Raw genomic sequence first — 112,882 nt, 5'->3', positions numbered from 1 at the left:
GTTGTCGTGCACCAGGTACGTCCAGGTGGCGGTCGGCCGGATCAGGGTGCCGTCCTCGGGCTCCCAATCCTCATCGAATTCGGTCTCGGTGAACGTGGCGATGGTGCGGGCCTCGATCTCCGGGACGAGGTTGTTGAACGCCGGCACCGCCGCGCGGTGGAACTCGTCCAGCGGGTCGAGCCGGCCCAGCGCGCGCAGGTGCACGCCCTCGCGGACCTCCGACAGCTCGGCCAGGTGCTCGGCCCAGAGCCGGTCCAGGTGGAAGAGCGCGATCGAACGGGCCACCCGGGCGAGCAGGTCCTCGTCCATCTCGCCGGCCTTCTCGGGCACCTTGTCCAGCAGCATCAGCGCGGCCACGTCGCTGGTCAGCAGCCGCTCCCGGCGGGCGGCGAGGGCAATGCGCTGCTGCTCGATCACCACGCTGTAGCGCCAGGTGTTGCGGTGGATCTCGTGGTTGACGCCCTCGGCGACCCGCTGGGCGTGCTCGACCGCGTAGTCGACCTGCTCGTCGGTGACGAGGCCGTCGGCGTTCATCCGCGGCGACGGGGGCACCGCGTCGGCGGCGTGCCGGACGACCAGGTCGTCCTCCAGGCTGACGAAGAAGACCGAGCCACCCGGGTCGCCCTGCCGGCCGGCGCGGCCCCGCAGCTGGTCGTCGACGCGACGGCTGTCGTGCCGGCCGCTGCCGATCACGTACAGGCCGCCCAGCTCGGCCACCCGCTCCTGGTCGGCCTGGTCGCTGCCGCCGAGCCGGATGTCGACGCCCCGGCCGGCCATCTGGGTGGAGACGGTCACCGCGCCGTACGCGCCGGCCTCGGCGATGATCGCCGCTTCCTCGTCGTCGTTCTTGGCGTTCAGCACCACGCAGGACACGCCGGCCGCGTTGAGCCCGGCGGCGAGCCCCTCGGACTCCTTGACGTCGAGGGTGCCGACCAGCACCGGACGCCCCTTGGCGTGCCAGCGCTGGATCTCGTCGATCAGCGCCTCGTCCTTCTCGGCGCGGGTCGCGTAGATCCGGTCGGGCTCGTCCTCGCGGACACACGGGGTGTTCGGCGGGATAACCGCGACCTCCAGGCCGAAGAACTCCCGCAACTGGTCGCCGACCAGCACCGCGGTGGCGGTCATGCCGCACACCTTCGGGTAGAGCGCGATGAACGCCTGCACGGCGATGGTGCCCAGCACCTCGCCCTCGGCGGTGGCGTCCAGGCCCTCCTTGGCCTCGACCGCCGCCTGGAGCCCGTCGGGCCAGCGGCGGCGCTGGGCCACCCGGCCGCGCATCTCGTCGATCAGCTCGACCGAGCCGTCCCGGACGATGTAGTCCACGTCACGGTGCAGCAGGGCCTGGGCGTGCAGCGCCACGTGGACCGCGGAGAGCTGCTCGACGTGCTCCTCGTCGTACAGGTCGATGCCGAGCTTGGCCTCGACGGCGGCCAGGCCGGCGGAGGTGAAGGCGACGCTGCGCCCGTCCTCGGCGACCGTGTAGTGCCGGCCCTTGCGCAGGCCGCGCACCAGCGCGGCGGCGGCGTGCACCGGGTCCTGCTCGCCCGGCACCGCGCCGGCCAGGACCATCGGCACCCGGGCCTCGTCGATCATGATCGAGTCGGCCTCGTCGATGATCGCGGTGGCCAGCGCGGGCTGCACCCGGTCGGCCACGTCGGTGACCAACTGGTCGCGCAGGTAGTCGAAGCCCGCCTCGCTGACCGAGACATAGGTGACGTCGCAGCTGTAGGCGTCGCGCCGCTCCTGCGGCGTGGACGCCTCGTTGACCCAACCGACGGTCAGGCCGAGCAGCGTGTAGATGGGTTCCATCCACTGGGCGTCGCGGCGGGCCAGGTAGTCGTTGACGGTGAGCACGTGCACCGGCCCGTTGCCGAGCCGGACGTGCCCGTACGCGGCGATGGCGGCGGTCAGCGTCTTGCCCTCACCGGTGGCCATCTCGGCGACCTTGCCGGAGAGCAGCGCCATCGCGCCGAGCAGCTGTACGTCGTACGGTCGCTGGTCGAGGCCCCGGCGGGCGGCCTCGCGGCCGACGGCGCAGATCTCCTCGTAGCCGGCGGCGACGCCGGCGGCCTCGGTCAGCTCGGCGTCGTCCAGCGCGGCGAGGTCATCCTCGCGCGCCTCGATCGCCGGCAGCAGCTTCTCCAGCGGAGCAAGATCCACGGTTGATCCCGGGCGCTGGAGGAACCGCCGGAACTTGCTCTTGAACCGTTGCGACACACCCATGAGCGGCAACGGTACGCGATTCCAGCCGCCTTGCGCGGCCCGGCCGGTCGGGTATCCGCCGGCATGTCGATTCCGCGTCGCCGCCGGATCAGGCGACCAGCAGTTGGTGGGTGGCCAGCTCCCGGTAGAGCGGGTCGGTGGCGGTCAGCTCGGCGTGGGTGCCCACCGCCACCACCCGGCCGCCGTCGAGCACGACGATCTGGTCGGCGTCCACCACGGTGGCGAGTCGATGCGCCACGATCAGCAGTGTCCGGCGGGCGGCCACCGCGTCGATGGCCCGGCGCAGCGCCGCCTCGTTGCGCGCGTCGAGGTTGCTGGTCGGCTCGTCGAGCAGCAGCACCGGGGGGCCGGCCAGCAGCGCCCGGCCGATGGCCAGCCGCTGCCGCTCACCCCCGGAGAGCAGCACCCCGCCCTCCCCCACCTGCACGTCCAGGCCCTGCGGGGTCCGCTGGACGAGGTGGCTCAGGTTGACCTCGTCGAGGACCTCGCGCAGCCGGTCGTCCGTGGCGTCGGGCGCGGTGATCAGCAGGTTCTCGCGCAGCGTGCCGGCGAGCACGGGGGCCTCCTGCTCCACGTACCCGAGTCGGGCGCGCAGCGCGTCGCGGGGCAGCTCCCGCACATCGACCCCGTCGACGCGGACGGCGCCGGCGCTCACCTCGTAGAAGCGCTCGACCAGGGCCAGCAGCGTCGACTTGCCGGCGCCCGAGGGGCCGACCAGGGCGGTACGGGTGCCGGTCGGCACCGCGAAGCTGACGTCGTACAGCACCGGCCTGCCGCCCGGGTAGCCGAACCCGACCCGGTCGAACTCGATCATCGGGGCGGGTCGGCGGGAGGTCGTCGTGGCGGTCCCGGCCGTCGGCCGGTCCGCCGCGCCCTCCGCCGGCACGGCCAGGATCTCCTCGATCCGCTGCAACGCGCCCAGACCGGACTGCAACTGGGTGTACGCGCGCAGCACCTGGCCCAGCGGCAGCGCCAGGAGGAACAGGTACATGACGAAGGCGACCAGGTCGCCGACGGAGATCGCCCCGGCGGCGACCCGCGCCCCGCCGATCCCCAGCACCAGCAGGAACGCTCCCTGCACGGTGACCGAGCCGATCGGGCCGATCAGCGCCTGCACCCGGGCCACCCGCAGCCCCGCCGCGTACGCCTGGTGGGCGCTGCCGGTGACGGTCTCCGCCTCCCGGCGCTCGGCGCGGCTGGCCCGGATGGTCCGGGCCGCCGAGATGGCCCGCTCCACCGCCGAGGTCATCTCGCCGATGCGCTCCTGGGCGAGGCGGGCCAGCGCCCGGACCCGGCGGGCGAAGGTGGCGGCGAAGCCGAGCCCCAGCGCCACCCCGAGCAGGGTGACGCCGAACAGCAGCGGGTCGAGCAGCACCATCGCGGTGCCGGCGCCGAGCACCATCACCGCCCCGGTGACCGTCTCGAACAGCCCGGAGGTGACGACCGCCCGCAGCAGGGTGGTGTCCGAGCCCACCCGGGAGAGCAGGTCGCCGGTGCGCCGCTGGTCGTACTCGGCGATGGGCAGCCGCAGCAGGTGACCGGCGAGCCGTCGCCGGGTGCTCAGCACCAGCCCCTCGGCGGTGCGTTGCAACAGGTAGTCGCGCAGCCCGCCGATCGCCGCGCCGAGCACCACGAGCGCCACCAGCACCGCCACCAGGGCGGACACCGGGTGCTCGGCGCCGATCCGGTCGAGCACCGACCGGGTGAGCAGCGGCTGGGCCAGCGACGCCGCCGAGCCGAGCAGCGACAGCGCTCCCACCGCGACGAGGGTGCCGCGGTGCTCCCGCAGGTACGGCAGCAGCGCGGACAGGCCGACCGGTCGGCTCGCGGGAGCGTCGCCGACCGGCCGGTCCTTCAGGGTGCTCATGGCGGGAACGGTAACCCGCGGTGTCACCCCGCGGACGCGCTCCGGTGGGTCACGCGGCCAGGACCACCTGCAACTCCTGGCGGCGGCGCTCGGCCAGGTCGGTGAGCAGGGTGGGCGCCTCGTCGAACGGCACCACCGCCGAGACGAGGTGCTTGCGGATCGCGTCCCCGTAGGCCCGCAGCAGGTCGATGGTCTCGGCGGAGAGCCGTTCCCGGTCCCAGGTGGGCGCGAGCCCGCGCGGCACCCGCCCGATCTGGGCGCAGCGCAGCGCCAGCCCGTTGTGGTGGAACTCCTCACCGAGGCGGACCGCGTCCGCGCCGCCCTGGTAGAAGGCCAGGTCGATCACGGTGCCCTGCGGGCGCAGCGACCGCAGCGCGAGCTGCAACGCCCACCCCTGCCCCCGGCACTGGAACACGACGTCGGCGCCCCGGTCGCCGGCGGCGTGGGCCCACCGGGTCTTGAGCACCACCGCCGGGTCGTCCGCGTCCGGGTCGAGGGTCTCCAGGCCGAGCGCCTCGGCGACCTCGCGGCGGCGCGGGGTGGGGTCGAGCACCACCACCGAGGCGGCGCCGTGTCGCCGGGCCAGCAGGGCGGTCAGCAGACCCACCACGCCGGCGCCGACCACGGCGACCCGCCGGCCGCGTACGCCGTCGCCGAGCGAGCGGACGTCCGCGCCGTGCAGGTCGGCGGCGGCGTGCAGCAGACCGTTCGCGCAGATCGGGCCCATGTGCGCGACGTAGACGCCGAGCAGCGGGTCCAGGTCGTCGGGCAGGCCGACGAACCGCTCGGCGACCGGGTCGGCCAGCCAGCCGGTGCGGTGCCCGTAGGTCATCGCGCCGACCGTGCCCACCGCCACGGCCGGCGTGGCGCTCTCCACCACCCGGCCGACCTGCATGTACCCCAGTCGGGTGACCGGGTACGGGGTGCTGGCCTCGCCGGGCTGGAAGAGCCCCAGGTCGGCGTTCCAGGTGACGTTCACATAGGGGTTCGTGCCCTTGACGTAGCTCAGCTCGGTGCCGGCGGAGACGCCGCTGAACAGCGTCTCGACGCGGAAGGTGCCGGGGCGCAGCGCCGCGGCCTCCTGCTCGACGAGCTCCACCCGACCGGGGGCGGTGACCGTGACCACCCGATCACGCATCGACGGTCACCCCGCTGGACAGCGCGACCGGCGCGGCGGGCGTGACGAGCCGCACCGTCTGACCGGTACGGGCCGATTCGGCCACCGCGAGGGCCAGTCGCTGGGTCTTCAGCGCTTCGGCGTACGGAACGCGGACGTCGTCGCCGACGCCGCGTACCGCGTCGACGAAGGCGCGGTCCACCGCCACCCGGGCGGCCTCCGGATCGGCGGGAACGTGTCGCTCGCCGTCGGCGTCGCGGATCAGCAGACCGTCCTCGGTCAGCGCCAGGGCCAGCCCGTCGGCGAGGATCTCCAACCCCGCCCGGTGCTTCCAGCCCAGCACGCAGGCCGCGCTGAGCGTGCCGACGGCGCCGTTGGCGAAGCGCAGCGTGGCGGTGGTCACCGAGTCGATGTCGGCGCCGTCGACCGGCGGTGGCGTGCCGTTGCCGTACGCGGTGACCTCGGTGACCTCGCCGGCCAGCACCCGGATCAGGTCCAGCACGTGGGCGGCCTGCTCGACCACCGGGCCCCCGGAGCGGTCCCGGCGCGACCACCAGGCGACCGGCGGCACCTTGTCCAGCCAGGCGCCGCTGACCATCCGCACCGGGCGGTCGGCGAGCAGCTCACGGGCCTGGTCGAGCACGCTCAGGTAGCGCCAGTGGTGCCCGACGGCGGTGCGCAGCCCACGCCGGGCGACGAGGTCGGCGACGCGCTCGGCGGTGACCAGGTCGACGGCGACGGGCTTCTCCACGAACATCGGCACCCCGGCGTCGATCGCCGCCTCCTCGGCCGGGCCGTGCGCGAAGGGAGGCACGCAGACGTACACCGCGTCCGGGCCGGCGGCCAGCAGCTCGGCGACGTCGCGGAAGGTCTGCCCGCCGTGCCGCGCGGCCAGCTCGGACGCCGCCTCGGGCACCACGTCGGTCACCCCGATCAGTTCGACGTCGTCGAACCCGGACAGCACCCGCGCATGGCGTTGTGCCACCCCGCCGGCTCCCACGAGACCCACCCGGCATCCACCCATTCGACAACCTCTTTCGAGAACGTTTCGACTTCGATGGGAGCAGTCCCCTGGGATGTGCGCAATCAAACGTTCATCCCCCGGGAACGCGCGGATGTAACCGTTGTGATCAAGCTGTTGCCCTGGGAACGGTTAGCACGTGGCGGCGAGTGGGAACTACAGACTCCGCTTGTTCCACGCACGAACGGAGGGGTGCCCGTGCGGGATACGACCGTGTCACCGGTGGTGGAGGCGTGGGCCACGTACCGGACCACCTCGGCGGCGGACTGGCCGGCACGCCGGCTGCTGCGCGCCAAGGGAGAGAGCCGGGTCAGCGTGGTGCTGCCGGCACGTAACGAGGAGGCGACGGTCGGCGCGATCGTGTCGACCATCCGGGAACACCTGATGGATCGGGTCGCTCTCGTCGATGAACTGATCGTGGTGGATTCACGGTCGACCGACCGCACCGCGCAGGTGGCCCGCGCCGCTGGCGCGGAGGTCGTCAGCCAGGACGCGATGACCCGGGGCCTGCCCCGGCTCACCGGCAAGGGCGACGCGCTCTGGGCCGGGCTGGCCGCCGCCGAGGGCGACGTGGTGGCGTTCATCGACGCCGACCTGCGGGAGTTCCGCCCGCACTTCGTCAGCGGTCTGCTGGGGCCGCTGCTCACCGACCCGTCGGTGGACTTCGTGAAGGGCTTCTATCACCGGCCCCTGGTGGGCGCCGCCAGCGTGGAGCAGGACGGCGGCGGCCGGGTGACCGAGCTGATGGCCCGACCGCTGCTCAACCTCTTCTGGCCCGAACTGGCCGGTTTCGTGCAGCCGCTCGCAGGCGAGTACGCCGGTCGCCGCGAGGTGCTGGCCCAGGTGCCGTTCGTCTCCGGGTACGGCGTGGAGACGGCGATGATGATCGACCTGCTGGACCTGGTCGGCCTGGACGCGTTGGCGCAGGTCGACCTGGGCGAGCGCAAGCACCGCCACCAGGACACGGCGGCGCTCGGCCGGATGTCCGCGCAGATCATGCTGACCGCCTGGTCCCGGCTGCAACGACGCGGCTGGGCCATCCCCGGCATGATGCCGGAGTCGCTGCTCACGCAGTTCCGCCGGGGCGGGTCGGACACGCTGCCGAACCTCGACCGGGAGATCGTGGTCAGCGACGTGTCGATCGAGGAGCGCCCACCGCTGGCCGAGCTGCGCCACCGGGTTCCCCGCCGACGGGTGGCCGCGGCGTGAGCGCCCAGGCACGGCCGCACGCGGCCGCGGTGCGGGAGGGTGGCCGATGAGCCTCACCGTGCTGATGAACGCCGGCCCGTGGCTGTCGGTGCCCCCGCCCGGCTACGGCGGCATCGAGAACGTGATCGCCACCCTGGTGCCGGAGCTGCGGCGACTCGGCGTGCGGGTGGTGCTCGCCTCGGTGGACAGCAGCAGCCTGCCGGTGGACGAGAAGGTGTCGGTCTTTCCCGACGGGCAGTTCGCGGCGCTGCAACGGCCGTACAACCAGGTCTGCGGGATCGCCCAGGCACACCTGGCCGGGGTGGTCCGCGAGCTGCACTCCCGCGACGACATCGACCTGGTGCACGACCACGTGGAGGCGGTCGGGCTGGCCACCCTCGCGGCGATGGGGCCGGCCGGGCCGCCGACCCTGCACACCCTGCACTGGGACCTGGCCAAGCACCCCGCGCTGTACGGCAGCCTGGACGGCGGCGACCGGGTCCGGGTCAACGGCGTCTCGGCGTCGCAGCTGGCCCGGGCGCCGCTGGCGCTGCGCGAGCACTCGGTGGGTCACGTGCACCTGTCCACGCCGCTCGCCGTGGACGCCGACCGCCGGCCCCGCCCGGAGAAGGGCGAGCACCTGCTCATCCTCGGTCGGATCAACCCGGGCAAGGGGCAGGACGTGGGCGCGCGGCTCGCGCAGCGGATCGGTGTCCCGCTGGTGCTTGCCGGCCCCGTCGGCCCGTACCATCGCCCGGCGGAGCTGGCCTCGGCCGGCGACGACGCCCGGCAGAACCCGGACGTGCGGTTCTTCCTCGACGAGGTGGCGCCGCACGTCGACGGTGACCTGGTGCGCTGGGTCGGCACCGTGGCCGGCCAGGAGCGTGACGACCTGCTGGCCAGCGCCCGCGCATCGCTGTTCCCGCTGCGCTGGGAGGAGCCGGGCGGCACGGCTGTGGTCGAGTCGCTGGCCCTGGGCACGCCGGTGGTGGCCACCGCCCGGGGCTGCCTGCCAGAGTTGATCGAGCACGGCCGCACCGGCCTGCTCACCGCCGAGGAGGACGAGCTGGACGACCTCGTGCTGGCCGCCGACCTGCTCGACCCGGACGAGTGCCGGCGGGTGGCCGCGCAGCGGTTCACGCCCGCGGTGATGGCCCAGCGCTACGTCGAGCTGTACCAGCGGGTCCGCGAGCTGGCCACCGCGCCCCGCCTGCAACCGGCCTGAGCGCGCACCCGTCGCCGCCGGCGCGTTTGCCGTCGGCGGCAACGGGTAGCCGCACCGCTCACGCCCGTCGCGCAGCGAGGAGCCGGTGATGGTCGGACCGATGGCGCACTCCCGGGCCCGGGCCAACCCGGCCGACGGCAAGCCGCCGGTACGCCGGGCGGCGAGCGCCGCGTCCGTGCTCTTCCTGCTGGTCGGCGTGCTCGGCTTCGTCCCGGGAATCACCAGCGGCACGGACAATCTGCGGTTCGCCGGGCACGGCTCGGGCGCGTTCCTGTTCGGCGCCTTCCAGGTGTCGGTGCTGCACAACCTCGTCCACCTGCTGTTCGGGGTCGCCGGCCTGGCGCTGGCGCGGACGGTCAGCGGCGCCCGGACGTTCCTCATCGGCGGCGGCGCCGTCTACCTGGTGCTCTGGCTCTATGGCCTGGCGGTGGATCACGACACCGGCGCGAACGTCCTGCCGGTCAACGCCGCGGACGGCTGGCTGCACCTCGGCCTCGGTCTGGGCCTGATCGCGCTGGGTCTGCTGACCGGACGGGCACGCCGCTGACCTGCGGGTCCGGGCGTGAGCTGCGTCCCCCGACCGGCCGGTCCGGTTTGGTGCCGCAGGGCCTCGGGTAGTGGGCAGATCCCGACCCGACCAGCGAATCGAGGGCCCGCCGATGCCCAGCCGGATCACCTGCGAGGTGCGCGAGACCGCACCGGTGGCGGTCGTCCAGCTCACCGGCGCCCTCGATCTGGGCACGATGCGGGCGGTGCACCAGGCGCTGGACGGGGCGCTGGCCGCCCAGCCGGAGGCGCTGGTGGTCGACCTCGCGGGGGTGACCGTGCGGGACCGGCTGGCGCTGTCGGTGTTCGCGGCGACGGCCCGGCGGGCCGAGGAGTGGCCGGCCGTGCCGGTGGTGCTGTGCGCGCCGCCTCCGGCCGCCGCCCGCTGGCTGGCCGACTCGACGACGTGCCGGGTGGTGCCGGTGTCACGGGACTGTGCGGAGGCGACCCGGGTGGCCGGCGCGGCCGGCGCGCTGCGGATGCGGGCCCGGCTGGAGCCGGTGGCCGGGGCCTGCCGGCGGGCCCGGGAGCTGGTCGGCGACGCGTGCGCCCGGTGGAACCTGCCCGGCGCGGCGGGGCCGGCCGCGCTGGTGCTCAGCGAGCTGGTCGGCAACGTGGTCCGGCACGCGGGCACCCCCATGCAGGTGACGGTGACACTGCGCCGGCCGTACCTGCACCTGGCCGTGGTGGACGGCAGCCGGGCCGCCGCCCAGCCCGCCGATCCGGATCTGCGGGCCGAGGGTGGCCGAGGGCTGCTGCTGGTCCGCGAGCTGGCGCAGCGGTGGGGCAGCGTGCCGGCGGGTCAGGGCAAGGCCGTCTGGGCGATGCTGCCGGCGACCTGAGCGCATCGGGCGGCTTCGACCGGTACCTGCGATCTGACCGAAATTACCGCTTCAGCCTGGTTACATGGTGGGAGGGTCGGGTAGGCACGCCCGTCCTTTCTGCCGTCACGACGGGGTGAGCAGCCATGCCCAAGCGGGTAACCACGGAACCCGGTCGCGATCGGGGCCCGGCGATCCTGGCACCGGCCCGCTTCGGGGGCTTCCCCGGAGCCCTGCGGGCGCCGGTCCCCGGCAACTCGTTGATCAAGTTCCTCGCCACCACGGATCACAAGCAGATCGGTCTGCTGTATCTGCTGACCTCCTTCGGGTTCTTCCTGGTGGCCGGCCTGCAGGCGATGCTGATGCGCGCCGAGCTGGCCCGACCGGGTCTGCAGTTCCTCTCCTCCGAGCAGTACAACCAGCTCTTCACCTCGCACGGCGCGGTGATGCTGCTGCTGTTCGCCACACCCGCGGCCTTCGGGTTCGGCAACTTCATCGTGCCGATCCAGATCGGCGCGCCGGACGTGTCGTTCCCCCGGCTCAACGCGCTGGCCTACTGGCTGTACCTGTTCGGCGGGCTCATGGTGATCGGCGGGTTTCTCACGCCGGGCGGCTCGGCGGACTTCGGCTGGACGGCGTACAGCCCGCTCAGCGACGTGGACCACAGCCCCGGGGTGGGCGCGAACATGTGGGTGCTCGGCCTGGTCGTCTCCGGCCTGGGCACCATCCTCGGCGCGGTCAACCTGATCACCACGATCCTGACCCTGCGCGCGCCCGGCATGACCATGTTCCGGATGCCGATCTTCACCTGGAACATGCTGTTCACCAGCGTGCTGGTGATCCTGGTGTTCCCGCTGCTGGCCGCCGCGCTGCTGGCGCTCGCGGCCGACCGGCTGATCAACGCGCACGTGTACGACCCCGCCACCGGTGGACCGATGCTCTGGCAGCACCTGTTCTGGTTCTTCGGTCACCCCGAGGTGTACATCATCGCGCTGCCGTTCTTCGGCATCATCACCGAGATCATTCCGGTGTTCTCCCGCAAGCCGCTGTTCGGTTACACCGGAATCGTGCTGGCCACCATCGCCATCACCGTGCTGTCCATGACGGTCTGGGCGCACCACATGTTCGCCACCGGCCAGGTGCTGCTGCCGTTCTTCAGCATCCTGAGCTACCTGATCGCGGTGCCCACCGGCGTGAAGTTCTTCAACTGGATCGGCACCATGTGGAAGGGGCAGCTCACCTTCGAGACGCCGATGCTGTTCGCCATCGGCTTCTTGGTCACCTTCCTGCTCGGTGGTCTCACCGGGGTGCTGCTGGCCAGCCCGCCGGCCGACTTCCACACCCACGACAGCTACTTCGTGGTGGCGCACTTCCACTACGTCGTGTTCGGCACTGTGGTCTTCGCGCTCTTCGGCGGTTACTACTTCTGGTGGCCGAAGATGACCGGGCGGCTGCTCGACGAGCGGCTCGGCAAGGCGCACTTCTGGACGATGTTCATCGGCTTCCACGGCACCTTCCTGGTGCACCACTGGCTGGGCGCCGAGGGCATGCCCCGCCGGTACGCCGACTACCTGCCCACCGACGGCTTCACCACGCTGAACACGATCTCCAGCATCTTCGCGTTCATCCTCGGCCTCTCCACCCTCTTCTTCATCTACAACGCCTGGAAGTCCTGGCGGTACGGGGCGGTGGTCACGGTGGACGACCCGTGGGGCTTCGGCAACTCGCTGGAGTGGGCGACCACCTGCCCGCCACCACTGCGCAACTTCGACAAGATGCCCCGGATCCGCTCCGAGCGGCCGGCCTTCGACCTCAAGTACGGTCCGCTCGTCGCCGACCTGGGCCGGGACCTGCCGCAGCGCACCACGAAGCCGCCGCAGCACTTCGGCGACGAGATACACCTGGAGCACCACGCGCCGGAGTCGCCCGCCCCCGAGGGCGCGCACGGCGCCCGGGACGCGGTCAGCTACCAGCCGGCGCCCGAGTCCGGCGCCCGCCCGGTGGACGTGCCGGAGCCCGAGGTCGTACGCCGGCCGAGCTTCGAGCAGAGCGACGCGCCCCAGGACGCCGAGGACGCGCCGAAGCCGCACGAACGCTGGCGGCATCCGCACAGCGGCGACGAGACCGAGGACCGCTGAGAGTCGGTACGCCGCGAGGGGCCCACACCACCGCGGTGTGGGCCCCTCGTCGTGTGCGTACGCGCCGGTCAGTCCCGGGCGGGTGCCAGGCCGGCGGCGGTGAGCGAGCGGCGCACCGCCGGCTGCACCCGGGTCAGCCGCAGCGGCACGCCGGTGCGCTCCGCCGCCTCCCGGCCCGCCATCAGCGCGGCGATCCCGCCGGCGTCGAAGCCGCCCGCGCCGACCAGGTCGACGACGACCTCGCTCGGCTGGCCGTTGACGGCCTCCAGCATCGCGCGGCGCAGCTGGTCCGCGCCGTCCCGGTCCACCTCACCGCCGACCTCGACGACGACCCCGTCGCCGTTCTGCCGCACCGAGATGCGGGTCTTGCCCGGGTCCGGTTCGGCGGCGCCGTTCTGCCACGGCGGCGGCGCGTCGGCGAGCATGGCCTGCCGCAGCCAGGTCAGCGCCCGCGACAGCAGCCGGGAGACGTGCATCTGCGAGATGCCGAACCGGGCGGCGATCTCCGCCTGGGTCTGGTTGCCGTAGAAGCGCATGGCGAGAATGCGGCGTTCGCGCCAGGGCAGCCGGTGCAGCAGGCCGCTCACCGTCACCCGGTCGTCGACCGATTCCAGCGCGTTGTCCGACTCGCCGACCAGGTCACCGAACTCCGCGGAACTCTCCCCGCCGACCGGCGCGTTCAGTGACGCCGGACTGTAGCCGGCCGCCGACTCCAGCGCCGCGAGGATCTCCTCCTGCGGCGTCTCCAGGCGGGCCGACAACTCGGCCACCGACGGCGCCCGGGACAGCTCACTGGTCAGCGCGGCGGTGGCCTGACCCACCTCGAGGATCAGGTCGCGCAGCCGCCGGGGCACGTGCACGCCCCAGGTGCGGTCCCGGAAGTGCCGCTTGATCTCCCCGACGATGGTGATCGCCGCGTACGCGGTGAACGAGCCCCGTTCCGGGTCGTACCGGTCGACGGCGTTGACCAGCCCGAGGCGGGCCACCTGCTCCAGGTCCTCCAGCGGCTCGCCGCGTCCCCGGTACCGGCGGGCCAGTCGCCCGGCGAACGGCAACGCGAAGCGCACCAGGTCGTCGCGGGCCTCCCCCCGCCGTTCCGGCGGCAGCCCCTCGATCCGGGCCGCGTACGCCAGCGCCGCCGCGTCCAGGTCCTCCAGACCACGCTCGGTGGGTGGTGGTGTGGTCGTGGTCGTGCTCGTCTGTCCGAACATCCGCGCCTCCCTCAGGAAGGTCCCCCGCCCGGATCGGGAAACCGGTCGTGCGCGTGGTCGGGCCACGCACCGGGCCGGAAAGTGGGTCAGTGACTGGGATGCCAGCGGGCGACAACGCCTCTACGCAGCGCAATCAGGCCGTCGCAGCCAGCGATGTTCCCGCTCCGTAGGTACTCAATCACGGGACCCCGGGTTCGCGAGGAAGTTTCGGCGTGCTCCCCTCAGGAGACGAGCAACCCCTGGTGGCCGCCGCTGTCGCGGAGCACCGACAGGGCCTCAGCGGCCCCCAGCGGGGGCGGAGCGGGCAGGTCGTACGGCTGGGCGCGCAGGACCTCGGTGGCCCGGCGCGTCGGCACGGACGTCACCGGATAGCCCCGGGCGGAGGTCCGGTCCAGCGCCCGCCGCCGCCGGCCGAAGCCCGCGACGGCCAACCACTGCGGCAGCCCGGCCAGCGCGGGCGAGCGCATCCCGGGAGGCTCGGGCAGGACGTCCACCGAGCTGAACGTCTCGCTGCCGGCCAGCCACCACTCGGCCTCGTCGACGCTGCGCCGGGTGGCGTTCTCACACCAGTACGGCACCAGCCCCGCCCGTACCACCTGCCACGGATCGAGCAGCCGGCCGCACTCCACCACCAACCGGTCACCGGTCTTGCCGGCGGCCCGCAGCCACCGCCGGTACAGGTCCGCCACGCCCGCGCTCAGCGCCGCCGGCCGGGGCACCAGCACCCGGTGCAGCGGATGCTGGTGGCGGGCGGCCCAGTCCCGCGTGGTCCGCTCGAAGTCCGCGTCCATGCCGTGCTCGGCGTCGCCCGACGGCGCCGACACCTCCGGCGGCGCCCACTGGGCGGCGTCCCCGCCCACGGCGCGCAGCACCTGCCGCAGGGCATGGCTGTCGGGGTGGAAGTCCACCGGGTCCAGCCCGCTGGCCGGGCAGCCGACCTGGAAGCTGTGCCCGGGCCCCCGCTCCGACACCGGCCACGTGCGCGCGTCGCGCACCAGCAGCACCGGGGCGCCCGCGCTCAGCCGGTCGGTCAGGAACTGCGCGTACGCGGCCGGCAGCGCCCTCCAGCGGGCGGCCAGCGACACGGTGACCCCGGTCAGCGACCCCCGGCTGGCCGGGCAGTGCACCTGACGCAGGTGCACGTCGGGGTTGCCGGCGAGCAGCCGTTCGGCGAGCGCCCCGCCGTGCTCCAGCGCCGCCCCCGGGCGGTCCACGGCGCCGTCGCTCCAGTGCGCGGTCATCTCGAAGCCGGCGGGCAGCCACGGCACGCCGAGGGCCACCGCGAGGTGGGCCGCCGCACCGTGCGGCGACCCGATGAGCACACCGGGGTAGCTCCCACGCGGGTACTGGTCGACGAACCAGCGCGCGACCCGGGCCGCGTCCACCTCACCGACCTGGTCGACGGTGAGGGCGACCCGCCCGGCGGCCCGGCTCACCGCGGCACGGCGTACCGGCTCGGGGGTGCCCGGGAACCGCGAGGTCGGCCCGGTGTGCCCGAGGTCGGCGCAGTCCGCGCCGCGCAGGGCCCGGGCGGTGGCGGCGACCAGCACCCGGGCAGCGCTGCCCTGGGCCACGACCCGGTCGCCGGCCAGACCGGCGCCGTCGGCCGACAGCCCCTTGTGCACCTTGTGCACCGGGCCCACCTTGCCTCGTTCGCTCACCACGCGGCCCGGCTTCCCGTCCGGATGGGGTTCAAACGGGGCATCACCCACCCGGCGGCAACATTCCACAGGTCAGCGGCGTTCGGCGACGATTGGCTCCGGGCGGCGGGAGCGGGCCGGCGGGGACGATCGGACCTGAGGGACCCACGGCGTCCGCGCGGGGTTTCGTCGCGGCCGGGGCGGGCACTTCCGGACTCATGCGCACCGAGGACACCGGCGAGTCCGCCGCCACGATCACCCCGTACGAGGACGGCCCGCTCCTGGTCCGCGGCGATTTCGCCCTGGTCACTCCGGACGGCGAGCGGATCGACGCACGCCGGGGCACGGTCGCTCTGTGCCGGTGTGGCAAGTCGGCGCTCAAGCCGTTCTGCGACGGCACCCACAAGGTGGTCAACTTCCGCGCCGGCACCGCCCGCGAGGGCTGACCGGGCGGAGCTGACCGGGCGAAGCCGTCAGGCGACGGCGGGCTGGACCGGCGTCACCACGGTCGACGTCGCGGTGAGCGACACCAGCGGCGGCACGGCCGGCGCGGCCGGCGCGGTCGACAGCGGCAGTGGCGAGCGCAGTGAGCTGCGGCCGGCGGCCCAACTGTCCAGCAGGTGCGCCGCGAACAGCCGGTCCACCGCGAGCGCCGCCGCCGCGCCGAAGAGCACGTCGGAGGCGAGCGCCGGCTCGGCACGGACCAGGCCGCCGCACAGGTCGTGCGCGGCGATCTGCTCGTGCACCGCGTCGGCCTCCACGTGCTCGTCGTAGAAGCGGGTGGCCACCTCGTCGAGGCCGAGCCGGCGCAGGCCGTTGCCGTAGCGGCGGTTCGGCAGGGACGAGGTCATCTCGAAGGCCGCCAGGTGCCCGAGCAGCGCGCCGCGCAGCCGTCGGTGCAGCCCGAACAGCGACATCAGGTTGTTGGTCGCCAGCGTCACCGCGGGCACCGCGTCCAGGTGGGCGCCGTAGCCGGTGTCCATACCCAACCGGTCGAGGGTGCGCCGGAACAGCTCGGCGTGCATCCGGTCCAGCCGGCCGTTGCCGTACTCGTCGGTCTGGATCTCGACGAGGGCGGCCTTGGCGGGACCGCCGAGGCGGGGCAGCGCCCAACTGTGCGGGTCCGCCTCGCGCAGGTGGTAGACGGACCGGTGGGCGACGAACTCGCGGAACTGGGTGAGGTCGGCGTGCCGCTGGAGCGTGGCGGCCAGCGGCGGCCCGTCGTCGGCAGCGACCAGCTCGCCCAACCCGGCCGCGACCCCACCGGCCGGTACCGCCGGGGCTCCGGCCAGCCGGCGCAGCGCCGCCTCGAAGGGCCGTTCGACGCGGGCCCGCAGGGCCAGCAGCGCGGGCTGCCACTCCCAGCCCTCGTCCACCCCGCTCCAGCCCCGGTAGTGCAGCTCGTAGCAGAGGAACAGGGTCAGTTGCAGGTCCTCGTCGCCGATCGCGTCCACCGGATCGAGGTCGACGCCCAGGCCGGGAGGCAGGTCGTGCGGCGGACGCCGCAGCGCATCGGTCACCGCTGCGGACAGCGGACCGCGCGGCTGCGGCAGGGGCGCGGGACCGTAGCGGCGGTCGGCGGGCTCCGGCATGTGACCTCCAGCGTCGTCGGGCCGCTACTGATGCCCTGAAGAGGTACGCCTAAACGAGATCGTCGACGGCCACCGCCTGCTCGACCTGCTCGCGTACCCGCCGGGCGCCCTCCCCCTCGGCATACAGTCCGCGCAGGTCGGCGAAGGCCGGCTCCGGCGGCGCCAACGACACCGCCGGGTCGACGACCGCTTCCAGGACGCAGGGGCGGTCCGCGGCGAGCGCCTCGTCCCAGGCGGCGCCGACCAGTTCCGGGCGGTCCACCCGGACACCGTGCAGCCCGAGCAGGCGGGCCCAGCCGGCGTACGGCACGTCCGGGCGGCGGTGGGTGGGGTCGGACGACGGCTCCCGGCCACCGCCCATGCCGTTCTGGTCGCGGTTGTTGAGCACGAGCACCACCAACCGTGGGTCGGCCCACCCCTGCCAGTGGTGCGACACCGTGATCAGCTCGGCGAGCCCGTTGAGCTGCATGGCGCCGTCGCCGAGCAGGGCGATCACCGGCTGGTCGGGCGCGGCGAGTTTGGCGGCCACCGCGTACGGCAGGGCGCAGCCCATCGAGCCGAGGGTGCCGCACAGTTGCGCGTTCACCCCGGGCGGCAGGACGAGGTGCCGGGCGTACCAGTAGAGGACCGAGCCGACGTCGACCGCGACCGAGCCGGTCCGCGGCGCCCGGGTGGAGAGTTCCTGGAGCACGAGCTGCGGGTTGATCGGCTCGGCGGGCGCGGCGGCCCGGTCGGCCGCGGTCGCCCGCCAGCGGTCGACCGCGCTCTCCACCGTGGCACGCCACTGCTGGTGCGGCCGCGACGGCACCCGCGCCAGCAGCGCGCGCAGCGTCTCGGCCGCGTCCCCGACCAGGGGCACGTCGGCCGGGTACCGGCTGCCGATGCGGGTGCCGTCGATGTCGATCTGCACGGTGCGGGCCTGGTCGGGCATCGGGAAGTAGTCGGTCCACGGGTCGTTGGTGCCGACCAGCAGGAGCGTGTCGCAGCCGCCCATCAGCTCGGCGGCGGCCGGCGTGCCGACCTCGCCGAGCACGCCGGCGTGGAAGGGCAGCCGCTCGTCGAGGACCGGCTTGCCCAGCAGCGAGGTGGCCACCCCGGCGCCGAGCCGGTCGGCCAGCTCGATGATCTCGTCGGCGGCGCCCCGGCCCCCCTGGCCCACCAGGATCGCGGTGCGCTGGCCGTTGCCGAGGATCTGGGCGGCGGCATCGAGGTCCACCTCGTACGGCAGCACCCGGGCCAGCGGCTCACCGGGAGTCGCCGTGATCACGCCGACCGCGTGCGCGCCCAGGTCGGGCACCACGGCCTCCTGCAGGTGCCGAGGCAGCACCACACAGGTCGGGCTGCGGGTCGCCGCCGCGGTGCGGAACGCCTGGTCCAGCAGCGCCGGTACGCTCTCCGGGCTGCGGCCGTACTGGACGAACTGGTTGCACACGTCGCCGAAGAGCCGGCTCAAACCGATCTGCTGGTGCGCGCCGCCCAGGGGCCCGGTGACGTCCTCGCCGACGATCGCGACGACCGGTTTGCTGTCCAGCTTCGCGTCGTAGAGGCCGTTGAGCAGTTGCACCGCGCTGGGCCCCTGGGTGGCCAGGCAGACCCCGATGCCGCCGGTGAACTTGGCGTGCCCGGTGGCCATGAACGAGGCGGTCTCCTCGTGCCGGGCCGGGACGAACGCCGGATCACCCCCGGAGCGGTCCAGCGCCTCGACCAGCGGGGCGATCGCCGCGCCGGGGTAGCCGAAGGCGCGCGGGACCCGCCAGGCCCGCAGCCGCTCCACCACCAGGTCCGCCACACGGCGCTCAGCCATTGCCGCGCCCCGGGGTGCCTTCGTCGACGTAGCGCAGCACCGCGCCGACGCCGTCGGTGAGCTCGGGCGCCTCGTCCGCGCCGAGTACGGTCAGCGCCGCGTCGGTGCCGACCAGCGCGCGGACCAGCGCCGCGTCGGCGCGTACCCGCTGGGGGTCGTCCACCGACATCGCGCTGAGCTGGCCGGGGTCGACGGCGATCTCGGTCGGCTCCGGGCCGATCCACAGCTCACCGTTGGCCGACGGGTCGTCCACGATCAGCATGGTGTCGACCTGGTTGCGTTGCAGGGCCGAGACGACCGCGTCGAGACCGGCGCCCACGTCCTCCTGCACGCCGAAACGGTCCAGCGCGGCGGTGATCCGCTGGTCGGCGACCTCCGCGATGGTCTGCACGGTGAGGTCGTCGAGCATGGTCTGGTCGGCGCCGCCGGCCCGGGACCCGGCGTCGGTACGGACCACCAGGTCCTGCCAGCGCTCCGGCATCTGGGCGGCGATCATGCCGGTGGCCCGGACGTCGCCGGCCACCACCACCACGTCCGCGCCGACCCTGTCGGCCAGCTGCACGGTCGCGGCGGTCACGTCGCCGGCGTTCTGGTGCCACGCCTCCATGGCGGCGCGCTGATAGCGCGACTGGGACCAGCCGCCGGGCTGCACGCGACGCAGCGGGAAGCTGTCCCGGCCGGCGACGTGCGCCCGTCGGGGCACCCCGCCCGCGCTGACCGCCATCGCGTCGCCGCCGGTGCGGTCGGCGACCACCCGGACCCAGGCCACCTGTTCGCCGCGCTGGGCGAGCAGCGGCATCACGTGCGGCAGTGGCCCGAAACTGGCCAGGTCGCGCAGCGGCGGCGCGGACAGGTACTCGGAGAGCACCACCCGGCCGTGGCTGGCGAAGACGGCCAGGCCGTAGTCACCGACCATCGGGTCGTGACCCCGGATCACCCGGTCCAGCGCGGCGATGCTCGCCTCGTCCGCGCCCTGGTCGGCCAGGCTGCGTTCCAGGGCACGCCAGCGCAGGTCCAGCGCCGGTTTGGCGTCCTCCGTGTCGGCGGAGGCGTCCAGGTACACCGAGCACCACGGCCCGGGTCGGTCGTAGAGCGGGCGCAGGAAGGACAGCTGCATGCTCGACCCCTTTCCAGCTCGGCCCCCCGCTTACCCTGCTCGCCCGGGATGTCACCTCGTGGCCGTGAGCCCGTGACCAGGTTTCATTCACGGCGTTCAACCGGGGACATCGATACGATAAGTGAACACAAGCGGACTCTCGGTGGTGGGGATGGACAGCGGACTCGATACCCGACGGATCGTGCACCCGACGGAGCGGATCGTCACCGGGCGGCTGGTCCGCCTGCTCGACGGCTACACCCGCGAGATACGCGTCGGCCAACCGGTGCTGGTCGCGGTGCTCGCCGCGGCGGCGTTCGCCCGGTTGCCGGCCCTGCTGCTGCGCGCGCTCTTCTCGTTCGGCGGCGGCGGCACCCGGCGGCGCTGGAAGGAGCTGAAGCAGGGCCCGGAGTACCTGGTCACCCCGGTGCGCCTGCGCAACACCGCCGGTCAGCTCTGCGAGGTGGAGCTGCACGGGCACCTGCCGCAGAGCGCGTTGCACCCGGCCGACCAGGTGCAGCTCACGCTGCGCCCGCAGCGTGACCCGGAGTTGCCGCCGCGCATCGAGCGGATCGTCAACCTCACCACCGGGCAGCTGCTCACCCCGCGTACCGCGACGCTCTGGTCGCATCTCGGCCCGCCACTGCTGTTGCAGGCGGCGCTGGGCGCGCTGTTGCTCGCCGGCGTGGTGGCCTGCTCCGCACTGACCTGACCTGACCCGGCGGCGGCCCGCGCAGCGGCCGGGCCGCGCGTCAGCCGACGGGTGCGGGCTCGCGGGTCGGGCGGCGGTCGACGCCGAGGATTCCCCTGCGACGGGCCCAGCGCTCGAAGATCAGGGTGGCGAACGGCGGCACGGCACAGGCCAGCGCCACCACGGTCACCGGCAGGCTCCACCGGCGCAGTCGGGCCACCGCGAGCACCAGCAGCCCGTACGCGATGAACAGGCCGCCGTGGATCGGGCCGAAGATCTTGACGCCCAGCTCGTTGCCGGGCGGACCGTACTTGACGGCCATTCCGGCCAGCAGGGCCAGCCAGGAGCACGCCTCGGCGATCGCCGCCGCGACGAACAGCCGGGTCACCTTCTCGCGCATCCGGACGCCACCACCTCTCGGGCGGCAATGCTAACGGTGCCGGCCGTTCGCGCCCTCGTCGGCCACGCAGCGTGCGACAGGGGTCACGGAGCCCGCGACTGGGTAGGAAAGAACCCTCGGGTCTTCCCCCGCCCGCCGGCCACGTGCGAGGTTTGGGGGGGACCAGCGGTGACAGGGTGGTGACCATGGGCGAGGATGTCGGCGTACGGACCTTCAGTCGGGAGGACCGGGCCCGGTACCGCGAGAAGGTGCGCAACTGCCTGGACGTCTTCGCCGAGATGTTGCGCGAGTCGCGGTTCGACATCGACCGGCCGATGACCGGGCTGGAGATCGAGCTGAACCTCGTCGACGAGGCGTCGAACCCGGCGATGCGCAACGCCGACGTGTTGGCGGCCATCGAGGATCCGAGCTTCCAGACGGAGCTGGGCCAGTTCAACATCGAGATCAACGTGCCGCCGCGGCGGCTGACCGGCACCGGCACCGCCGACTTCGAGGAGCACGTGCGGGCCAGCCTCAACGCCGCCGAGGAGAAGGCGCGGGCGATCGGCGCGCACATGGTCATGATCGGCATCCTGCCGACGTTGCGCCCCGAGCACCTGACCGCCGAGACGCTCTCGGCGAACCCGCGCTACAAGCTGCTCAACGAGCAGATCTTCGCCGCCCGGGGTGAGGACCTGCCGATCGCCATCAGCGGGGTGGAGCGCCTGGCGGTCACCGCCGACACGATCACCCCGGAGGCGGCCTGCACGAGCACCCAGTTCCACCTCCAGGTCAGCCCGGCGCAGTTCGCCGACTACTGGAACGCCGCCCAGGTGGTCGCCGGCATCCAGGTGGCGTTGGGCGCGAACGCGCCGCTGTTCTTCGGCCGGGAGCTGTGGCGCGAGACCCGCATCCCGCTGTTCCAGCAGGCCACCGACACCCGGCCGGAAGAGATCAAAGCCCAGGGGGTACGCCCCAGAGTCTGGTTCGGCGAGCGGTGGATCACCAGCGTGTTCGACCTGTTCGAGGAGAACGTCCGCTACTTCCCGGCGCTGCTGCCGGTGTGCGACCCGCAGGACCCGGCGCAGACCCTCGCGGCCGGCGAGGTGCCCAACCTGGCCGAGCTGCGGCTGCACAACGGCACGATCTACCGCTGGAACCGCCCGGTGTACGACGTGTCGCGCGGCCGGCCGCACCTGCGCGTCGAGAACCGGGTGCTGCCGGCCGGGCCGACCGTGCTGGACACCATCGCCAACGGCGCCTTCTACTTCGGACTGGTCCGCGCCCTGGCCGAGTCGGATCGCCCACTGTGGTCACAGATGTCGTTCAGCGCCGCCGAGGAGAACTTCACCAGTTGCGCCCGGCACGGCATCGACGCGCAGGTCTTCTGGCCCGGCCTCGGTTACCTGCCGGTCACCGAGCTGGTGCTGCGCCGGCTGCTGCCGATGGCGCACCACGGCCTGGACCGGTGGGGCCTCGATCCGACCGAGCGCGACCGGCTGCTGGGCATCATCGAGCAGCGCTGCCTGACCAGCCGCAACGGCGCGACCTGGCAGGTGGAGACGCTGCACCGGTTGGAGTCCGCCGATCACCTGGACCGGCCGGAGGCGCTGCGCGAGGTGGTCCGGCACTACGTGACGCTGATGCACAGCAACCGGCCGGTGCACGAGTGGCCGATCCCCTGATCTGCGGCGACGGTCAACCGCGCGGTGTCGGCACGCCGAACAGGTCGATGATGCCGCCCGGCAGTTGGGCGAGCAGGTCCTGTCGCTCGTCGTCGTTGAGGGCCTCGGCGACGGTACGCAGCACCGCCTGGGCGTGTTGACGCACCTGGTCCGCATTCGCGACCTGCTCCCGGTCGCCGACGTGCTTGAGGAACTCACCGATGTCCCACCGGCGGCCCTGCGGATTACGGGTGACCGACGCGTCCAGCCGATCCGGTAGCTGTGCCGCCAGGTGGTCGGCCTCCTGGCCGGCGAGCCGTTCGCCGAGCACCGACAGGACGGCCTGTACGGACCGCACGGCCTCGTTCTCCCCGAGGCCCGCACGCTGGCGCACCGTGGCGATCATCTGGTCGTACTCCATGACCCGCTCCTTCCGTCTGCTCGGCCGGCCGTGCGGCCCGCCGGGCGAACGGGGCGGTTTCCCCGGCTCGCCGGGCACAAACGGGGTGGCACGGCGTCCGGTGATGCGGTGTCTGGGTAGCGGTGGACCGGCACGGGTGCCCCGTCCCGGAATCAGCTCCCGGCGAGCGCTGCGGGCGGCGGATCGTCGCGCAGCCGGCTGTAAAGATGTCCGTCGCGCCATCCGACGCCCCTCCCCCGCCACTCGGGGAGCAGCACGATCCCGATCTTCGAGTACGACGCCGCCCCCGAATACCGCCCGGAGGGCCGCGCGCGGCGGCCGGTCGACGCTCAGGCCTTGAGGAGCACCTTCGTACAGTCGTCCTGCTTCTTCTGGAAGATCTTGTAGCCCTTCGCGGCGTCGCGCAGCGGCAGCCGGTGGCTGACGACGAAGCTCGGGTCGATCTCGCCGAGCTGGATGCGTTCCAGCAGTGGCCGGGTGTAGCGCTGCACGTGACACTGGCCGGTCCGCATGATCAGCGACCGGTTCATGAACGCGCCCATCGGGAACTTGTCGACGAAGCCCCCGTACGCGCCGATGACCGACACCACCCCGCCGGAGCGGCAGGCCAGGATCGCCTCGCGCAGCGCGAAGGGCCGTTCCGTCTCGGTCCGTGTGGCCTGTTTGGCCCGGTCGTACGCGTACAGGGCCGCGTTGCCGTGGTGGCCCTCCAGGCCGACCGCGTCGATGCACGCGTCCGGCCCCCGGCCGGCGGTCATCTCGTCGAGGGTGTCCAGCACGTCGGCCTCGGCATAGTTGATCGTCTCGGCGCCGACGTGCTCCTCGGCGAGCCGCAGCCGGTACGGGAACCGGTCGATGACGATCACGCGCTCCGCGCCGAGCAGCCGGGCGCTGGCGGCGGCGAGCAGCCCGACCGGTCCCGCGCCCCAGACCGCGATGACCTGCCCCGGTTTGATGTCGCACATCTCGGCGCCCATGTAGCCGGTCGGGAAGGCGTCGGCGAGCATGACCGCCTGGTCGTCGGGGATGTAGTCGGGCACCTTGAGCGGGCCGACGTCGGCGAACGGCACCCGGGCGTACTCGGCCTGACCGCCCGCGTACCCGCCGAGGAGGTGGGAGTAGCCGAAGATGCCGGCCGGCGAGTGGCCCATGACCTTCTCGGCGATCCCGGCGTTGGGGTTGGAGTTCTCGCACACCGAGTACAGGCCCCGCTGGCACGACGAGCAGTGCCCACAGGCGATCGGGAAGGGCACCACCACCCGGTCGCCGGGCTTGAGGTTGCGCACCTGCGGGCCCACCTCCACCACCTCGCCCATGAACTCGTGGCCGAGGATGTCTCCCTTGCGCATGGCCGGAATGTAGCCGTGGTAGAGGTGCAGGTCGGAGCCGCAGATCGCGGTGGTGCTGATCTTCACGATCGCGTCGCGGGCATTCATGATCGTCGGGTCGGGCACGTCGATCACCTTGACGCTGTCGGTGCCCATCCAGGCGGTGGCCTTCATCTCCGCGGTCCCTTTCGACGGCGTGGGTGGTCAGCGACGGGACGCCGGCAGCGGCTGCGCGGGCCGCTGCATGGCCTGCTGGCGTACGGAGATGCCGTTCGGGCTGCCCTCGGAGCGGACCACCTCGCCGGCCTCCAGCACCTGCTTGAACCGGCGCAGGTCGTCGCGGACCTGCTGCTCGGGCTCCGCACCGAAGAGCTTGGCCACCGACCGGCCCAGCGCGCCGGCCGGGGGCGCGTAGCGCAGTTGCACCCGCACCTCGGTGCCCCGGTCGCCCGGGGCGGGCGCGAACCGGACCCGCCCGGCGTTGGCCACCCGGGTGCCCGGCAGCGAGCGCCAGGTGATGGCCCTGTTCGGCTGGTCGTCGATGATCTCGGCGTCCCACTCGACGTGGCGACCGGCCGGGCCGCGCGCGACCCAGTGGGAGCGGCGCAGGTCGTCGGCGCGTACCGACTCCAGGTGCGCCATGAACGTCGGCAGGTTCTCCATGTCGCGCCAGAACCGGTACGCCTCCGCGGGCGACCGGTTCACGGTCACCGCGATCTCCATCCGGATCACCCGGGCGCGGGCCCGTCGCGCGCGGCCGGCGCCGATGGCGACGGCCGCGTCCAGGGCGGTGATGCCGGCGATCGCGGCGGTCGTCAGCGCCAGGCGCCGTCGGCGGTCACCCCGACGGTCGGCCATCGCCCGGCCCAGCAGGGTGAGGTCGAGCGCGTCACCGGCCACCCGCGTCCACGCCCAGCCGACAGGGCGGCGGCCGGTGAGCAGGCCGACGGCGTGCACCAGCTCGCGTGCGCCGACGGCCGGGACGACCGCCTGCGCCGCCGGGGAGTCGTCCACCCCGGTCAGTCGCGCGAGGGATCGGGGTGCGGCCAGGGCGCCCACGCCCAGGGCCAGGCTCAACAGACCCAGCGCCCTCGGCAGGGTCGTCGGGACCGGCCCGTCCAGCTCCGGCAGGAGCACCGTCTCGACTCGATCCATGTCCGGTCCCTTCCGCGGGGCCGTGCCCGCCGACGCGCGGCGCACCGGCGGTGGGTCCGCCTCCGTGACGCTATGCGGTACGCCCACCCCAGGAGACCGATTCGGGACAGAACGCCCAAAGGCCGCTCATCCCACGCGTACCCGGGTCCTCCTACAGCGCCCAGCGGAGCACGGTGATCAGGCCGACGACGGTGAGCGCCACCAGGACCAGACCGATCACGGTCGCCACCAGGCAACCCAGCGCGTCCCGCCACGAGTCGGGCTCAGCCGAGCGGGGGCCGAACTCGGTCCAGGTGACCGGGGCGGGGCCCTCCCGCTCGGCCTGGCGGACCAGCTGGGCGAGCCGCGCGCCCGCCACCGGCCCGAGCCGGTCGGTGGGGTCGGCGATCACCCTCAACGCGCGCAGACGTCGCCAGGCGCCCGGGTAGGACCTCTCGAACGAGACGACCTCCTGCGCGCCGGCGTCCTCGGTGAGGAATCCCCACCGCCCGGCCTCGGCCACGTTGCCCACCTGCCGGTACAGCGCGGCACGCCGGGAGCGCAGCTCCAGGTCGTCGGGGTACGCGGCGTTCAGGCTCGTCAGCCGCTGCATCGCGGGGTGGACGTGCCCACGCCGCAGGTCGGCCTCGACCCGCGCCAGTACGCGCTCTCTCGCCATGGCGGACATTGTGAGCGGTACGCCTGCCGCGCCGACACCCGAATTCCGCCGAGCCACTGTTCAGCCTCTGTCCGGCTGCCGACCACCTGGACCCGCTTCACGCTCCCGCCCTGAACGACGCCCACGCTGAGCGTTAACAGCCCCCCGCAGCGGGTAGCCGCCATCCGTTTCTAACCAGCGCGCGCCGGGGAGGTGGGATGTCGGCGACCAGTGCCTTCTTCGAGCGGCTGGCCGCCGCCTGCCGGGATCCGCGTTTCCAGAAGGTGTGCGGAAGCGTGCGCTTCGACATCGGGAGCGGGGACGACCTGGAGCAGTGGTTCCTCGTCATCGACCACGGCGACATGCAGGTGTCCAGGAGCGGCGACCCCGCCACCACCGTCATCAGGGTGTCCGCGCAGGTCGCGGACGCGATGGCGCGCGGTGAGGTGAACGGGCTGGCGGCGATCGCCCGCGGCGAGATCCTGGTCGACGGTGATCTCGGCCTGGCGTTGCGCATCGGACGGCTGTTTCCGCGAGCGGCCGGCGACCCCACCCAGTTGGCCCGGCCAGCGGAACGTAGCCGATGAGGGACATCCCCGGCACCGTGTCGTGCATCGACGGGAACACGTTCATCGTGTCGGACGCCAGTGGCGACGTGCATTCCTCCCCGGCCACCCCGGTCGGGCTGTTCGCCGCCGACACCCGCTTCCTGTCCCGCTGGGTGCTCACCGTCAACGGTGAACGCATGGCCGCCCTGTCGGTGGACGACAGCCAGTACTACGAGGTCACGTTCTTCGTCGTGCCGGGCGGGGCGGTCGACTACGTCGAGGCGGACGTGTCCGCCATCCGGCGACGACACATCGGCCCGGACCTGACCGAGTCGCTGACGATCTTCAACTACGGTCAGTCGATTATCGACCTGGACGTCCGCCTGGAGGTGGCGGCCGACTTCGCCGACATCTTCGAGATCAAGTTCGACCTCCACGACAAGGTCGGCAGCTACTACACCCAGGTCGACGCGAACGAGTTGCGGATGGGCTATCGGCGCGGCACGTACCGGCGCGAGGTTGTCGTGTCGGCGAGCGAGCCGGCCACCATCGATCCGAGCGGCCTCCGGTTCGCCGTGCGTCTGGAGCCCGGGCAGCAGTGGACCACCCGGTTGCAGGCCGCCATGCGGGCACTGCGCCCGGACGGCGTCGACCTGCGTGACGCCCTACGGGCGCAGCGCCCGGACGACTCCACTCTGCCGGACAGCGTGCGGGAGTGGGTCGCGCAGGCGCCGACACTGGACACCGAGAGCGCGGCGCTGCAGCAGGTGTACCACCGCAGCCTGGTGGACCTGGCGGCGCTGCGCTTCGCGCCGCTCTCGCTCGGCGGCGCGACCGTACCCGCGGCCGGGTTGCCCTGGTTCATGACCCTGTTCGGCCGCGACAGCCTGCTGACCTGCCTGCAGACCCTGCCCATCACACCGTCGTTGGCCCCGCCGACGCTGCGGATCCTCGCGTCGTTGCAGGGCGCCCGGTCCGACGACGTCCTGGAGGAGGACCCCGGCCGGATCCTGCACGAGCTGCGCTACGGGGAGTCTGCCGCGTTCGAGGAACAGCCACACTCGCCCTACTACGGCACCGTCGACGCGTCGCCCCTGTTCGTGGTGCTGCTCGACGAGTACGAGCGGTGGAGCGGCGACACCGCGCTGGTGATGGAGTTGGAGCAGGAGGCTCGCGCGGCCCTGACCTGGATCGACACGTACGCCGACCTGACGTCGACCGGCTACGTCTGGTACGAGAAACGCAACCGCGCCACCGGCCTGGACAACCAGTGCTGGAAGGACTCCTGGGACAGCATCTCCTACGCCGACGGCCGGCTGCCCGGGTTCCCGAGGGCCACCTGCGAGACCCAGGGGTACGCCTACGACGCCAAGATGCGCGGGGCGCGGTTGGCGCGCGCCTTCTGGGGCGACCCCGACTACGCCGACCGCCTGGAAAGCGAGGCGGCAGAGTTGTACGACCGCTTCAACCGCGATTTCTGGCTCGACGACGACGGCTACTACGCCCTCGCGCTCGACCACGACGGGACGCCGGTCGACAGCCTCTCCTCGAACATCGGGCATCTGCTGTGGAGCGGCATCGTGCCACCCGAGCGGGCCGCACGTGTCGTCGAGCACCTGATGGGTCCGGCGCTCTTCTCGGGCTGGGGGGTGCGGACCTTCGCGGAGGGGCAGGGCCGCTACAACCCGCTCGGATACCACAACGGCACGGTCTGGCCGTTCGACAACTCCTTCATCGCCTGGGGCCTGCGCCGGTACGGGTTCGGCACGGAGGCCGGCCGCATCGCCGAGGGCATCCTGTCCGCCGCGACCTTCTTTCAGGGCCGGCTGCCCGAGGCGTTCGGTGGGTACGACCGCAGCACCACCCGCTACCCGGTCCGGTACCCGACCGCCGGCAGCCCGCAGGCGTGGTCCAGCGGGGCGCCCATGCTGCTGCTGCGCACCTTGCTCGGCATCGACCCGCACGACGACCATCTCGCCGTGAATCCCGCGTTGCCGACCGCCTTCGCCCGGGTCGCGTTGCTGGACATTCCCGGCCGGTGGGGCCGGGTCGACGCGTTCGCCCGCCACCGGCCTGACCGGCCGCCGTCGACGGGCGGAACCGCCTGACGGTCACTCGGGTCTGCTGTGCAGGACGTCGCGGGCCTGTTCGGCGGCGCGGGTGATGCTCTCGCTGATGAAGTCCAGGAAGCGGGCGATGTTCTCCAGGCGGGCGGCGGCGGGGGTGTGCGGACCGAGGACGGCGACACCCTGGCGTGCCGTCTCGACGAGCTGGTCGTTGGCGCGGGCGCTGGCGATCGTCGCCTGGTAGAAGAGCTCGTTGTCGACGACGTAGCGGTCGCGGCGGCGCTCGTCGCGCTCCCGGCGCACGAGGCTCTGGCTCTCCAGGAAGGCGATCGCCTTGGAGATGGACGCCGGGCTGACCTGGAGGCGCTGGGCGAGCTCCGACGCGGTCAGGCTGCCCGTGTCGGTGGTGAACAGGCAGGTCAGCACCCGGGCCGACATCTTGTTCAGGCCCGAGGCCATGAGGACGGTCGTGAACGTCTCCTCGTACTCGGCGACGGCCTCGGCGTCACGGCCGTGCGGCTGCGGGACCAACTCGGCCGCGCGGGCCGAGGCGGGCGCGCGTCGGCGGGCGCGGCGTTCGGTGGCGCGGTGGGCCAGGTCGGCGCGGTAGGCGTTCGGACCGCCGTTGCGCAACACCTCGCGGGTGACCGTCGAGGTCGGACGGTCGAGCCGCCGGGCGATCTCGGCGTACGGCAGGCTGTCGGCCAGCCCCAGCGCGATCTGCTGGCGTTCCTGCTGGGTGAGTCTGCCTCCCGGCATCGCGATCTCCTCGGTGGTGGTTTCTCGGAGCGCCTCGGCGCGCTCCCACCATAGCGTTCACCCTCATCCGATTGCAATGGCTCGCCGCCGTAGCGTTGCGTTATATTCCGAGCCATTGCAACACTTTCAAGCCTTTGAACTGCTTATATGCTGCTTGGACGCAACAGACTTGTTGCCGGCTGATGGAAAGCAACGTAGCGTTTCCCACATCAGAAACACCGGAACGAGCACCAGGAGAACGTGATGCAGAGCTTCCCGACCCCCGCCCCCATCTCCGCCGTCCTGGACATCCCCGCCGGGCGCGTCCAGTTCATCGCCGCCGACCGCGCGGACACCACAGTCGAGGTCCGGCCCACCGACGCCGGCCGGAGCCGCGACACCCGGGCCGCCGACCGGACCACCATTGCGTACGCCGACGGCGTCCTGCGGGTCACGACCGCGACCCCTGCCAACCAGCTCCTCGGCCCCTCCGGCTCGGTGGAGGTGACCGTCCAACTGCCCGCCGACTCCCGCGTCGAGGTCCGGGCCGCCAGCGCCGAGCTGCGCGGCGTCGGACGCCTCGGTGACGTCACCGTCGACGGCGCGTACCGCCACATCAAGATCGACGAAGCCGCGAGCGTGCGTCTCACCGCGATCGACGGCGACGTCGAGGTCGGCCGGCTCAACGGCCCGGCCGAGATCAGCACGACGCGGGGCGACATCCTCGTCGCCGAGGCCCGGCGCGGCGCGGTCGTGCTGCGTACCCAGTCCGGCGACATCTCGGTCGCCGCCGCCAGCGGCGTCTCGGCCGCCCTGGACGCCGGCACCGGCCACGGCCGCGTCAGCAACGCCCTCACCAACACCGGCAGCGCCGACCTCGACATCCACGCCACCACCTCGCACGGCGACATCACCGCCCGCAGCCTCTGAACCCCCAACCCCTCAGGAGTACGACCATGACGACGAACAATTCCTCCTCGACCAGCTCGACCTGGACCGGCATGGTGCCGGTCGACGACACGGCCCTGGCCGTCACCGACACCGGCGGTTCGGGCATCCCGGTGGTTTTCCTCAACGGCCAGTTCGCCACCCAGGGGTACTGGCGACGCGTCATCACCGACCTGGGCACCGGGTGGCGGCACATCACCTACGACGAGCGAGCCCGCGGCAGAAAGTCGGGGCGCTCGGCGGACTATTCGTTCGAGGCAGCCGTCCGGGACGTCGACGCCGTTCTCGCCGCCCGGGGCGTGGACCGGGCGGTGCTCGTGGGCTGGTCGTACGGCGCGGTCGTCGGCGCGCACTGGGCCAACCGGAACCCGCACCGTACCGTCGGCGCGGTGCTGGTCGACGGCGCGTTCCCGCACGACTGGCTGGACGAGGCCATGGAGCAGCGCATCCGGAAGCTGTTCCGGCGGATGCGCTGGTTCATGCCCCTGCTGCGCCCGACGGGCCTGGTCCCGCGGATGAACGCCGACGAGCAGGCGGAGAGCAACATCGAGTTGGGACGGCTCTCCGCCGAGCGCGAGCTGGGCCCGGTGCTCGACGCCATCACCGTTCCGGTGCGGTACGTGGTCGCGTCGGGGACGTCCTTCGGCAGCAAGGGCGACGAGCAGGAACGCATCCGTGCCAGCCTCGACGCGGTGACCGTCCGCAACCCGAACATCCGGGTCGGCGCGAAGGTCGCCAGCAACCACGGCGCGATCCTCAAGAAGGACTTCGCGGCGGTCGCCACCGCCGTACGCGAGGTCGCCGCCCTCGACCGCGAGGTCCGCTGACCCACTCCGCCCGCCGGGTCCCCCGGTCGCCTCGCGCGGCCGGGGTTGCCCGGTGGGCGACCCTGCGGGTCGTGGGCGCCCGCTACGACCTGGACAACGGGCAGTTCTCACTGGTGGCCTGACGACGTCCCCTCCCCCGGCCGTCCGTCTGGTACGGGCGGCCGGGTGGACGTCGCGACCGGCGGCTGTCGCACCGTCCAGGTGATGGCGGGTGGGTGGACCCGAGCGCACACCGGCCCGCCGGTCGTGTCCGTCAGCCCCAGACTGCCCACCAGCAGCCCGTTGCCCTCGTGTGCGGCGCGCAGCAGCTCGGTCGGAATGTCGGTGAACATCAGCTTCGCTCGCCGGAACATCGCGAACCCGTCATCGGACAGCGCGCCCCAGCTCAGGTACAGAAACCGCGCTCCGGGGCGCCCGTGCACGAATGGTCCGCCGACGTCCAGCACCCCGTCGACCTCCCGGCTGGACACCTCGACGTACCAGCTCGCCGTGCCCGCGTCGGCCCGTACGCGATCGATCACCTCGGTCTTGCGCTGGATTCCGACGTGCACGTTGCCGAGCCGCAGCGCGTCGGCGTCCGCGCCGGCCCGACGGCCTGGGAGGTCACTGCCCTCGATCCGGATCCGCACGCCACCGACTCTAGTTTCTCGGCGTCGACCGCCCGGTTGCAGCACCCCGCGGGCGGTACGTCATGAGGACGACGCCGGACTCGAAGGGTTCGGCGGACACCAGGTCCAGTCGTACGGGCGGTCGCCCGCCGTCGAACAGCGCCTTGCCCTGGCGCAGGAACAGGGGGTGCACCAGGAGGTGGATCTCGTCGATGAGTCGGAGATCGGCAAGGGAGCGGATCACCGCCAGACTGCCGTACACCACGATGTCCCGCCGGATTCACGCTTGATCTCGGCGATCTCGTCGGGGTCGATGCGCGCGATCCTCCGGGTGCCCTTCCAGTCTGCGATGTTTCCCGAGGCGGAGACGACGATCTTTTCCAGGGCGTCGAGTCGCTGGGCATATCCACGGACGGCGGCCGGTTCGTCGGGGTTGCGGGCGGCCACCGGCCAGTAGCCGGCGAAGTCGGCGTGGGTGACCCGGCCCAGCATCAGGCTGCCGGCGCTCTCCACCAGTTCCCGCTCGTACCTCTGCAGCTGGTCGTCGGCCAGCAGCCAGTCCATCTCGTCGTCCGGGCCGGCGACGAATCCGTCCAGGGTGATCCACATCGACACGACGATCTTCGGCATCCCAGTCCTCCATCATGGTGCGTTGATGCTGGTCAGCGACCGCCGCCGAGCGCGGCTCGGACGGGTTCCGGTGTCCGGTCGGGAAAGCGCTCCTGGAAGTCGACGACTCCGACCCACGTCGGGCGCAGGCCGATCCGGACCATCCGGAGGCCCGGCTTGTCGATCGCCGTCAGGTAGGCGTCGCCCACCTCGTCGCCCATCCCCGCGCGCTGGATGACGGCGTACTCCGGCAGGACGCCCTCGACCTCCGTCAGGGTGACCTTCCCGCGCAGCATGAGCACCTCGGGTAGCCCGTCGGCGGTGTCGATGCAGATCGCCACGTCCGGTCGGGCACGCAGGTCGCGGATCTTGTACGTGCCGGCGAACGCGCCGACGACCAGCTCGTCGCCGGTCCACAGGAAATTCACCGGGATCAGCCGCGGCGTCCCGTCCCCGCTGGTGTAGGCGAGCCGGGCCAGTGGCGCCACGAGCAGGCGCCGCGCCACGGGGGTGTCGAGCAGCTGCTCGGCCCCCGGCGTTTCAACGACCTGCTCGGCGGGCTCCCCGGGGTGAGCCCGAACGTGCTGAGCCAGCGGCTGCGCGAGCTGACCGAGCACGGCGTGGTGCGACGGCGGGACCTGGGGCCGCCGACGCGTGTCCACCTCTACGAGCTGACCGAATGGGGGCGCGCACTGGAGCCCATCCTGCTGCAGTTCGGCCGCTGGGGAAGCCAGTCCCCGCAGCTCCCCGAGGGCGCTCTCGGCATCGACTCCCTGCTGCTCACCATCAAGGCGGGGTTCGATCCGGCGCGAGCGGCCGATCTCCGCGGCGTCTACGCGTTCCACATCGACGCCGACACCTACCTCGCCGAGGTCGCCGACGACTCGGTGCAGCTGCGCCGCGGCACGACCCCCGAACCCGACGCGACACTCACCACCGACATCGACACCCTCCGAGCCGTCTGCGGGCACCAGATCACCGTGGCGGCGGCAGTGGACGCGGGCGTGCTTGACCTGACCGGTGACAAGGACGCCACGCAGCGCCTCACCGATCTCCTCCTGACTCCGTTCACACCCCGCGCCTTCGCCGACGACGGCACCTAGCGGGGCGGGTGACGCCGGCGCTGCCCCAGCCGGGCCAGCATGTTCTGGTACGCCTTGGTCCGGTCGGCCGCTCGCGGGGACAGCACGTCGGCGCTCATTCCCGCGGACGCTTCGCGCGCGGCAGCGGCGGCCGCCGCGTCGACGAGTGCCCGAAACGCTCGTTCCCGCTCCCGGTGCCGTTCGGACCAGGGTCGGACGGCTCTCGCGGCGAGGTACAGGCCGGCCGCGACGCAGCCGACCGCGATGAGCAGCAGGAACAGGAACGCCACCACCTCGTCGAAGGAGGGCAGAGCCCCGGCCCGGCCGACGGACCGCTCCAGTTGCCGGTCGTCGAGGGCGTCGAGGTAGTCGCCCGCGCCAGCTCCGCCCAGGACGACGAACACCAGGAAGGCGATCACCTGCATCAGCAGGCCGTACCGGGATCGATCGATCCAGGCGGCCGGCGAGGCCGGCCTCGACGCGTACGCCGCACCGAGCCGGAACGCCGACGGTACGAGCACGATCGCGGCGGCCAGCCCACCCGCCACGAGCTGGGCGCTCAGGATGCCCGCGACCCGCGGATCGGGCCAACCCCGGGCCAACCAGGTGACGAGGACGAGGAGGCCCGTCCACCCGGCGACGAACGTCAGCGCACGCCGCACGGCTGCCGCCCGCGCCGCCGGCCTGGCCCGTTCCGCCTCGGCGGCCTGCCACTGGTCGATCTGCCGCTGCGCGGTGCGGCGCTCCTCGGCGGCCTGGTGTCGCTGCGCCTCCCGCCGGGCCCGCTCGTCGGCACGCCGGGCGTCCTCCGCCTCCCGCCGGGCGCGCTCGTCGGGGCCGACGAACGGCGCCAGCAGGTGGGGCCGGTTCGGCTCCCGCAGCGGATGCCGCGGTGGCAGGTCGGCGGGGGCGCGCCACCCGAGGTCGGTGCCGAGCACCACCCGCATTCCACCGACCAGCCGGTCGGGCAGGAGCGTCGCGACAGCGGAGGCGTCGCGTCGGGCGTCGAGGCCGTCGACGATGAGCACCAGCCGCTCGCCCCGCCGCTCGCACGCCTGGGCCGCGTCGACGTACCGGCCCAGCAGGTGCGCCTCCCGGGTGGACCCGGTGAGATGACCCGGCATGTACCGGTCGGTCAGCTCGACCAACTGCTCCAGCACGACGTCGACGAACGCCTCGCGGGTCTCCCGCTCGGTGCGGCCGGCGACGACGAAATACGACACGACCCGTACGCCCGGGGGCGGGTGGAGCACGAACCAGGACAGCAGCGCGGTCATCCCGGTGCCCGGGGCAGCCTCCCACCGCAGGTACGCGCCCGACCCGTCACCCGTGCAGAAGGCCGCGAGCCGCGCCAGCTCGGCGTCGCGGTCGAGCAGGTCGGCCGGGGCGATCCGGTGCACCTCCGCCGGGTACGCCGACCGTACGACCGGGCCGAAGGTGTTGTACTGGCGGCTGTGGGGGCCGAACTGGACGCCCTGGGCGTGGCGGGCGTCGACGCCGCGCGACCGGTCGTCCTCCGACTGCCCGCTGTCGCCCATCTGCCCGGCTGCCTCAGTTGAAGGTGTTGTGCTGGGTGCTGTAGCTGCCAAGCTGGACGCCCTTTGACCCGCGCAGGTCGACCTGGCCGATCTCGGTGCGCACTCCGGCCGCCTCGGCCCGCGCCAGCAGCTCCCGCGCGAGGCTGAGGATCTGCTCGTCCCGGTCGACGCCCGCGCGGGTGAGATCGTCGGCGAGGTGCACCTGCCAGACGCCCGAGTCGGTGCCCCCGGCCTCGAACGCTCGCAGCGCCTCCTGGCCCTCGCCGGTCAGCCGGCGACGCACCAGGCCCCGGAAGCTCTCGGCGGCATCGCGGACCGCGGCGCTTGTCGCGTCGGCCACGCCTGTCGACGCGCCGAGCGCCAGGGCGGCGAGAAGCAGTTCCACACCGTCCACGGGTACCTCCGTCATTGCTGCCATCAGCGTTCCCCTATTGCACCATCCGGGCGCCGCGTGTGGACACCCGCGCCGGCTCCCCCGCCGGGACCGGCGGAAGCGACGGCGACCGTCCACGCAGGTGAGTTCGGGCGTGCAGGGCGAGCGCGGCCAATGTGTCCGGATCACGACACGCCCAGGTGGAGTGAGCCGCGGCGGTTCCGGCACGGGCGCTGCACGCCTGGGCCCACCGCACGAGCCGCCGTGGCTAGGGTGCAGACATGGTTGATCGGCGCCAGGTGATGAACTTCCGCGTCCGGGCCCAGCAGCTCGACCGGGACGAGGGCACGCTCGCCGACACCGCCGTCCTCGACATCGGGGTGCAGAACACCGGTCCGGACGGCGCCCGGTGGGCCCTCGCTGTCCGTGGGGTCGACGTGACCGCGATGTCCGACGCGGACGTGGTCCTGCTGTGGACGGTGCGCGGCGCCCCGCACCTCTACCGCCGAGCCGACGTGGGCCACGTGGTGGCCGCGGTCGAACCGTTCTCCGATGCCGACGCGGGCAAGCGCATCTACGACGCGGCCAACCCGTTGAAGGCCGCCGGCATCGACAACCTCGCCGCCCTCGACGAGGTGGCCGCGCGCATGCGGACCATCGTCACCACGCCGACGGTCAAGGGAGAGGTCTCCGGCCGCCTGGCCACGGTGCTGCCCGAGCCGTACCTGCGGTTCTGCCGGGTGTGCGACGCCACGCACCTCTACGAGATGCCGTTCCGGCTCGCCGCCGCGCGGGCCGGCCTGGAACTGCAACTCGACACCTCGCCTCCGATCCTGCGCCGCATCACCGGGTTCACGAGGGCCGCCGCCCCGGTCGACCGGTTCGACCTGATCCGCGCATACCTTCGCCTGCTCGGACCGGCCACCCCGAAACAGGTGGCCGGCTATCTCGACGCCCCCGTGAAGGACGTGAAGGCGCGCTGGCCCGACGACGTGGTCGAGGTGACGGTCGACGGCGAGGTGCGGTGGCTGCTGTCCGCCGACGAGAAGGCGCTGGAGTCGGCCGACGCCACCACAAGCCGCCTCCTCGGCCCGTTCGACCTGTTCCTCCAGGCCAGGGACCGGGCGACGCTGGTGCCCGACCCCGCCCACGCCAAGGAGTTGTGGCCGGTGTTGGGTCGGCCGGGCGCCGTCCTGGTCGACGGCGACCTGGTGGGCACCTGGCGACCCCGTAAGTCCGGCAGGACGCTCACGATCGCGGTCCAGCCCTGGCAGAGACTGTCGGCGGGGACGCGCGACGCCATCACCGCACAGGCCGAACACCTCGCCGCGCACCGCTCCGCCACGTTCGCGGGCGTCGACTTCGCCAGCTAGCGGCCCGCACGACGAACGGCCGATCGGCCGGTACGGACGAGTACGCCGTGAAGGACTGTGGGGCGTCCTCGGCCGTCGACACCAGTCAGCGAGCCCCCTCCCTCATCGGCCGCGGCAGGCACCGGCGCCCGGCGCGTGGAAGGGGCGAGGATGCAGCCGACCTGGCTCCTGGCGCTCTCCTGGGCCTCGCTCGCGGTCGGCGTCGTCAGCTTCGCGATCGTCCTCGCCGACACCTATCTCTACGGGCACCGTCAGCCGGTCAAGGTCATGGAGATCGTTTGGCTGGTAACCGTCCTCTACGTCGGTCCGGCGGCCGTTTGCCTCTACTGGAAATGGGGCAGGCCCGAGGCGCTCTCGCCACGGCGGCGGGACGATCAACCTCGACGGCCCCACCGGGGCATCATCCTGACCCAGGTGTCCCGTTGTGGCGCGCACTGCGCTCTCGGCTTCATCGTCGCCGAGGTTGCCCTGTACGCCGTCAGATTCGACCCGGCCCAGAACGGGCTGTGGATCGCTTACGCCGGCGACTATCTGGCGGCGGTGACGATCGCCGTTCTCTTTCGGCTCTTCGAGGGGCCCCCTCGCAGCGTCGCACAGATCGGGCACGCGCTGACGACAGTCGTGAAGGTCGAACTGCTGACGATCACCGCGTTCGAGGTGGCGCTGTTCGCGTGGCTGACGCTGGCGCATCACATGGTCTTTCCGGAGCCAACCCTGCGACCCGACAGCCCGACATTCTGGTTCGCCGGCCAGATCGGGCTGATCGCTGGCTTCATCACGGCCTGGCCCGCCGCCTCCTGGCAGGTCGGCCGAGGGATAAGCGTCGCGCCCCGCTGACGTCGCCAGACCTCACGCTGACGGTCGCGGCGGGACCCGTCCGGGCCTCGCCGCGACCGGTCACCTGCCTCGTGGCGCGGTCACGCCGCGAAGGCTGCCTGGCCGACCGGGAACCGCACGCCGGTGAGGTCTTCCGAGACGGCCCAGAGGCGTTGTTGCACGGTCAGGTCGTAGGACTCGGGGCTGGAGGTGACCAGCTCCGGGTGGCCGCGCGTCTCGCCCAGGCCGTCGGGGCCGTAGTACTGCCCGCCGAGGACGGACGGGTCGGTGGCGGCTCGCAGGGTGGGCAACGCGCCGGCCGTCGCGGGCTGGGTGATCACCGGGGCGAGCCAGGTGATCGGTGCGCGGACGACCGCCGGGGAGTTGCGGACCAGTTCGGTGTTGGAGACGCCGGGGTGTGCGGCCACCGCGACCGTGGTGCCGTGCGGGGCGAGCCGGCGCTGCAACTCGTAGGTGAACATCAGGTTGGCGAGCTTGGACTGGCCGTAGGCGGCGACCCGGCCGTACGAGCGCTCCCACTGCAGGTCGTCGAAGTGGATGGCGGCGCGGATGCGGTGGCCGACGCTGCTGACCGTGACCACCCGGGAGCCGGGCACCGGCAGCAGCAGGTCGAGCAGCAGGCCGGTGAGCGCGAAGTGGCCCAGGTGGTTGGTGCCGAACTGCATCTCGAAGCCGTCGCGGGTGGTCTGCTTCGGGGTGTACATCACGCCTGCGTTGTTGATCAGGAGGTCGATCCGCGGGTGGGCGGCGCGCAGGTCGGCCGCGGCGGCGCGCACGGAGTCCAGCGAGGTCAGATCCAGTTCCTGTACGGAGACGTCGCCGTTCATCCGGGCGGCGGCCCGCTTGCCCTTCTCGGTGTCGCGCACGGCCAGCACGACCGACGCCCCGCGCTCGGCGAGCAGCCGGGCGGTCTCGAAGCCCAGCCCGGTGTTGGCCCCGGTGACCACGGCCACCCGGCCGTCCTGGCGCGGAATCTGCTGCTCGGTCCAGTTCATCTCAGGCTCCCAATGTACCGCCGGTAAGTTACACCTGAACGGTAAGGTACCGCCGGTACACTGTCAAGAGACCGGCGGTACCTAAGTTAGGGTTGGCGACATGACGTTCAAGCGGGCGCGCAGCGAGGAGCAGCGCGCGGTCCGGCGCCAGGCGATCCTGGAAACCACCTCGGCGATGCTCGACGAGATGCCGGTGGCCGAGGTGACGCTGAACGAGCTGAGCCGGCGGGTGGGCCTGGCCAAGACGGCCGTGCTGCGCTATTTCGAGTCCCGCGAAGCGGTGCTGCTCGACCTGATGGACGACCGGACGACGACCTGGCTGGCCGAGCTGGAGCAGGAGCTGGACCAGGGCGTCGACCCGAGCGGGTCCGCGCTGGAACGGGCCGAGCAGACGGCGGACGTGCTCAGCCGGTCGCTCGCCGCCCAGACGGTGCTCTGTGATCTCTTCGGTGCGCAGGGCGGGGTGCTCGAACACAACGTCTCGGTCGAGGCGGTCCGCCGGCACAAGCGCGCCTCACTGGCCAACCTCGCGGTGATGGCCGACCTCATCCGGCGGCACCTGCCCGAGGTCGGCGACCGCGCCGAGCTGTTCTGCCTGAACGCCTTGCTGATGGCTGGCGCACTGTCCGCCTACACCTCGCCGCCGCCGAGCCTGCTCGCCGTGTACGAGTCCGAGCCGGCGCTCGCGGTCCACCACATCGACCTACGGACAGCCCTGCGGCTCGCCATCATCACGTCGCTCGTGGGCATGCTGCCGCGCTCCTAGTCCGACGCGGGCTCGGAAGCTCGGCACCTGGGGCTGCGCGGAATTCGATGGTCACGAGGCTGCTCACGGTCTACCGTGGCCCGCCGTGCTCTCAAACGAACAGATAATCGAACAGGCCCTGGATCGGATCGAGGCAGGGTACGTCTTTCCTGCGAAGGTCGCGGACATCGACGCCGCGATCCGGCGCCGCCTCAAGGCCGGCGAGTACGACGACCTGGACGGGCCGGCGCTCTGCGAGACGGTGACCGCTCACCTTCAGCAGGTGTGCCCGGACAAGCATCTGCGGCTGCTCTGGGCCGACCAGCCGCAGTCGCTCGATCCGGCGGACGAAGACGGGGGCCGGGCCGCGTTCCTCGCGCTGCTCAGGGCGGAGAACCAGGGGATCCGCCGGGTCGAGCAGGTGGACGGGAACGTCGGGCTGATCGACGTGCGGCGCATCGCGTACGCCGACGAAGGTGCCGCTGCGATCGGCGCGGCCATGCAACTGGTCGCCCTCAGCTCCGCGCTCATCCTGGACCTGCGCGCGTGCTCCGGCGGAGCACCGGAGGGAGCCGCGATGTGGTGCAGCTACTTCTTTCGCGACGATCAGGTGCACCTCAACGACTTCTACGAGCGGTCCACCGGCGCCACTCGCCAGTTCTGGACTGCCGCGCACCTTCCCGCGCCGCGCTATGTCGACCGCCCGGTCTATGTGCTCACCAGCGCGATGACGTTCTCCGGGGGCGAGGACGTGGCGTACACCCTCCAGGCGCACGGCCGGGCGGTCGTCGTCGGCGAGACGACCCGCGGCGGCGCGCATCCGACGGCCCGCCACCCGATCACCGAACACATCCTGGTGACCGTGCCGACCGCCCGGACCATCAACAGCGTCACCGGCACCAACTGGGAAGGCGTCGGAGTGGTCCCCGACGTACCCGTCCCGGCCGACCAGGCACTCGACACGGCACTCAAGGCCATCTCGGGCGCATAGGCGCGCGCGGCGGGACTCTCTCCGGGTCCCGCCGCGGTTCCGTGCTCCCGGCCGGTTGGGTGCCGACCGGGAACACCGCGTCAGGCGGTTGTCAGTCCTCGGGTCGCCAGCTCGCTGAGCGACGCGTCGCCGTTACCGCCGAGCGTCGCCCGAGCCACCGCCGGTTTGCGCAGCTCGAACACCTCGACGAGGATCGTCGGCGCCTCGGACCGGCGGCGGATCCCGTCGATCTCCTGCCGGTCAGGGTTGAACGGCAACGTCTGCCACCGGTTCGCGGTCTCCTGCCAGCCGGACGAGATGGCCGCGGCCAGGCCGTCGAGCAAGCTCTCGTAGTTCTCCCGGCTGATCGCGCGACCCAGCCCGTACCGCTCGCGCAGGGCGAGAATCTTGGGCGGAGCCTCTCCGGAGTAGCTGTTGTTGATTCCGAGCCACCAGTGGGCGAAGTACGTGCCCTGGTAACCCTGGGCCAGGTAGCGCGACCCGTCGTGGTGCACCTCGATGATGAAGTTGTGCACCTGCGGGAACTGGCAGTCGAGCAGCAGGACGGTCTGGGCGTTGGCGGGCTGGACGAGCAGCGCCTGCTTGAGCGCGTCGCCCTTCCCCGCCCCGTAGGTCTGGCCCGACAGGCGGACGGGCTCGCCGCCCTTGTCGCGCAACTGCTCGCGGATCTGGAACGCGGCCATTCCGCAGTTCGCCCACCTGCGGCTCTCGTCGCGCAAGGTGATCTGCGGGTCGTCGGTCCGCCCCGTGCTCGCCACCGCCGCGTTGAGCTTCGCCAGGTCGTCGCCGCCGACAGCCTCGTCACGCTGCCGTTGGCTGTCGTCGGTGGCAAGGGCCATGTCGTTCCGCGCGTTGCTGGTCGCGGCGGTGATGGCTTCGGCCCAGGTCCCGAAGCTTCGGTGCGGCACCAGCTTGCTCGCCGACCAGTTCACCAACGCCCCGACCACCTCGCCCGTGAGGTCCCTGGGCAGCAGCGGTTTGATCCGGGTCAGGATGTCGTGGCACGCCTTCTCGTCGGTCTCCAGGTTGGGAATTTGACCGTTCGGTGGGTAGGTGTCCCGCTCCTCCGCGATGATCAGCATCCGAACCTCCACTGTCCGCTGTCTACGACCGCCCCCACGGCGAGCCGGGTTCCAGATTGGACCCTCCGTGAGCGGACGAACACACAACGTCGGACTTCCGTCCCCGATCGCGACTTCGTCGCTCAGTCCGCGACGAGGCGTACCCGGTGGATCTGAGGTCCGGGTGAGGGCGGTGCGATCAGCGGGTGTGGCGGACGAGCGTCGCCAGTCGCGCCACGCCGGCCGGCGCCGGCTGCGCGCGGGGGACAACGGCGATCACGGTACGCGCCAGAGGCCGGCACCGAACCTCGGCCGGCGCGACAACTGTCCGCCTCGACGAGGGCCCGAGCCGCCCCACGCACGTCACCGAAGCTGGTGCGGTGCTGATTGTCGGACTCGACGGACGAAGCCCCCAGCCAATCGGCAGACTTACACGAGGGCGGGTATTGCTCGCGTATCAGTCATCGTGAGCTGCCGATTTCCTCGTGCGAAGACGTGGCTGTGAGGAAGACTGGGGCCGTCAGCGGCGGTTTGCTTGTTCGATCCCGTCGGACCACCGATGAAATTGCGCGAACGCCTGGTCATGGCTGACAGCGAAGCCGGCGAGCTGATCGGCGTGGCTGACAAGGAGCGGCGACGTTGAGTGACACGGATCTTGGCACCCGCAGCGACCGGGGTAGTGAGTACGCCGACCTCTCCCGCATGGTCCGAAACGCGGGTCTCCTCGACCGACGAGCCCGCCGCTACGCGGCGCGGGTGACGGTGATGCTGGGTTGTCTCGTAGTGCTGGGCGTGCTGTTCGTGCGGCTCGGGTCGTCGTGGTGGCAGACGGCTACCGCGGCCGGTGTCGCGGTGCTCCTCGCGCAGTTGGCGTTTCTCGGTCACGACGCCGGGCATCGGCAGATCTTCCGCTCCCGCCGGGCGAACGACGTGGTCGGCCTGGTGTGCGCCAACCTGGTGACCGGGATCAGTTACGGGTGGTGGGTTGACAAGCACAACCGCCACCACGCGCATCCGAACACCGAGGGCCGCGACCCCGACCTCATGGTGACTCCGCTGTCCTTCACCCCGGGTCAGGCTGCGGCGCAACGCGGCCTGGGGGCGCTGTTCGTCCGGCACCAGGCGGCGCTGTTCTTCCCTCTGCTGCTGGCGGAGGGTCTGCACCTGCACGGCGCCAGCGTCCGGGCGGTCGTCCGCGGCGGCGGGCTCAAGCGCCGGCGCATGGAGGCCGGCCTGCTCGTCCTGCATTTCGCCGGCTACCTCGGGGCCGTGTTCCTGGTCCTGAGCGTTCCGCAGGCGATCGTGTTCATCCTGGTCAACCAGGCCCTGTTCGGGCTCTACCTGGGCAGCTCCTTCGCCCCGAACCACAAGGGCATGCCCATCCTGTCCGAGGCCGACGACCTCGACTACCTACGCCGACAGGTCCTCACCTCCCGCAACGTGCGCGGCGGCCCGTTCCTCGACGCACTACTCGGTGGGCTCAACTACCAGATCGAACACCACCTCTTCCCCAGCATGCCCCGACCCAACCTCCGCCACGCCCAGCCGCTGATCCGTCAGTTCTGCGCGGAACACGAGATCGCCTACCACGAAACCACCCTCATTCAGTCCTGGGCACAAGGGCTGGCACACCTACGGGCAATGGGGGCCGGATCGACCCGACCTGGCAACCGCTGAGACTGGTTCCGCCAGCTACCCCCTGGTCGCTCGGCTGCTACGGCCGGCCAGGGGAACCGGTCGGGGCGGTGCGCTCAGGCTGATCAGCGGGTGAGGCCGACGAGCGTCGCCAGTCGCGCCACGCCGGCCGGCGCCGGCTGCGCGCGGGCAACATCGGCGATGAGAGTACGCGCCAACGGCCGGCACCGAACCTCAGCCGGCGCGACACTGTCCGCGTCGACCAGCGCGCGTGCCGCCCCCCGCAGGTCACCAACCTGCAGGTACACCCGCGCGGCATCCACCAGGTACGCGCCCCGGTACTCGGCCGGCAGCCGCCGCCACGCCTCCCGCCGCACCACAGTCGAGTGCCGTCGTACCGCCTCGTCGGCGTCACCCCGCTCCGCCGCCAGCAGCACCCGCGCCAGGTCGACGACGATCGGACCGAAGGTGGTGCGGTGCTGATCGTGCCCCGGCATCTGCGCCGGGGCACGGCCGGGTCAGACGTTCTGCCTGCGGTGGCGGGTCATCAGGAGCAGCACTGCACCGGTGAGCAGCATGGTGAGGCCGGCCGCTACGGGCATGCCGAGTGAGGCGCCGGTGACCGGCAGGATTGCCTCGTAGTGGAACGCGACCTCTTTCGACGTACCACCCGGCGTGGTCACCCGGATCTCGGCCTTGCCCGCCGCGCACGGCGGCGTGCGGAACGTCAACGAGCGGCCGTTCGCTGCGACGGTGACCTCACTCGCGGCGATCGTCCGTCCGCAGATACCGAGCGTGGTCTGGCCCGGGACGAACCCGCTGCCCCGGACGGTCACGACGGTGCCGCCCGCGGTGCTGCCGTTGTCCGGGGAGAGCGACTCGATCCTCGGTGCGACCGCGACCGCGCGGTAGGTGAACGTGCCGGCGTTCGCGGTACCGCCCGGGAAGACCAACTCGACGGTCGCTGGACCCGCCGGGTTCGGCGGGGTCACCACCGTGATCGTGGTGCCGGCCGGGTTGACGGTGAAGCCGGTGCCGGCCACCCCGGCGAAGGTCACCCCGGTCGCCCCGGTGAACCCGGAACCCGTAATTGTCACCGTCGTACCGCCGGCGGGCGGCCCCTCGCCCGGCGTCAGACCGGTTACCTCGGCACCGGTGCCGTCGGCCAGATAGGTGTACGGCAATGCGGGCGTCGAGCCACCGGCCGTGGTGACCACCACCGCCGCCGGGCCCACCGTTCCCGGCGGTGTCACGGCCGTCAACGACGTACCGTCGGCGGTCACGACCACGTTGGTGGCCGCCACTCCGTCGAACCTCACCGCCGTGGCATTCGGCACGAAGCCGGTGCCGGTGATCGTCACCGGTTGACCACCCGCTTGTGGGCCGGAATTCGGCGAGATCGCCGACGCCGTCGGCGGCACCGCCGGCGGGCTCTGACAGGAGGCCTCCGCGAGGATCACCTGCCCGAGCGAGAACTGCACCGGTTCAGCGCCATTGAGCCCGGAGACGGAGAGCAGCGCGCGCACGTTGATCGCGACCGAGTTGTTCGGCGTGCCGGTGAGCTGACGGTCGACGACGGCGCGCAAGGTGGCGTTGGTCAGACCGGTGACGGTGACGTTCGCGGTGAACTCCTGGGCCGTGTCACGGACGCTGATCGGCTGACCGAAGACCGCGATATCCTCGCCGGTGGCTCCGGCGCTGGTGTTGCCGGCGCTGCACTGGACGGTCACCCCCAACTGGGAGACGTCCAGCACCTCGACGCCGAGGACGCTCAGCGTGAAGTTGGCGAGCTGGGACGAGGCGGACGACGTGGTCGGCCCGCGGGTGGCGGTGACCTCCGCGACCGTGCCGGTGGCGACCACGTTCTCCGGATCGGAGAGGGTGATGTCCACCGACGTCTCCTCGTCCGTACCGCCGCCGGGTGGGGCGGTCACGCTTCCGAAGGTGCCCTGGGCCTGGACCGACTCGTCGCCGGGGTCTCCGACCAGGTCGAGCACCGCGCCCCGCGCAGCGGCGTCGCCCGGGGCCGCGAGCGCCGGCGGCGCCAGCCCCAGACCGGCCGCGCCAGCCACCAGTAACCCCACCGATACCACCGACAGTCGTCGCCGGACAGATCCCATCGCTTTCCCCGTTCAGCTCACGCAAGTGCCGGTGCGCGGAACCTGGATCCACGCCACTCAACGGCGAAACGAGACAGAGCGCGGCGCGGCAATGGGTGGAACCACCGAAAGCGCATGGACGACCACACTTAGTCACCGAAATCACGGCGAAGTCGTCCGCAGTTGGATGATGTGAGGCCAGGGCCAGCGGACCCGCGTGACCCGTCCCGGCTTGAGCCGGACGCTCCCGAAGTGCTCCCCGGTGTGTAGCCATCCGGCCCCGCCGTGGGTCTGATCTGGTTGATCAAGCCCGGGCGGGGCCGGATGTCCCTGCGTGCTGCTGGCGACTGCCGTCAGGCTCCGGCGATCTGCGTGGCCGCCTTCACGCACCGCCGGCGAGGCCGGCGCGGGCAAGGTGGTGGCCGAGCGCCGGCCGTCAGCGGGTCAGGCCGACCAGCGTCGCCAGTCGCGCCACGCCGGCCGGCGCCGGCTGCGCACGGGCAACATCGGCGATGAGGGTACGCGCCAACGGCCGGCACCGAACCTCAGCCGGCGCGACACTGTCCGCGTCCACCAGGGCTCGCGCCGCCCCGCGCACGTCACCCACCTGGAGGTACGCCCGCGCGACGTCTACCAGGTAGGCACCCCGGTACTCGGCCGGCAACCGCCGCCACGCCTCCCGCCGAACGATCGTCGAGTGCCTTTGTAGCGCCTCGTCGAGGTCACCCCGTTGCGCCACCACCAGCACCCGCGCCACCTCGACGGCGACCGGCCCGAAGCTGGTGCGGTGCGTGTCGTCGTACCCTCTCAGGCTGGCGGCGATCCCTGCGGCCCGGTCAATCAGCTCGTCGGCGCGGCGGTGCTCGCCGCAGCCGGCGGCAGCAAGGGCGGCCTGCACCAGCAACGTCCCACCCACCGCCCACTCCCCCGGCGCGACCCCGCTCCCACCCCGTTGATCATGAGGTTGACGGGCTGTTCGATCTCCATGAAGCCCGCCAACCCCATGATCACCTGGACGGGATGGGGATGGGGATGGAACGATGCGGTTCGCCGCAGCTAGGGTCGCGGTTAGGGCCAGGTGGTCGCGGTTGGACGAGCGCAGTGCCTGGGCTACCGAGATGGCTGCGGTTGCTGCCAGGATCGGGTCGTCAATGGCGGCGGACATCGCCCGGTCGGCGGCCAACCAGGCTAGGCCGGCCTCGCCGAGCTTGACCAGCAGTGACGAGGTGATCCGGTACGCCTGCACCAGCAGCTCCGCCGACCGCGCACCCTGGGCGGCGTCGAGCAGACCCGGCAACAGCCGCACCAACTGCCCGTAGTGCGCGTGCTGATAGGTCAACCAGGCGTGCCCCACCTGCCGCCTCAGCTCGTCCGTCTGCGGTGGAGCCTTCGGGGTGGCGTAGCGGGCGAGAGCGGCCCGGATCTCGTCCACCCCGTCCGGCGTGCCCGCCGGGGTGGTCCGCGGCTGGCCGAGCAGCACCTCCGGGTCGACCCGCAGGACGTGGGCCAGCTCCTGGATCACCGAGTACCGATCCAGGGTGCGGACGCCGCGCTCCACCTTGTCCACCCAGCTCTTCGACCTGCGCAACCGGTCGGCGAGCATCTGCTGCGTCATCGACCGCCGCACCCGCCAGCGGGCGACGCGGCGGCCGATCGGGAGGTCATCGTTGGTCACGCCGCCACCGCCGGTCCGGGACCGCGCGGGTCATGTCCTCCACGGGTACGCGCTCCGCCTCGGCCTGGGCCAGGAGGCGCTGTTTGGCCGCCTCCCGCTCGGCCGCCTCACTGTCGTTCTCCAGAGCGTTGTCGTCTCGACCGCTCATCCCCGCCTCCTCCGGTGGAGGCCCAGGTGCTCGCTGCCCCGGGCCATCGAGGACGCGCTTACGTCCCAAACCGGACAGTAGGACGGATTGGTGATTCCGCGATTACTGCCAGTTATGCGGCCAGGTTGATGCCGATGCGGCCGGCGAGCAGGCGCAGCTCATCGGGGATGGCTCGACGCTGGGCACGCTGGGCCAGGGTCACCACGGCGTCGCGGGCGAGGGGATTGATGGCGAACGGGATCGGCGCGGCGCGCTCGGCCCGCACGAATGCGGCAAGGGCTTCGGCATCCCGACGACCCCCGTCCGCCAGGGCACGTCCAAGGTCGAGCCAGTAGGACTGCTGGCGGATCGACGCCGCGAGCACCTGCGGTCGAACCGTCCGAGACAGCTCAATGACCCGGCCGGATTCGCCCTGCTCGGCGGCGATGGACATCTTCCAGAGCCCGACGTTGGTTGGTCCGAACCCGCAGCCGTTGAAGCCAGCCCCGTCGACCGGATCCCCAAGCGTTGCCGCCTCGCGGGCCGCCTCGGCAAGGTGATCGCGAGCTACGTCCAGACGACCGCTCACCGTCGACGTCAACGCGGCCGAGAGATGAAGTTGTCCGAGCATCTGTCGCACCCGCTCGTCGGCGGCGTCGGCTTGCAGCTCGGTCAGCGACCGGTCGGCGGCACGGGCAGCGACCGATGCGGATTCGATTGGCAGGCTCTGCGCGTAAGCGAATCGGGAGGCCGCGATCCATGCCGGGTCTTCGGTGTCCTCCGCGACCCTCCCGGCGAGCCTGGCGGCGTTGAGGGCCAGGTGGCGGTAGCCGAGATTCCGCAGGCAGGTGGCGGCCTGGTAGGCCACCTGGACGAGCACGGTGCCGCCTACGGCGGCGGCTTCAAGCAGCAGGCCGGGGAGCAAACGAGCCATAGCTGGATAGTTGGAGGACGTGCGGAGCTGTTCGGCACGTCCAATTTCGGCCGTCAGCCGTTCCGTTGTGTAGGTCGACGGACGGCGCTCGCCGTCCTCGATCTCGATCAGGGCCGACCAGATCGCCGGCACGCACTCGGCGGCGCTCTCACGGGCCGGGTCGCCGGACTCGGTGCCCTGGCCGAGCAGGTCGGCCACGGTGACCTGGAGCGCGGCGGCAAGAGCAACCAGAGTGGAGCGACGGTCGATCGGCTTCCGACCCGACTCAAGTTGCGACACGTATGACTGAGTGACACCAGCGAGCCCAGCGAGGACGGCCTGAGTCATTCCTCCACGGCGCATCCGCCAGTACCGGATCCTGGCACCGATGGTGTCCGGCTTCATCACCATTCCTTCGCCAACCCCCAGGTAGAGGACCAGGACAGCGGCCACGCCCTGCTCTCCAGCACGTTTGGACGGTACACCGACAGAGCATCCAAGTGAGGATGCTGAGTGCCCCGAGAGGCGTCACAGGCGCAGTCGCACTTAGCACAACCCGGGCATCAAAGCTGGTTACGGTTTGCCTGGTGACCTGAACGAACCAGACGAATGCCTAGATATGGCGCCCACACGGCTTCCGGATCTGCCGAATATAGTGCGTCGTGGAACAGCCCTTAAGGGTGCCATCCTTTCGCGACTGCATGGGAGGGGCCGGTTGAGCATGGTTGATTACTAGGTGGCGACTAGCTACCAGCGGGAGGTGGATGCATAACCCAAAAACCTTATGGCGTTTTACGTGCAGTCCGTGGATATTTGTCCGCTTCGCCGGAGTGTCGGGTATATGCCTAGTCGATCGCGAGGCAGCTCGCCTGTGTCCAAACTGGTAGGCCGCGCCGATGTCGGGCGCTAGCGGAATGGTGTCCGTGCCCGCTTGGAGACAGGAGCGATCGCGTTGAGTGACCCGCCAGAGCTGACCTTGGACGATCTCGTCGGTGAGGCCGCAGTGCTGCGGGTCTACCGTCAGGTCTTCTCGGTACTTGCTCGCGAGGCCGGGGCGATGATCGCGGATCCAACCACGGTCAATGTCGATGAGTCGATCTTGGAAGCCTTCGCCGAGGCGGCTGGCGAGGGGCTGACAGTGGAACAGGCTGTTGCCGAGTGTCGGCAATGGGCTGCTCCGATCGTGAGGCGGCGGTTCGACGTTCTGCGCAGCTACGGCGCGATCAGCCGGGTCAATGATCGGCCGAATGAGCTCTACCACCGGGCATCGTTCGCGCCGTATGTAATGCTGTTGTTCTTGCGACGTATGGCCGAGCAGGGCGGTCAGTCGGAATTGCATCAGCTGCTGACCTTCGAGCAGTTGAACGTCAAGGGCGCCAACGCCGCAGCGGCCGACGGCGTGGTCTCGGTACGCCGGTTGACCAAGGTATTCCGATTACTGGGCAATGAACTGGCCATCCTGGCGGCGGGCAGCACCGCCGAGACGCTCGGTAACAACGCCCAACTCTTGTGGGGTAATGAGTCGCTGATTGACCAAGCCAAGGACGTCCATGCTGTCGTGCTAAGTAGGTGGCCCGAACTCGACCGCGAGTGCGTCGAGCTCCGGGTGGCGCTCGCTGCGTACGCGGACGCGATTGATGCGGCGGCGGGCCGCTTGATCGCGCAGGCCGGCACCACCCGCGCGTTGGGGCTGCTTCCGGTGGAGGCGTGGCGCACCTTCGGCCGCGAGTCGAGCCCGGAAGTGCTGGCCGCGGTGCTCGATCGCTTCGTCTTCGACGCTCCCGCGCCGTGGTTCTCACCGCAAGCGCTGATCGAGGCAGTGGAAGCGGGACGCCAGATCAGCACAGCGAGAGTTCCGCCTCCCCGCTCGGATGACGCCGAGCCAGCACCAGAGGCTGATGCTGATATCGCCGACGACGTTGAGGAACTCAGAGCCATCGCAGATCGGCTGCTGGCGGACGCGGACTCGGTTAGCGTTGTCGATGTGCTGGGTGACGCCGGTGACTGGATATCAGCACGTCGCGTGCTCGCCGAGGTCACCGCGATCCATCACCACCCTGACCTTGACTACGAGCTCGTGTGGCGCGACGGCGTGCGTATCGAGGTCGCCGCCAGCCCTTCGTGGACGTCGCAGGGGCGCTTTGGGCGCGCCAGCCGGGCGGGCGGGGAGGAGGGGTGAACGACTCGGAAACGGCACTGTGGTGGGCACGCATTCGCGCCGCCGGCCCGCAACGCGTGGCACCGAGCAGCGCCTTCCCAGCGGGAATGCTGCGCCTGGTCGAGCCCGACGTCACGGCGGTATGGCTGTTGACGGTGGTTCCCGAAGGCGCGAGACCCAGCGTGTTGGATGAGTTGGGATTGCCTGCGCTCGCCGTTGAACAACCCAACGACACCGCGCGGGTGCTCGCTGCGTGCCTGCGCTGCTGCTGGGCTGAGCCGACCGAGTCGATGTGGCCGGGGACACCGGCGTCCAGGCAACAGGTGGCAGCGGTGTTCGAGGAGATCACCAACCGGGACGAGGTTGCCTCCCACCGAGCCTTACTCGCGGCGATCCGGCGTTTGGCTGGTGCCGGCTGGCTACTCTGGGACGAGTCCGGCCAGACGGTGCGGCTCGGTCCGCGAGTCGCCGCATGGGGATCAGCGGATCTGAGTGCTCTGCGTGAGCTGTTGCGGATTTTGCCCTCCGCCGCCAACATCGGCCACGGCGATCCGGAAACTCGGCGATGACCAGCCCTAACGCAGCGCATCCGCTATTTGAGCCGATCCTCGCAGGGCTGAGCGAACGGCACCGCGACGAAGTCCTTGCCGCGTTCGCGGCGGTGGAACATGGCGCCTACCCGGTGCCCGAGGTGCAGATGTTGGCGTTGCGGGATGCCACGCTACGCAGGGACCTTCAGCGGCTATTGCACCGAGTGGGACGGACGCTCGTCCCGGTGGGTGGCACGCAGTGGACCTCGGGGTACCGCGACGACGTCGCTGCCGAACTGACCGGTGCAGGTTGGAACGCCCTCCCCGTCATCGATCGGGCCGTGCTCGTGCTGGTGTTGATTCATTCGGTCGCGATTCCCCGTAGCCAGGGACTATTGTCCGGCGACTCCTGGATCTCCGCGCAGCCGACACCAGTCGATGAAATTCTTCGCTACGCGCAGCCTGGAAGAGGTGACGTTCGTGTCGCTCTGCAGAGGTTGCGTGCTGCTGGACTTGTACAGCTCGCGCCCACTCGCGGCAGAGGCTCCGCTGGCAGGACCGCCTACTTACCTGGTCCTCAACTTCACCGGCTGACACCGGTGGCACGCGCGGCGTTGCAGCAAGAGTTGATTCTGGCCGCCGCACCGCACAGCCCGCTGGCTGCGGCGATACGAACGCGCCGCGCGCATTCCCGAGGAGAACAGTAAGCATGGCCCTAACCTGGTCTACGGCGGGTGGCGATTCCGGCCCTGTCGACGTTGTCGGCGAGAGGGTGCTAGTCGGCGTCCAAGTGGTCAATATCTCTCGCCTGTCCACGCACCCGGTACCGATGATCAGCCAGGGCCTGGTCACGGTTGCGGGTCAAGGCCCGAAGGACTCTAACGGTGCGGGGAAGTCCTCATTGATCGCTGCGGTGAGCCTGCTGCACGCCGATGAGCAATGGCGGCTGGCCAGTGGAGCTGCCGGGGCCGCGGAGCTGCTGTTCACCGCCGAGATCGCCGCGCAGGAAGGCCGCTGGTCCAACGTTGACTGGGGGTATGTGATCGGTGTGTTCACTGATCCCCGCGCCGACACCTTCGATGCGCTTTCGGCCGGCGCCCTGACTGTGTGGGTACGGATCAACCGTAAGGCATCACACATTAACCTGCGCTGGAAGGATGGGCTCTACGTCCCCTATGGGGCGACTGAGTTCGAACGCGCCGCAGGAGTCGACACATTGTGGGACGCGCTCCCTACCAGTAACGGGCGTAGCGACTTCCACGCGAACCGGCTCGCGTCCGTCCTGTACGGAAGCCATGTGCGGTGCGTGTCATTCCTGTCGACCTCGGTGCGCTCCAGCCCAGCGGCCAACCTACTCGCCCAGCCTCTCAACGACCTGGCCCCGCAGAGGATTTTCGACGCCATCGCCACACTGACCGGGTTGGACCGCGAACTCGAACAAGAGCAGGCCCTCCGGTCGGCCGAGCACACCCACCGTAACAACGTCCGCGACGCCGTAAGAGATCTCGATGGCTGGGAACACGAAATGGCAGTCGTTGAGACCGGCATTGCGCAGCGCGGTCACGCTCGCCTCCTGTTGGGCCATGCGAAGGCGTCATGGCAAGCCCGCTGCGCTCGACACTTCGTTGACGGAGCCGCTCGTAACGACGAAATCCGCCATGAACTCAACGCGCTGGAGGTCCGCACCAAGGAATTGCAAGCGGAACTGTCCACCGTGGAAAGCGATCTATCAGGACTGACCGACCACGAGGAGTTCAACCGCAACTTCCGCGAGGTCGAAGGGCGATGGAAGGAGATCAGTGGGCGTGACCAGCGCCTGGACACCGATCATCAGGTCGCCGCCCGGAATCTGGAAGACCTGACTACGGCACATCGGGAGCTTTTCGACAAGGCTCGCGCTGCTGACGGACGCAGCGTTGAGACCGCGCAGGCTGAGGAGGCCGGCGCACGCGTAGCCGTGGAACAGGCTCTCGGGTCCAGGGGAGTTGCCGAAGATGCCGAGAAACAAGCGAGCAGGATGCTGGCCGCCACCGAGTCCGGTGAGGACCTCGCCGCAGACGAGCTACAGGTTCTGCGCGATGAGGGTATCCCCGCCGCCGCGTTGTTAGACGTCGTTCAGCTCAACCCCGACCAGCGACGCAACTGGGAGCCCCGCCTTGTGCCCTATAGCGGTGCCGTCGTGGTCCTACGCGGGCACGCTGACAGAGCCCAGGAGAAACTCGCGGGGCGGCCAAGGAGGGCGACGCTGGTCATCGCTGACCCGCCTCGAATGCACGCGCCCATCCACAGCAACAGCCTGCCCGCGAGCGCCGATACCAGGTTCGACCTCACCACGTTCTTTACCGCTATCGTCGACCGGGCGGGCACCCAACCTGCAGAGATCGACGTGGCCGCCGGCGTAATCGTGGTGGGTGAGTTCACAGATCCACTCACCGGCCGAGCCGCGCGCATCGCCGCGGCCCGCGCTGAGCATCGCGCGAAAGCCGCTCTTCTCACCGAAGCCAACAAGCTCGTCGCCAGTGCCCGGCGCACGCTGGCCCGAGCCGAGATCCGTACCAAAGCGGCCGAGGCAGGTGAGCAAGCGGACACGACCAAGCTGAAGATCTCCGAACTGCGAGCGGCCAACCAGGAGCGACAGGAGCGACGCGATGCACTGAAGCCCGTGCTGGACGCCGCCCATGCGGCCTACACCGACGCGCTGGGCGCGGGCAAAGCACGCGAGGAACGGATCGAGAACCTGCGCGGCGCCAAACAGCGCCTTGAGCGTGAGCAGACCGAGAAAGACGAAATCACGACGAAGCTCACCGATGAGCGGCTGGCTCTGGACCTACCCAGCCGCGAGGCGGCCTGGAGAGACTCACCCGAGTCCGCGAACCGGTTCCTGCTGACCCTGGACGTCGAGCAGCAGACCCGTACCACCGCGGCGTGGAACGAGGAAACCTGCTCTAAAGTCAACGAAGTTGTGCGGCGGTGTTTCCCCGAAGGCACACCCCACGACGAGATGCCCGCCGAGATCCGGGAACTGCTCATCGAACAACGTTGGCATCGCGGCGGACTGGACACTCGCGTCGGTCTGGTTCCCGCGCTCATCCGCGCGCTGCGTACCCATCTGACCCAGACCGAACAGCACGACCACTACCAGCAGCAGCAAATCGCCACCCAGCGTGCGCAGCGCACCGGTGACCTGGAGGCGGCGCGGCTAGGCTTGAGTGAGGCCGAGCAGACCTCCCGGGCGCACCGGGCATCGCTTGCCCAAGGGATCAAGGTGAAGCTCAAGAAGGTCAGCGAAGAGTTCAACCGCCTCGACGAACGGTACGGCGGTTACGGGGCGAGCCTGGACTACCCGGAGCCCGAGCCACCCGCTGAACCCGATAGGCCATGGCGGTGGACCGTCACACCCAAGTGGCGGCGCGCCGAGGGACAACGGATGTCGGGCTACAACCTCCGTAGCAACACCGCCCAAATGGACGAGAAGGCCGTCAAGTTGGTGTGCGCCGCCGCGCTTGCTGGAGGGGGCGGTCGCCCCTTGCTGCTCGTTCTCGATGAACTCGGCCGTAACCTCGGCAAGCAACATCGCCGTGAGGCGGTCGCGCTGTTCGAGCAGATCGGGAAGGACCGCAACATTACCGTGGTTGGTGCGCTACAGGATGACATGGAGCGTTACGCCATCGAGGCATCTGGGCTCTATATCAAACTCCGTCGCCGCTCCGACAGCATGGCCTACAACGAAGCACCTGTCATCGTCGGAGACGACGCTAACCGTGCCCGCGTCGAACTGCTCCACGAGTGGTTGACCTCCTACCGCCCCGCCGCCGACATCGCCGACGAGAAGTCCGATGAGGCCGATTTAGATGACGATGCGGCGTGACCGAACCGTCGCACCAAACAGGGGAATTCCCCATGTCCGGCCACCCCGGCGTGCCCGAGGGACTCCGCGCCTATGCGCAGCCCACAAACGCCGACGGCACCTTCGACCACGACCGCGCCGGCCGCCCCAAAGTACGGCGAGTACACCTACGCGCGCACCCACCCACTCCACCACAGCGGCCGGACGGAGTCGTCAACGACGCCGACTGGGGCTGGGCCACCAGCGCGCCTCGTCGATGGAGCACCATCACGACCAAACTGGGTGATCGTGCCGATGACGTGGCACTCGCCTTGGCCCGAGCAGGTTGTGTTGGCCTTGAACACGACTACCGATCAGGCAAGGTCTGCCATCCACCCCGTGGCTGGGCTCCTCATCCTGACCTGCATGCCGCCCGGCAAGAGCAAAACCGCCAGCGCGCTGCCCGCCGGGCCGCTCAGGACGACGAAGCACGCCGCCTCGCTGCCGAACTCATTCACCGTCCGTCCACAGGGCCACTTGTAGCCATGCTCAGGGGGCCAAGGGGCGGGCCATACCGGGACCACGTCATCGAGGCTGCCCGCGCCCTCCTCGCCTGCGGCACCATCACCGACACCAATAGGCCGGTCGCCCCGTGGGCCGCCGTGCGCTGGCTCAAGCGCGGAACGAAGTCGGACTACGAAAGGGAACAAGAGCCGCTCGCTGAGGGAGGCCAGGGCGCGGTCTACAGCGGCATGCACAAATACACCCGCACCTCCATTGCGCTGAAGCAACTCCGCTACGCCGATGAAGACGCCCTCCGCCGCATGCTCCGCGAGATCTCCTTCGGGCACCTCTACGGAGAGCACCCGAACGTCATGCCGGTCTTGGACTCCGACCCAGACGGGCGGTGGTTCGTCATGCCGCTCGCGAACGGCAGCGCAGCCAGCCATGCGGAACGTCTTAGGCGTGAAACAGGAGCTCTCCGGGACCTCGTCACAGCCGTCTGCGAAGGGCTGCGCCGCCCACACACCGACGACAGAATCCACCGCGATATAAAGCCAGCCAACGTCCTGCTACTCGACGGTGCATGGGTCGTAGCAGACTGGGGACTAGGCCGGCAGCCCCGAGGGGAAACCAGCATTCCGCGCCAAACTCGGACTGGCACCGGCTTCGGCTCCGAGGGCTTCGCCGCGCCGGAGCTGTCGTCAGGAAACCCTCACAAAGTGACGGTCGCCGCCGACATCTACAGCATCGGGCGGCTCATCGCAGCCATCCTGACCGGGGAGCGACCGGAGCAGAATCTCCCACTGCTGCCTCCTAGCGGACCGTGGGTAGCTGTAGTAGCGGAAGCAACCCGCCACAAGCCGACTGACAGGCCACAAGACGTGGACGAATTCCTCCGCCTGCTCAAGGACATCCCGTGACCGCTTCCTCGCCGTCCCGACCGAAAGGATCGTCTTGTCGATGATGCGCATTGCGCTCGAGCCGTATTTCCTGCACCAGGACCAGGTTCAGTCCCTACTCGGAGAGCACCGGACGGAATCCGCACGGGCGCGGGCGGCCCGCAGGAGCGATCCCGAAGCCGCACTGCCCTACGTGCTCGCCGCAGAACTCGCCCAGGCGCTCTCCTCGCTGGGAATCGGCGAACTGGCCAGGCGCGTGCTGGAGCGCGATCTACGTGCGGGGCAAGTCGTCGGCACCGAGCTGCAGTTTGAGTTTCAGCGAGACCGGGATCGCGACGCCCCAGGCTTCAAGCCAGCCGGCTTCACGGCGGTGCTCGACGCGGGCGAGCCGATGCGTGTAACCGGAACATTCAACGCGGCACGAGTCGCCAGTTCCTCCGCGTTCGGGAGCCTCGCCGGGAAAAGGCGGGTTTACCTGATCGGGACGGTCACCAATCTGAGCGCGGAGCAAGTCGAGCTCAGGCCGGTCTTCATCGGAATCAGGTCGTTCGTCGATGACGACCTTCCCGCCGGAGCTTCAGTGTCGAGAGCGCGGGTCTACCCCAGCGATATCGGCCAGTTCAGCGGCATCGACTTCGCATCTCCCTTCGCCGAGGCCGAGGGTGAAGCGGTGCTGCGTGTGCCGGAGGACACGGTGAAACGCGCCTTTGCCGAGCTGCTCGGCGAGCCGTACGTTCCGAAAGACTGGGGTGGCGAACGCTCCGACCTCTACACCTCACGAGTGTTCGCCCGTGGGCGCCAGCTGTCGGCCGCATGGCTGTTCAAGGGACCGGGCTTCCCTCGCGCCATGGACGTCAAGGCTCTGGGCAAGAACGGTGACCAGGTCGACCGGCTGTTCACCGAGCCCGCGGAGCTACTCGTTCTGCAGCATTGTCATCAGATCAAGCCGAGCGTGGTTGGCATGATGGATGCCTACGCCCACGACGTCCGGCACCCCCGTTTCTACATGATCATTGATGGGGCCGATACCGGACGCATACTGAGGTCTCTGGGTCTTCTCCCTGTAGCCCCCGCATGTCCGCCTCTGTAGATCCACAGGAGCCTGCGGCCGCTCGGCGCGGGTCGAGCGGCTCACCTGGGGTGGACTCTCATGCCGCGATCCGGGCGCCACGAGGCGTTACCGCCCTTTAACCATGAGCATCTGACCGGGCGCAACGCGAGCCGGACTTGCAGGCGTCAGTTGCCGCGCAGAATCTGGTCCCGGTACGGCTGGAAGCCGTGCCAGCCAGCGGTCTGAGCGGGCTCACCGGTCAGGAACTCGCCGGTCGAGATGTCGAGAGCACGACCACCAACAGAGGCGACGATCCGCGAGATAACGGCTAGTGCCGTGACCACGAACGTTCACGGTGTTGGGTGACACGCCGTCCGGCCTATCGGCCGGGCGGCGCCGCAGCGGTCAGGCTGTGGCGGTGGCAGATCTTGTACGCGTGCGGCGGCTGAGTGATCAGGAAGGTCAGCAGCTGCTCAGAATCACCCGCCGGGGAACCGGTTCACCGATCCGACTGCGACGGGCGATGGTCGTGCTCGCGTCTGCCGGCGGGAACACGGTGCCGGCGATCGCCCGCTTGGTCCAGGCCGACGAGGACACGATTCGGCAGGTCATCCACCGGTTCAACGAGATGGGGATGGCCAGCCTGGACCCTCAGTGGGCGGGTGGCCGTCCCCGCCAGATCAGTCCTGACGAGGAACAGTTCATCGTCGAGACGGCCAACACCCGCCCCGAGAAACTGGGGCGACCGTTCACCCGCTGGAGCATCCGCAAGCTCGCCGATCACCTGCGCGTTCATTCCACCCGCCGGGTCCGGATCGAGCGGGAACGGCTGCGGCAGATCCTGCACCGGCACCGGATCACCTTCCAGCGGACCAAGACGTGGAAGGAGTCCACCGACCCTGACCGAGACGCCAAACTCGCCCGGATCGAGTACGTGAGCAGCCACTTCCCGCAGCGGGTATTCGCCTTCGACGAGTTCGGACCCCTGGTGATCCGCCCGCAGGCCGGAGCCGGATGGGCGCCGGCCGGGCACCCGCACCGGCTGCCCGCGAACTATCACAAGCTGCACGGGGTCCGGCAGTTCCACGGCTGCTACTCCGTCGGCGACGACCAACTCTGGGGCGTTGTGCGCCGCCGCAAGAGCTCCGCGAACACCCTGGCCGCGCTCAAGTCGATCCGTGCCGCCCGCCCGGACGGGGCCCCGATCTACGTCATCCTGGACAACCTGTCCGCCCACAAGGGCGCCAAGATCCGCAGGTGGGCGGCCCGGAACAAGGTCGAACTCTGCTTCACCCCGACCTACGCCTCCTGGGCCAACCCGATCGAGGCCCAATTCGGCCCGCTACGCACCTTCGTCATCGCCGGATCGAACCACCCGAACCACACCGTCCTGACCCGTCGCCTGCAGGCCTACCTACGCTGGCGCAACGCCAACGCCCGCCACCCCGACGTCCTGGCCGCCCAACGCCGCGAACGCGCCCGCATCCGCAGCGAACGCCAACGACGCTGGGGCCAACCCGCCACCCGAGCAGCCTGACCCCAACACCGTGAACATTCGTGGTCACGGCACTAGAACGTCGTCGCCGCCTCCACGCACGTATAACATGATTGAATCAAACGGGGTCGTGCGACCCGATGTTGAGCTCGATGTACCAAGTCGGGCCGACCAAGCGCCCCCACTCAGGATCCGAGAGGTCGAGGTCCCGGAGGGTTTCTTCTAACCACCGCCTGACATCCGACCCGGTGCCCAACGGCGGCGGACTAAAGTCCTGCGGAATCTGGTCAACCGACCTGACGTCGGCCGGGGCGCGGAGGATAAGAACTTGCCAACTCATGGCGTCCCCCGGCGTGCTCAGCCAACTCGGGCAGTTTACTCGTGGTCGTTGCACCACGATCCGCCTGCCATCCGCTTCTGCCGCGATCCGCGTGCATACCCCTTCACGCGATTCGCCATCGACGTCACAGCGCCACGATCGCCGCAGTCTCCGCAGGCAGCTCGATCCGGTCCCGCATGACGGTGACCCCCTCCCCCGTAGCCAGCAGCACCCGCCGAGCCACCTCAGGCAGCGACACCCCCTGCCCCCGCCCAGCCAGGTTCGCCACGACGAGCGTGTCCCCCCGCCGCATCAGCAGGAACTGATCCCCGTGCTGCACGGAGACCTCGTGCAACCGAGGATCAGACAGATCAGGAAGAGACCGCCGCAGAGCAATCAGCCGCCGATAAAACGACAGCATCGATGCATGCTCAGGCTTGTCCAGCTCAGCCCAGTCCAACCGCGACCGTACGAACGTCTCCGGGTCCTGCGGATCGGGCACGTCCCCCTCCGGCCACCCGTGCGAGGCGAACTCCCGCCGCCGCCCGGTCCGCACCGCAGAGGCCAACTCCGGCTCGGGATGCGAGGTGAAGAACTGCCACGGCGTAGAGGCAGCCCACTCCTCCCCCATGAACAGCATGGGAGTGAAGGGCGCCGTCATCAGCAACGTGGCCCCAACGCGGAGCAGCGAGGGCGACAGCGAGGCCGAGATCCGATCCCCGGTAGCCCGGTTCCCGATCTGATCGTGGTTCTGCAGGTAAGCCACCAGCCGATGCCCAGGCACCCGGGGATCGAGAGGCCGCCCATGGTGACGGTTACGGAAGCTCGACCAGGTGCCGGCGTGGAAGAAGCCACCGGTCAGCACGTCCGACAGCGTCTCCAGGGAGCCGAAGTCGCCGTAGTACCCCTGCCGCTCCCCCGTCAGCAACGTGTGCAGCGCGTGGTGGGCGTCGTCGTTCCACTGGGCGTGCAGCCCGAACCCACCGGCCTCCCGAGGCGTGATCAGCCGCGGGTCGTTCAGGTCCGATTCGGCGATCAGCGACAACGGCCGCCCCAGGTGCGTCGACAACGACTCGACCTCGATGGCCAGCTCTTCGAGCAGCGGAATCGCGCGGGTGTCGGGCAGGGCGTGCACGGCGTCCAGGCGTAGGCCGTCGATGTGGTAGTCGCGCAGCCACATGAGCACGCTGTCGATGATGTAGCGGCGGACCTCGTCGGAGTGCGGGCCGTCCAGGTTGACCGACCGGCCCCACGTGTTGCTCTGCTCGGCGAGGTAGGGCCCGAACCGCGGCGCGTAGGCCCCGGAGGGCCCGAAATGGTTGTAGACGACGTCGAGGATCACCCCCAACCCGCGAGCGTGGGCGGCGTCGACGAACCGTTTCAGGCCGTCGGGGCCGCCGTAGGGTTCGTGTGGGGCGTACCAGCAGACGCCGTCGTACCCCCAGTTGTGTTCGCCGTTGAAGGCGTTGACCGGGAGCAGTTCGATCAGGTCGACACCGAGGTTCACCAGGTGGTCGAGGCGGTCGATGGCCGCGTCGAAGGTGCCTTCCGGGGTGAAGGTGCCGATGTGCAGCTCGTAGAGGATGCTGCCGGGCAGTTGCCGGCCCGTCCACAGGCTGTCGGACCACTCGAAGGCGGAGTGGTCGTAGCGGCGGCTCGGCCCGTGCACCCCCGCAGGTTGCCACGGCGAGCGGGGGTCGGGCAGTGGGGTTTCCTCGTCGTTCAGCAGAAAGGAGTAGTCGAGGCCGGCGTCGGGCACCTCGACCCGCCACCAGCCGTCGGCGGCGGCGCGCATCTCGTGGTCGGTGTCGCGGGCCAGGCGCAGCCGCACCCGCGTGGCGTCCGGCGCCCAGACGGAAAACTCGGTCATCAAACGGCCTCCTCGGCAGCGGGGAGAGGAGCCAGCAAAGCGACGGGATAGTCGGCCAGAAGATTGTCCAGCGACGTCTCCCCGCCACTGTAGACCCGGCCGGTGAACAGGTCCTTCACCTCGTTAACACCAAGCGACAGGGCTGTGTCGCGCCAGCCGCCGGCGCGCGCCAGACCCAGCGGCAGGCGGGTCGCCACGGCGATCGCGCCGCCCCGGTCGAACGCCACCACGTGCCGACCGGCCGGCCCGTGCGCCGGAACCGGCCGGTAGCCGGTGAACAGCTCCGGGTGCGCCCGCCGCAACCGCAGCGTCCGCGACACCACGAGGAGCTTCGCCGCTCCGTCGGTGTCGACCGCGGGACGCCAGCCGCCGTCGAGCCGCGCCAGCATCTCCCGGCGTACGTCGAAGTCGACAGGCCGGCGATTGTCCGGGTCGACGAGGGAGTTGTCCCACAGCTCGGTGCCCTGGTAGGTGTCCGGCACGCCGGGCATGGTGAGCTGGATCAGCTTCTGCCCGAGCGAGTTGCACCAGCCGGCCGGGGTGATGGCGGCGGCGAGCTCGCTCAGCTCGTCGTGCAGGCTCGGGTCGTCGTACATCCGGTCGATGACCGCGTGCATGGCCTGCTCGAAGACCGGGTCCGGGTCCGCCCAACTGGTCGAGGCCGCGGCCTCCCGGGCGGCCTTCTCGGCGTACGCGTGCAGCCGCTCCCGCTCGATCGGCCACGCGCCGACGGCGGTCTGCCAGAGCAGGTGGGCGAACGCCGGGTCGGGCAGCGGCGCGTACGCCATCCAGCTTTGGACCTGCTCGGCCCAGCGGTCCGGCAGCTCGCTGAGCACGGCGAGGCGGGCGCGCACGTCCTCGCCGCGCTTCGTGTCGTGGGTGGAGAGGGTGGTCATGCTGGCGGGCCAGCGGACCTGCCGGGCGGCGGCGAAGCGGTGGAACTCCGCCGGCGGCACGCCGAAGTGGGCGGGGCTGCCGCCGACCTCGTTGAGCGCCACGAACCGGGTCCAGCGGTAGAACGCGGTGTCCTCCACGCCCTTGGCCATCACCGCGCCGGTGAGCTGCGGGAAACGCATCGCCAGCTCGTCGTCGGGGTCGCGCAGTCGGCGGGTGACCGCGTCCAGGGCGCCGGTCAGGTCGGGGCGGCGGCGGCCGGCCTCGGAGCGGGCGGCGGCCAGGTAGCGGGCGCCGTGTGGTGGGTAGCCGCGGTAGACCGGGAAGGCAGCGGCCAGCTCGGCGAGCGCGGCGCGGGCCTGCTCGGTCGGCACCTCGGGGGCGAGCGCGGCGAGGCGGGTCAGCTCGGCGGCGAGCAGCGTGGTGGCGGCGGCCAGCTTCGTGGTGTGGGTCAGGTCCTGCCACGAGGTGTGGTGCCCGGCGAGGCGGGTGTCCAGCGCCGTGAAATCGCCCTCGGCGTCCGGGTCGACGAACAGGCCGTTGACTGCGGCGAGGGCGTCGTACCCGGTGGTGCCGTCCACCGGCCAGTCCGGCAGCTCCTCGCCGTACTCCAGGATCTTCTCCACCACGAGCCAGGCGTCCGGCGCGGCCTCGCGCAGCCGCGCGAGGTAGCCGGCGGGGTCGCGCAGGCCGTCCGGGTGGTCGACGCGGATGCCGTCGACCTCGCCCGCGGCGGCCCAGCGCAGGATCAGCTCGTGCACGGCGGCGAACACCGCCGGGTCCTCCACGCGCAGGCCCGCCAGGCCCGCGATGGCGAAGAACCGGCGGTACGTCAGCTCGGCGTCCCCGCGCCGCCAGGAGATCAGCTCGTAGTGCTGCCGATCGTGCACCTCGATGGCGCTGCCGTCGCCGGTGCCGTCGGCGACCGGGAAGCGGTGCTCGTGGTAGCGCAGCTCGCCGTCGACGAGCTTCAGGTCGTCCAGGGCGGCCGGGTCGTCGGCCAGCACCGGCAGCAGCAGCCGGCCCCGGTCCCAGTCGATGTCGAACCAGTCGGCGTACGACGAGTCGCGCCCCCGGCGCAGCACGTCCCACCAGGCCGGGTTGGCCGGCGGCACGGCGACCCCGGCGTGATTGGGCACGATGTCGACGACCAGGCCGAGCCGCTTCTCGCGCAGTGCCCGCAGCAGCCGCTGCCGGGCGGCCTCACCGCCCAGCTCCGGGTTGACCGTCCGGTGGTCGACGACGTCGTAGCCGTGCGCGGAACCGGGCGTCGCGGCCAGCAGGGGGGCGCTGTAGAGGTGGCTGACGCCCAGCTCGGCGAGGTAGTCGAGGATGCCGGCGGTGGCGTCCAGGTCGTAGCCGGGACGGACCTGGACGCGGTAGGTGGCCTGCGGAGGGGTGGCGGCCATGTCAAATCGTCCTCTCCAACACGACGAGGGAGCGGTCCGGCACCCGGATGGTGCCGCCCGCGCTGATCACCGTGGCGTCGTCGGGCTCGGGTTCGGCAGTGCTGATCACCCGTTCCCACTTCTGGCCGTACTCGCTGCCGGGCATCGTGAAGTCCAGCGGCGCGTCGTGGGCGTTGAAGCAGAGCAGGAACGAGGCGTCGTGGTGTTTCTGGCCGTACTGGCCGCGCTCGCGGATGCCCTCACCGTTGACGAACAGCGCCACCGAGCGGCCGAAGTCGTTGCCCCAGTCCTCGCCGGTCATCTCCCGCCCGTCGGGGGTGTGCCAGGCCAGGTCGGGCAGGGGCTCGTCGGTGCCACGCCCACCCACCGGCAGGCCGGTGAAGAACCGGCGGCGCCGGAACACCTGGTGCCGCTTGCGGAACTCGGTGAGCGTACGGACGAAGTCCAGCAGCTGCTCGTCGACGTTGTCCCAGTCGATCCAGGCCAGCTCGCTGTCCTGGCAGTAGGCGTTGTTGTTGCCGTGCTGGGTGCGGCCCAGCTCGTCGCCGTGGCCGATCATCGGCACACCCTGCGAGAGCATCAGGGTGGCCAGGAAGTTGCGCCGCTGCTTGGCCCGCAGGGCGAGCACCGCGTCGTCGTCGGTGTCGCCCTCCACGCCGCAGTTCCAGGACCGGTTGTGGCTCTCGCCGTCCCGGTTCTCCTCGCCGTTGGCCTCGTTGTGCTTGTCGTTGTACGACACCAAATCGGTGAGCGTGAACCCGTCGTGGACGGTCACGAAGTTGATGCTGTGGAACGGGCGGCGGCCGTCGTCCTGGTAGAGGTCGGCCGAGCCGGAGATCCGCGACGCGAACTCGGCGAGGGTGGCCGGCTCGCCGCGCCAGAAGTCCCGCACCGTGTCGCGGTACTTGCCGTTCCACTCGGTCCACAGCGGCGGGAAGTTGCCCACCTGGTAGCCGCCGGGGCCGACGTCCCACGGCTCGGCGATCAGCTTGACCTGGCTGACCACCGGGTCCTGCTGGACCACCTCGAAGAAGGTGGAGAGCCGGTCCACCTCGTAGAACTCGCGGGCCAGGGTGGCCGCCAGGTCGAACCGGAAGCCGTCGACGTGCATCTCGGTCACCCAGTACCGCAGCGAATCCATGATCAGTTGCAGCGAGTGCGGGCTGCGGACGTTGAGGCTATTGCCGGTGCCCGTGTAGTCGACGAAGTAGCGCCGGTCCTCCTCGCTGAGCCGGTAGTAGCTCGGGGCGTCCACGCCCTTGAAGCTCAACGTCGGCCCGAGGTGGTTGCCCTCGGCGGTGTGGTTGTAGACCACGTCGAGGATGACCTCGATGCCCGCCGCGTGCAGCGCCTTGACCATGCCCCGGAACTCCTGCACCTGCTGCCCCAGGTGGCCCAGGGCCGAGTAGCCGTGGTGCGGGGCGAAGAAGCCGATCGTGTTGTAACCCCAGTAGTTGCGCAGGCCCAGGTCGACGAGGCGGTGGTCGTGCACGAACTCGTGCACCGGCATCAGCTCGATCGCCGTCACCCCGAGCCGGGTCAGGTGCTCGATCATCGGCGGGGAGGCGATGCCCGCGTACGTGCCGCGCAGCTCCTCCGGGATGTCCGGGTGGCGCATGGTCAGCCCGCGCACGTGCGCCTCGTAGATCACCGAGTGGTGGTACGGCGTACGCGGCGGCTTGTCGTTGCCCCAGTCGAAGTACGGGTTGACCACCACCGACTTCGGCATGAACGGCGCCGAGTCGCTCTCGTTCATCCGCTCCGGGTCGGCCATGTCGTAGTCGTACACCGCCGGGTCCCACGTCACGTCACCGTCGATGGCCTTGGCGTACGGGTCGAGCAGCAGCTTGTGCGGGTTGCAGCGCAGCCCGTTCGCCGGGTCGTACGGCCCGTACACCCGGTAGCCGTAGCGCTGCCCCGGCTCGATGCCCGGCAGGTACGCGTGCCAGACGTAGGCGTCCACCTCGCGCAGCTCGACGCGGCGCTCGGCGCCGGTGTCCCACTCGTCGAAGAGGCAGAGTTCGATCCGCTCGGCCACCTCGGAGAAGATGGCGAAGTTGGTGCCCATCCCGTCGTAGGTGGCGCCCAGGGGATACCGCTCGCCCGGCCAGACCTGCATGTCGCTCCTTCAGACCATGGTCATGTGCGCACCGCGCCACGAGCGCGCCGACGACAGGCCGCCCACGCGCACGCCGGTATTGCCCTGCCCCCCGGTGCGCCAATCCATCCTTTCAGGCGATGACCGGAATCCACCTGTCTGATGCGCGCTACACCCTCAGGTGTCCTCCGTCACCATGGACGCTTTCAAGGTGCGTTCCGGGGCCCGATGCCCTTTGCTTGTCGGGGGGCACGCGTCCGCGCGCGACCTCACTCGGCCCTCGGCCACCCTTTCCACCTCTCACTCCGCCGCCACTGACGCCGGCGCGCACCACCATGCATGGACGGAGATTGATGTGACGACCCTGCGGGTCGATGAGCAGCTCGCTGCCACCAAGGACCGGGCCCACCGGCCCACCCTGACCTTTCGGCCGCAGCTTCCCGCGCAGCCCGGCCCGTCCGCGCAGCCCGGCGCGATCGTGCCCGCGCATGCCGGCCCCGGGGTGCCGCCGCAGACCCGTCGCATCCTCATGCTGTCGTGGGAGTACCCGCCGGTGCTCGTCGGCGGCCTCGGCCGACACGTGCACGCCCTCTCCGTCGCCCTCGCCGCCGCCGGCCACGACGTCACCGTCGTCACCCGCCACGCCGACGGCGCACCCCTGGAGGAATACGCCGACGGCGTCCGCATCCTGCGCGCACCCGAAGACCCCGTCACCTTCCCCCTCGCCACCAGCTCCCTGCTCGCCTGGACCATGGCCTTCAACCACACCCTCACCCGCACCGCCCTACGCGCCACCCAGGCCGGCAGCTACGACGTCATCCACGCCCACGACTGGCTCGTCGCCCACACCGCGATGACGTTGCGCGACCACCTGGACCTCCCCCTCGTCAGCACCATCCACGCCACCGAGGCGGGCCGGCACCAGGGCTGGCTGCCCGAGGAGATGAACCGCACCATCCACGGCGTCGAGCAGTGGCTCAGCAGCGAGTCCGGTCGGGTGATCGTCTGCTCCGGCTACATGCGCGACGAGGTGGGCGCGCTGTTCGGCGTACCGGCCGGACGCGTCGACGTGGTCGCCAACGGCGTCGAGTCACACCGCTGGAAGGTGCCGGCGCGGGACGTGGCCGCGGCGCGGGCCCGGTTCGCCGGGGACGGCCCACTGGTCACCTTCGCCGGCCGGCTCGTGTACGAGAAGGGCGTGCAGCACCTGATCGCCGCCCTCCCCCGGCTGCGCGAGCGGCACCCCGGGCTGCGCGCGGTGATCGCCGGCGACGGTCCGTACCGCGCCGAGTTGGAGGCCGAGGTGCACCGCCGCGGCCTGGGCGGCATGGTCTCCATGCCGGGCTTCCTGGGCGGCAATGACCTGCCGGCGTTGATGGCGGCGTCCGACTGCTTCGCGGTGCCGAGCATCTACGAGCCGTTCGGCATGGTGGCCCTGGAGGGCGCCGCCGCCGGAGCGCCCCTGGCCGTCGCCGCCACCGGCGGTCTCGCCGAGATCGTGGAGCCGGGAGCGACCGGGATGACGTTCCGCCCGCACGACCCGGACGGGCTCGCCGACGCCGTCGATGCGCTGCTGTCCGACCGCGAGCGGGCCCGTGCCATGGCCCGCCGCGCCCGCCGGATGGTCCACGACCAGTACGGCTGGTCGGCCATCGCCCAGCGCACCGCCGCCAGCTACGCCGCCGCCATCGCCAACGACGCCGCGTTCACGGCCGAACGCGCCGAGCAGCGCATGTCCCAGGGCCGGGCCCTCCCGGCACTGCCCGAGGGCAACCTGCTCGCCGCCGCCGGCCTGCGCTGACGGTCGGGCTGTTCCGGCCCGCTTGCGCTTGATCGACTCGGGTTCCTTGAAGTCGGGGTGTCCCGGTGCCGGGAATACCGCGACTTCCTGGAAGTCGAGTCGATCACATTGCAGTGACCGGGCTTCGCTGCTCAGCGCCGGCCGCCAGGCCGAGTCGATCACGGCGGAGGTCGGTCGGGCCTGCCAGAATGTGCGGATGTCTCGTCCTGTTGACGCCCTCGATTCCGCCTTTCCGGTCGCCGCCTCCATGGCGCTGGACCTGATCCGGCGCCCCGAGGTGTCCACGCAGTGGTCGAACCCGAGCGCCCTGCCGCACCTGTCCGTGGGCGCCCTGGCGTGCCACCTCGGGCGGCAGGCCGTACGGGCGGCGGAACTGCTGCCGACGCCCGCCGACCTGCCCACGCTGGAGTCGGCCGACAGCCACTACGAGCGGGCCGCCCGGGTCACCGAGGGCACTCCGGACGCCGACGCGGTCGCCGCGGGCTCGGACGAGGCCGACGCGCTCCGCGGCCCGGCGGACCTGCACGCCCGCTCCGGCGAGGCGCTGGCGAAGGTCAGCGACCTGCTGTCGCGGGGAGCCGCCGTCGACGTCGTGCCGATCCCGTGGCAGGGCTGGGCCCTGCGCCGCGCCGACTTCCTGCTCACACGTCAACTGGAGATCGTCGTGCACTCCGACGACCTCGCGGTCAGCGTCGGCGTGCCCACGCCGGAGTTCCCGGCGGAGGTCTTCGACCCCGTACGCGACCTGCTGGTCCGCCTGGCCGTCCGCCGGCACGGCCAGTCCGCGCTGATCGGCGCGCTGAGCCGCAGCGAGCGAGCCCCGGACATCTCCGCCTTCTGAACCCAACGTCCGACGCGCCCCACACCCCGCGCCGCCTCGGGCCCGGTGTCCGTCCCCCGGCCCCCTGGGTCCCTTGTTCGTCCCCTGTCGAGCTGCCCCAGATATGGGGCGGGCCGCCGGAAGCGAGAAGCGCGGATCAGCATCGCCAAAGCACGGATCAGCGCCGCCGAAGCGCGGATCAGCGTCACCGAAGCGCGGATCAGCATCACCTGAGGAGCCCCGGGGCCGGGACCGCCCCTTGATCGACTCCAGTTCGCCGACCTGGTGGTGTCCCGGCGCTGTTGATACCGCGATATCGGCGACCTGGAGCCGACCATTGGTGAGTCCAGGCCGACCAATCCGCGAAGCCATCCGTCGGCGGGGCAGGCCGGAGATCGGGCGCTTGAAACCCACCACGCCCCCGCCACGCCCCGGCCCGCCACGCCCCGCCCCGGCCCGCCAGGCCCCGCCTCGGCCCGCCCCGGCCCGCCACGCCCCGCCCCGGCCCGCCCCGGCCCGCCACGCCTCGGCCCGCCCCGGCCCGCCACGCCTCGGCCCGCCCCGGCCCGCCCCGGCCCGCCACGCCCCGCCCGGGCCCGCCACACCGCGCCCCGCCTCGGCCCGCCCCGGCCCGCCCCATAAGTGGGGCAGCTCGACAGGGGCCGAACCAGGGACTCGGGGTACGGCCCGCAGGGCCACCGGCCGCGGCAGATCGGCCGGCCCGCAAGCCGGAAGGCCCAGCGGAAGGGCCGCAGAGCGCCCCGCGAGGCCCAGCGGAAGCCCACGGACCGCCAAGCCGCGAGGCCCAGCGGAGGCCCCACGGGCCAGCCGCGAGGTCCGGCGGAGGCCTCACGGACCAGCCGCGAGGTCCGGCGGAAGTAGAACCCGATCACAAGCGAGAGGGTGAACGGAAGCCCCACGGACCGCCGAGCCGGAAGATCCGGCCGAAGCGCCCGGGCCGCCACGCGAGAGGGCGGGTGGGAACGGCGCAGGCCGCCGGCCCGGATCGGGTCGGCGGCCTGCGGGTGATGCGGGTGGTGCGGGTGGTGCGAGAGAGCGGAGGTCAGCGCTCGGCGAAGGGGAGGTAGTCCCGCTCGGCGGCACCGACGTAGACCTGCCGCGGACGGCCGATCTTGGTCTCCGGGTCGTTGATCATCTCGCGCCACTGGGCGATCCAGCCGGGCAGCCGGCCGAGCGCGAACAGCACCGTGAACATCTTCGTGGGGAAGCCCATGGCCTTGTAGATCAGGCCGGTGTAGAAGTCCACGTTCGGGTAGAGCCGGCGGGAGACGAAGAAGTCGTCGGCGAGCGCGATCTCCTCCAGCTCCATGGCAATGTCCAGCAGCGGGTCCGGCTTGGCCATCCGGCCCAGCACGTCCTGCGCGGCCTTCTTGACGATCGCCGCCCGCGGGTCGTAGTTCTTGTAGACCCGGTGGCCGAAGCCCATGAGCTTGACGCCGTCCTGCTTGTCCTTGACCTTGCGGACGAAGGACCGGACGTCGCCGTCGCCGGCGTGGATCTGCTGGAGCATCTCCAGCACCGCCTGGTTGGCGCCGCCGTGCAGCGGGCCGAACAGCGCGTTCACGCCCGCCGAGACGGAGGCGAACAGGTTGGCGTTGCTGGAGCCGACCAGCCGGACGGTCGACGTGGAGCAGTTCTGCTCGTGGTCGGCGTGCAGGACGAAGAGCATGTCCAGCACCTTCGACATCACCGGGTCGACCACGTACGGCTCCGCCGGTACGCCGAAGGTCATGCGCAGCAGGTTGTCCACGTACCCCAGGGAGTTGTCCGGGTAGAGCAGCGGCTGCCCGATGGACTTCTTGTACGCGTACGAGGCGATGGTGGGGACCTTCGCCATGAGCCGGACCGTGGAGATCTCCACGTGCTCGGAGTCGAACGGGTCCAGGCTGTCCTGGTAGAAGGTCGACAGGGCGCTCACCGCCGACGACAGCACCGCCATCGGGTGCGCGTCGCGGGGGAAGCCGTCGAAGAAGCGGCGCATCTCCTCGTGCAGCAGCGAGTGCCGCCGGATCCACTCGGTGAACTCGGTCAGCTGCTGCTCGGTGGGCAGCTCACCGTAGATGAGCAGGTACGAGACCTCCAGGAAGGAGGACTTCTCGGCCAGCTGCTCGATCGGGTATCCCCGGTAACGCAGGATCCCCGCGTCGCCATCGATGTAGGTGATCGCGGATGAGGCCGCTGCGGTGTTGACGAAACCGGGGTCGTACGTCGTCATCCCGGTTTCCTTCAGCAGCTTGCTCACCCCGATGCCAGCGGGGCCCTCGACCGCGGGATGTACCGGCATCGACAGCTGCCCGCCGGGGTGATCGAGCTTGACTTCCGTCATGTGGTTCCTCGCTTCGCCGGCAGATCTACGTTGAATTGCCTTCGCTTCTACCGTAATTGCGGCTCGGGGGACACTGCCCGCCGTGGTTCGGCGGTGAGGTATGCGTCACCCGATTCCCGACTGAGCAGCCGGGAAACCCGCCCTCCCGCCAGCGGAGGACAGGAGATCAGGACAACGTGAGGCGCCGTAGCGTACCGTCCGCCGCGACCTGGTAGACGTCGAGCTGATTCGTCCCGGCGCGGAACAGCCGGTCGTCGGTGAGCAGCGCGGCGAAGCGGCGGCCGCCCGGGTCGGCCGGCACCACCGGGACCACCGCGCCGATCCGGCCGTTGACGGCGACGGCCAGCAACGTGCCGTCCGGTATCGCGTCCGGCACGTCACCCCAGACCAGCGCCGGGAGGGTGCCGGTGTCCGGGTCGGTCGCCCGGAAGGCGGCCAGGTCGGCGACCTGGGCGCTGCCTCCGGTCGGGCCGGCGCGGACCTCGGTGCCCACCAGGGGGTGCGGTGTCGGCAGCGGCGGCGCGGTGGGCACGCCGCCGGGGAAGGTGACCGCCTCCCCGGGGGTGTCGTAGAAGTGTTTCGTGACGTCGGCGCGGGGAGCCTGCCGGGCGGAGCGGCCGTCGACGTGCCAGGGCAGGCGGATGCCGGCTTCATCGGCGACGGTGGGCAGCAGGTCGACGTGTTCCCAGTTGCGGTCGTCCACCCGGCCGGTCTGCTGCCCGGGCTCCTTGACGAACATGGGCACCCAGGCGACCTCACCGGCGGCGGCCTTGATGGCGTCCATGCCCCGGCCCTGCGCGCCCGGATGGAAGCTCACCCCGTGGTCGGCGGTGACGACGACGAGGGCCTGGTCGTAGAGGCCGCTGGCGCGCAGCGTCCGCAGGGTCTCCCCGATCAGCCGGTCGGTGTAGCCGAGTTGGGCGAGGTGACGCTGGCGGGCCAGCTCGACCCAGCCCGTGCCGTCGTTGGGCAGGTCCTCCGGGGCGTCGTAGCGGACGCCAGACGGCAGGTACGCCCACGGGGAGTGCGGCATCAGCAGGTGCAGGAAGTGCAGGGCGGGTCGGGGTTGCGGCTTCAGCCCAGCCAGGAAGCTGGTGAACCGGGCCGGCTGGTTGTCGTCGAGGCTGTCCCAGCGGAACTTCGGGTCGGCCGGGACCGGCTCGGCGGCGTCCAGGCCGGCCTCGACGCGGGTCTGCTCCCGGTAGGAGTCCTCCGGGTCGACGCGGGTGTTCGTCGGCCCGGCGACCTGGCCGAGCAGCTTGCCGGTCTCCCGGACCAGCACACCGAGGCCCTGTTCGGGGGTGACGGGCTGCTCGCACCGGCTGGGTGGGCAGAGCCGGGTGATGCTCTCCTGGGCCTGGATGTCGTACAGGCCGCCGAAGGCGGTGAAGAGGTTGTCCGGGTACTGCGAGTAGTGCGGCGCGACCGCCCGCGCCGGGTAGCGGCCGGTGAGCATCGCCGGCAGCGCGTTCGGCGTCCAGCCGCTGACACCGGTGGCGTTGCGGTACCAGGTCGAGCCTTCGGCCAGCTCGGCGAAGTGCGGGAACCGCGCCGCGTCGATCCGGCCGTCGCCGCCGAGCAGGCTGACCAGCGGCAGCTCGTCGAGGATCAGCATGACCACCGGCGGGTGCACGGCCACGCCCTGCGCGGTGCCGACCGCGCCGCCGTCGCCGCGTGGCAGCACGACCGCCGAGGTGGGCGAGACGAACAGGAACAGCGCCACGAAGGCCACCGGCCCGGCGGCGGCCAGTCGCATCGCCTTGCCCGGCGACCGCCACCGCCGGTGCGCGGCCGCGCCGCCCAGACCGGCCAGACCGGCAAGCACCAGCAGGGGTACGCCCCGAAGCGGCGTCGTGTGCCGGCCCACCTGCACGGCGAGGGCGGCGAGCAGCAGCCCGACCAGCGTCGTGTGGGTGAGCGCGCGGGCGGTGCGGCCGGCCAGTCGGCTCAGTGCGCCGAGCAGCGCCACGGGCACGGTGGGCGCGAGGGCCACCAGGGCGACCAGCAGCAGGATCTGGCCGGGGTCGGCGCGGTGGAAGAGGAAGAAGTCGGGGCTGCGGCCGAGTATGTCCAGCAGCGGCTGGGTGACGACCAGCCCGACCAGCGCCACGATCTCCAGCAGCCGGCCCAGCTCGCCGCGCCAGCCCCGGTCCCAGCGGCCGGGCGTCGGCGGGCCGGCGACGGGTCCCGGCGGGTCGGCGACCGCCGGTTCAGCCACCCATCACCGCCCGGTAGAGCGTGCGGGTGCCCGAGGGCAGTTCCAGTCGGTCGGTGATCCGGCCCCGGGCCGCGAGGAGCCGTTCGAAGGTGTCGCGCCGGTAGTCCGGGAAGAGGCCGTCGGGCTTGTTGGCCAGCAGCCGAGTGGCCATCGGGTCGTCCGGGTGGATGAACTCCACCACCACGGTGCCGCCGGGCGCGCTCAGCCCGGCCAGCCAGTCGACGACCTCCGGCAGCGGCACGTTGCGGCCGATCGCCAGGTGGTGCACCAGGGCCAGGGCGAGCACGACGTCCGCCGACGCCCGCTGCGCGAAGCCGGCGCGCTCGACGCCGCGCCAGCCGCCACCGGGCGACGGGTCGGCCAGGTCGACCACCAGCGGCAGGATCCGTTGCTGGCCCTCGGAGCGCAGCGCCCGGTACAGCTCGTCGACCACGGCCGGGTCCTGCTCGACGGCGACCACGTAGTCGGCGTGCCCGGCGGCCAGTCGGGCGTACCGGCCGTCGTTGGCGCCCAGGTCGAGCACCAGGCGCGGGCGGGCGGCGGCGGCCACCGCGGTGACCACGAACTGCTCCTTGGCGACCCGGTCGCGGGCCGAGTAGCCGCAGGTGCGCTGGTAGTCCGACCAGTGGCTGCGCGACGGACGGTGCTCCAGCCGGCGGACGAGCTTCTCGATGCCGCGTACGGTGGCCGCCTGCAGGTCCCGGGAGTAGCCGGCGGCGCGCAGTTGGGCCTTGACGTCGCTGGTGCTGGCGTCGGCGTTGCGTTGCTGCATGGCGCCGTGCAGGTGCAGGTGGGCCAGGACGCCGGGGCGCAGCCGGCGGGCGCCGCCGAAGAGGGGGCGCAGCTGGTCGGCCTCGATGCCGTCGACCTGGGCGCGCAGCCAGGGCTGGAAGTCCACGCCCAGGTGGGCGGTGAGCAGCAGCGGGTAGAGCACGGTCTGGCAGAACTGCCGGTAGCCCGCCCACGGCTCCCCGTCGCGCAGCGGCTCGAAGGAGCCGATGTCGATGAAGACCGGCTTCGCGCCGCGCCACTGCAGGTTGTAGGCGGAGCCGTCCTTGGTGGTGAAGCCGTTGGCGAGGGCGGTACGCAGGATCTCCAGGTGCAGCAGTGCGGCGTCGCGCAGCATGCCGAAGGACCACTCGTACGGGTGGGAGACGAACGGGATGCGCTCGTGGCGCAGCACCGCCGCCCACGGGGTGCCGGCCGCGGCGGGCACCAGCGCCGGCGGGGCGTCCTCGGTGGCGCAGACCTTGCCCGCCGAGACGAGCGTGGGAAAGAACGGGCTGGCCGCGAGGGTCCGCCAGTGCTCGGCGGCCTGGGCGTCGAGCCCGCGCAGCACCTCGTCGCCGACGTGGAACACCCGGTTGGCGGGGTCGCGGAAGGAGGCGGGCTCGGGGCGTACCCCGGTGGGTGAGGTCGTCATCGTCGCGGCGACCGCTACCGCTGGTCGGTGGGCTGCCGACGGAACCGGTCGACCAGCCGTCGCCAGTAGAGCTTGGCGGCGACCGCGGCGCCGGCCACCCCGCCGACGACGGCCTGCACGATCAGGCTGCCGGATCCCGCGTCCAGGTAGGCCAGATGGATCACCGACCGCTCCTTCCCCTCGCCCGTCTCGACACCGGCGTCCCGGGGATGCAGCGGTGAGGCTTTTAACCCAGAAAGCCGGACTTGTCCATCACCGTACGCTGCTCGTCTGCGCCGTCGCGGCGACATCGGAGGACTCCCAGCCCGGCCACAGGAAGCGGCCCTCGTCGGTACGCTGCGAAGCTGCGCTGGACACCCGAACGCCGACGAGGACCCCGACGGGCGCCACGCGCGACGCGTCGTCGAGGTCCTCGCGGACGTGCTGGGCGGCTGACCGGCGGCTGTCTCAGCCCCGCCGGTGGTGCATGCCGAGGCGCAGCAGCACGAAGCGCAGCACGGTCGCGGCCAGGTTCGCGGCCACCAGGACGGCCAGCTCCACCGGCCGGGCGGGCACGGCGACGAGAGCGTGCAGCACCGCCAGCGCCCCGCTGGTCAGCGCCAGGCCGAGCGCGAACGCCAGCAGCCCCTGCGCGTGGTGGCGACCGGCGTGCCGGCTGCCGGTGATGCCGAACGTCAGCCGCCGGTTCGCGGCCGTGTTCGCCACCGCCGTCACCAGCAGGGCCAGCAGGTTCGCCGGCTGCGCCCCGAGCGCACCCCGGGTGGCCACGAAGAGCAGCAGGTACGCCAGCGTGCTGGCCACCCCGACGGCGGCGAACCGGGTCAGCTGCCGGGGCAGCCCGACCGGCACCTGCGCCGGCGGCGCGGCCAGCGGCGCCCGGCCGAGCTGCGCGCGCAGCTCGGCCAGCGGCAGCGCGCCGGTCACCAGTGCCCGACCGAGGCGGCCCATCCCCCGCAGGTCGGCCAAGGCGGTGGCGACGATGTCGACGCGGCTGTCCGGGTCGTCGACCCAGTCCACCGGCACCTCGTGGATGCGCAGCCCGGCCCGTTGGGCGAGCACCAGCAGCTCGGTGTCGAAGAACCAGCCGGTGTCGCGTACGTGCGGGAGCAGCCCGGCGGCCACGTCCGCGCGGATGGCCTTGAACCCGCACTGCGCGTCGGAGAACCGCGCCGCCAGCGCGCCCCGCAGCAGCAGGTTGTAGGCCCGGGAGATCACCTCCCGCTTGGCGCCGCGCACCACCCGGGACGTACGCGCCAGCCGGGTGCCGATCGCCAGGTCGGAGTGGCCGGAGATGAGCGGCGCGACCAGAGGCAGCAGCGCCGCCAGGTCGGTGGACAGGTCCACGTCCATGTACGCCAGCACCGGCGCGGACGACGCGGACCACGCGGCGGACAGCGCCCGCCCCCGCCCCTTGGCGTCCAGGTGCCGTACGCCGACGCCGGGCAGCTCGGCGGCGAGCGCCTGGGCCACGGCCAGGGTGCCGTCCACGCTGGCGTTGTCGGCGACGGTGATCTGGAACGGGTACGGGAAGTGCTCGCTGAGATGCGCGTGCAAGCGGCGTACGCACGGCCCGAGGTCGGTCTCCTCGTTGTAGACCGGGATCACCACGTCCAGCACCGCGCCCGAGGTGGTGGATCGGGTCTGGACGGCGGCACGGGGGCCGCTGAGCGCGGTCACGACGCGTCCGCGCCGGTGCTCAGGTCGTAGACGGTGACTCCGTCCACGGTCTGCGCCGTGAAGGTCTCCGCGACCCAGGTGGAGATCTCCTGCGCGGCGGAGCTGCCACCGTTGGCCCGGAAGCCGCCGCCACCCACGAAATAGTGGATCTTGTGCTCGGCGACGTGACGCTGGAACTGCGCGAGCGTCGGTGACGGGTCGCTGCCGTTGAACCCGCCGATCGGCATCACCGGGTCACCGGTGGCCAACTGGTAGCCGGAGGCGTTGTTGGAACCGATGGTGGCCGCCACCCAGGTGTAGTCGTCGCTGTCGCGCTCCAGCAGCTCGCGCAGCGCGGCGCTGGGCTCGCGGGCGTCGAGCAGACCGCCCATGCCGCCGCCCTCCCGGCCACCACCGGCGCCGGGCAGCTGACCGCCGCCGGGAAAACCGCCCGGGAAGCCCGGCACCTGCGCGCCGCCGGGAGCGCCCGGCACCTGCGCGCCGCCGGGAGCGCCGGGCACCTGGGCACCGCCGGGAGCACCGGGCAGCTGGGCACCGCCGGGAGCACCGGGCAGCTGACCGCCGCCCGGGAAGCCCGGGAACTGCCCGCCGTTCTGGTTGCCGTTGCGGCCGTCGCCGGGGAACTGCCCGCCGCCGGGGAACGCCATGCCGCCGGGCGGTCGTCCGCCGGGGAAGCCGCCGCGACCGAAACCGCCCGCCACCGCCGGGCCGGCGCTCGGGATCGAGCCGGTGTGCGGGGTTGCGGCGGTCTGCGCCGCGTACGCCGCCGGCCCCGCCAGGGCCGCCGCCGCGCCGACGCCGAGCACCACGGGCACCAGCCAGCGGGGCAGTCGGGCGGCCAGCAGGATCAGGGCCGCGCCGAGCAGGCCGGCGACCAGCACGGCGGTACGCAGCCACGGGTACCAGTCGGGGCTGCGCCCGAGCAGCACCCACGCCCACCAGACGGTGACCGCGAGGGTGGCGGCGAGCGTCGCCGTGGCGGCCAGCGGACGCCACCGCTGCCATCGGGACATCACCACCGGTTCGTCAGGCGTGCCGGCGACCGGGGCCGGCCGCGGTCGGCGCTGCCGCCAGAGCAGGGTGACGCCGATGCCGACCAGCGCGCCGACGGCCGGTGCGAGCGCCACGGTGTAGTAGGCGTGGAAGATCCCGGACATGAAGCTGAAGATCAGACCGGTGACCAGCAGCCAACCGCCCCACAGCAGCAGGCCGGCCCGGGTGCGGTCGGTACGCGCGGCCCGCCCGGCCACCAGCAGGCCCGCGACCAGCAGGATCAGCGCGGCCGGCAGCAGCCAGGAGATCTGACCGCCGACCTCGCCGTCGAACATCCGCAGCAGGCCGGTCTGCCCGGAGAACGGGCCACCGCCACCGCCCATCCGCCCGGCACCGCCGCCGCCGACGCTGCCCACCTCGTCGCCGGTGATCCGGCCGAGGCCGTTGTAGCCGAGGGTCAGCTCCAGGATGCTGTTGCCCTGCGAACCGCCGATGTACGGGCGGGCGCTGGCCGGGACGAGTTCGACGACGGCCACCCACCAACCGGCGGACACCACCACCGCGAGACCGGCCAGCAGCAGTTGCCGCACCCGCCGCCACAGCCCGGTCGGCGCGGCCAGCAGGTAGACGCCGGCGAACACCGGCACCAGCAGGAACGCCTGGAGCATCTTGGTCAGGAAGCCGAAGCCGACCAGCACGCCGGCCAGCACGATCCACCGGGTGCTGGCCGTCTCCAGCGCGCGCACGGTGGCGTACGCGCCGCCGACCAGCAGCAGCACGAGCAGCGCGTCCGGGTTGTTGAAGCGGAACATGAGCGTCGCCACCGGGGTGAGGGCGAGGACCGCACCGGCGATCAGGGCGGCGACCGGCCCGTACCAGCGCTTGACGCTCGCGTACAGCACGCCGACGGAGGCGACCCCGCAGAGCGCCTGCGGAACGAGCATCGCCCAGCTGTTGAGCCCGAAGACGCGCACCGACAGGGCCATCAGCCACAGCGAGGCGGGTGTCTTGTCCACGGTGATCGAGTTGGCCGCGTCCGACGAGCCGTAGAAGAACGCCTTCCCGCTCACCGAGCCGGCCTGCACGGCGGCCGCGTAGAACGAGTTGGCCCAGCCGGAGGCGCCCAGGCCCCAGAGGTACAGCAGGCCGGCGCCCAGGAGCAGGACCACCAGCGCGGGCCGGGTCCAGGCCGGCGCACGGCCCGCCGGCGGCGAGTGCTCCTCGGGGCGCGTGGTCGTGCGGGGCGGCCCCTCCGGTTCGGCGGGCGTCGTCGGCAGGGTGTCTGTTCTGTCCATGCGGCCAGCCTCGGCGGCCGGACTGGCGGAACCCCGTGCGCCGACTATGTGTCAGCTGTGGGATTCGGCAGGCGGACGACGAACACGGTCCGCCCCGGCCGGCTGTCGACGGTGACCGTGCCGTGGTGGGCCTCCACCACGGCCGCCACGATCGCCAGGCCGAGGCCGGTGCTGCCGTGCGCCCGCGACCGGGAGCTGTCGCCCCGGGCGAACCGCTCGAACATCTCCGGTCGCAGCTCCGCCGGCACCCCCGGCCCGTCGTCGGCGACGGTGAGCACGGCGGTGTCCGCCTCGACGGCCAGCGTGGTGGTGACCGTCGTTCCCGGCGGGGTGTGCACGCGGGCGTTGGCCAGCAGGTTCGCCACCACCTGGTGCAGGCGGGCGGCGTCGCCGGGCACCCGGATGACCACCTCGGGCAGGTCGAGCTGCCAGCGGTGCTCGGGGCCGGCCACGTGCGCGTCGCTGACCGCGTCCACCACGAGTGCGGACAGGTCGACCGGGTCCACGGCGAGCGGCCGGCCGGTGTCGAGCCGGGCCAGCAGCAGCAGGTCGTCGACGAGACTGGTCATCCGGGTGCTCTCCGACTCGACGCGGCGCAGCGCGTGCGCCACGTCGGCGGGCACCTCGTCACGGCCGCGCCGGGCCACCTCGGCGTACCCCCGGATCGCCGCGAGGGGAGTGCGCAGCTCGTGGCTGGCGTCGGCGACGAACTGGCGTACGCGGGTCTCGCTGGCCTGTCGCGCGGACAGCGCGTCGGCGACGTGGCCGAGCATCCGGTTGAGCGCCGCGCCGACCTGGCCGACCTCGGTCCGCGGGTCGGTGTCCCCGGCCGGCACCCGGACGGCGAGCGCGACCTCGCCCCGGTCCAGCGGCAGCTCGGTGACCCGGGTGGCGGTGGCGGCCACCCGGTTCAGCGGTCGCAGCGTGGCGCGCACGATCAGCGCGCCTGCCGCACCGGCGAGGAGCAGCCCGACGGCGGCCACCCCGGCCTGCGCGGCGACCAGCGCCCAGACGGTGTCCTGTACGCCGCTGAGCGGGATCGCCACGGCCAGCACGTCCCCGCTGGGTAGCTGCCGCGCCACCGCCCGGACGTCGCCCTCGCCGAGGGTGACCGTGCGCGGCCGACCGTCGGTGGGCAGCGCGACCAGCCGCGCGGCGTCCGCGGCGGGGACGTCGGCGAGGCTGCCGCTCTCGGTGCTCCTCGTCGCCGTGGTGACGCCGTCGGCGAGGCGTACGGCCAGCGAGCCCGGCGGGAAGCCACGCGGAGGCTCCGGCGGGGGCGGGCCGACGGCGCCCGGAGGCGTGGCGGGCCACCCGGGGTCGCCGCCCTGGCGGAACCACGGCGGCACGTCGGCGCGCGGCCGGTCCCCCATCGTCAACTGATTGTCGACCTGGCCGACCAGGAAGTGCCGCAGGGCGACCGTGGTGAGTCCGCCGATCGCGACGCTGACCAGGGCGAGCAGTGCCACCAGGGCGAACACCAGCCGGGCCCGCAGCGACCGGCCGGCCAGCCACCGCCGGGCGGTGCGCAGCGGCCGACGGCGCGGCCGTACGTCAGTCGGCGGGTTTGAGGACATAGCCCGCGCCGCGCAGCGTGTGGATCATCGGCGGCCGGCCGGCGTCGATCTTCTTGCGCAGGTACGAGATGTACAGCTCCACCACGTTGGCCTGGCCGCCGAAGTCGTAGTTCCACACCCGGTCGAGGATCTGCGCCTTGCTGAGCACCCGGCGCGGGTTGCGCATCAGGTAGCGCAGCAGCTCGAACTCGGTCGCGGTCAGCGTGATGAGCTGGCCGGCGCGGCGGACCTCGTGGCTGTCCTCGTCGAGGCTGAGGTCGCCGACGGTCAGCACCGCCTCCTCCTGGGCGGCGACCGCGAAGCCGGAGCGGCGCAGCAGCGCGCGCAGCCGGGCGATCACCTCCTCCAGGCTGAACGGCTTGGTCACGTAGTCGTCGCCGCCCACGGTCAGCCCGGCGATGCGTTCCTCGACCGCGTCGCGGGCGGTCAGGAACAGCACCGGCACGGTCGGGGCGTGCTCGCGCAGCCGGCGCAGCACCTGGAAGCCGTCCAGGTCGGGCAGCATGACGTCGAGCACGACGGCGTCCGGCTGAAACTGCCGCGCGGCGCTCAGCGCCGCCATGCCGTTGCCGGCGCTGCGCACCTGCCAGCCCTCGTAGCGCAGCGCCATCGACAGCAGGTCGGCCAGTGTCGCCTCGTCGTCGACCACCAGCACCCGGACCGGTTCGCCGTCGGGACGGCGCAACTCGATCCGGCCCGGCACGGTCTGCCCCTGGATGACCATGTCCCCCATCGTGGGCGTGTCCGCTGTGTCGCGCCTCTGCCCCACCTGTGTGCCAGCTGTGCGGCCGGGCCGCCGGACCACCGTTCAGCCCTCGCCCGTGCTCACTCGGACACCCCGTACGCGTCGGTCCGCACGAACCGCATGCTCCACCCGCCCAGGCCGTCCGGCTGGTCGCGTTCGTAGAGGTGGTCGGGACCGGGTTGCGTCGGGCCGGTGCCGTCCGGGTGCCGCATGATCCAACGCGACGGCGGGGCCCCGTCCGGCCCGGCCGGCACCTCGCGGACCAGGCCGTCCGCGGGACCGCCGACGAAGCGTACGGTGACCTCGCTCATCGCGGTGTCTCCCCGGTGACCGTGCCGGCACGCTCGGTGCGCCCAGCCCTGGCTCGCAAGCTACCGCACCCGCCACCGGCCCGCGCCGGTGTACGCCGGGATCGGCCAAGCCCGATCACCGCACGGTTTGCCCAGCTCGGACCCCGGGTACCGCGTTCGGAGGCACCCGCCGTCGGCGGGCGAGGGCGAGGAGTGGTCGATGCGCACGCTGGATGGGCGGTATCAGCTCGAACAGCGTATCGGCGTGGGCGGGATGTCCGAGGTGTGGCGAGCCCACGACCGGGTGCTGGACCGGCCGGTCGCGGTGAAGCTCATCTCGCCCGGCCCGGAGGATCTGCACGACACGGTGGACCGCATCCGCACGGAGGCCCGCTCCGCGGCGCGGCTCGTGCACCCGAACGTCGCGAGCGTGCACGACTTCGGCACCTCCTCGACGCTCCCCGGCCGTCGGGCGCCCTACATCGTGATGGAGCTGGCCGAGGGCGAGACGCTCGCCGCGCACCTGCGGGCCGGTCCACTGGACTGGCGCATCTCGGTACGGGTCTGCGCCGAGGTCGCCGCCGCGCTGTCCGCCGCCCACGCGAGCGGCATCGTCCACCGCGACGTGAAGCCGGCCAACGTCATGCTCACCCCGGTCGGGGTGAAGGTCCTGGACTTCGGCATCGCCACCCCGGCCGGGGTCGCAGACCCGATACCGGACGGCATGGTGTTCGGCACCCCGGCGTACCTGGCGCCCGAGCAGCTCGACGGCACGCCGGCCACCCCGGCGGCCGACATGTACGCCCTCGGCGTGCTGCTCTACTACTGCCTGACCAGTCGGCTGCCCTACCGGGCGAGCAACGCGGCCGAGCTGCTGACCGAGCGTCGGACCCAACCTCCGGAGCCGCTGCCCGAGATCGACGGGCTGCCGCCGGAGGTGTCCGAGCTGTGCCGCTCCTGCCTGGCCGACGACCCGGCGCAGCGTCCGACAAGCCTGGTCGCCGCGCTGCTGCTGGCCGAGGCCGTGGACGCCCGGGTGTACGTGCCGATGATGATCCCCACGCCACGCCGACCTGCGGCGACGTCGCCGTGGAACGAGCGGGCCGCCGCGGAGGCCACCGAGGCCCTGTCGATGGTCGACGGGCCCTGAACCCGGGGTGGCCCCGCGTTTCGCCCGCTCGCGGCCGGGTAGCCGGGCGGGGAGCGACGGGAGGAACGCGATGCCGAGCCCCAGTTCCTGGCTGCACGAGGCCACCGCGACGGCCGAGGGCGGCCACGTACGCACCGACGACGGTGGGCTCTCCACGCCGCTGGCGTCGCCGCTGGCGGCGCACTGCACCGGCCTGAGACCGGAGCAGTTGTTGGCCGCGGCCTTCGCGTCCTGCCTGCACCACGCGGCGGTGGAGGCGGCCGGGGAGATCACGAACGAGGCGCACACGGTCCAGGTACGCGCCGAGGCGAAGCTGGGCCGCGACGACGACGGCCGGTACCGGGCGGACGTGCACGCCTCGATCTCCTCCGCCGGCCTGAGCCGCGCCCAGTTGGCCGATCTGGTCGAGTACGCCGACCGGCTCTGGCCGTTCTCCAGCGGCGACAACACGCGGCACCGACTGACCGTGACCCCGGCGGAGAACGGCCGGCACTGATCCCGGGCCGGTTCGCGGCTTTTCGGATGCCGCCTCCGCCGGACGACCACCGTGGGCCCCCACCGTTCGGTGGAGCAGGCATCCTCCGAAGGGAGGAGCGCCGGGGAGCGGCCGAAGGCGGCGCCGGAGACCGCAGCGATGACCGGGTTCGCCGTTCCAATCGGGAATACCCGGCTTGCCTGATCGGCGAGGTTTCATGGGTTCGACCGGCCTTCCGCCCGATATGACAGCCATGATCCGGGCAAATTGTGGCGCATGCCACCGTACGGGCCGATGGCAGCGGGCGGTCGACTATCTAGCCTCGGCGGGTGCATCCCGTCGACCCCGCCGCCCAGAAGCTGACCGACGCGCTCCCGACCACCCGTTCGGGCGACGCCGCATCAACCGAACGGACGATCGGCCGTCACCGGGTCCCCGACCCGCCGCGCCGCGCCCGGCTGGGCTCCACCCCCATCCGGGTCGCCCTGGCCACCGGCGTCACCTGCTGCCTCGGCCTGGGCGCGTTCGCCGCCGCCCGTGGCGCCGAGGACGCGCCGCAGCCCGTACGACCGATGGCCGACGCGCTGGCCGACCGCGCCGCCATCGCGGACGAGCGCGCCTCCCGGTCGCTGGACCGCGACGCCGCCCCCGCCCGGGTCCTCCCCACGACCCCCACGGCGTCGCCGACCGCCAGCCCCACCCCCACCCGCAAGGCGCCCAAGAAGCCGGTAAAGCCCCCCCGGCCGCGCCCGGTCGCCGGGCTCGACCAGACCCAGATGGACAACGCCAAGATCATCGTGGACGTCGGCCTGGAGCTGAAGATGCCGCGCCGCGCCCTGGTGGTGGCGCTGGCCACCGCGATGCAGGAGAGCAACCTCTACAACCTGGCCAGCGACGTGCTGCCGGAGTCGACGCAGTACCCGCACCAGGGCAGCGGCGCCGACCACGACTCGGTCGGACTGTTCCAGCAGCGGCCCAGCAGCGGCTGGGGCACGGTGGCCGAGCTGATGCGCCCGTCGTACGCCGCCCGGGCCTTCTACACGGCGCTGGCCGAGATCCCCGGCTGGGAGGACATGAGCGTCACCGCCGCCGCCCAGGCCGTGCAGATCTCCGCCTTCCCCGACGCGTACGCCCAGCACGAGGAGCGCGCGAGCACCGTGGCGGCGGCGCTCACCGTCTGAGCCTGCGCTCAGCGGGCCGTACGCCCGCTGGGCGGCTGGGCGGCTGGGCGCCCGCGTCCCGGCCGCCGGCCGCCACCCGGGTCGCCGGTACACCCGTTCCGGCCGCGGCCGTGGGCGTGTCGGCCGGCACCGGCTCGACGGTCACGCGGGTGAGGATCTCGTCGACCAGCGCCGCCCGGCGTCGCCGCGCGTGCAACGCCTCCTCGAAGTCCCGCCGGGCCTGCACGGCGTCCGCGTACGCCTGCTCGCGGACGCGACGGGCCTCCTCGCGGGCCTCGTCCAGCTCGTTGCGGGCCTGCGCCAGGATCTCGGCCGCCTCCCGCCGCACCGCGTCGCCGGCCTGGCGGGTCGTCCCGGCGTCGCCCAGGTCGAGGCGTTGGAGCAGCCCGCTGAGCCAGGTCGCCTCCTGGCGGATCTCGTCCCACTCGCGGGTCGCCCCGGCGGCGCCCTCCGCCCGCGCCGCGAGTCGGGACAACCGGATCCCCAGCTCATCCAGGCAGGAATCCACCTGCCTCTGGTCGTAGCCGGTCTTCACGACGGAGAACCTCATACTGTCGCCCCCAGGCAGCCGCTGTTACTTCCCCACCTGGATCCTCGGACGCGGCGACAGCGACCGAGGCAGTTCGGGAAAATTGTTCAGCATGGGCGCGCGTCCGGCGGGCGCGGCGCGGCGACGGGCCACGTCGGGCCGGCGGCGGGGACAATGCCGACCGACCGCGCCGGGCGGATCAGGGGCGCTTGGGCAGCACGACCACGCGGCCGAAGAACTCGTCGATGCGGCGCACCACGTCGTTGAAGTCATCGAGGTCGATCGGCTTGGTGACGTACGCGTTGGCCTGCAACGTGTAGCTGCCGACGATGTCGGTGTCGGCGTTCGAGGTGGTCAGCACCACGATCGGGATCGTCCGCAGATCCTCGTCCTGCTTGACCGCGCCGAGCACCTGACGCCCGTCCATCCGCGGCATGTTCAGGTCCAGCAGGATGACGTCCGGTCGGCGAGCCTGCACGTGCCGGCCCTCGGCGCGCAGGAACTCCATCGCCTCCTCGCCGTCGCTGACCACGTCAATGATCTTCTCGACGTCGGAGTCGGCCAACGCCTCCTCGATCATCAGCACGTCGCCCGGATCGTCGTCGACCACCAGGATGCGTACCGGCTGCGGGCTGTCGCCCATCACTACCTGCCTCGGGTCGGCGGAGAAAGGAGACCGGAACGGTCACCGTGCTGGCGGGGAAATCTAGCCCATCAGGAGGCGCTCTTGGACGTCGGGTCCGCCGTGTCCGGAAGGTATCGCAGCACGTCGGCCAGACCGGTGACCCGCAACACACGCTCGACGCGCCCGGTGGCGCCCGTGATCCGCAACCAGCCCCCGTCGGCGGTGACCTGGTTGTCGCCCCGGACGAACACGGCCATCCCGGTGGAGTCGCAGAAGATCAGGTCGGTGAGGTCGAGCAGCACCCGCCGCTCGCCGGCCGCGGTGAGCTTGTCGATGGCGGCGGCCAGCTCGCCGGCGGTGCTCAGGTCCAGCTCACCGGCGAGCCGCAGGCAGGCCGCACCGCCGTCGCGCTCGGCGTGGCTGACGCTGAACGTCACCGTTCTCCCCCTCGCTCCACCGGTTGGGTGGGACGTTTGCAGTCCGGCAAGTATACGCAGGGGGGGTACGACGGTCCGCAGCGCGTGGTGATCGTCCGGGGGTGGTCCTCAGCCCGCGGAACGGGACGCGGAGACCAACCCGGCACGACTGCGCGCCAGCGCGTGCGACGCGCGGGGAAAGTCGCGCAGCACGGCGGCGTAGTGCGCCAGGGTCAGGGCGACCGCGCTGGCCGGCACACCCCGACTCGTCAGGATCTCCACCAGCCACTTGACGAACTCGGTGAACAGCGAGGCGTCGTCGACGTAGAGCGAGGCGGCCAGCGAGTCCAGGATGTGCCCCAGGTCGCTCACCGTCGAGTCGAGCTGGGCGGCCGTGTACCCGCGGGTCGCCGGCACCCGTTCGCGCAGGTCGGTAAGCGCGCTGTCGATCAGCTCACCCCTGCGGCGGACGAGACTCGCGTACTCGTCGTCGGCCAGGTGCCCGAGCTGCGCCGCCGGCACCCGCCGCACCGCCCGCTCGTCGGCGATCAACTCCGCCGCCGCCGGCGCGTCCGGCGCCCAGGCCGCGCCGGGCCGGGCCGCCCACCGGCCGTCCGCGCCGAAGCCACGCCCCCCGACCACGACCGGCACGTCCGAACGCCGACACGCCTCGATCATCCGGTGGGCGTGCGGCAGCCGCATCGGCAGCGCGCAGGCCAACGCGACCGCCTGCGCGTCGTGCCGGTGCAGGTACGACACCAGGTGCGCCGCCGGCACGCTGGCGCCCAGGAAGGTCACCTGCCAACCGCGCAGCCGCAGCACCTCGGCCACCAGCCGGGGCGGCAGCGCGTGCCACTCGCCGTCCATACAGGCCACCACGATCCGCCCGCCGGTCGGACGCGGGTTGGCGTGCGTCGCCACCGCGGCCACCACCCGCTCGCTGATGTGGGTCGCCGCGTGCTCCTGGGCCACGCTCCACTCGTTGCGAGCCCACCGCTCACCCACCTCGGCCTGGGCCGGCGCGACCACGTCGAGCAGCACCCGCTCCGGCGGTACGCCCGCGTCGAGCAGACCGAGCGCCACGTCGATCGCGGCGTACTCGTCGGCGTCGGCGAGGCAGGCCAGGTAGCCGGGGTAGGCGTCGGCCAGGCTTGTGGTCGTGGCGGGGGCGGTCACGCGGGGCTCTCCCTCTGCTCGTCGGCGCTCGTCGACGTGGGCACCGCGTGCAGGTGCCGCGCGCCTCGCCCGCCCGGGCTGACCGCGCGCAACGCCAGCACCGCGATGTCGTCGTGGTCGCCGTGCCCCAGCCAGTCACAGGTGACCTGCTCGACGCGTTCGGCCAGGGCCGGCGCCGGCATCCGCTGGCAACCGGTCAGGGCCGTGAGCAACCGCTCCGCGCCGAACTGCTCGTCGCCGCGGCGGCCCCCGCGGGCCTCGGTCACGCCGTCGCTGTAGAGCAGGCAGGTCTCGCCCGGCGCCAGCCGCACGGTCACCTCACCGACGCGCGGGTCGGGCACCACCCCGATCAGCATGCCGCGCAGCGGCACCGACTCGACCTCGCCCGACGTACGCAGCACCAGCGGCGGCAGGTGCCCGCCCCCGGCCATCGTGAGGGTGACGCCGCCGTCGCGCTGCGGACGGGCCACGCCGAGCACGATGGTGGCGAAGCGGCCCTGGCCGTGCGCCTGGGTCGTCTCCAGCAGCGCGTCGTTGAGCAGTCGCAGCAGCCGCCCGGGGTGCGACTCCACCCGGTGCAGCGCCTGGAGGCACTGGCGGAGCTGGCCGGTGAAGACCGCCGCCTCGACGCCCTTGCCGGAGACGTCGCCGAGGAAGAACACGCAACCGCCGTCGGCGAGCCGGTGCGAACCGTAGAAGTCGCCGCCGATCCGCAGCCCCGCCTGGGCCGGGCGGTACGCGGTGCCCCACTGCACACCGGCGGTCTCGGTCGGCTCGACCGGCAACAGGCTGGCCTGCAGGGTGTCGGCGACCTCGGCCTGGTCGCGGTAGAGCAGAGCGGTGGTCAGCGCCGCGCCGGCCCGGGCCGCGAAGGCACGAATCAACCCGACGTCGTCCTCGTCGTACCACCGGCTGGAGCGGCGGGCGACCAGCAGCACCCCGACGGGGGCGTCCCGGCCGGGCAACGGCACGACCCGGGCAAGGCTGTCGGCACTCGTGAGGCCGGGCAGCCAGCCGGCGTCGACCGCCTGCTCCACCAGCCAGTCGAGAGTGTGCGGCTCGACCCCGGTCAGTCCTTCGGCGATCGCGGCCGGCAGGGCGGGGCCAACGAGCACGCCGCTGTCGATCGTCGGCGTCTCGTCGGCGGCCCGGGAGGCCCGCCACCACCGGGCCCGCCCCACGCGCGGCGCCAGCACCAGCACGGCCACCTCGGCGAGGGTCGGCACGGCGAGGCGGACGACCGCCGCGGCGGCCCGGTCCGGGTGCAGCGGGTTGCCCAGCTTGTCGCCCACCACGGCCAGGAACGCCGAGCGGGCCCGCTCGGCGAGCAGCGCGTCGGCACGGCTGACGCTCTCGGTGACGTCCTCCACGTACCAGCAGCATCGACCGGCGGAGAGGGGCACCTGGCGGGCGGTGAGCCGACGACCGAGGTGGGTGAAGCCTCCGGGGCTTTCCTCGCCCAGACCCGGAACGCCGGACGCGGCCAGCGAAACACCGGGGACCACCTCGGGCAGCAACCGCTCGGCCACCGGGCTGACGTGTCGGACGACGCCGTCGGCGTCGCAGACCACAAGGCCCTCGCGGAAGTGCTCGACGACCTCGGACCAGCCGGGCGCGGCCCGATCACGGTCGGGGGCCAGCGGCGGCAGCGCGGTGCTCGGCCAGGACGGCGCGTCGGCGGACCACGCCGTGGTCCGTGTGGTGCTCGGCGTGGAGATCCGTCCGTCGTCGGTGTCCCTGACGTCGGAAGCAGTCACCAGCTGAGCCTCACTCCTTGTCGTCCACCCGAACCCGCACCGGAACCGGCCTCTGTGGTCGAATCTCTCCGGCCACCCTACGCCGGTCGGCCGCGACCGGCATCCCACGGCAGGTCGCGGGCCCTCGGTCGCGTACCGGGCGGACCCGCCCGACGGTTGTTACGATCCCTTCGCACCGGCTGGAACCGCCGTGTGCGGAAAGGCGTGATCGTGCCATCGGACGGGCGGGGCCCCGAAGCGAACCAGCTGAGCATGTCCGTCGATCGGTCCGATCCCGACATGCCCCTGATCCGCGTGGGCGGCGACCTGGCGTACCTGACCGCGGCGCCGCTGCGCGCCGAGGTCGACCGGGTCCTCGCCGAGGCGCCGCGCGGCATCGTGCTGGATTTCGCCGACCTGGTCTTCATCGACAGCAGCGGTCTCGGCGTGATCGTGCACGCGTGGCGGGAGGGCCAGGAGGTCGGAACGACGCTGCGACTGCGGGCGGTCCCCCGCTTCCTGGCGACGATCCTGGACATCACCGGGGTGGCGGCGCTGCTCGACCGGCCGCTGCCGGCGACCAGTACGGTCGGCCCCGGCTCGCAGCAGTCCGCCGCCAGCGCGTGACCCGGCGGCTCGCGGCCCTGCGGTTTGCGTTCCGCCGCTGGACTGGGAAATGGTGGAATGTCCCACCAGCTGTTGACCATCGAGGTGACCCGGCTCGCAGCCGGTCACGTCCGGCTGCGGCTGACCGGCGAGCTGGACTACGACACCGCTCCGGAGTTGGTCGCCGCCGCGGCTGAGCTGCACGGCGAGCAGCACGTGACGATCGACCTGGCCGGGGTCGGCCTCTGCGACTCGTCGGGCCTCAGCGCCCTGCTGGTGGTGCGCCGGGGCGTCGGGGCGATCCGGCTGACCGGGGTCAGCGCCCGACTCCAGCAGATGCTGGACCGCACCGGGCTCACCGAGCTGCTGGCCGTGGAGAACACCGTCGCCGTCGACGGCGCCAATCTGCGCGCCCTGGGCTGACGGCCGCACCCACCCACCGCCGGGTCGCCATCCCTGAAACGGGTCACCATCCCCGAGAAAGGGGGGTGGCCCCCGACCCTGGGACCTGGGGTCGGGGGCCGGAGAAATGTCTAGGGCGCGGTCATCGGCTGGAGCCGGGGGCCGGCGTCGCGCAGTTCGATGGCCGACGGAGGTTCGATGTCGTCGGGTTCCCCCGAGTCGGGCGTCTGGTACAGGTAGCGGACAAACTCCCCATCGGCCTCGTTGTCGTCCGCACCCGGCCACTGGCCGATGCAGTCCATTCCGACCACTTCCCGGCCGGTTCCGTCGGCCTCCTCCAGCAACGCCCACAGGCTCACCGGGTAGCACCGGGTGGCGTCGGGCGCGAGTTGCCACCGGGCGTACCAGCCAGGTCGAGCGGGAACGATCTCGACGATCCGTTTCATGACGACCTTCCTTCCGCGTACCTCGGAAGAACTGTGGTCCTGCCCCGATCCTGCCGGCCGCACGGGTGAGCACCCCTCACCCCGGCCGGATGAAGCCTCATCGACGCTCAGCCCTACCCGGCCGGCGGCGTCCGTTTCGGCTCCGGGGCGGCGGGAACGCGACGGGCGCAGGATCGATCCCCAGCGGAAGGGGCGTCACCATGCGCAAGCAGATGGAGGGCGACAACCAGCGCCGCCGGGCGCTGGCCCGGCAGGCCCGCGAACAGGGCAGCCAGCCCAGTCAGTTCGGCGCGAGCCTGAGCGCCTCCAAGCAGCTCACCAGCCTGGACCAGGGCAAGCGGACCGGCCCAGCGCCGGCCGGACGGCACAAGCCGGACACCACGCGTGGTGGACCGGCCCCGCCGTCGAGGGGCAACGCGGACAATCCGCGCCCGCAGCCGCCACCCGGCGGCGCGGCCGGGGTGAACAGCGTCGGCTACCACGACCTGGTCGACGACGTCCGACGCCGCTCCGGCGTCGACTTCTCGACGGCCAAGGTGGGCGCCGAGGCGACGGTGCTGGTGCTGGCCTTCGCGCTGGACGCGGCGGAGCGGCAACGGCTGCTCGCCGCCGTGCCGAACTCGCTGCACGACGTCCTGCCCGTGGACGGCATCAAGCGGCACCGGGACCTGCCCGGCTTCCTGGCCGAGGTGGGCCGGATCAGCGGAAATTCGCCGGAGCAGGCCCGCTACCAGGCCGAGGCGACGCTCGCCGCGCTCGCCGACCAGGACGGCGACCTGGTCGAGTCCCTGCACGTCCCCGACGGCCTGCGGGAGCTGCTGAACCCGCCAGCGGCCGGCGGCGGCATCGTGGGCGCCTCCACCACCACACCCACGCTGGACGAGGCCCAGCTCCGGGCGGCGCTGGACGACCTGCCGTACTGGGCCGGTGACAGTACCGGCCTGTATCGCGTGATCGCGCTGCCGCCGGACAACCTGGACCGGGTGCTCGCCCGGCTGGACCGGCTGCGCGAGGAGACCGGGCGTGGCCCGAGCATCGGGCGACCGGGCGGCACGGCCGCCGTGCTGACCGTGCGCACCAACCAGGCCGACGGGGTGACCGCGCTCGACGTGGACCTCGCCCACTCGATCGACGACGCCATCGACGAGGTGGGCGCCGGGATGGCCAGCGGCTGACCGCCACAGACGGCGCACGCGGGCCGGCGCACGCGGGTACCTCCCGCGCCGCCGGCCCGTCGGGCGCGGTATGCGACCCGTCCGCCCACCGGCGGTTCGGGCCCGCGAGCCGCTCGGTTAGCGTGCCGTCATGAAGCGTGCCGCCGACCGGTTGGAGCTGGTCGCCGATCCGGTCCGTCGAACCGGACGGACGCTGCTCTCCGCCGGCGTCGAGCAGTCGTACGTGGATGTCGAGGATCCCCGGCACCTGCACTTCGAGTACGTCCGGCGGATCGCCTCGGCGGTGGAGCTGGCCGCCCCGGCGGGCGTACCGCTGAGCGTGCTGCACCTCGGCGGCGGTGCGTTGACGCTGCCGCGCTGGCTCGCCGCGACCCGGCCGGGTTCCGCGCAGCGGGTCGTCGAGCGGGACCCGGCGGTGGTCGAGCTGGTCGCCCGGGAACTGCCGCCGCTGCCGCCCGAGGTGCGGGTCGAGGTCGCCGACGCCCGGGACGCGGTCACGGCCGCCGCGTCCAACGCGTACGACCTGGTGATCGCCGACATCTACCGGGCGGCCCGAATGCCCCGCCACGTACGCAGCGTGGAGTTCGCGGCCGAGGTGGCCCGTGTCCTGCGCCCCGGCGGGCTCTATCTGGTCAACGTCACGGACCTGCCGCCACTGGTCGGCACCCGGGTGCAGGTGGCGACGCTGCGGGCGGTCTTCGGCGACGTCTGCGTGTTCGGGGACCGCCGGATGCTGCGCGCTCGGCGCTACGGCAACCTGGTGCTCGCCGCGACGCACCGCCCGGGCGGTCTGCCGGTCGGCCGGCTCGCGGCGGCGGCGCTGCGCGACCCGATCCCCGGCGGGCTGCTGCACGCCGCCGCGCTCGACACGTTCGTCGCCGGCGCCCACCCGTTCACCGACGCCGACGCCTAGGCCGTGTCTTCAGAGGTTTACAACGATCGGAGTAGCGCGGCGATTGTGACGGTGGCCTGGAAGGAGGTCGCGGTCTTGTCGTAGCGGCGGGGCCGCCGGCGGATGCGGGCCTGGCAGACCGATCCGTCCGCGCCGCCCGTGGTGTTGCTGCGCTCCCCGGCGGAGCTGGACGTCTGGCTGAGCGGGCTGCCCCGTCAGTGAGGACGGGCGGATCCTCGCCTCCTGACGGCCGCCGAACTGAGACGACCGAGGATGAAGTCGACGGAGACACCGGTACGCGACCAGATCACCGCCTTCCTGCACGGCTACGCGCGGGCCGTCGAGGCCGGCGACAACGGCGCCGTTGCCGCGAGCTACAGCCGAGACGTACATCGAGGGTGACCCGGGCAGGGCGGCGGTCGTCATCAACGACGCCGGGTACCGGGCCGTTCTCGACGAACGCCACACGGCGATGACCGAGCAGTTTGGTCTGACCGTTCTGGACGTTCGCGATCTCGCACCGGGGGTACGTCCTCGTACCGACCGAGCGGACGTTGGACTTCGCGCCGCCGCAGGGCAAGGCCGGCAGCCCGCGGTTCGCACAGACCTACGTGGTGCCCTGCGACCGCGACCGGCCACAGATCCTGCTCGACCTCCCGCACGAGCGCGAGGACGACGTCATGCGGGAGCTGGGGCTCACCGGCTGACCGTCCATGGCGAATACGTCGTCGGCCCGCCCCCCGGTGGGGAGCGGGCCGACGACGTGAGGTGGCCCGGCCGGGATCACACCGGCCGGGCCACCGATCAGGACTCCAGGCGTCGACGCCGGGCGAGGAAGAACGCGACCGCGCCCAGGACGACCATCACACCTCCGACGCCGGTCATGGCCGGGACCACACCGCCGCCGGTGACCGGCAGGATGGGTTGCTTGCCGCCACCACCAGGTTTGCCGGGTGCGCCGGGGCTGCCAGGCGCACCAGGGCTGCCGGGTGCTCCGGGAGGTCCGGACGGACCAGGTGCGCCGGGGCTGCCCGGTGCGCCCGGACTACCGGGTGCTCCGGGTGCTCCGGGGCTACCGGGCGCTCCCGGACTACCGGGCGCCCCCGGACTACCGGGCGCCCCCGGACTACCAGGTGCGCCGGGGCTACCAGGCGCTCCCGGACTACCAGGTGCTCCCGGACTACCAGGCGCTCCCGGACTACCGGGCGCTCCCGGACTACCAGGTGCGCCGGGGCTACCGGGCGCTCCCGGGCTACCAGGTGCGCCGGGGCTACCGGGCGCTCCCGGGCTACCGGGCGCTCCGGGGCTACCGGGTGCTCCGGGACTGCCGGGCGGGCCGGACGGGCCGGGTGGGCCGGTGGGCCCGGGTGGGCCGGTCGGTCCAGGCGGGCCCGTCGGCCCGGCGCAGATCGGTGCGGTGATGACGTTGGTGTCGAGGGTGACGGCGGCGGTGCGCGCCAGCGCGCGGCCCTGGAGGGTCGCGCCCGTGGCCATCGTGATCGCGGCCTGAGCCATGATGGTGCCCACGAAGGTGGTGCCGGTGCCGATCGTCGCCGAGCTGCCGATCTTCCAGAACACGTTGCAGGCCGACGCCCCGTTGGTCAGGACGACGCTGCTGTTCGACGCCGTCGTCAGCGAGGAGTCGACCTGGAAGATGAACACGGCCGACGGATCGCCCTGGCCGTCGAGCGTCAACGCTCCGGTCAGTTGAGCGGCCCCGATCCGGTAGACCCCTTCGTTGAGTGTGTTGCCACCCAACTCCGCCGGGAGGTTGGTGAACGGGGTCCGGCCGGCGGCGTCGTTGAAGGCGATGGTCAGGTCGCTCTGAGCCTGGAGCGCCACCGCGTCGCCGAGGTGCACCTCCCCGCCGATGGTGGCCGTTCCGAAGCCGGACGCGGTGCTCCCGGGGAACCGCCCGAGGCTCTGGGCCAGAAAGCTGGGGCCGGTGTTGGTGGGCTCCGCTCCGGCCAGGACGGAGAAGTCGGCCGCCGTCCCCAGGTTGACCGGTGCTTCCTGCGCGTTTGCGGCGGTCGAGCTGAAGAGCAGCAGGCTGGCTGCCACCGTGGCGGCTGCGCCAGCGGCGAGCGACGGCAGGACCACCCGCCGCCGTAGCCAATTTTTGGGTTTAGCTGTCACAGAACACCCTCCGTGGGTACTACTCGCAGGAGACGTCGAACGAGCGGCGTCCTGCGTGAAACGGCCTGAATGGCGCCGATGAAGCGCGCTGATCACCACATCACGTCAGGTGTTCCAATGAGGGCAAATTGGAACAATAGCCCAAATCCATCTATCTGGATCAGACTGACATTCGCATTCGCAATTCGCCGGTTCTGGGAGTAGCGGGCGGGATGCGTGGCCCGACCAACCTCCTGTGGAAGATCCGCGCCGGGGCGGCGTGGCGTGACATGCCCGCCCGCTACGGGTCCTGGCAGTCGATCTACACCCGTTTCCGCAGGTGAGCCCTTGACGCCACGTTCGAGCGGATGCTCGCCGGGGTCCAGGCCGACGCGGAAGCGGCCGGGGACATCGACTGGCTGGTGTCGGTGGACTCCACGATCGTGCGAGCCCACCAGCACGCCGCGGGCGCTAAAAGAGGGCGCCGAGAAACGTCGTCGAATGCTGCTTCAACCGGCTCAAGCAGTGCCGCAGCGTCGCGACCCGCTACGACAAGACCGCGACCTCGTTCCAGGCCACCGTCACCATCGCCGCGCTGCTCCATTGGTTGTGAACCTTTGAAGACACGGCCTAGGGCCGGCCCGCGCGTCCGCATTGCCGGGTTTCCGACGGTGCGCGCGGGGAAGGCCCGGCGGGTGAGCAACGCCGACAATCGGGCCACCGCCCGCCGGGCCCTGGTCGTGATCGGTCTGGTGCTGGCGACCGCGCTCGCGCTGGCCTTCGTGTACGCGACCCGCCGGGTGCTGGTCTGGGCCGTGGTGGCCGCCTTCTTCGCGGTCGCGCTCAAGCCGTCGGTGGACTGGCTGCAACGCCGGTTCGTGCGGCGGCGGGCGGTGGCCACGCTGCTCGTGTTCCTCACCGCGTTCGTCGTGCTGGCGGTCCTCGCCACGGTCATCCTGGTGCCGCTGCTCGACGAGCTGGGCCGGTTCGCCGATCGGGGGCCTGAGCTGCTGCGCGACGCGCGCGCCGGGCGCGGCCCGGTGGGCCAGCTCCTGGAACGCACCGGGGCACGACGCTACGTCAGCGAGCACTCCGACCAGCTGCGCGACGCCGGCACCCGGCTACGTCAACCCGCCGTGGGCGTGCTGCGCGGTGTCCTGCAGACGGTCGCGGGGCTGGTCACGGTCATCGTGCTGGCGTACCTCATGGTGTTGGAGTCGCCGCGGATCACCGGCAGCGTCCTCGCGGCGGCCGGGGACGGTGCGGGCGAGCGCCTGCGCCGGGTCGGCCGGGAGATGTCGCGGACGGTCACCGGCTACCTCACCGGCAACCTGCTGATCAGCGTGATCTGCGGGGTGCTGACCTTCCTGGTGCTGACCCTGACCGGGGTGCCGTTCGCGGGCGTGATCGCCCTGCTGGTGGCGGTGGCCGACCTGATACCGCTGGTGGGCGCGACGATCGGCGCGGTGATCGCCGCCGGCGCCGGGTTCCTGCACTCCTCCACCGCCGGAATCATCGTGCTCGTCTTCTTCGTCGTCTACCAGCAGGTCGAGAACCATCTGCTCCAGCCACTCATCCTGTCTCGTGCGGTGCGGCTCAACCCGCTGACCGTGCTGCTGAGCGTGCTGCTCGCGGCGGAGCTGGCCGGCTTGCTCGGCGCGCTGCTGGCCATCCCCGCCGCCGGCATCGTCCAGATCCTGCTGCGCGAGTACGGGCCGCGACGACTGAACCCGCCCCCACCGGCGGACCCCGGCGAACCGCCCCCGCCGGCCGTGCCACCACGTGGACCGGCCGGTCCCGCCACCTCGCGGGGCTGACCGGCCGGGTCGACGGGTTCCGCTCAGCGGCCGCGCACCGCGACCTCCGGCGACGTGCTCTCCAGCGGGACCGCGTTCGCCGGGACCAGCCCCAACTGCACGGCCGAGCGGGTCAGCGCGGCGTCGAGCACCCAGTCGGCCCCGACGCGGGTGCGGTTGCCCGGCATCGCCATCAGGTGGTACGCCCGGGTGACCGCCTTGGCCGGCAGCCCGGCCAGGTTGACGTGCAACGGGTTCGCGGCCGCGTCCTTGCCGCCCAGGTCGACCACCCAACCCAGATCGTGGTGCCTGTACGGCTTGCGCTGCCCGAAGCCGTACGACGCGGCGATGTTGTGCGCCACGCGCTTGCCCTGCCGCTGCGCGTGCTGGGCCGTCATGCCGCAGATCTGCCCCGGATTCACCAGGTCGGGCACGGCTGCGGCGTCACCGCAGGCGAAGACCTCCGGATAGCCGGGGACGTTGAGGTACTCGTCGGTGACCAGCCGGCCCTTCTCGGTGCGCAGGCCCAGCTCGTTGACGAACGGGTCCGGCCGCACCCCCACGCACCACACAAGCGTGCAGGTCGGCACGTACTCGCCGTCGGTGAGCTTGACGCCGTCGCAGGTCGCCTCGGCCACCGACGTGCCCATCCGCACGTCCACCCCCCGCCGGTTGAGCACCTTGTGCGAGGTGACGGACATCCGCTTGTCCAGCTCGGGCAGCACCCGGGGGGCGACGTCGAGCAGCATCCAGCGGGGCCGGACGGTCAGCCGGGGCCGCTGCGCGTGCAGCGCGTCGGTGAACAGCTGCCCGTGCGCGGCGACCTCGGTGCCGGTGTAGCCCGCGCCGACCACCACGAAGGTGGAGCGGGCCTGCTGCTCCGCCGGGTCCTCGGCCTGCTCGGCCAGCTCGACCTGGCGGACGATGTGGTCGTGCAGGTAGACGGCCTCGGGCAGGCCGCGGAAGCCGTGCGCGTACTCGGTGACGCCCGGGATGGGCAGCAGCTTGTTGACGCTGCCCACGGCGAGCACCAGCCGGTCGTACGCCAGGCGGTTCTTCTCCCCCTCGGGCTGGGTGAAGCCGACCCAGCGGTTCTGCAGGTCGACGTGATCCGCCTCGCCGATCACCACCCGGACGCCCTTGAGGGTCCCGGTCAGCGGCACGGCGATGCGCGAGGGCTCGACCACCCCGGCGGCCACCTCGGGCAGCAGCGGCAGGTAGAGGAAGTAGTCGGTGGAGTTCAGCACCACGATCTCGGCCCGGTCCCGGGCGATCCGGCTCAACGTCTTCGCCGCCTGGTAACCGGCGAACCCGGCCCCCACGATCACCACACGAGGTTTCGTCATTGCGGGCCGTTTCCCGTCGCAGCCCGGGACAAACGTCGAAGCGCAGGCGCGCGGTCAGCTGCGCTCGAGCCAGACGTGACCGTTGGAGCCCACCGCGTCCACACCCCACTCCTGACCGAAGGCGCGTACCCGGTCGGCCGAGATCCGGCCGATCTCCGGTGGAACCGCCGGGTCGAGCACGAGCCGACCCCCGACCGGATTGAGCCCCAGCATCGCGCGGACCAGCGCCAGCGGCGTGCCGGACGCCCATGCCTGCGGGCTGCAGGCGGTGGGATATGGGACGGCGAACAGCAGCCGTTGCCGGTCGGACCCGCTGAGCGCCTCGGGCAGCCGGTGGTCGAACTGCTCGGCCGCGTCGATCATCGCCAGGCTGATCCGGTTCGCCTCCTTCCGGTAGCCGTAGCGGGCCAGGCCGAGCGCGATCAGCGAGTTGTCGTGCGGCCAGACCGTGCCCAGGTGGTAGCCGAAGGGCCCGTAGAGGCGTTCCTCGGCGGACAGCGTCCGAATGCCCCAGCCGGAGAACATGTCGGGCGACATGAGCTGGCGCACCACCGCATCCGCCCGCCCCTGCGGCACGATCCCGCTCCACAGCAGGTGACCCATGCTGGACGTCTTGGAGTCGACCACGTTCTTGTCGCCATCGAGGGCCACCGCGTAGTAGCCGCCCCGCTCGTCGATCCAGAAGTCCCGGTTGAACCGCTCGTACAGGGTGCCGGCCTCGTCGCGCAGCCGTGCCGCCAGGGTGGGGTCGCCCAGCGGGCCGTCGAACAGCTCGGCCAGCCGCACCTTGGCGTCGTAGGTGTAGCCCTGGATGTCGGCGGTTGCCAGCGGCAGCACCGGGATACGTCCGTCGGCGAAGCAGACGCCGTCCGGCGAGTCCCGCCAGCACTGGTTGCCCAGCCCCTCCGGGGACCGGGTGGCGTACTCCACGTAGCCGTCGCCGTCGCGGTCGCCGTACTCGTCGATCCACCGCAGCGCGGCCACCGCGTTGTCGCGCAGGTGCCGGACGGTCTCGTGGTCGGCGGTCCACCGCCAGTACTCCGAGAGCAGGATCAGCCAGAGCTGTGTGGCGTCGGCGGTGCCGTAGTAGGGGCCGTACGGCTTCTGGCCGGTACGGGTCAGCTCGCCGCTGCGGACCTCGTGCAGGATCTTGCCGGGCTCCTCGTCAGTGAAGTCGTCACAGGCGTTGCCCTGGAGTTTGGCGAGCGCGAGCAGCGTTCCCTTCGCCAGCGCCGGCCCGGCCACCAACGTCTGGTACGCGGTGATCAGCGTGTCCCGCCCGAAGAGGCTGAGAAACCAGGGCAGTCCCGCGCCGGGCAGCAGGATCCGCTGACCTTTGACCTCCAGTTCGAGCCGCAGCGCCGCCAGGTCGTCGCGGGACTGGCGGACGGTGCACTCCAGCGCCTGGCTGTCGCTGCGCAGCACGGCCCGGTCCTCGGTCCACCGGCGCAGCGGGTCTTCGGCCCGGCCTTGGACGACGTCGATGATGTCGCCCCGCACCGGTTCGACCACCCCCGGGCCCGGCGACAACGGCACCTGCAGGTCCACCAGCCAGTTGTCGCGCGGACGCAGGTGCAGGTCCCAGACCAGATCGTCCCCCTCGATCCGGTCCGCCGGAATCGCGCAGCGCACCCGGGTCTCGGCGGTGAAGTCTCCGTTGCGGTAGGAGAAGCACAGCTCGGAGCCATCGGCGGCGTGGTTGCGGACGATCTGCGCGGAGCGGTCCCGGACCACCGACTTGACCTCGAACAGGTCGGCGAAGTCCACGTCGACGGCGAGGCGCAGCTCCACCCGCACCGGCTCGGGCTGGTACGACACCAGCTGCAGCCGCTCGTGGAAGCCGTCGCCGATGTAGCGCAACCGCCGGATGGCGAGACCGTTCGACGGCAGCCCGGGCAGCTCCGGGTTGGTGAGCACGTACTGCGCGGAGTAGTGCTCGAGGGTCTTGGCCCGCAACACCAGCAGCTGACCGCCGTTGACGGTGAGGGTCCAGCCGCTGATCAGGCGGGTGTCCAGGTGCACGAGCCCGCCGATGCTGCCCGGTGGCACGTCGCCGCGCGCGTCGGAGTACACAAACGTGGGGCCGCTGAGCACGGCGATCGAGTTGGGACCCAACTCGGGTGGCATCGCCCGCTGGTCGCCACTCACCCCCGTCGCGGGAGCCGTGCCGACGTGCGGGTTGGCGGGGGTCGCGCGTACGACAGCCATGACACCCACCGTAGGAACGACGGCGACGGGGTGTCATCACCCGGTCCGGGTGAAAGCTGCCGCGACATCCAGGCCGAACGATATGGACAAACGTCACTATCGATGGGCAGGATGCCGGAATGGGATCAGACGACACCGGCGAGCGGCCCACGAGGCCCACCCGCCGCACCTTCCTGTCCGCCTCCGCCGCCGCCACCGCGGCGACCGCCGCCACCGTCGCGGTGCCCTCGCTGGCCACGCCCGCGGCCGCTGACGCCGTCCCCGCCGGCCCCGGGCGGCCGGCCCGCGCGCAGCGCCCCGAGCGCGAGCTGCGCGAGCTGCTGCGCCAGGTCGACCCACGCCGGATCGAGGCGACCGTGCGCCGGCTGGCCGCGTTCGGCACCCGGCACACCCTCTCCAGGCAGGACGACCCCGAGCGGGGCATCGGCGCCGCCCGGGACTGGATCTTCGCCCGTTTCCAGGAGTACGCGGCCACCTCCGGTGGCCGGATGACCGTCGAACTCCAGTCGTACGTGCAGCAGCCCGCCTCGCGGATCCCCACCGCCACCCGGATCACCAATGTGGTGGCCACCCTGCGCGGTGTGACCTCGCCGAACCGCACCTACGTCGTGACCGGCCACTACGACTCCCGGGCCACCGACGTGATGGACGCCGTCAGCGACGCGCCCGGCGCCGACGACGACGCGTCCGGCGTGGCCGTGGTGCTGGAGCTGGCCCGACTGATGGCCACCCGGCCCACGGCCGCCACTGTCGTCTTCGCCGCGGTCGCCGCCGAGGAGCAGGGCCTGTACGGCTCGGCGTACCTGGCCGCGCAGCTCAAGGCGGCCGGCGCGGACGTGCAGGGGATGTTCAGCGACGACATCGTGGGCAGCAGCACCGCCGACGACGGCACCCGCGACCCGTACGCGGTGCGGCTGTTCGCCGAGGGGGTGCCGACCGCCGAGACACCGGCGGAGGCGACCACCCGGCAGTCCGTCGGCGGCGAGAACGACTCACCGTCGCGGCAGCTCGCCCGGTTCGTACGCGACGTGGCGGAGAACGACGCGACAGGCATGCGGGTGCGGGTGATCTACCGGCGGGACCGCTACCTGCGCGGCAGCGACCACATCTCGTTCCTGCGCGAGGGCTGGCCGGCGGCGCGGTTCACCGAGCCGAACGAGGACTTCACCCACCAGCACCAGGACGTCCGCGTGCAGGACGGCCAGCAGTTCGGTGACCTGCCCGAGTTCTGCGACTTCGGGTACATCGCCCGGGTGGCGAGGGTCAACGGCGCGGCGCTGTGGTCACTGGCCCAGGCGCCCGGCACGCCCAAGGGCGCCATCATCGTGACCACCGACCTGACCAACAACACGACCCTGCGCTGGCAGCGCGGCGACGAGCCGGGCCTGGCCGGCTACGAGGTGGTGTGGCGCGAGACCACGGCCGCCGAGTGGCAGCGGGTGATCCCGGTCGGCGACGTCACCGAGGTCAGCATCGACCTGTCCAAGGACAACGTCTTCTTCGGCATCCGCGCGGTCAACCGAGCCGGCCTCCGCAGCCCGGTAGCCTTCCCCCGCCCCGGCAGCTGACCGCCCACCCCGCCCTCCCCCTTCCCCGCCCTCCCGCCGCCCCCGCCGTCCCACCCCGTTGATCAAGAGGTTTGCGTCACGACACGCCGGTGTCGGTGACGCGAACCTCTTGATCACGCGGGAGGCGGGGTGGGGGTGAGAGGTGGGGTGGGGGCGGTTATGGCCCAGCGTTCGTGGTCGCGCCACGCGCCGTCGATGAACAGGTAGTCCGGGGAGAAGCCCTCCAGGCGGAAGCCGAGCTTCCGGGCCACCCGCCGCGACGGTTCGTTGCCCGGCTGGATGTTCGCCTCCAGGCGGTGCAGCCCGGCTGTCGTGAACGCGTGGTCGATCACCAGCGCGACGCCCGTCGAGGCGTGCCCGGTGCCGCTGTACGGCTCGAACGCCGCGTACCCCAGGTAACCGCCGCGCAGCGCGCCCAGCACGATGCCGCTGATGTTCACGTAGCCGGCGATCGCGCCGCTGGCCCGGTCGCAGATCAGGTAGCCGGCGCTGTCCCGGCGACGGATGCGGCGCAGGTAGCGGTCGTACTCCTGCGGGGTCGCCGGCGCGGCCAGCCACGGGTGGTGCAGGTCCCGGCTGCGCAGGGCGGCCGCCACGAACTCGTCGACGTCGGCGGGTCGGGGTCGCCGGATGGCGGCGGGACCACCGCTGCGCAGGTATCTCACGGCGGACCACTCTGACCGACCGGCGCGGCCGTTGTCCAACCGGCCCGCCACCCGCTCCTGCGATCAGCGCGTCGGGACGTCGGTGCTCTCCCGGGGCAGCACCGCGTGTGGCGCGACGATCTCGGCGGTCGTTCGCACCGGCCGCGCGTCCGCATAGCATCGTCGGCATGGCAACGCGGCTGGTACAGATCAACATGAAGGCTCGGGACGACTCCGCCCTGGGCGGTTTCTGGGCAAAAGCGCTCGGCTGGGGAATCTCCAGCGAGGGCCCGGGTGTCACCAACCTCGAACCCGAGGGCTTCGTCTACCCCGATCCCGTCGCCGTCTGCGTCGACATCGTCGTCTCCCCGGAACCCAAGACGGTGAAGAACCGCGTGCACGTCGACCTGGCCACCACCTCGGCGGCCCACCAGGCGGAGGTGGTGGCGCGACTGAAGGGTCTCGGCGCGACGCTCGCCGACGTGGGCCAGGGCGACGTGCCGTGGACGGTCATGGCCGACCCGGAGGGCAACGAGTTCTGCGTGCTGGACTCGCTCTACGACGACACCGGACCGATCGCCTCGGTGGTTGTCGACTGCGCGGATCCGCGGGTCATGGCCCGTTTCTGGGGCGAGGCCATGGACTGGACCGTGCACAAGGTGACCGAGGACAGCGCGGTGCTGCGCTCGGCCAAGGGCGTGGGCCCCTATCTGCAGTTTCTCCGCACTCCCGACGTGAAGACGGTGTGGAACCGCGTCCATCTCGACGTCCGCCCCTACCCCGGTGACGACCTGGAGGCCGAGGCGGCCAGACTGCGGTCTCTCGGCGCCACCGCCGTCGACCTGGGCGACGGCGACGTGCCGTGGAAGGTCCTCGCCGACCCGGAGGGCAACGAGTTCTGCCTCCTCACGCCGAGCTGACCCACACCCTCGTCATCCGCGCGGCGCGTGCCACCGGGTGGCACGCGCCTTGGCCGCCCCCGGCCGCGCTAGCGGCGCGTCAGCAGCCGGAACTCGGTGCCGTCGGGGTCGGTCAGCACGACCGCGCCGTCGGCGTCGGCGCCGACCACTGTGGCGCCGAGGGAGAGCAGGCGGTCGACCTCCGGCTGCGGGTCGTCGCCGTCGTCGACGGCGAGGTCGAACGTCACCCGGTCCCGGTCCCCCTTCGGCATCAACGGTGGACCACCCCAGGCGATCTTCGGGCCGCCCAGGGGTGACTGGATGGCGGTCTCCTCGTCCTGGTCCCAGACCAGCGGCCACCCGAGCGCCGCGCTCCAGAAGTAGCCGACGGCCTGCGAGCCGTCGCAGGAGACGTCACCGAGGAAACCGCAGCCAGCGAGGAACGTGTTACCCGGTCCGAGGACGCAGAACTCGTTGCCCTCGGGATCGGCGAGCACCACGTGACTCTCTTCCGGACGCTGGCCGACGTCGGTGTGCCGCGCGCCCAGCGCCAGCGCCCTGGCCACCGTCTGCCGTTGGTGTTCCAGCGAGTCGCTGGTCAGCTCGAGGTGTGCCCGGTTCTGCAGGACCTTCGGCTGCGGGATCCGCGGAAAACGCAGCCGGAAACCGGACTTGTCGTCGGGCAGCACGAGGACGCCGTCGCGGGGGTCGTCGACCAGCTCCCGACCCAGGATCTCGGACCAGAACCGCGCGACACGCAGGGGTTCGTTCGCGCCGAAACACACCGCGAAGAGGTGACTGGCCATCGCTGCGCTCATCTCCGATCCGGGGACGGGGCGGCCCGGACGGGCCGAAGTTCGGAAGCCTACGGAGGGGCCCGGTCGGCCGCACCCGAGTTTCCGGGCCCCGCCCCACCACGCTCGGGGGGCCACCGATCCTGATCGGAGGGTTCGCCGCGCCGGCACTGCGGCGCGGCGGGCGGTACGCCGACGGGTTCGTTTGCGCGGCGCCCCTGACTTGGGCCGGCCCCCTGGTCGCCGTCCTATCGCCGTCCTCGCCGAGGCGGATCCGGAAACGCCGTAGCGGCTCCCCTCAGTGGCGCTGCGTCGCGGGCCGGGCGAACCACCGGGCCAGCCACGCGGTGAGCGCGACGAGGGCGACGGCGAGGGCGGTGATGACGGCCTGCCCGATCCGGCCGGGGGTGACGCCACCGGCGGGGTCGAGCACGTAGTTGGCGTACCCGTTCGCGGCGGCGTCCGTCACCAGCACGGCGCAGCCCAGCGCGAGCCCCGCCGGACGGCGAGCCGCCAGCAACAGCGCCGCCAACGGATCCCACAGGGTCAGGGACCCGAAGTAGACCGCGAGCCACCCGGGCAGGGCGAGCGGCGGTCGGAGCCCGGGGACGAACACCTGGAGCACGTGCACGACGGTGCCGTAGGCGAAGACCAGAACGGCCGCCGACACGACCAGCCGGGCCCGCAGTGGAACGCCACGCCATCGACCGGTACCCATCCGGCCAGTCTGCCCCAGCGGCGCGAGCGCCGAGCGAACGGTCAGAGCGGCTCGGGAAGCGGCTGCTCCATCGGCATCGGCACCTGGAGGTAGGTGACGCCGCGCATGTCCAGCCAGGCCCGGTCCGGCGCGCGGACCAGGCGCACCATCACCGACTCGCAGGACGGGCAGCGCGCGACCATGCCCGGGGCATGCGAGTAGACGTGCAGGCTGGCCATCGAGCCGGTCGTCCCGCAGTTCTCGCAGCGGCCCATCGCGGTGCTCAGGTCGACGGCGAACAGCTCGCGCATCGGGCCGTCGAGCATGTTGCCGTCCAGGTACGACATCTCGGTCATCGGGTCTCCTCGACGTTGCGTCGGCGGGCGGGACAGTTGGCGGGCCGGACAGGCGGCGGGCGGGGCAGTCGGCGGGCGGGCTCTCAGCCGGTGGGGCCGAAGCGTTCGGTCTTGATCCGCCGCGACGGGTGGCCCAGCCCGACCAGCAGATCGGCCACGGCCTCCACGAACCCGGTCGGGCCGCACACGTAGGTGAGCGGTTCCAGGTCCGGCGGCCAGCCGTGGGTGTTCACGTCGGCCAGGCCGATCCGGTGCGGCTCGCCGCGCCAGCCGTCGGGCGCCTCGCGGGTGTAGACGTACGCCACATCGAGGCCGAAGTCGTCGCGGACCCGGCGACGCAGCTCGTCGGCGTAGATCACGTCCTCCGCGGTGCGCACCGAGTAGATCAGCCGGAACGGGACCTTGCTGCCGACCGCCCACCGTGCCCGGATCATGGCCATCAGCGGCACGATGCCGGAGCCGCCCGCGACCAGCTGCACCGGCGCGGTGTCCTCCGATCGCCAGATGAACCAGCCGCCGAGCGGTCCGCGGACCTCCACCGGGTCGCCGGGACCGAAGACATCGATGAGGTACGGCGACACCTCGCCGTCGGGCACCCGCTGGACGGTCACCTCGATGCGCGGGCCGCCGGGGCCGTCCACGACCGGCCCGGCGATCGAGTACGACCGGGCGGTCTGGTAGCCGTCCGGGGCGGTCAACCGCACGTCGACGTGCTGCCCGGGCAGGTGCCCCGACCAGTCCGGCACCTCCAGGACCAGCGTCTCCGCCGTCGCCGTCTCGACGCGGCGCTCCACCAGCCGGGCCACCTGCCACCTGATCGGCGCGCGGGCCGGGGTGCCCGTCGCCACGGCCCGCTCAGTCACCCTGGTACCGCTGTTCGCGCCACGGGTCGCCGTAGTCGTGGTAGCCGGCCGTCTCCCAGAACCCCGGTTCGTCCATTGTCTTGAGTCGGATGCCGCGCACCCACTTGGCGGACTTCCAGAAGTACAGGTGCGGCACCAGCAGCCGCGCCGGGCCGCCGTGCTCGGCCGGCAGCGGCGCGCCGTCGAAGGTGTGCGCCACCCAGGCCCGGCCGCCGCGCAGGTCGTCCAGCGGCAGGTTGGTGGTGTACCCGCCGTACGAGTGGGCGAGCGCGAAGTGCGCGCTGGTGTCCACGCCGTCGAGCAGGGTGTCCAGGGAGACGCCCTGCCAGGTGGTGCCGAGCTTCGACCAGTGGGTGACGCAGTGGATGTCGACCATCGCGGTCTCCTGCGGAAGCGCCATCAGCTCCTGCCACGACCACCGGTACTCGGTGCCGTTCTCGGCGGCGATGACGAACTCCCAGGTGTCCAGGGAGACCCGGGGTGTCGGGCCGGCCGACAGCACCGGAAAGTCCTCGGTCAGGTACTGACCGGGTGGCAGGGCCGGCTCCTGTGAGCGGGGCCGGCCCTGAAAGCCCGGTGACACGATTCCCATTGCACAGTCGTACCACCCGGGCCGGCCGGGGCGGGAGCTTTCCCGCGTACGCCCTCGTCGACCCGGCGCGGCGCGGTCAGTGCCGCTCCGTGACGACCTCGCGCTGCTCGGGCGTGCCGCCCCGGGTGGCGCGAAGGCTGGTCAGGGTCACCACCACCAGCACGCCGATGATCACGCCGAGCGAGGCCAGGGTGGGGATCTGCGGCACGCCGGCCCAGATGCCGTGCGCCCAGTGCAGACCCAGCTTGAGGCCGATGAACGCCAGGATGATCGCCAGGCCGTAGCTGAGGTGCACCAGCCGGCTCAGCGCCGCGTGCAGGACGAAGTAGAGCGCCCGCAGGCCGAGCAGGGCGAACGCGTTGGTGGCGAAGACCAGGTACGGGTCCTCGGTGATGCCGTACACCGCCGGCACCGAGTCGACGGCGAAGACCACGTCGGTGGCCAGCACTGCGACCACCACCAGGGCGAACGGCGTGAGTGCCCGCTTCGCGCCCTGCCGCACGGTCATCCGGGTGCCGTGGTACTCGTCGACCACCGGCATGATCTTGCGCAGCAGCTTCACCGAGCGCATCTTGTTGATGTCGACTTCCTGCTGATGCCCGGAGAGAGCGTCGCGCAGCAGCTTCACCGCGGTGGCGATGAGGATGATCGCGAAGAGCAGGAACGCGAAGTCGAGGGTCTGCAGGGCCGCCGCGCCCAGGGCGATGAAGACCGCCCGCAGCACCAGAGCGCCGGCGATGCCGTAGAGCAGCACCCGCTGGGCGAGCACGGCCGGCACCGCGAACGCGGCCAGCAGCAGCATGAAGACGAAGAGGTTGTCGACCGAGAGAGACTTCTCGACGAGGTAACCGGTCAGGTACTGCACGCCCTGCTCGGAGCCGTAACGGGACCACACCCAGCCGCCGAACGCGAGCGGCAGCGCGACGTAGAACGCCGACCAACCGATCGCCTCCCGCATGGACACCTCGTGCGGCTTGCGCGTCACCAGGAAGTCCAGCACCAGCAGCAGCACCACGCCGGCGATGGTCAGCGCCCAGAGCGTGGGCGTGCCCACCGACGACAGGTCACTCGCTGCGGCCAGGTATGACAATTCGGTCATGGGGTCTCCTCGAACACCGTGTCATGTTCGAGGTCTCCTTCACCCATCGGAGATGGGCAACCACCCGAGGCACGCCGGGCGTGCCGTACTGACCGGAATGGTTCGTGGGAAGTACTCCCCTCGCACGACAAGGTTAGGCCAGGGCCGACCGACACGCCAAGCCGGACGTCGATCGTTGCCCTGGCCAACCGCTGTGCGTCCCCGGTCGGAGGTCTCACCGTCAGGCGCGGCGCAGCGTCGCACCCGGCGCCATCGCCTGCTCCACGAGGCCCCGGTAGTCGCGCGGCAACTGGGTCGCCACGTCGTCGAACTCCCCGCCGGTGATCGCCTCGCGCAGGGTGGTGAACACCGCCCGGACGGCGTCCCGCGCGGCCGGCTCCTGCACCTGCGCGCGCAGCGCGACGCGCGCCACGAACTCGGCCGCTCCGAACCGGTCCGCCTGCTCGGTGCTCGGGCTGGGCTTGAGCACCAGTTGCAGCGGCTGCGGAAGCTGCGCGGCCAGGTCCAGCACCTCACCGCCGGTCAGCCGCTCGGCGAACGTCTCCAGCACGGCCCGGGTCAGCTCGACCGCCTGCTCGGACGACGTCCGGGTGCGCTGGGAAACCAGGTCGACGAAGGTGTCGTATTGCATCGCGTACTCCCTCGGGCTTGTCGGCGCCGCCTGCGGGTACCCGCGGTGCCGTGGTGGAAACGGCGCCGGATTTCCTGCGGCGACCCGGGCGATTTGCTCCGCCGGCCCGGGCGTGACGAGGCGGCGGGCGGGTAACCGCCGCCGGTCGTGACCACATCGATGCCCCGAGGGAGCCCCAGACATGGCGAGCTACGCGGACGTCCTGCAGTACCTGTCGAGCCTGGACTACCCGGCCGAGAAGAACGACGTGGTCCGCGAGGCCGAACGGGAGGGCGCCCCGCCGGACGTGCTCAAGGCGCTGCGCGCCCTGCCGCCCGTCGACTACGCCAACGGCACCGAGGTGGCCCGGTCCGCCGGCATCGAGGCCGCCCCCGAGGTGAGCCCCTCGCAACGCGCCGCGCAGGCCCGGGACAAGAAGCACAACCGGGTGTCGCAGCATCTGCGCGGCATCTGACCCGGCGGTGGTGGCGTCCGTCGGAACGCGCGGACGGCGCGGATGACTGGCACCGGCCCGCTGTCCCGCCCGCCGGACGGGCACACCCCGGCGGCGGTGCAACTCGTCGTTGTGGCGGTGGTCGGCGTCATCGTCGGCGGCGTTTTCGCCCTGGCGCTGTCGCCGTCGCTCGCCCCGCTGGCCGGCTGGGACGTCGCCGCGCTGAGCTGGCTGGTGCTGGTGTGGCGCAAACTCTGGCCGATGGACGCCACCCGCACCGCCCGCCTCGCCGTGTACGAGGACCCCAACCGGGCCACCCGGGACGTGGTGCTGCTCATCGCGTGCCTCGCCAGCCTGCTGGCCGTCGGGCTGGTCCTCGCCAGCGCGCACGCCGCGCCACCCGGCGTACACCGCGACCTGTACGGCGTGCTGGGCGTCCTCAGCGTGGTGCTGTCCTGGCTGGTCGTCCACACCGTCTTCACCGCCCGCTACGCCCGGATCTACTACACGGGCCCGGACGGCGGGGTGAACTTCAACCAGAGCGAGCCGCCCCGCTACTCGGACTTCGCGTACGTGGCGTTCACCGTCGGGACGACGTTCCAGGTCTCCGACACCAACCTGACCAGCAACGAGATGCGCCGGACGGTGCTGCGGCACGCGTTGTTGTCGTACCTGTTCGGCGCGTTCGTCATCGGCGTCACGGTGAACCTGCTGGCGGGGCTGGCGCACTGAGCGCTCGCGCCCGGCTGCGTCCCGGGCGGGCGGCTCGTGCCCGGCTGCTTCACGGGCGGCGGCTCGCCGGGACAGGCGGGCGCCCCTTGGCCGCGAACCGCGACCGGGGGCGCCACGCAAACCTGCCCAGGCGGTGAACCGCGTCCGAACCGGTCGCGGTCACCCGGCGGTGGATGCCCGCTCGAACCGAGCGGGCAGCATTGCCGGGTACAACCATACGACAGACCATCCTCCGTACGGTCAGTTTTGGCCGAAGTGTGGGCCAGGGCACGTCAGGGACGGCCGGTCAGTTCCGCGTACCGGTGCTCCAGATCGACCCGGGCCAGCGCTCCCACCAGCCACGCCAGCCGCTCCGACTCGCCGCTGGCCAAGCCGGCCAGGTCATCCGCCGAGCGGCCCAGCCCGAGCCGTCGGGCCGCCGCCAGCGCCCGCCGGTCCGCCACCGGGGCGACCTCCCGCCACAACGCCTGCGCCTCGCGCAGAAACAGGTCGACGACCTGGTCGTCCACCCCGGGCAGGTCGGCGAGGAGCGCACGCTCGGCAGCCGGCTCGTGGTGCGCGACCGCGCGCAACCGGCGCAGGTCGCCCCGGTACCGCTCGACGACCGTCCGGGCCAGATCGCCCAGCACGTCGGCCAACGCGTCGACGTCACCGCGCTGACCACTGTCGCGCAGCACCCGCACCCGGTCCTGGTGCAGCGACCTGGCCAGCCGGGCGGCGCTGTCCCACCCCTCGTCGCGCAGCGCCCGCGCGCCGTCCAGCGCCCGACGAAAGTCACCCCGGCGGGCGAGCAGTACCGCGAGGTAGAGCACCTGGAACAGGCTCGCCGGATTGTTGGTCACGCGGAAGCCGTACTGCTCGGCGAAGCCTCGTCCGCTGCCGGCCAGCCGGCGGGCCAGGCGTTTGCGGTCCTCGACGGGCGTGATCAGAGTGGTCGCCATGCCGGCGACTACCCACGCCACCGTCGGCCAACCGCCGACCCCAGCCTGCCCCAGCCCTGGCGCCGGTCCGGCGCCGCGGCCCGGTCAGCCGTGCAGGCCGCCGGTGCGGTCGCGGGCCTTGAGCCGGGTGGTGGGCAGGGCGGGCGCCGGCAGTGGCGACGCCGCATCGTCGGCCACCACGCCGAAACGCCGGCCGGCCATCCAGTCCTCCCGAGCGGCGGCGACCTCCTCGTGGGAGCGGCACACGAAGTTCCACCACATGACCAGCGGCTCCTCGAACGGCGTACCCCCCAGCAGCAACAGCCGGGCACCCGCCCCGCCGCGCACGGTCACCTCGCGTCGACCCGAACCCAGGTAGAGCAACGCGCCTGGCTCGAAACCCACCCCGGCGGCCTCGGCGGAGCCGGACATCGCCAGCAGGGCGTACTCGAAATCGGGCCGCAACGGCAGTGTGGTCGGCGCCGCCCCGCCCAGCTCGAGCTGCACGCCCACCAGCGGGGTGTGCACCACCGCCGGGGAACGCTGGCCGGCGAACTCGCCGACCAGCAGGGTCGCGTCCACGTCGCCCTCCCGCCAGCGTGGCAGGTCGGCGTGGTGCGCGAAGTCGGCGCCACCGGCCCGCGCAGGGTCCGGCAGCACCACCCAGAGCTGCACACCGTGCATGACCGGCGGGTGCGTGGCCGGCGACCGCTCCGAGTGGGCGATGCCGTGCCCGGAGGTCATCACGTTCAACTGGCCGGGCCGGATCGCCTGGACGTTGCCGAGGCTGTCCCGGTGAATGATCTCGCCGTCGAGCAGCCAGGTCACCGTCTGCAGGCCCGTGTGCGGGTGCGGTGGCACCTCCATGCCGGGCCGCTGCGCCACGTCGTCCGGGCCAAAATGGTCCACGAAGCACCACGCGCCGACCATCCGCCGAGGCCGCTGCGGCAACAACCGCCGGACGGTCGTGTACCGCCCCAGTGGCACATCGTGGCCCGGCAGCAGCACGCTGCCGGGATCGACGTCGGCCACGCCGGGCGGTCGGGTCTGTGCCGGCATCGATTCGGTACGCTCCACCGCCCGACTGTACGCTCGCGCCCTCCCCGGGCTGCGGCGCTTCCCACCAGGGGTCAACCTCCGACCCAGCACGTCGCGGGCGGGCCGGTCGGCGTCCTACCCGGCCGCCCGGCGCCCGGCTCACTCCCCGGCGACACCGGCCCGCGTCTCCGTCTCTGGCCGCTGCCCGCTCCTGGCCGCTGCCCGCTCCTGGCCGCTGCCCGCTCCTGGCCGCTGCCCGACGGCCCCGACCCCACACCCGACGTCGCCGGCCCGACGCCGACGGCCCCGGCCAGCACCCGAGGTGGCCGGCTCGACGCCCGACGAACCTGGTCGGCGTCCTAGTCGTGGGCCGGTCACCGGGACTCGGCCACCGTCACGGTGCCGGCGCCTGCCACCAGGTCAAGGAAGAGCCGGTCGGTTGAGCGGTCCCACCCCGGCGTACTCAACAGCGCGCCAGCGGCGACCCCGGCCCAGCGCTCGTCGCGGACCGCGACCGAACCGGCCCCCGCTCCCACCCGCACCCGTACCGGTGGTGTGCCCGGCACCCGGATGTCGAACTGGTTGACTCCACCGGTCAGCCGCACGGTCGTCGTGCCGCCGTTCACCGGCGGCAGGATGAGATCGGTGCGGGCGGAGCCGCCGACGAGGTCCACGCCCAGAAGTCGTGCCTGCGCCAGGTCGAGCACCTGTTCGCCCACCCCGCCGTCGAGGTGCAGACGCCAGGCGACCCGCTCGCTGAGCAGCACCCGCGCGGCCCGCTTCTCAGACGTGCCGGTGGCCACCACGCCGAGCCGGACGGTCTCACCCTGCACCACTGGACGGACGGCCACACCCGAGTCGGCCGGGCTGCTGATTCGGTAGAGGTCGTCGCCCAGGTCGGCCACCCGAAGGTCGAACGAGGACAACCCGTCCGCCAGTACGAAGGTGGCCTTCTGCCGCCCCGCCAGCGGCGTCGTCATCGTCTGCTCGGCGGCCGCAGCCGCAGCCGCACCCGGCCGGGCGCCGTCGGACCGGGCGCCGTCGGACGGGGCGCCGTCGGACGGGGCGCCGTCGGACGGGGCGCCGTCGGGCCGGGCGCCGTCGGGCCGGGCGCCGTCGGGCCGGGCGCCGTCGGGCCGGGCGCCGTCGGGCCGGGCGCCGTCGGGCCGGGTGCCGTTCGGGTGGACGCCGTCGGGTGCGCCGGAGTATGCCTGGCCGAGGCGGTAGGGGTCGGCGACGATGACCACCACCGCCGCGGCGCCGAGAACCAGCATCACCGCCGCGGCGGCCACCAGCAGCCGAGCACCGACCGACCAGCGCCCCGGTGTCGCTTCGGCACCCACTGGTCGCGGCTCCGCCTCCGACCGTTGCCCCGCGTCGGAGCCGGGCCGGGCCGAGCGGCCCGCGCGCTCCGGCTGATCTGCGGCCGGGTGCGCCGCCGCCGAATGCGCCACCCCCGGGTGCGGCGCCGCCGGGTGCGGCGCCGCCGGGTTAGTTGGTTGCTGCCCCGGATCGTGTTCTGCCTGGTGCTCGATGCCGTCACCCACTGCGGCCATGCCTATGCCCTTCCGCCGGTCCCCGCCGGGAGGTACGTACCCGCCGGCCCATCGGATCACTCCGCGCCGACCACGCCGCTCCGCTACGTCGCGTTGGTGAATCTTGGACAGTTTCCGTTAGGGCCGAACGGAAACTGTCCAAGATTCACCGTCACACGGGCCGACAATGCTGTTCGGGCAAGCTGCGCCCGTGGATGTGAGGGGTCCGCCGGTCACTCGGCGGGGCTGGGTACGCCGCTAGCCGGCACCCAACTCGGGGTGGCGGCCAGGTAAATGAGCGGGGGCTGGGTACGCCGCTGGCCGGCACCCGACTCCGGGTGGCGGCCAGGTCAGTGGGCGGGCGTTGGGTATGCCGCTGGCCGGCCCCGACTCGGGGTGGCGGCCAGGTCAGTGGGCGGGTATGCCGATGGCCGGCACCCCGGGGGGGTGCCGGCCAGTCGGTCGGGTCGTGCGGTGGGTCAGCTGTTCCAGTGCTGGGCGACCAGGTCGGTGGCCTGCTGCTCCCACTGGGCGTAGGCGTCCGGGTACGCCGAGACCTGCACGGTCTGCGCGGCCTGGGTCAGGGGCATGTCCTGCCAGCCGTCGACCTGCTTGAGGCCCTTGAGGAACGCGGTGGTGGAGTACTCGGGGTTGGTGATCTGCTCCGGCGTGCCCCAACCACTGGAGGGGCGCTGCTGGAACAGACCCAGCGAGTCGTGGTCGTTCATGTCGCCGAGGTGGCCGAGGTTCTCCAGCTTCGACTCCTGCAGGCTCGTCGCGATCGAGATGACCGCGGCCCGCTCGGGCAGGCCGGCCTTCTTCGTGGCGGCGATGATCGCCTTGGCGTTGGCGTTCTGCTCGCCGTTCAGGCCGATGTGCGACTGGTCGCCCTGCGGCTTCGACACCGTCTGCACGGCCGCGACGGGCTTCGCATCGGCGGCAGGGTTGGCGTGGGCGGCGATCGGACCGGCGAACACACCACCGGCGAACGCGAGACCAGCAACGGACAGCATGCTCTTACGGAAGATCGTGTTCATGGGGGTAGCTCCTTCGGGGGTAGGAACACCACACGCCACCACACGGGGGTGGGTGACGCGGGTGTGAGCACCTCGTCCGGCGCTTCACAAAAAGGGGGAAAGTTTGGGGGCGGCCTACGGGCTGATCGCTCGTGGCGCCGGGGGCGGCAGCCTACGAGCGGGGGGCTCGTGGCGCCGGGACCGTGTGTAACGACCGTCGGGCCGGGGTCATTCCCGGGGCGGCCCGCGAGTGGGGCTCGTGGCGCCGAACCGTGTGTAACGACTGCCGGGCCGGAGTCATTCCCGGGCCCTCACCGGGGCCGAATAGCGGACCCGGGGGCGAGCCCACGGTCGTTCGGGGGTCTGCAACGACCCGGCCCGGCCGGCCATTCCCCCGCCGGTTGAGCGGGCGGGGCGGCTGGCCGTGGTCCTGCGATCGTACCCGGGGGAGATCCTGGACGACCCCAACAGCCCCAGAAACGGACATCCCACCCAACCGGGCACGTCCCCGACCGGTCGCACCGGACAGCCGGGCTGATCGACTCCGGATCGGCGATATCGCGGCATCCGGCCAGCCGGACACCCCCACCTCGCCGACACCGTGCCGATCATGGAGGGGGTTGGCGTCAGCCTTCCAGGCGAGAGCGGACCTTTTCGGCACAGGCCCCCAGAATGGTCTGTGCGTCGAGTCCGAGACTCTCGATGGCTACGAGCGCGGTGAACACCACGTCGGCCAACTCGGCTGCCACGTCCTCGCGGGTGTGGGTGACACCCTTGCGCGGATTCTGCCCGAGCAGACCAATCCAGGCGGCTGACGCCTCCCCGGCCTCCTCGGTCAGCTTCAGGATGCGGCAGGTCAGTTCCGTCTGCCCGGTGCCATTCGCCGCGTCCAGCCAGCTCCGCGCAGCCCGGGCCGCCGCCCAGATCGAGTCGTCCACGGCGACCAGTCAACCCGACCGCCCCGACCGGCCCCACACCCGGCCCGCACGGTCGGGACACG

General features: G+C 72.0%; 104 protein-coding genes and 3 pseudogenes (1 of these 107 only partly in view). 44 read left to right on the top strand and 63 right to left on the bottom strand.

The features are described from left to right. From secA2 to ABZT87_RS19235, 4 genes are all read right to left on the bottom strand, one after another. Positions 1 to 2,223, bottom strand: partial view of an accessory Sec system translocase SecA2 gene (secA2, locus tag ABZT87_RS19250; protein ID WP_354862116.1) — the 5' portion only. 69 nt of this gene lie to the left of the window's left edge; 2,223 of the gene's 2,292 nt are visible here — the first part of the coding sequence; the start codon lies at positions 2,221 to 2,223; the stop codon falls past the left edge of the window. An 88-nt stretch (positions 2,224 to 2,311) separates the two neighbouring features. Beyond that, on the bottom strand, positions 2,312 to 4,090 hold the full coding sequence (locus ABZT87_RS19245; protein WP_355137041.1) for an ABC transporter ATP-binding protein: 1,779 nt from the start codon (positions 4,088 to 4,090) through the stop codon (positions 2,312 to 2,314). 49 nt (positions 4,091 to 4,139) lie between these two features. Next, positions 4,140 to 5,228, bottom strand: coding sequence for a zinc-binding alcohol dehydrogenase (locus ABZT87_RS19240; protein WP_355137040.1), 1,089 nt, complete (start codon positions 5,226 to 5,228; stop codon positions 4,140 to 4,142). Continuing rightward, positions 5,221 to 6,231, bottom strand: coding sequence for a Gfo/Idh/MocA family oxidoreductase (locus ABZT87_RS19235; RefSeq protein ID WP_355137038.1), 1,011 nt, complete (start codon positions 6,229 to 6,231; stop codon positions 5,221 to 5,223). Before ABZT87_RS19235 ends, ABZT87_RS19240 begins: the two co-directional genes overlap by 8 nt. A 222-nt stretch (positions 6,232 to 6,453) precedes the next feature. On the opposite strand from ABZT87_RS19235, the gene ABZT87_RS19230 reads away from it, so the two are divergent. From ABZT87_RS19230 to ctaD, 5 genes are all read left to right on the top strand, one after another. Next, positions 6,454 to 7,437: a glucosyl-3-phosphoglycerate synthase gene (locus tag ABZT87_RS19230; protein WP_354862121.1), complete on the top strand. Its 984-nt coding sequence runs from the start codon at positions 6,454 to 6,456 to the stop codon at positions 7,435 to 7,437. Positions 7,438 to 7,483: 46 nt separating this feature from the next. Beyond that, the gene (locus ABZT87_RS19225; protein WP_355137036.1) at positions 7,484 to 8,641 is read left to right on the top strand and encodes a glycosyltransferase; all 1,158 of its coding nucleotides are present in this window, start codon (positions 7,484 to 7,486) and stop codon (positions 8,639 to 8,641) included. A gap of 100 nt (positions 8,642 to 8,741) precedes the next feature. Then, positions 8,742 to 9,188 (top strand): DUF4383 domain-containing protein, encoded by a 447-nt coding sequence (locus tag ABZT87_RS19220; RefSeq protein WP_354862119.1) that lies wholly within the window; start codon positions 8,742 to 8,744, stop codon positions 9,186 to 9,188. Between the two features lie 112 nt (positions 9,189 to 9,300). Then, entirely contained in the window at positions 9,301 to 10,029 is a 729-nt protein-coding gene (locus ABZT87_RS19215) for an STAS domain-containing protein (protein WP_355137034.1), read from the top strand. Between the two features lie 125 nt (positions 10,030 to 10,154). Further along, positions 10,155 to 12,146: a cytochrome c oxidase subunit I gene (ctaD, locus tag ABZT87_RS19210; protein ID WP_355137032.1), complete on the top strand. Its 1,992-nt coding sequence runs from the start codon at positions 10,155 to 10,157 to the stop codon at positions 12,144 to 12,146. Positions 12,147 to 12,214: 68 nt separating this feature from the next. On the opposite strand, the gene ABZT87_RS19205 is transcribed toward ctaD, so the two are convergent. Next, complete coding sequence (locus ABZT87_RS19205) at positions 12,215 to 13,357, bottom strand: SigB/SigF/SigG family RNA polymerase sigma factor (RefSeq protein ID WP_355067259.1); 1,143 nt, start codon at positions 13,355 to 13,357, stop codon at positions 12,215 to 12,217. A 221-nt stretch (positions 13,358 to 13,578) separates the two neighbouring features. Next, entirely contained in the window at positions 13,579 to 14,970 is a 1,392-nt protein-coding gene (locus tag ABZT87_RS19200) for a hypothetical protein (protein ID WP_355137139.1), read from the bottom strand. A gap of 245 nt (positions 14,971 to 15,215) precedes the next feature. Here ABZT87_RS19200 and ABZT87_RS19195 point away from each other — a divergent pair, with 245 nt between their 5' ends. Beyond that, positions 15,216 to 15,443, top strand: coding sequence for a CDGSH iron-sulfur domain-containing protein (locus tag ABZT87_RS19195; RefSeq protein ID WP_355137030.1), 228 nt, complete (start codon positions 15,216 to 15,218; stop codon positions 15,441 to 15,443). Between the two features lie 27 nt (positions 15,444 to 15,470). On the opposite strand, the gene ABZT87_RS19190 is transcribed toward ABZT87_RS19195, so the two are convergent. The 3 genes from ABZT87_RS19190 to ABZT87_RS19180 are packed head-to-tail and all read right to left on the bottom strand — an operon-like array spanning position 15,471 to position 19,510. Next, positions 15,471 to 16,589, bottom strand: coding sequence for an iron-containing redox enzyme family protein (locus ABZT87_RS19190; protein ID WP_355137028.1), 1,119 nt, complete (start codon positions 16,587 to 16,589; stop codon positions 15,471 to 15,473). 49 nt (positions 16,590 to 16,638) lie between these two features. Next, positions 16,639 to 18,393, bottom strand: coding sequence for a thiamine pyrophosphate-binding protein (locus ABZT87_RS19185; protein ID WP_355137026.1), 1,755 nt, complete (start codon positions 18,391 to 18,393; stop codon positions 16,639 to 16,641). Beyond that, complete coding sequence (locus ABZT87_RS19180) at positions 18,386 to 19,510, bottom strand: Vms1/Ankzf1 family peptidyl-tRNA hydrolase (RefSeq protein ID WP_354863081.1); 1,125 nt, start codon at positions 19,508 to 19,510, stop codon at positions 18,386 to 18,388. Before ABZT87_RS19180 ends, ABZT87_RS19185 begins: the two co-directional genes overlap by 8 nt. 142 nt (positions 19,511 to 19,652) lie before the next feature. Here ABZT87_RS19180 and ABZT87_RS19175 point away from each other — a divergent pair, with 142 nt between their 5' ends. Next, entirely contained in the window at positions 19,653 to 20,201 is a 549-nt protein-coding gene (locus ABZT87_RS19175; protein WP_355137137.1) for a hypothetical protein, read from the top strand. A 40-nt stretch (positions 20,202 to 20,241) separates the two neighbouring features. Here the strand turns inward: ABZT87_RS19175 and ABZT87_RS19170 are convergent, their stop codons facing one another. Next, positions 20,242 to 20,580 carry a DUF3817 domain-containing protein gene (locus tag ABZT87_RS19170; RefSeq protein ID WP_354863080.1) on the bottom strand — a complete coding sequence of 113 codons (339 nt, stop codon included), beginning with the start codon at positions 20,578 to 20,580 and terminating at the stop codon, positions 20,242 to 20,244. Positions 20,581 to 20,765: 185 nt separating this feature from the next. Here ABZT87_RS19170 and ABZT87_RS19165 point away from each other — a divergent pair, with 185 nt between their 5' ends. After that, a complete protein-coding gene (locus ABZT87_RS19165; RefSeq protein WP_354863078.1) occupies positions 20,766 to 22,244 on the top strand; it encodes a glutamate--cysteine ligase in 1,479 nt (492 codons plus the stop codon). Positions 22,245 to 22,257: 13 nt separating this feature from the next. Here the strand turns inward: ABZT87_RS19165 and ABZT87_RS19160 are convergent, their stop codons facing one another. The 4 genes from ABZT87_RS19160 to ABZT87_RS19145 form a co-directional block, all read right to left on the bottom strand. Further along, on the bottom strand, positions 22,258 to 22,644 hold the full coding sequence (locus ABZT87_RS19160) for a DUF2267 domain-containing protein (protein ID WP_354863076.1): 387 nt from the start codon (positions 22,642 to 22,644) through the stop codon (positions 22,258 to 22,260). Between the two features lie 329 nt (positions 22,645 to 22,973). Beyond that, on the bottom strand, positions 22,974 to 24,146 hold the full coding sequence (locus ABZT87_RS19155; RefSeq protein WP_355067256.1) for a zinc-dependent alcohol dehydrogenase: 1,173 nt from the start codon (positions 24,144 to 24,146) through the stop codon (positions 22,974 to 22,976). A gap of 30 nt (positions 24,147 to 24,176) precedes the next feature. Next, positions 24,177 to 25,127: an SRPBCC family protein gene (locus ABZT87_RS19150; RefSeq protein ID WP_355137024.1), complete on the bottom strand. Its 951-nt coding sequence runs from the start codon at positions 25,125 to 25,127 to the stop codon at positions 24,177 to 24,179. Between the two features lie 151 nt (positions 25,128 to 25,278). Next, positions 25,279 to 25,785, bottom strand: a complete 507-nt coding sequence (locus ABZT87_RS19145; RefSeq protein ID WP_355137022.1) for a DUF6584 family protein — start codon at positions 25,783 to 25,785, stop codon at positions 25,279 to 25,281. A gap of 197 nt (positions 25,786 to 25,982) precedes the next feature. On the opposite strand from ABZT87_RS19145, the gene ABZT87_RS19140 reads away from it, so the two are divergent. Further along, positions 25,983 to 26,351, top strand: a complete 369-nt coding sequence (locus tag ABZT87_RS19140) for an SCP2 sterol-binding domain-containing protein (RefSeq protein ID WP_355137020.1) — start codon at positions 25,983 to 25,985, stop codon at positions 26,349 to 26,351. A 5-nt stretch (positions 26,352 to 26,356) separates the two neighbouring features. Beyond that, positions 26,357 to 28,420 carry a glycogen debranching N-terminal domain-containing protein gene (locus ABZT87_RS19135; protein WP_355137135.1) on the top strand — a complete coding sequence of 688 codons (2,064 nt, stop codon included), beginning with the start codon at positions 26,357 to 26,359 and terminating at the stop codon, positions 28,418 to 28,420. 3 nt (positions 28,421 to 28,423) lie between these two features. Here ABZT87_RS19135 and ABZT87_RS19130 read toward each other — a convergent pair whose 3' ends face one another. Next, positions 28,424 to 29,137: a helix-turn-helix domain-containing protein gene (locus ABZT87_RS19130; protein WP_355137018.1), complete on the bottom strand. Its 714-nt coding sequence runs from the start codon at positions 29,135 to 29,137 to the stop codon at positions 28,424 to 28,426. A 243-nt stretch (positions 29,138 to 29,380) separates the two neighbouring features. Between ABZT87_RS19130 and ABZT87_RS19125 the strand changes: the two genes are divergently transcribed. Both ABZT87_RS19125 and ABZT87_RS19120 read left to right on the top strand, forming a co-directional pair. Further along, positions 29,381 to 30,046 (top strand): DUF4097 family beta strand repeat-containing protein, encoded by a 666-nt coding sequence (locus ABZT87_RS19125; RefSeq protein ID WP_355137016.1) that lies wholly within the window; start codon positions 29,381 to 29,383, stop codon positions 30,044 to 30,046. Between the two features lie 26 nt (positions 30,047 to 30,072). After that, positions 30,073 to 30,891, top strand: coding sequence for an alpha/beta fold hydrolase (locus tag ABZT87_RS19120; RefSeq protein ID WP_355137014.1), 819 nt, complete (start codon positions 30,073 to 30,075; stop codon positions 30,889 to 30,891). A gap of 107 nt (positions 30,892 to 30,998) precedes the next feature. Here ABZT87_RS19120 and ABZT87_RS19115 read toward each other — a convergent pair whose 3' ends face one another. From ABZT87_RS19115 to ABZT87_RS19100, 4 genes are read right to left on the bottom strand one after another with little or no spacing between them, the layout of a single operon-like run. Continuing rightward, the gene (locus ABZT87_RS19115) at positions 30,999 to 31,520 is read right to left on the bottom strand and encodes a DUF5990 family protein (RefSeq protein ID WP_355137012.1); all 522 of its coding nucleotides are present in this window, start codon (positions 31,518 to 31,520) and stop codon (positions 30,999 to 31,001) included. A 10-nt stretch (positions 31,521 to 31,530) separates the two neighbouring features. Further along, positions 31,531 to 31,743: a dihydrofolate reductase family protein gene (locus ABZT87_RS19110; protein ID WP_355137010.1), complete on the bottom strand. Its 213-nt coding sequence runs from the start codon at positions 31,741 to 31,743 to the stop codon at positions 31,531 to 31,533. Beyond that, positions 31,740 to 32,129 (bottom strand): dihydrofolate reductase family protein, encoded by a 390-nt coding sequence (locus ABZT87_RS19105; RefSeq protein ID WP_355137008.1) that lies wholly within the window; start codon positions 32,127 to 32,129, stop codon positions 31,740 to 31,742. Before ABZT87_RS19105 ends, ABZT87_RS19110 begins: the two co-directional genes overlap by 4 nt. Before the next feature lie 32 nt (positions 32,130 to 32,161). Further along, complete coding sequence (locus tag ABZT87_RS19100) at positions 32,162 to 32,614, bottom strand: pyridoxamine 5'-phosphate oxidase family protein (protein ID WP_355137006.1); 453 nt, start codon at positions 32,612 to 32,614, stop codon at positions 32,162 to 32,164. Between ABZT87_RS19100 and ABZT87_RS19095 the strand changes: the two genes are divergently transcribed. Further along, positions 32,531 to 33,211, top strand: a complete 681-nt coding sequence (locus ABZT87_RS19095) for a winged helix-turn-helix transcriptional regulator (protein ID WP_355137133.1) — start codon at positions 32,531 to 32,533, stop codon at positions 33,209 to 33,211. The two genes, ABZT87_RS19100 and ABZT87_RS19095, sit on opposite strands and share 84 nt — an antisense overlap. Here ABZT87_RS19095 and ABZT87_RS19090 read toward each other — a convergent pair. Next, a complete protein-coding gene (locus ABZT87_RS19090; RefSeq protein ID WP_355137004.1) occupies positions 33,208 to 34,728 on the bottom strand; it encodes a hypothetical protein in 1,521 nt (506 codons plus the stop codon). The genes ABZT87_RS19095 and ABZT87_RS19090 overlap by 4 nt on opposite strands. Before the next feature lie 13 nt (positions 34,729 to 34,741). After that, a complete protein-coding gene (locus ABZT87_RS19085) occupies positions 34,742 to 35,122 on the bottom strand; it encodes a hypothetical protein (protein WP_355137002.1) in 381 nt (126 codons plus the stop codon). 260 nt (positions 35,123 to 35,382) lie between these two features. Here ABZT87_RS19085 and ABZT87_RS19080 point away from each other — a divergent pair, with 260 nt between their 5' ends. Both ABZT87_RS19080 and ABZT87_RS19075 read left to right on the top strand, forming a co-directional pair. After that, positions 35,383 to 36,474, top strand: a complete 1,092-nt coding sequence (locus ABZT87_RS19080) for a winged helix DNA-binding domain-containing protein (RefSeq protein ID WP_355137000.1) — start codon at positions 35,383 to 35,385, stop codon at positions 36,472 to 36,474. A gap of 150 nt (positions 36,475 to 36,624) precedes the next feature. Next, complete coding sequence (locus tag ABZT87_RS19075; protein WP_355136998.1) at positions 36,625 to 37,311, top strand: DUF4396 domain-containing protein; 687 nt, start codon at positions 36,625 to 36,627, stop codon at positions 37,309 to 37,311. An 80-nt stretch (positions 37,312 to 37,391) separates the two neighbouring features. Here ABZT87_RS19075 and ABZT87_RS19070 read toward each other — a convergent pair whose 3' ends face one another. Next, positions 37,392 to 38,306 (bottom strand): SDR family NAD(P)-dependent oxidoreductase, encoded by a 915-nt coding sequence (locus ABZT87_RS19070; protein ID WP_354860744.1) that lies wholly within the window; start codon positions 38,304 to 38,306, stop codon positions 37,392 to 37,394. A gap of 100 nt (positions 38,307 to 38,406) precedes the next feature. Here ABZT87_RS19070 and ABZT87_RS19065 point away from each other — a divergent pair, with 100 nt between their 5' ends. Further along, complete coding sequence (locus tag ABZT87_RS19065; protein ID WP_355136997.1) at positions 38,407 to 39,072, top strand: TetR family transcriptional regulator; 666 nt, start codon at positions 38,407 to 38,409, stop codon at positions 39,070 to 39,072. Between the two features lie 85 nt (positions 39,073 to 39,157). Continuing rightward, positions 39,158 to 40,042, top strand: a complete 885-nt coding sequence (locus ABZT87_RS19060; protein WP_355136996.1) for a S41 family peptidase — start codon at positions 39,158 to 39,160, stop codon at positions 40,040 to 40,042. A gap of 80 nt (positions 40,043 to 40,122) precedes the next feature. Here ABZT87_RS19060 and ABZT87_RS19055 read toward each other — a convergent pair whose 3' ends face one another. Beyond that, the gene (locus ABZT87_RS19055; protein ID WP_355136995.1) at positions 40,123 to 41,124 is read right to left on the bottom strand and encodes a hypothetical protein; all 1,002 of its coding nucleotides are present in this window, start codon (positions 41,122 to 41,124) and stop codon (positions 40,123 to 40,125) included. Positions 41,125 to 41,805: 681 nt separating this feature from the next. On the opposite strand from ABZT87_RS19055, the gene ABZT87_RS19050 reads away from it, so the two are divergent. Next, positions 41,806 to 42,780 carry an acyl-CoA desaturase gene (locus ABZT87_RS19050; protein ID WP_355137131.1) on the top strand — a complete coding sequence of 325 codons (975 nt, stop codon included), beginning with the start codon at positions 41,806 to 41,808 and terminating at the stop codon, positions 42,778 to 42,780. A gap of 83 nt (positions 42,781 to 42,863) precedes the next feature. Here the strand turns inward: ABZT87_RS19050 and ABZT87_RS19045 are convergent, their stop codons facing one another. The 5 genes from ABZT87_RS19045 to ABZT87_RS19025 form a co-directional block, all read right to left on the bottom strand. After that, positions 42,864 to 43,235, bottom strand: a complete 372-nt coding sequence (locus ABZT87_RS19045; RefSeq protein ID WP_355136993.1) for a hypothetical protein — start codon at positions 43,233 to 43,235, stop codon at positions 42,864 to 42,866. A gap of 21 nt (positions 43,236 to 43,256) precedes the next feature. Next, positions 43,257 to 44,822: an IPT/TIG domain-containing protein gene (locus tag ABZT87_RS19040; RefSeq protein WP_355136991.1), complete on the bottom strand. Its 1,566-nt coding sequence runs from the start codon at positions 44,820 to 44,822 to the stop codon at positions 43,257 to 43,259. A 451-nt stretch (positions 44,823 to 45,273) separates the two neighbouring features. Next, positions 45,274 to 46,512 carry a helix-turn-helix domain-containing protein gene (locus ABZT87_RS19035; protein WP_355136990.1) on the bottom strand — a complete coding sequence of 413 codons (1,239 nt, stop codon included), beginning with the start codon at positions 46,510 to 46,512 and terminating at the stop codon, positions 45,274 to 45,276. Further along, positions 46,499 to 46,660 (bottom strand): hypothetical protein, encoded by a 162-nt coding sequence (locus ABZT87_RS19030; RefSeq protein ID WP_355136988.1) that lies wholly within the window; start codon positions 46,658 to 46,660, stop codon positions 46,499 to 46,501. The genes ABZT87_RS19035 and ABZT87_RS19030 overlap by 14 nt, the downstream gene beginning before the upstream one ends. A gap of 112 nt (positions 46,661 to 46,772) precedes the next feature. Then, positions 46,773 to 47,957, bottom strand: coding sequence for a helix-turn-helix domain-containing protein (locus ABZT87_RS19025; protein ID WP_355137129.1), 1,185 nt, complete (start codon positions 47,955 to 47,957; stop codon positions 46,773 to 46,775). Positions 47,958 to 48,483: 526 nt separating this feature from the next. Here ABZT87_RS19025 and ABZT87_RS19020 point away from each other — a divergent pair. From ABZT87_RS19020 to ABZT87_RS18995, 6 genes are all read left to right on the top strand, one after another. After that, complete coding sequence (locus ABZT87_RS19020) at positions 48,484 to 49,731, top strand: hypothetical protein (RefSeq protein ID WP_355136986.1); 1,248 nt, start codon at positions 48,484 to 48,486, stop codon at positions 49,729 to 49,731. Beyond that, positions 49,728 to 50,279 (top strand): hypothetical protein, encoded by a 552-nt coding sequence (locus tag ABZT87_RS19015; RefSeq protein WP_355136984.1) that lies wholly within the window; start codon positions 49,728 to 49,730, stop codon positions 50,277 to 50,279. The genes ABZT87_RS19020 and ABZT87_RS19015 overlap by 4 nt, the downstream gene beginning before the upstream one ends. Then, positions 50,276 to 50,947 (top strand): hypothetical protein, encoded by a 672-nt coding sequence (locus tag ABZT87_RS19010; protein WP_355136982.1) that lies wholly within the window; start codon positions 50,276 to 50,278, stop codon positions 50,945 to 50,947. Before ABZT87_RS19015 ends, ABZT87_RS19010 begins: the two co-directional genes overlap by 4 nt. 122 nt (positions 50,948 to 51,069) lie before the next feature. Next, positions 51,070 to 54,108 (top strand): hypothetical protein, encoded by a 3,039-nt coding sequence (locus tag ABZT87_RS19005; protein WP_355136980.1) that lies wholly within the window; start codon positions 51,070 to 51,072, stop codon positions 54,106 to 54,108. A gap of 503 nt (positions 54,109 to 54,611) precedes the next feature. Beyond that, on the top strand, positions 54,612 to 55,490 hold the full coding sequence (locus tag ABZT87_RS19000; RefSeq protein ID WP_355136978.1) for a serine/threonine-protein kinase: 879 nt from the start codon (positions 54,612 to 54,614) through the stop codon (positions 55,488 to 55,490). 40 nt (positions 55,491 to 55,530) lie between these two features. Beyond that, on the top strand, positions 55,531 to 56,559 hold the full coding sequence (locus tag ABZT87_RS18995) for a hypothetical protein (RefSeq protein ID WP_355136976.1): 1,029 nt from the start codon (positions 55,531 to 55,533) through the stop codon (positions 56,557 to 56,559). Positions 56,560 to 56,705: 146 nt separating this feature from the next. Here ABZT87_RS18995 and ABZT87_RS18990 read toward each other — a convergent pair whose 3' ends face one another. After that, entirely contained in the window at positions 56,706 to 56,864 is a 159-nt protein-coding gene (locus ABZT87_RS18990; protein ID WP_355136974.1) for a hypothetical protein, read from the bottom strand. Positions 56,865 to 56,938: 74 nt separating this feature from the next. On the opposite strand from ABZT87_RS18990, the gene ABZT87_RS18985 reads away from it, so the two are divergent. Further along, a complete protein-coding gene (locus tag ABZT87_RS18985) occupies positions 56,939 to 58,057 on the top strand; it encodes an IS630 family transposase (RefSeq protein ID WP_355136972.1) in 1,119 nt (372 codons plus the stop codon). 422 nt (positions 58,058 to 58,479) lie between these two features. Here ABZT87_RS18985 and treZ read toward each other — a convergent pair whose 3' ends face one another. Genes treZ through glgX form a run of 3 tightly spaced genes read right to left on the bottom strand, consistent with a single transcriptional unit; the run spans position 58,480 to position 64,626 of the window. Further along, positions 58,480 to 60,204: a malto-oligosyltrehalose trehalohydrolase gene (treZ, locus tag ABZT87_RS18980; RefSeq protein WP_355136970.1), complete on the bottom strand. Its 1,725-nt coding sequence runs from the start codon at positions 60,202 to 60,204 to the stop codon at positions 58,480 to 58,482. Beyond that, positions 60,204 to 62,507 (bottom strand): malto-oligosyltrehalose synthase, encoded by a 2,304-nt coding sequence (gene treY / locus ABZT87_RS18975; protein ID WP_355136968.1) that lies wholly within the window; start codon positions 62,505 to 62,507, stop codon positions 60,204 to 60,206. Before treY ends, treZ begins: the two co-directional genes overlap by 1 nt. A gap of 1 nt (position 62,508) precedes the next feature. Beyond that, entirely contained in the window at positions 62,509 to 64,626 is a 2,118-nt protein-coding gene (gene glgX / locus ABZT87_RS18970; RefSeq protein WP_355136966.1) for a glycogen debranching protein GlgX, read from the bottom strand. A gap of 334 nt (positions 64,627 to 64,960) precedes the next feature. Between glgX and ABZT87_RS18965 the strand changes: the two genes are divergently transcribed. Together ABZT87_RS18965 and ABZT87_RS18960 are read left to right on the top strand one after the other, a co-directional pair. Then, positions 64,961 to 66,406 (top strand): glycosyltransferase family 4 protein, encoded by a 1,446-nt coding sequence (locus ABZT87_RS18965; RefSeq protein ID WP_355136964.1) that lies wholly within the window; start codon positions 64,961 to 64,963, stop codon positions 66,404 to 66,406. 196 nt (positions 66,407 to 66,602) lie between these two features. After that, positions 66,603 to 67,247 (top strand): maleylpyruvate isomerase N-terminal domain-containing protein, encoded by a 645-nt coding sequence (locus ABZT87_RS18960; protein ID WP_355136962.1) that lies wholly within the window; start codon positions 66,603 to 66,605, stop codon positions 67,245 to 67,247. 1,042 nt (positions 67,248 to 68,289) lie between these two features. On the opposite strand, the gene ABZT87_RS18955 is transcribed toward ABZT87_RS18960, so the two are convergent. From ABZT87_RS18955 to ABZT87_RS18915, 9 genes are all read right to left on the bottom strand, one after another. Then, positions 68,290 to 69,573, bottom strand: coding sequence for a citrate synthase (locus ABZT87_RS18955; RefSeq protein ID WP_354862874.1), 1,284 nt, complete (start codon positions 69,571 to 69,573; stop codon positions 68,290 to 68,292). A gap of 166 nt (positions 69,574 to 69,739) precedes the next feature. Further along, positions 69,740 to 71,791, bottom strand: coding sequence for a sulfatase-like hydrolase/transferase (locus ABZT87_RS18950; RefSeq protein ID WP_354862872.1), 2,052 nt, complete (start codon positions 71,789 to 71,791; stop codon positions 69,740 to 69,742). Next, positions 71,784 to 73,214 carry a class I SAM-dependent methyltransferase gene (locus ABZT87_RS18945; RefSeq protein ID WP_354862870.1) on the bottom strand — a complete coding sequence of 477 codons (1,431 nt, stop codon included), beginning with the start codon at positions 73,212 to 73,214 and terminating at the stop codon, positions 71,784 to 71,786. Before ABZT87_RS18945 ends, ABZT87_RS18950 begins: the two co-directional genes overlap by 8 nt. Positions 73,215 to 73,228: 14 nt before the next feature. Further along, the gene (locus ABZT87_RS18940) at positions 73,229 to 73,378 is read right to left on the bottom strand and encodes a hypothetical protein (RefSeq protein ID WP_007459587.1); all 150 of its coding nucleotides are present in this window, start codon (positions 73,376 to 73,378) and stop codon (positions 73,229 to 73,231) included. A 283-nt stretch (positions 73,379 to 73,661) separates the two neighbouring features. Then, positions 73,662 to 74,891, bottom strand: coding sequence for a glycosyltransferase (locus tag ABZT87_RS18935; protein WP_355136960.1), 1,230 nt, complete (start codon positions 74,889 to 74,891; stop codon positions 73,662 to 73,664). Further along, positions 74,888 to 77,179 (bottom strand): glycosyltransferase family 39 protein, encoded by a 2,292-nt coding sequence (locus ABZT87_RS18930; RefSeq protein WP_355136958.1) that lies wholly within the window; start codon positions 77,177 to 77,179, stop codon positions 74,888 to 74,890. Before ABZT87_RS18930 ends, ABZT87_RS18935 begins: the two co-directional genes overlap by 4 nt. Positions 77,180 to 77,223: 44 nt before the next feature. Beyond that, positions 77,224 to 78,690, bottom strand: coding sequence for a HAMP domain-containing sensor histidine kinase (locus ABZT87_RS18925; RefSeq protein ID WP_355069019.1), 1,467 nt, complete (start codon positions 78,688 to 78,690; stop codon positions 77,224 to 77,226). Positions 78,691 to 78,733: 43 nt separating this feature from the next. After that, positions 78,734 to 79,480, bottom strand: coding sequence for a response regulator transcription factor (locus tag ABZT87_RS18920; protein ID WP_355068997.1), 747 nt, complete (start codon positions 79,478 to 79,480; stop codon positions 78,734 to 78,736). Positions 79,481 to 79,581: 101 nt separating this feature from the next. After that, positions 79,582 to 79,812, bottom strand: coding sequence for a hypothetical protein (locus ABZT87_RS18915; RefSeq protein WP_354861663.1), 231 nt, complete (start codon positions 79,810 to 79,812; stop codon positions 79,582 to 79,584). A 199-nt stretch (positions 79,813 to 80,011) separates the two neighbouring features. On the opposite strand from ABZT87_RS18915, the gene ABZT87_RS18910 reads away from it, so the two are divergent. From ABZT87_RS18910 to ABZT87_RS18900, 3 genes are all read left to right on the top strand, one after another. Next, positions 80,012 to 80,941 carry a serine/threonine-protein kinase gene (locus ABZT87_RS18910; RefSeq protein WP_355136956.1) on the top strand — a complete coding sequence of 310 codons (930 nt, stop codon included), beginning with the start codon at positions 80,012 to 80,014 and terminating at the stop codon, positions 80,939 to 80,941. Positions 80,942 to 81,011: 70 nt separating this feature from the next. Beyond that, positions 81,012 to 81,437: an OsmC family protein gene (locus ABZT87_RS18905; protein ID WP_266241740.1), complete on the top strand. Its 426-nt coding sequence runs from the start codon at positions 81,012 to 81,014 to the stop codon at positions 81,435 to 81,437. 308 nt (positions 81,438 to 81,745) lie between these two features. Then, positions 81,746 to 82,597, top strand: coding sequence for a hypothetical protein (locus ABZT87_RS18900; protein ID WP_355068999.1), 852 nt, complete (start codon positions 81,746 to 81,748; stop codon positions 82,595 to 82,597). On the opposite strand, the gene ABZT87_RS18895 is transcribed toward ABZT87_RS18900, so the two are convergent. From ABZT87_RS18895 to ABZT87_RS18875, 5 genes are all read right to left on the bottom strand, one after another. After that, a complete protein-coding gene (locus tag ABZT87_RS18895; protein WP_355136954.1) occupies positions 82,587 to 83,147 on the bottom strand; it encodes an ATPase in 561 nt (186 codons plus the stop codon). The two genes, ABZT87_RS18900 and ABZT87_RS18895, sit on opposite strands and share 11 nt — an antisense overlap. 178 nt (positions 83,148 to 83,325) lie before the next feature. Then, on the bottom strand, positions 83,326 to 83,769 hold the full coding sequence (locus ABZT87_RS18890) for a response regulator (protein WP_354861669.1): 444 nt from the start codon (positions 83,767 to 83,769) through the stop codon (positions 83,326 to 83,328). 71 nt (positions 83,770 to 83,840) lie between these two features. Next, a complete protein-coding gene (locus tag ABZT87_RS18885; RefSeq protein ID WP_354861671.1) occupies positions 83,841 to 84,188 on the bottom strand; it encodes an STAS domain-containing protein in 348 nt (115 codons plus the stop codon). A 108-nt stretch (positions 84,189 to 84,296) separates the two neighbouring features. Further along, positions 84,297 to 85,343, bottom strand: coding sequence for a cobalamin-dependent protein (locus tag ABZT87_RS18880; protein ID WP_355136953.1), 1,047 nt, complete (start codon positions 85,341 to 85,343; stop codon positions 84,297 to 84,299). Further along, on the bottom strand, positions 85,340 to 87,100 hold the full coding sequence (locus tag ABZT87_RS18875) for a PP2C family protein-serine/threonine phosphatase (RefSeq protein WP_355136951.1): 1,761 nt from the start codon (positions 87,098 to 87,100) through the stop codon (positions 85,340 to 85,342). The genes ABZT87_RS18880 and ABZT87_RS18875 overlap by 4 nt, the downstream gene beginning before the upstream one ends. Before the next feature lie 279 nt (positions 87,101 to 87,379). On the opposite strand from ABZT87_RS18875, the gene ABZT87_RS18870 reads away from it, so the two are divergent. Together ABZT87_RS18870 and ABZT87_RS18865 are read left to right on the top strand one after the other, a co-directional pair. Further along, positions 87,380 to 87,706 (top strand): STAS domain-containing protein, encoded by a 327-nt coding sequence (locus ABZT87_RS18870; RefSeq protein WP_354861676.1) that lies wholly within the window; start codon positions 87,380 to 87,382, stop codon positions 87,704 to 87,706. 57 nt (positions 87,707 to 87,763) lie between these two features. Beyond that, the gene (locus ABZT87_RS18865) at positions 87,764 to 88,108 is read left to right on the top strand and encodes an STAS domain-containing protein (protein ID WP_354861678.1); all 345 of its coding nucleotides are present in this window, start codon (positions 87,764 to 87,766) and stop codon (positions 88,106 to 88,108) included. Between the two features lie 110 nt (positions 88,109 to 88,218). Here the strand turns inward: ABZT87_RS18865 and ABZT87_RS18860 are convergent, their stop codons facing one another. After that, positions 88,219 to 88,533 carry a hypothetical protein gene (locus ABZT87_RS18860; protein ID WP_354861679.1) on the bottom strand — a complete coding sequence of 105 codons (315 nt, stop codon included), beginning with the start codon at positions 88,531 to 88,533 and terminating at the stop codon, positions 88,219 to 88,221. 200 nt (positions 88,534 to 88,733) lie between these two features. Between ABZT87_RS18860 and ABZT87_RS18855 the strand changes: the two genes are divergently transcribed. The 5 genes from ABZT87_RS18855 to ABZT87_RS18835 all read left to right on the top strand — a co-directional run bounded on the left by ABZT87_RS18855 (position 88,734) and on the right by ABZT87_RS18835 (position 92,021). After that, on the top strand, positions 88,734 to 89,708 hold the full coding sequence (locus tag ABZT87_RS18855) for a DUF2267 domain-containing protein (RefSeq protein WP_355136949.1): 975 nt from the start codon (positions 88,734 to 88,736) through the stop codon (positions 89,706 to 89,708). A gap of 130 nt (positions 89,709 to 89,838) precedes the next feature. Then, entirely contained in the window at positions 89,839 to 90,621 is a 783-nt protein-coding gene (locus ABZT87_RS18850) for a fused MFS/spermidine synthase (RefSeq protein WP_355136947.1), read from the top strand. A 252-nt stretch (positions 90,622 to 90,873) separates the two neighbouring features. Continuing rightward, positions 90,874 to 91,002, top strand: coding sequence for a hypothetical protein (locus ABZT87_RS18845; protein WP_355136945.1), 129 nt, complete (start codon positions 90,874 to 90,876; stop codon positions 91,000 to 91,002). 152 nt (positions 91,003 to 91,154) lie between these two features. Next, on the top strand, positions 91,155 to 91,307 hold the full coding sequence (locus ABZT87_RS18840) for a hypothetical protein (RefSeq protein ID WP_354861687.1): 153 nt from the start codon (positions 91,155 to 91,157) through the stop codon (positions 91,305 to 91,307). Positions 91,308 to 91,553: 246 nt separating this feature from the next. Further along, a complete protein-coding gene (locus ABZT87_RS18835; RefSeq protein WP_355137143.1) occupies positions 91,554 to 92,021 on the top strand; it encodes a hypothetical protein in 468 nt (155 codons plus the stop codon). Positions 92,022 to 92,076: 55 nt separating this feature from the next. On the opposite strand, the pseudogene ABZT87_RS18830 reads toward ABZT87_RS18835, so the two are convergent. Next, positions 92,077 to 92,661 (bottom strand): annotated as a pseudogene (locus ABZT87_RS18830) (ice-binding family protein); the annotation flags it as partial. Between the two features lie 308 nt (positions 92,662 to 92,969). Between ABZT87_RS18830 and ABZT87_RS18825 the strand changes: the two are divergent. From ABZT87_RS18825 to ABZT87_RS18815, 3 genes and pseudogenes are all read left to right on the top strand, one after another. Continuing rightward, a pseudogene (locus ABZT87_RS18825) lies at positions 92,970 to 93,191 on the top strand (transposase); the annotation flags it as partial. Positions 93,192 to 93,211: 20 nt separating this feature from the next. Continuing rightward, positions 93,212 to 93,328 (top strand): annotated as a pseudogene (locus tag ABZT87_RS18820) (IS5/IS1182 family transposase); the annotation flags it as partial. A 58-nt stretch (positions 93,329 to 93,386) separates the two neighbouring features. Continuing rightward, positions 93,387 to 94,532 carry an AI-2E family transporter gene (locus tag ABZT87_RS18815; protein WP_354862903.1) on the top strand — a complete coding sequence of 382 codons (1,146 nt, stop codon included), beginning with the start codon at positions 93,387 to 93,389 and terminating at the stop codon, positions 94,530 to 94,532. Positions 94,533 to 94,555: 23 nt separating this feature from the next. On the opposite strand, the gene ABZT87_RS18810 is transcribed toward ABZT87_RS18815, so the two are convergent. Further along, positions 94,556 to 95,857 (bottom strand): NAD(P)/FAD-dependent oxidoreductase, encoded by a 1,302-nt coding sequence (locus ABZT87_RS18810; RefSeq protein WP_355136943.1) that lies wholly within the window; start codon positions 95,855 to 95,857, stop codon positions 94,556 to 94,558. Between the two features lie 54 nt (positions 95,858 to 95,911). Beyond that, a complete protein-coding gene (locus ABZT87_RS18805; RefSeq protein ID WP_355136941.1) occupies positions 95,912 to 98,065 on the bottom strand; it encodes a glycogen debranching N-terminal domain-containing protein in 2,154 nt (717 codons plus the stop codon). Positions 98,066 to 98,184: 119 nt separating this feature from the next. Here ABZT87_RS18805 and ABZT87_RS18800 point away from each other — a divergent pair, with 119 nt between their 5' ends. After that, on the top strand, positions 98,185 to 99,633 hold the full coding sequence (locus ABZT87_RS18800) for a M20/M25/M40 family metallo-hydrolase (protein WP_355136939.1): 1,449 nt from the start codon (positions 98,185 to 98,187) through the stop codon (positions 99,631 to 99,633). 113 nt (positions 99,634 to 99,746) lie between these two features. Here ABZT87_RS18800 and ABZT87_RS18795 read toward each other — a convergent pair whose 3' ends face one another. Continuing rightward, complete coding sequence (locus ABZT87_RS18795; RefSeq protein ID WP_354862659.1) at positions 99,747 to 100,298, bottom strand: GNAT family protein; 552 nt, start codon at positions 100,296 to 100,298, stop codon at positions 99,747 to 99,749. Positions 100,299 to 100,465: 167 nt separating this feature from the next. On the opposite strand from ABZT87_RS18795, the gene ABZT87_RS18790 reads away from it, so the two are divergent. Further along, entirely contained in the window at positions 100,466 to 101,197 is a 732-nt protein-coding gene (locus ABZT87_RS18790) for a VOC family protein (protein WP_354862657.1), read from the top strand. A 68-nt stretch (positions 101,198 to 101,265) separates the two neighbouring features. On the opposite strand, the gene ABZT87_RS18785 is transcribed toward ABZT87_RS18790, so the two are convergent. From ABZT87_RS18785 to ABZT87_RS18755, 7 genes are all read right to left on the bottom strand, one after another. Beyond that, positions 101,266 to 101,982, bottom strand: coding sequence for a VOC family protein (locus tag ABZT87_RS18785; protein WP_355137127.1), 717 nt, complete (start codon positions 101,980 to 101,982; stop codon positions 101,266 to 101,268). 286 nt (positions 101,983 to 102,268) lie between these two features. Then, on the bottom strand, positions 102,269 to 102,688 hold the full coding sequence (locus ABZT87_RS18780; RefSeq protein WP_355136937.1) for a hypothetical protein: 420 nt from the start codon (positions 102,686 to 102,688) through the stop codon (positions 102,269 to 102,271). 41 nt (positions 102,689 to 102,729) lie between these two features. Beyond that, positions 102,730 to 103,023, bottom strand: a complete 294-nt coding sequence (locus ABZT87_RS18775) for a DUF6510 family protein (RefSeq protein ID WP_354862654.1) — start codon at positions 103,021 to 103,023, stop codon at positions 102,730 to 102,732. Between the two features lie 83 nt (positions 103,024 to 103,106). Next, entirely contained in the window at positions 103,107 to 103,871 is a 765-nt protein-coding gene (locus ABZT87_RS18770; RefSeq protein WP_355137125.1) for a ferredoxin reductase, read from the bottom strand. A gap of 7 nt (positions 103,872 to 103,878) precedes the next feature. Next, positions 103,879 to 104,478 carry a sulfite oxidase-like oxidoreductase gene (locus tag ABZT87_RS18765; protein WP_355069132.1) on the bottom strand — a complete coding sequence of 200 codons (600 nt, stop codon included), beginning with the start codon at positions 104,476 to 104,478 and terminating at the stop codon, positions 103,879 to 103,881. A gap of 76 nt (positions 104,479 to 104,554) precedes the next feature. After that, the gene (locus ABZT87_RS18760) at positions 104,555 to 105,577 is read right to left on the bottom strand and encodes a TerC/Alx family metal homeostasis membrane protein (RefSeq protein ID WP_355069134.1); all 1,023 of its coding nucleotides are present in this window, start codon (positions 105,575 to 105,577) and stop codon (positions 104,555 to 104,557) included. Between the two features lie 220 nt (positions 105,578 to 105,797). Then, positions 105,798 to 106,208 carry a DUF2267 domain-containing protein gene (locus ABZT87_RS18755; RefSeq protein ID WP_354862649.1) on the bottom strand — a complete coding sequence of 137 codons (411 nt, stop codon included), beginning with the start codon at positions 106,206 to 106,208 and terminating at the stop codon, positions 105,798 to 105,800. 181 nt (positions 106,209 to 106,389) lie between these two features. On the opposite strand from ABZT87_RS18755, the gene ABZT87_RS18750 reads away from it, so the two are divergent. Both ABZT87_RS18750 and ABZT87_RS18745 read left to right on the top strand, forming a co-directional pair. Beyond that, positions 106,390 to 106,662, top strand: a complete 273-nt coding sequence (locus tag ABZT87_RS18750; RefSeq protein ID WP_354862647.1) for a DUF2795 domain-containing protein — start codon at positions 106,390 to 106,392, stop codon at positions 106,660 to 106,662. A 42-nt stretch (positions 106,663 to 106,704) separates the two neighbouring features. Beyond that, positions 106,705 to 107,373, top strand: coding sequence for a DUF1345 domain-containing protein (locus ABZT87_RS18745; protein ID WP_355069135.1), 669 nt, complete (start codon positions 106,705 to 106,707; stop codon positions 107,371 to 107,373). A 272-nt stretch (positions 107,374 to 107,645) separates the two neighbouring features. On the opposite strand, the gene ABZT87_RS18740 is transcribed toward ABZT87_RS18745, so the two are convergent. The 5 genes from ABZT87_RS18740 to ABZT87_RS18720 all read right to left on the bottom strand — a co-directional run bounded on the left by ABZT87_RS18740 (position 107,646) and on the right by ABZT87_RS18720 (position 112,820). Further along, entirely contained in the window at positions 107,646 to 108,314 is a 669-nt protein-coding gene (locus ABZT87_RS18740; RefSeq protein WP_355136935.1) for a hypothetical protein, read from the bottom strand. A gap of 84 nt (positions 108,315 to 108,398) precedes the next feature. Then, positions 108,399 to 109,370, bottom strand: a complete 972-nt coding sequence (locus ABZT87_RS18735; RefSeq protein WP_355136933.1) for a pirin family protein — start codon at positions 109,368 to 109,370, stop codon at positions 108,399 to 108,401. Positions 109,371 to 109,705: 335 nt separating this feature from the next. Next, the gene (locus ABZT87_RS18730; RefSeq protein ID WP_355136931.1) at positions 109,706 to 110,887 is read right to left on the bottom strand and encodes a hypothetical protein; all 1,182 of its coding nucleotides are present in this window, start codon (positions 110,885 to 110,887) and stop codon (positions 109,706 to 109,708) included. A 458-nt stretch (positions 110,888 to 111,345) separates the two neighbouring features. Next, entirely contained in the window at positions 111,346 to 111,903 is a 558-nt protein-coding gene (locus ABZT87_RS18725; protein ID WP_355136929.1) for a hypothetical protein, read from the bottom strand. 605 nt (positions 111,904 to 112,508) lie between these two features. Beyond that, positions 112,509 to 112,820: a MazG-like family protein gene (locus ABZT87_RS18720; protein WP_355136927.1), complete on the bottom strand. Its 312-nt coding sequence runs from the start codon at positions 112,818 to 112,820 to the stop codon at positions 112,509 to 112,511. Positions 112,821 to 112,882: the final 62 nt, after the last annotated feature.

The sequence above is a fragment of the Micromonospora sp. NPDC005237 genome (genome assembly GCF_040607775.1).
Taxonomy (GTDB): domain Bacteria; phylum Actinomycetota; class Actinomycetes; order Mycobacteriales; family Micromonosporaceae; genus Micromonospora.
Note: the sequence above shows the minus strand (reverse complement) of the source record. Positions and strands in the feature narration are given on the sequence as shown.

Coding starts and splice junctions, on each gene's coding strand:
- ABZT87_RS19245 (WP_355137041.1), bottom strand. CDS start 4,090: ATGAGCACCCTGAAGGACCGGCCGGTCGGCGACGCTCCCGCGAGCCGA.
- ABZT87_RS19240 (WP_355137040.1), bottom strand. CDS start 5,228: ATGCGTGATCGGGTGGTCACGGTCACCGCCCCCGGTCGGGTGGAGCTC.
- ABZT87_RS19235 (WP_355137038.1), bottom strand. CDS start 6,231: ATGGGTGGATGCCGGGTGGGTCTCGTGGGAGCCGGCGGGGTGGCACAA.
- ABZT87_RS19225 (WP_355137036.1), top strand. CDS start 7,484: ATGAGCCTCACCGTGCTGATGAACGCCGGCCCGTGGCTGTCGGTGCCC.
- ABZT87_RS19220 (WP_354862119.1), top strand. CDS start 8,742: ATGGCGCACTCCCGGGCCCGGGCCAACCCGGCCGACGGCAAGCCGCCG.
- ABZT87_RS19215 (WP_355137034.1), top strand. CDS start 9,301: ATGCCCAGCCGGATCACCTGCGAGGTGCGCGAGACCGCACCGGTGGCG.
- ctaD (WP_355137032.1), top strand. CDS start 10,155: ATGCCCAAGCGGGTAACCACGGAACCCGGTCGCGATCGGGGCCCGGCG.
- ABZT87_RS19205 (WP_355067259.1), bottom strand. CDS start 13,357: ATGTTCGGACAGACGAGCACGACCACGACCACACCACCACCCACCGAG.
- ABZT87_RS19195 (WP_355137030.1), top strand. CDS start 15,216: ATGCGCACCGAGGACACCGGCGAGTCCGCCGCCACGATCACCCCGTAC.
- ABZT87_RS19190 (WP_355137028.1), bottom strand. CDS start 16,589: ATGCCGGAGCCCGCCGACCGCCGCTACGGTCCCGCGCCCCTGCCGCAG.
- ABZT87_RS19185 (WP_355137026.1), bottom strand. CDS start 18,393: ATGGCTGAGCGCCGTGTGGCGGACCTGGTGGTGGAGCGGCTGCGGGCC.
- ABZT87_RS19180 (WP_354863081.1), bottom strand. CDS start 19,510: ATGCAGCTGTCCTTCCTGCGCCCGCTCTACGACCGACCCGGGCCGTGG.
- ABZT87_RS19170 (WP_354863080.1), bottom strand. CDS start 20,580: ATGCGCGAGAAGGTGACCCGGCTGTTCGTCGCGGCGGCGATCGCCGAG.
- ABZT87_RS19165 (WP_354863078.1), top strand. CDS start 20,766: ATGGGCGAGGATGTCGGCGTACGGACCTTCAGTCGGGAGGACCGGGCC.
- ABZT87_RS19160 (WP_354863076.1), bottom strand. CDS start 22,644: ATGGAGTACGACCAGATGATCGCCACGGTGCGCCAGCGTGCGGGCCTC.
- ABZT87_RS19155 (WP_355067256.1), bottom strand. CDS start 24,146: ATGAAGGCCACCGCCTGGATGGGCACCGACAGCGTCAAGGTGATCGAC.
- ABZT87_RS19150 (WP_355137024.1), bottom strand. CDS start 25,127: ATGGATCGAGTCGAGACGGTGCTCCTGCCGGAGCTGGACGGGCCGGTC.
- ABZT87_RS19145 (WP_355137022.1), bottom strand. CDS start 25,785: ATGGCGAGAGAGCGCGTACTGGCGCGGGTCGAGGCCGACCTGCGGCGT.
- ABZT87_RS19140 (WP_355137020.1), top strand. CDS start 25,983: ATGTCGGCGACCAGTGCCTTCTTCGAGCGGCTGGCCGCCGCCTGCCGG.
- ABZT87_RS19130 (WP_355137018.1), bottom strand. CDS start 29,137: ATGCCGGGAGGCAGACTCACCCAGCAGGAACGCCAGCAGATCGCGCTG.
- ABZT87_RS19125 (WP_355137016.1), top strand. CDS start 29,381: ATGCAGAGCTTCCCGACCCCCGCCCCCATCTCCGCCGTCCTGGACATC.
- ABZT87_RS19120 (WP_355137014.1), top strand. CDS start 30,073: ATGACGACGAACAATTCCTCCTCGACCAGCTCGACCTGGACCGGCATG.
- ABZT87_RS19105 (WP_355137008.1), bottom strand. CDS start 32,129: ATGCCGAAGATCGTCGTGTCGATGTGGATCACCCTGGACGGATTCGTC.
- ABZT87_RS19090 (WP_355137004.1), bottom strand. CDS start 34,728: ATGGGCGACAGCGGGCAGTCGGAGGACGACCGGTCGCGCGGCGTCGAC.
- ABZT87_RS19080 (WP_355137000.1), top strand. CDS start 35,383: ATGGTTGATCGGCGCCAGGTGATGAACTTCCGCGTCCGGGCCCAGCAG.
- ABZT87_RS19075 (WP_355136998.1), top strand. CDS start 36,625: ATGCAGCCGACCTGGCTCCTGGCGCTCTCCTGGGCCTCGCTCGCGGTC.
- ABZT87_RS19070 (WP_354860744.1), bottom strand. CDS start 38,306: ATGAACTGGACCGAGCAGCAGATTCCGCGCCAGGACGGCCGGGTGGCC.
- ABZT87_RS19065 (WP_355136997.1), top strand. CDS start 38,407: ATGACGTTCAAGCGGGCGCGCAGCGAGGAGCAGCGCGCGGTCCGGCGC.
- ABZT87_RS19055 (WP_355136995.1), bottom strand. CDS start 41,124: ATGCTGATCATCGCGGAGGAGCGGGACACCTACCCACCGAACGGTCAA.
- ABZT87_RS19050 (WP_355137131.1), top strand. CDS start 41,806: ATGGTCCGAAACGCGGGTCTCCTCGACCGACGAGCCCGCCGCTACGCG.
- ABZT87_RS19045 (WP_355136993.1), bottom strand. CDS start 43,235: ATGCCGGGGCACGATCAGCACCGCACCACCTTCGGTCCGATCGTCGTC.
- ABZT87_RS19030 (WP_355136988.1), bottom strand. CDS start 46,660: ATGAGCGGTCGAGACGACAACGCTCTGGAGAACGACAGTGAGGCGGCC.
- ABZT87_RS19025 (WP_355137129.1), bottom strand. CDS start 47,957: ATGAAGCCGGACACCATCGGTGCCAGGATCCGGTACTGGCGGATGCGC.
- ABZT87_RS19010 (WP_355136982.1), top strand. CDS start 50,276: ATGACCAGCCCTAACGCAGCGCATCCGCTATTTGAGCCGATCCTCGCA.
- ABZT87_RS19005 (WP_355136980.1), top strand. CDS start 51,070: ATGATCAGCCAGGGCCTGGTCACGGTTGCGGGTCAAGGCCCGAAGGAC.
- ABZT87_RS19000 (WP_355136978.1), top strand. CDS start 54,612: ATGCTCAGGGGGCCAAGGGGCGGGCCATACCGGGACCACGTCATCGAG.
- ABZT87_RS18995 (WP_355136976.1), top strand. CDS start 55,531: ATGATGCGCATTGCGCTCGAGCCGTATTTCCTGCACCAGGACCAGGTT.
- treZ (WP_355136970.1), bottom strand. CDS start 60,204: ATGACCGAGTTTTCCGTCTGGGCGCCGGACGCCACGCGGGTGCGGCTG.
- treY (WP_355136968.1), bottom strand. CDS start 62,507: ATGGCCGCCACCCCTCCGCAGGCCACCTACCGCGTCCAGGTCCGTCCC.
- glgX (WP_355136966.1), bottom strand. CDS start 64,626: ATGCAGGTCTGGCCGGGCGAGCGGTATCCCCTGGGCGCCACCTACGAC.
- ABZT87_RS18960 (WP_355136962.1), top strand. CDS start 66,603: ATGTCTCGTCCTGTTGACGCCCTCGATTCCGCCTTTCCGGTCGCCGCC.
- ABZT87_RS18955 (WP_354862874.1), bottom strand. CDS start 69,573: ATGACGGAAGTCAAGCTCGATCACCCCGGCGGGCAGCTGTCGATGCCG.
- ABZT87_RS18945 (WP_354862870.1), bottom strand. CDS start 73,214: ATGACGACCTCACCCACCGGGGTACGCCCCGAGCCCGCCTCCTTCCGC.
- ABZT87_RS18930 (WP_355136958.1), bottom strand. CDS start 77,179: ATGGACAGAACAGACACCCTGCCGACGACGCCCGCCGAACCGGAGGGG.
- ABZT87_RS18920 (WP_355068997.1), bottom strand. CDS start 79,480: ATGGTCATCCAGGGGCAGACCGTGCCGGGCCGGATCGAGTTGCGCCGT.
- ABZT87_RS18915 (WP_354861663.1), bottom strand. CDS start 79,812: ATGAGCGAGGTCACCGTACGCTTCGTCGGCGGTCCCGCGGACGGCCTG.
- ABZT87_RS18910 (WP_355136956.1), top strand. CDS start 80,012: ATGCGCACGCTGGATGGGCGGTATCAGCTCGAACAGCGTATCGGCGTG.
- ABZT87_RS18905 (WP_266241740.1), top strand. CDS start 81,012: ATGCCGAGCCCCAGTTCCTGGCTGCACGAGGCCACCGCGACGGCCGAG.
- ABZT87_RS18895 (WP_355136954.1), bottom strand. CDS start 83,147: ATGAGGTTCTCCGTCGTGAAGACCGGCTACGACCAGAGGCAGGTGGAT.
- ABZT87_RS18890 (WP_354861669.1), bottom strand. CDS start 83,769: ATGGGCGACAGCCCGCAGCCGGTACGCATCCTGGTGGTCGACGACGAT.
- ABZT87_RS18870 (WP_354861676.1), top strand. CDS start 87,380: ATGCCCCTGATCCGCGTGGGCGGCGACCTGGCGTACCTGACCGCGGCG.
- ABZT87_RS18865 (WP_354861678.1), top strand. CDS start 87,764: ATGTCCCACCAGCTGTTGACCATCGAGGTGACCCGGCTCGCAGCCGGT.
- ABZT87_RS18860 (WP_354861679.1), bottom strand. CDS start 88,533: ATGAAACGGATCGTCGAGATCGTTCCCGCTCGACCTGGCTGGTACGCC.
- ABZT87_RS18855 (WP_355136949.1), top strand. CDS start 88,734: ATGCGCAAGCAGATGGAGGGCGACAACCAGCGCCGCCGGGCGCTGGCC.
- ABZT87_RS18850 (WP_355136947.1), top strand. CDS start 89,839: ATGAAGCGTGCCGCCGACCGGTTGGAGCTGGTCGCCGATCCGGTCCGT.
- ABZT87_RS18845 (WP_355136945.1), top strand. CDS start 90,874: ATGAAGTCGACGGAGACACCGGTACGCGACCAGATCACCGCCTTCCTG.
- ABZT87_RS18810 (WP_355136943.1), bottom strand. CDS start 95,857: ATGACGAAACCTCGTGTGGTGATCGTGGGGGCCGGGTTCGCCGGTTAC.
- ABZT87_RS18805 (WP_355136941.1), bottom strand. CDS start 98,065: ATGGCTGTCGTACGCGCGACCCCCGCCAACCCGCACGTCGGCACGGCT.
- ABZT87_RS18800 (WP_355136939.1), top strand. CDS start 98,185: ATGGGATCAGACGACACCGGCGAGCGGCCCACGAGGCCCACCCGCCGC.
- ABZT87_RS18790 (WP_354862657.1), top strand. CDS start 100,466: ATGGCAACGCGGCTGGTACAGATCAACATGAAGGCTCGGGACGACTCC.
- ABZT87_RS18785 (WP_355137127.1), bottom strand. CDS start 101,982: ATGGCCAGTCACCTCTTCGCGGTGTGTTTCGGCGCGAACGAACCCCTG.
- ABZT87_RS18780 (WP_355136937.1), bottom strand. CDS start 102,688: ATGGGTACCGGTCGATGGCGTGGCGTTCCACTGCGGGCCCGGCTGGTC.
- ABZT87_RS18775 (WP_354862654.1), bottom strand. CDS start 103,023: ATGACCGAGATGTCGTACCTGGACGGCAACATGCTCGACGGCCCGATG.
- ABZT87_RS18765 (WP_355069132.1), bottom strand. CDS start 104,478: ATGGGAATCGTGTCACCGGGCTTTCAGGGCCGGCCCCGCTCACAGGAG.
- ABZT87_RS18760 (WP_355069134.1), bottom strand. CDS start 105,577: ATGACCGAATTGTCATACCTGGCCGCAGCGAGTGACCTGTCGTCGGTG.
- ABZT87_RS18755 (WP_354862649.1), bottom strand. CDS start 106,208: ATGCAATACGACACCTTCGTCGACCTGGTTTCCCAGCGCACCCGGACG.
- ABZT87_RS18750 (WP_354862647.1), top strand. CDS start 106,390: ATGGCGAGCTACGCGGACGTCCTGCAGTACCTGTCGAGCCTGGACTAC.
- ABZT87_RS18745 (WP_355069135.1), top strand. CDS start 106,705: ATGACTGGCACCGGCCCGCTGTCCCGCCCGCCGGACGGGCACACCCCG.
- ABZT87_RS18740 (WP_355136935.1), bottom strand. CDS start 108,314: ATGGCGACCACTCTGATCACGCCCGTCGAGGACCGCAAACGCCTGGCC.
- ABZT87_RS18730 (WP_355136931.1), bottom strand. CDS start 110,887: ATGGCCGCAGTGGGTGACGGCATCGAGCACCAGGCAGAACACGATCCG.
- ABZT87_RS18725 (WP_355136929.1), bottom strand. CDS start 111,903: ATGAACACGATCTTCCGTAAGAGCATGCTGTCCGTTGCTGGTCTCGCG.